The 84,996-nt window shown below is 72.9% G+C and carries 79 protein-coding genes and 1 pseudogene; 56 read left to right on the top strand and 24 right to left on the bottom strand.

Annotated features, from left to right (window positions below):
- The first annotated feature begins 349 nt into the window (after positions 1–349).
- Positions 350–1,606: an MFS transporter gene (locus ACFFIC_RS26690; RefSeq protein WP_377056167.1), complete on the top strand. Its 1,257-nt coding sequence runs from the start codon at positions 350–352 to the stop codon at positions 1,604–1,606.
- Between the two features lie 298 nt (positions 1,607–1,904).
- Here the strand turns inward: ACFFIC_RS26690 and ACFFIC_RS26685 are convergent, their stop codons facing one another.
- Together ACFFIC_RS26685 and ACFFIC_RS26680 are read right to left on the bottom strand one after the other, a co-directional pair.
- Positions 1,905–3,212, bottom strand: coding sequence for a family 1 glycosylhydrolase (locus ACFFIC_RS26685; protein ID WP_377056165.1), 1,308 nt, complete (start codon positions 3,210–3,212; stop codon positions 1,905–1,907).
- A gap of 848 nt (positions 3,213–4,060) precedes the next feature.
- On the bottom strand, positions 4,061–5,221 hold the full coding sequence (locus tag ACFFIC_RS26680) for an MFS transporter (protein WP_377056163.1): 1,161 nt from the start codon (positions 5,219–5,221) through the stop codon (positions 4,061–4,063).
- Between the two features lie 212 nt (positions 5,222–5,433).
- Between ACFFIC_RS26680 and ACFFIC_RS26675 the strand changes: the two genes are divergently transcribed.
- From ACFFIC_RS26675 to ACFFIC_RS26620, 12 genes are all read left to right on the top strand, one after another.
- Positions 5,434–6,162, top strand: coding sequence for an urease accessory protein UreH domain-containing protein (locus ACFFIC_RS26675; RefSeq protein WP_377056161.1), 729 nt, complete (start codon positions 5,434–5,436; stop codon positions 6,160–6,162).
- Between the two features lie 62 nt (positions 6,163–6,224).
- Positions 6,225–7,721, top strand: a complete 1,497-nt coding sequence (ccoN, locus tag ACFFIC_RS26670; protein ID WP_377056159.1) for a cytochrome-c oxidase, cbb3-type subunit I — start codon at positions 6,225–6,227, stop codon at positions 7,719–7,721.
- Positions 7,722–7,737: 16 nt separating this feature from the next.
- Entirely contained in the window at positions 7,738–8,472 is a 735-nt protein-coding gene (gene ccoO / locus ACFFIC_RS26665; protein WP_377056157.1) for a cytochrome-c oxidase, cbb3-type subunit II, read from the top strand.
- Positions 8,473–8,485: 13 nt separating this feature from the next.
- Positions 8,486–8,638 carry a cbb3-type cytochrome oxidase subunit 3 gene (locus ACFFIC_RS26660; RefSeq protein WP_377056155.1) on the top strand — a complete coding sequence of 51 codons (153 nt, stop codon included), beginning with the start codon at positions 8,486–8,488 and terminating at the stop codon, positions 8,636–8,638.
- Between the two features lie 12 nt (positions 8,639–8,650).
- A complete protein-coding gene (gene ccoP / locus ACFFIC_RS26655) occupies positions 8,651–9,553 on the top strand; it encodes a cytochrome-c oxidase, cbb3-type subunit III (RefSeq protein ID WP_377056153.1) in 903 nt (300 codons plus the stop codon).
- On the top strand, positions 9,550–11,055 hold the full coding sequence (gene ccoG, locus ACFFIC_RS26650; protein ID WP_377056151.1) for a cytochrome c oxidase accessory protein CcoG: 1,506 nt from the start codon (positions 9,550–9,552) through the stop codon (positions 11,053–11,055). The genes ccoP and ccoG overlap by 4 nt, the downstream gene beginning before the upstream one ends.
- Positions 11,052–11,546: a FixH family protein gene (locus tag ACFFIC_RS26645; RefSeq protein ID WP_377056149.1), complete on the top strand. Its 495-nt coding sequence runs from the start codon at positions 11,052–11,054 to the stop codon at positions 11,544–11,546. Before ccoG ends, ACFFIC_RS26645 begins: the two co-directional genes overlap by 4 nt.
- The gene (locus ACFFIC_RS26640; RefSeq protein WP_377056147.1) at positions 11,543–13,909 is read left to right on the top strand and encodes a heavy metal translocating P-type ATPase; all 2,367 of its coding nucleotides are present in this window, start codon (positions 11,543–11,545) and stop codon (positions 13,907–13,909) included. Before ACFFIC_RS26645 ends, ACFFIC_RS26640 begins: the two co-directional genes overlap by 4 nt.
- Entirely contained in the window at positions 13,906–14,058 is a 153-nt protein-coding gene (gene ccoS, locus ACFFIC_RS26635) for a cbb3-type cytochrome oxidase assembly protein CcoS (protein WP_377056145.1), read from the top strand. Before ACFFIC_RS26640 ends, ccoS begins: the two co-directional genes overlap by 4 nt.
- The gene (locus tag ACFFIC_RS26630; protein WP_377056143.1) at positions 14,058–14,267 is read left to right on the top strand and encodes a hypothetical protein; all 210 of its coding nucleotides are present in this window, start codon (positions 14,058–14,060) and stop codon (positions 14,265–14,267) included. The genes ccoS and ACFFIC_RS26630 overlap by 1 nt, the downstream gene beginning before the upstream one ends.
- A 97-nt stretch (positions 14,268–14,364) precedes the next feature.
- Positions 14,365–15,501, top strand: a complete 1,137-nt coding sequence (locus ACFFIC_RS26625; RefSeq protein ID WP_377056141.1) for a hypothetical protein — start codon at positions 14,365–14,367, stop codon at positions 15,499–15,501.
- The gene (locus tag ACFFIC_RS26620; protein ID WP_377056139.1) at positions 15,498–16,742 is read left to right on the top strand and encodes a hypothetical protein; all 1,245 of its coding nucleotides are present in this window, start codon (positions 15,498–15,500) and stop codon (positions 16,740–16,742) included. The genes ACFFIC_RS26625 and ACFFIC_RS26620 overlap by 4 nt, the downstream gene beginning before the upstream one ends.
- Positions 16,743–16,764: 22 nt before the next feature.
- On the opposite strand, the gene ACFFIC_RS26615 is transcribed toward ACFFIC_RS26620, so the two are convergent.
- Positions 16,765–17,061: a hypothetical protein gene (locus ACFFIC_RS26615; RefSeq protein WP_377056137.1), complete on the bottom strand. Its 297-nt coding sequence runs from the start codon at positions 17,059–17,061 to the stop codon at positions 16,765–16,767.
- Positions 17,062–17,171: 110 nt separating this feature from the next.
- On the bottom strand, positions 17,172–18,773 hold the full coding sequence (locus ACFFIC_RS26610; protein WP_377056135.1) for a coiled-coil domain-containing protein: 1,602 nt from the start codon (positions 18,771–18,773) through the stop codon (positions 17,172–17,174).
- A 332-nt stretch (positions 18,774–19,105) separates the two neighbouring features.
- Between ACFFIC_RS26610 and ACFFIC_RS26605 the strand changes: the two genes are divergently transcribed.
- Positions 19,106–20,083 (top strand): tripartite tricarboxylate transporter substrate binding protein, encoded by a 978-nt coding sequence (locus tag ACFFIC_RS26605; RefSeq protein ID WP_377056133.1) that lies wholly within the window; start codon positions 19,106–19,108, stop codon positions 20,081–20,083.
- Positions 20,084–20,126: 43 nt separating this feature from the next.
- Here ACFFIC_RS26605 and ACFFIC_RS26600 read toward each other — a convergent pair whose 3' ends face one another.
- The 4 genes from ACFFIC_RS26600 to ACFFIC_RS26585 form a co-directional block, all read right to left on the bottom strand.
- Positions 20,127–21,128, bottom strand: coding sequence for a D-2-hydroxyacid dehydrogenase family protein (locus tag ACFFIC_RS26600; protein ID WP_377056131.1), 1,002 nt, complete (start codon positions 21,126–21,128; stop codon positions 20,127–20,129).
- Positions 21,129–21,133: 5 nt separating this feature from the next.
- Positions 21,134–21,811, bottom strand: coding sequence for an RraA family protein (locus ACFFIC_RS26595; protein ID WP_377056129.1), 678 nt, complete (start codon positions 21,809–21,811; stop codon positions 21,134–21,136).
- Positions 21,812–21,822: 11 nt separating this feature from the next.
- Positions 21,823–22,812, bottom strand: coding sequence for a Bug family tripartite tricarboxylate transporter substrate binding protein (locus ACFFIC_RS26590; RefSeq protein WP_377056127.1), 990 nt, complete (start codon positions 22,810–22,812; stop codon positions 21,823–21,825).
- Positions 22,813–22,881: 69 nt separating this feature from the next.
- A complete protein-coding gene (locus tag ACFFIC_RS26585; protein WP_377056125.1) occupies positions 22,882–23,331 on the bottom strand; it encodes a hypothetical protein in 450 nt (149 codons plus the stop codon).
- A gap of 178 nt (positions 23,332–23,509) precedes the next feature.
- On the opposite strand from ACFFIC_RS26585, the gene ACFFIC_RS26580 reads away from it, so the two are divergent.
- Complete coding sequence (locus tag ACFFIC_RS26580; RefSeq protein WP_377056123.1) at positions 23,510–24,724, top strand: MFS transporter; 1,215 nt, start codon at positions 23,510–23,512, stop codon at positions 24,722–24,724.
- Between the two features lie 20 nt (positions 24,725–24,744).
- Here the strand turns inward: ACFFIC_RS26580 and ACFFIC_RS26575 are convergent, their stop codons facing one another.
- Together ACFFIC_RS26575 and ACFFIC_RS26570 are read right to left on the bottom strand one after the other, a co-directional pair.
- On the bottom strand, positions 24,745–25,830 hold the full coding sequence (locus tag ACFFIC_RS26575; RefSeq protein WP_377056121.1) for a Bug family tripartite tricarboxylate transporter substrate binding protein: 1,086 nt from the start codon (positions 25,828–25,830) through the stop codon (positions 24,745–24,747).
- Positions 25,831–25,859: 29 nt separating this feature from the next.
- Positions 25,860–26,846, bottom strand: a complete 987-nt coding sequence (locus tag ACFFIC_RS26570) for a dihydrodipicolinate synthase family protein (protein ID WP_377056119.1) — start codon at positions 26,844–26,846, stop codon at positions 25,860–25,862.
- 110 nt (positions 26,847–26,956) lie between these two features.
- Here ACFFIC_RS26570 and ACFFIC_RS26565 point away from each other — a divergent pair, with 110 nt between their 5' ends.
- On the top strand, positions 26,957–27,955 hold the full coding sequence (locus tag ACFFIC_RS26565; RefSeq protein ID WP_377056117.1) for a LysR family transcriptional regulator: 999 nt from the start codon (positions 26,957–26,959) through the stop codon (positions 27,953–27,955).
- A 12-nt stretch (positions 27,956–27,967) separates the two neighbouring features.
- On the opposite strand, the gene ACFFIC_RS26560 is transcribed toward ACFFIC_RS26565, so the two are convergent.
- Positions 27,968–28,486: a helix-turn-helix transcriptional regulator gene (locus ACFFIC_RS26560; protein ID WP_377056115.1), complete on the bottom strand. Its 519-nt coding sequence runs from the start codon at positions 28,484–28,486 to the stop codon at positions 27,968–27,970.
- 307 nt (positions 28,487–28,793) lie between these two features.
- On the opposite strand from ACFFIC_RS26560, the gene ACFFIC_RS26555 reads away from it, so the two are divergent.
- The 7 genes from ACFFIC_RS26555 to ACFFIC_RS26525 are packed head-to-tail and all read left to right on the top strand — an operon-like array spanning position 28,794 to position 36,237.
- Complete coding sequence (locus ACFFIC_RS26555) at positions 28,794–29,708, top strand: hypothetical protein (protein WP_377056113.1); 915 nt, start codon at positions 28,794–28,796, stop codon at positions 29,706–29,708.
- Between the two features lie 52 nt (positions 29,709–29,760).
- Positions 29,761–31,110 (top strand): hypothetical protein, encoded by a 1,350-nt coding sequence (locus tag ACFFIC_RS26550; RefSeq protein ID WP_377056111.1) that lies wholly within the window; start codon positions 29,761–29,763, stop codon positions 31,108–31,110.
- Between the two features lie 4 nt (positions 31,111–31,114).
- The gene (locus tag ACFFIC_RS26545) at positions 31,115–31,684 is read left to right on the top strand and encodes a hypothetical protein (protein ID WP_377056109.1); all 570 of its coding nucleotides are present in this window, start codon (positions 31,115–31,117) and stop codon (positions 31,682–31,684) included.
- The gene (locus ACFFIC_RS26540) at positions 31,674–33,056 is read left to right on the top strand and encodes a hypothetical protein (RefSeq protein ID WP_377056107.1); all 1,383 of its coding nucleotides are present in this window, start codon (positions 31,674–31,676) and stop codon (positions 33,054–33,056) included. The genes ACFFIC_RS26545 and ACFFIC_RS26540 overlap by 11 nt, the downstream gene beginning before the upstream one ends.
- 41 nt (positions 33,057–33,097) lie before the next feature.
- A complete protein-coding gene (locus ACFFIC_RS26535) occupies positions 33,098–34,264 on the top strand; it encodes a hypothetical protein (RefSeq protein WP_377056105.1) in 1,167 nt (388 codons plus the stop codon).
- 6 nt (positions 34,265–34,270) lie between these two features.
- The gene (locus tag ACFFIC_RS26530) at positions 34,271–35,095 is read left to right on the top strand and encodes an amidohydrolase family protein (protein ID WP_377056103.1); all 825 of its coding nucleotides are present in this window, start codon (positions 34,271–34,273) and stop codon (positions 35,093–35,095) included.
- Positions 35,092–36,237 carry a Tox-REase-5 domain-containing protein gene (locus tag ACFFIC_RS26525; RefSeq protein WP_377056101.1) on the top strand — a complete coding sequence of 382 codons (1,146 nt, stop codon included), beginning with the start codon at positions 35,092–35,094 and terminating at the stop codon, positions 36,235–36,237. Before ACFFIC_RS26530 ends, ACFFIC_RS26525 begins: the two co-directional genes overlap by 4 nt.
- A gap of 32 nt (positions 36,238–36,269) precedes the next feature.
- Here ACFFIC_RS26525 and ACFFIC_RS26520 read toward each other — a convergent pair whose 3' ends face one another.
- Positions 36,270–36,923 (bottom strand): isochorismatase family protein, encoded by a 654-nt coding sequence (locus tag ACFFIC_RS26520; RefSeq protein ID WP_377056169.1) that lies wholly within the window; start codon positions 36,921–36,923, stop codon positions 36,270–36,272.
- 156 nt (positions 36,924–37,079) lie between these two features.
- On the opposite strand from ACFFIC_RS26520, the gene ACFFIC_RS26515 reads away from it, so the two are divergent.
- Together ACFFIC_RS26515 and ACFFIC_RS26510 are read left to right on the top strand one after the other, a co-directional pair.
- Positions 37,080–38,528 carry an amidase family protein gene (locus ACFFIC_RS26515; protein ID WP_377056099.1) on the top strand — a complete coding sequence of 483 codons (1,449 nt, stop codon included), beginning with the start codon at positions 37,080–37,082 and terminating at the stop codon, positions 38,526–38,528.
- Positions 38,498–39,151, top strand: a pseudogene (locus ACFFIC_RS26510) (amidohydrolase family protein); the annotation flags it as partial. The gene ACFFIC_RS26515 and the pseudogene ACFFIC_RS26510, both read left to right, overlap by 31 nt.
- 321 nt (positions 39,152–39,472) lie before the next feature.
- Here ACFFIC_RS26510 and ACFFIC_RS26505 read toward each other — a convergent pair.
- Positions 39,473–40,495 (bottom strand): ABC transporter substrate-binding protein, encoded by a 1,023-nt coding sequence (locus ACFFIC_RS26505; protein WP_377056097.1) that lies wholly within the window; start codon positions 40,493–40,495, stop codon positions 39,473–39,475.
- Between the two features lie 101 nt (positions 40,496–40,596).
- On the opposite strand from ACFFIC_RS26505, the gene ACFFIC_RS26500 reads away from it, so the two are divergent.
- From ACFFIC_RS26500 to ACFFIC_RS26465, 8 genes are all read left to right on the top strand, one after another.
- Entirely contained in the window at positions 40,597–41,259 is a 663-nt protein-coding gene (locus ACFFIC_RS26500) for a TetR/AcrR family transcriptional regulator (RefSeq protein WP_377056095.1), read from the top strand.
- A gap of 93 nt (positions 41,260–41,352) precedes the next feature.
- Positions 41,353–42,171, top strand: a complete 819-nt coding sequence (locus ACFFIC_RS26495; protein ID WP_377056093.1) for an ABC transporter permease — start codon at positions 41,353–41,355, stop codon at positions 42,169–42,171.
- A 3-nt stretch (positions 42,172–42,174) separates the two neighbouring features.
- On the top strand, positions 42,175–43,227 hold the full coding sequence (locus ACFFIC_RS26490; RefSeq protein WP_377056091.1) for an NAD-dependent epimerase/dehydratase family protein: 1,053 nt from the start codon (positions 42,175–42,177) through the stop codon (positions 43,225–43,227).
- Positions 43,214–44,065, top strand: a complete 852-nt coding sequence (locus tag ACFFIC_RS26485; RefSeq protein WP_377056089.1) for a GNAT family N-acetyltransferase — start codon at positions 43,214–43,216, stop codon at positions 44,063–44,065. Before ACFFIC_RS26490 ends, ACFFIC_RS26485 begins: the two co-directional genes overlap by 14 nt.
- A 14-nt stretch (positions 44,066–44,079) precedes the next feature.
- Positions 44,080–45,141 (top strand): dihydrodipicolinate synthase family protein, encoded by a 1,062-nt coding sequence (locus tag ACFFIC_RS26480; RefSeq protein WP_377056087.1) that lies wholly within the window; start codon positions 44,080–44,082, stop codon positions 45,139–45,141.
- Positions 45,138–45,902 carry an ABC transporter ATP-binding protein gene (locus ACFFIC_RS26475; protein ID WP_377056085.1) on the top strand — a complete coding sequence of 255 codons (765 nt, stop codon included), beginning with the start codon at positions 45,138–45,140 and terminating at the stop codon, positions 45,900–45,902. The genes ACFFIC_RS26480 and ACFFIC_RS26475 overlap by 4 nt, the downstream gene beginning before the upstream one ends.
- Positions 45,903–46,021: 119 nt before the next feature.
- Positions 46,022–46,555: a hypothetical protein gene (locus ACFFIC_RS26470; protein ID WP_377056083.1), complete on the top strand. Its 534-nt coding sequence runs from the start codon at positions 46,022–46,024 to the stop codon at positions 46,553–46,555.
- Between the two features lie 112 nt (positions 46,556–46,667).
- Entirely contained in the window at positions 46,668–48,248 is a 1,581-nt protein-coding gene (locus ACFFIC_RS26465) for an ABC transporter substrate-binding protein (RefSeq protein ID WP_377056081.1), read from the top strand.
- 36 nt (positions 48,249–48,284) lie between these two features.
- Here ACFFIC_RS26465 and ACFFIC_RS26460 read toward each other — a convergent pair whose 3' ends face one another.
- The 4 genes from ACFFIC_RS26460 to ACFFIC_RS26445 all read right to left on the bottom strand — a co-directional run bounded on the left by ACFFIC_RS26460 (position 48,285) and on the right by ACFFIC_RS26445 (position 51,790).
- Complete coding sequence (locus tag ACFFIC_RS26460) at positions 48,285–49,502, bottom strand: M20 aminoacylase family protein (RefSeq protein WP_377056079.1); 1,218 nt, start codon at positions 49,500–49,502, stop codon at positions 48,285–48,287.
- 114 nt (positions 49,503–49,616) lie between these two features.
- A complete protein-coding gene (locus ACFFIC_RS26455; protein WP_377056077.1) occupies positions 49,617–50,273 on the bottom strand; it encodes a hypothetical protein in 657 nt (218 codons plus the stop codon).
- A gap of 5 nt (positions 50,274–50,278) precedes the next feature.
- Entirely contained in the window at positions 50,279–51,292 is a 1,014-nt protein-coding gene (locus ACFFIC_RS26450; RefSeq protein ID WP_377056075.1) for a Bug family tripartite tricarboxylate transporter substrate binding protein, read from the bottom strand.
- A gap of 63 nt (positions 51,293–51,355) precedes the next feature.
- Positions 51,356–51,790, bottom strand: coding sequence for a type II 3-dehydroquinate dehydratase (locus ACFFIC_RS26445; protein ID WP_377056073.1), 435 nt, complete (start codon positions 51,788–51,790; stop codon positions 51,356–51,358).
- A gap of 241 nt (positions 51,791–52,031) precedes the next feature.
- Between ACFFIC_RS26445 and ACFFIC_RS26440 the strand changes: the two genes are divergently transcribed.
- Positions 52,032–52,865 carry a GntR family transcriptional regulator gene (locus ACFFIC_RS26440; RefSeq protein WP_377056071.1) on the top strand — a complete coding sequence of 278 codons (834 nt, stop codon included), beginning with the start codon at positions 52,032–52,034 and terminating at the stop codon, positions 52,863–52,865.
- Between the two features lie 69 nt (positions 52,866–52,934).
- A complete protein-coding gene (locus tag ACFFIC_RS26435) occupies positions 52,935–53,999 on the top strand; it encodes an SDR family oxidoreductase (protein WP_377056069.1) in 1,065 nt (354 codons plus the stop codon).
- Here the strand turns inward: ACFFIC_RS26435 and ACFFIC_RS26430 are convergent.
- The 3 genes from ACFFIC_RS26430 to ACFFIC_RS26420 are packed head-to-tail and all read right to left on the bottom strand — an operon-like array spanning position 53,996 to position 56,652.
- Positions 53,996–54,313 carry an AtuA-related protein gene (locus ACFFIC_RS26430; RefSeq protein ID WP_377056067.1) on the bottom strand — a complete coding sequence of 106 codons (318 nt, stop codon included), beginning with the start codon at positions 54,311–54,313 and terminating at the stop codon, positions 53,996–53,998. The genes ACFFIC_RS26435 and ACFFIC_RS26430 overlap by 4 nt on opposite strands.
- Before the next feature lies 1 nt (position 54,314).
- Positions 54,315–55,658, bottom strand: a complete 1,344-nt coding sequence (locus ACFFIC_RS26425; protein ID WP_377056065.1) for an acyclic terpene utilization AtuA family protein — start codon at positions 55,656–55,658, stop codon at positions 54,315–54,317.
- 4 nt (positions 55,659–55,662) lie between these two features.
- Positions 55,663–56,652 carry a Bug family tripartite tricarboxylate transporter substrate binding protein gene (locus tag ACFFIC_RS26420; RefSeq protein WP_377056063.1) on the bottom strand — a complete coding sequence of 330 codons (990 nt, stop codon included), beginning with the start codon at positions 56,650–56,652 and terminating at the stop codon, positions 55,663–55,665.
- 92 nt (positions 56,653–56,744) lie between these two features.
- Here ACFFIC_RS26420 and ACFFIC_RS26415 point away from each other — a divergent pair, with 92 nt between their 5' ends.
- Complete coding sequence (locus tag ACFFIC_RS26415) at positions 56,745–57,674, top strand: LysR family transcriptional regulator (protein ID WP_377056061.1); 930 nt, start codon at positions 56,745–56,747, stop codon at positions 57,672–57,674.
- A 27-nt stretch (positions 57,675–57,701) separates the two neighbouring features.
- On the opposite strand, the gene ACFFIC_RS26410 is transcribed toward ACFFIC_RS26415, so the two are convergent.
- A complete protein-coding gene (locus ACFFIC_RS26410; RefSeq protein WP_377056059.1) occupies positions 57,702–58,568 on the bottom strand; it encodes a glutamine amidotransferase-related protein in 867 nt (288 codons plus the stop codon).
- A 133-nt stretch (positions 58,569–58,701) separates the two neighbouring features.
- Positions 58,702–59,664: a dienelactone hydrolase family protein gene (locus ACFFIC_RS26405; RefSeq protein WP_377056057.1), complete on the bottom strand. Its 963-nt coding sequence runs from the start codon at positions 59,662–59,664 to the stop codon at positions 58,702–58,704.
- Between the two features lie 197 nt (positions 59,665–59,861).
- Between ACFFIC_RS26405 and ACFFIC_RS26400 the strand changes: the two genes are divergently transcribed.
- Positions 59,862–61,277 (top strand): pyridoxal phosphate-dependent decarboxylase family protein, encoded by a 1,416-nt coding sequence (locus ACFFIC_RS26400; RefSeq protein WP_377056055.1) that lies wholly within the window; start codon positions 59,862–59,864, stop codon positions 61,275–61,277.
- 55 nt (positions 61,278–61,332) lie between these two features.
- Positions 61,333–61,530: a hypothetical protein gene (locus tag ACFFIC_RS26395; RefSeq protein WP_377056053.1), complete on the top strand. Its 198-nt coding sequence runs from the start codon at positions 61,333–61,335 to the stop codon at positions 61,528–61,530.
- A 33-nt stretch (positions 61,531–61,563) separates the two neighbouring features.
- On the opposite strand, the gene ACFFIC_RS26390 is transcribed toward ACFFIC_RS26395, so the two are convergent.
- Complete coding sequence (locus tag ACFFIC_RS26390) at positions 61,564–62,523, bottom strand: tripartite tricarboxylate transporter substrate binding protein (protein ID WP_377056051.1); 960 nt, start codon at positions 62,521–62,523, stop codon at positions 61,564–61,566.
- A gap of 171 nt (positions 62,524–62,694) precedes the next feature.
- Here ACFFIC_RS26390 and ACFFIC_RS26385 point away from each other — a divergent pair, with 171 nt between their 5' ends.
- The 16 genes from ACFFIC_RS26385 to ACFFIC_RS26310 all read left to right on the top strand — a co-directional run bounded on the left by ACFFIC_RS26385 (position 62,695) and on the right by ACFFIC_RS26310 (position 81,843).
- Entirely contained in the window at positions 62,695–64,902 is a 2,208-nt protein-coding gene (locus ACFFIC_RS26385) for a hypothetical protein (protein ID WP_377056049.1), read from the top strand.
- A 164-nt stretch (positions 64,903–65,066) separates the two neighbouring features.
- A complete protein-coding gene (locus ACFFIC_RS26380; RefSeq protein ID WP_377056047.1) occupies positions 65,067–66,704 on the top strand; it encodes a long-chain fatty acid--CoA ligase in 1,638 nt (545 codons plus the stop codon).
- Positions 66,705–66,772: 68 nt separating this feature from the next.
- Positions 66,773–68,014, top strand: a complete 1,242-nt coding sequence (locus ACFFIC_RS26375) for an ABC transporter substrate-binding protein (RefSeq protein ID WP_377056045.1) — start codon at positions 66,773–66,775, stop codon at positions 68,012–68,014.
- A gap of 93 nt (positions 68,015–68,107) precedes the next feature.
- Entirely contained in the window at positions 68,108–68,995 is an 888-nt protein-coding gene (locus tag ACFFIC_RS26370) for an alpha/beta fold hydrolase (protein ID WP_377056043.1), read from the top strand.
- A 227-nt stretch (positions 68,996–69,222) separates the two neighbouring features.
- The gene (locus ACFFIC_RS26365) at positions 69,223–70,089 is read left to right on the top strand and encodes a substrate-binding periplasmic protein (RefSeq protein ID WP_377056041.1); all 867 of its coding nucleotides are present in this window, start codon (positions 69,223–69,225) and stop codon (positions 70,087–70,089) included.
- A gap of 34 nt (positions 70,090–70,123) precedes the next feature.
- Positions 70,124–70,795, top strand: a complete 672-nt coding sequence (locus ACFFIC_RS26360) for an amino acid ABC transporter permease (protein ID WP_377056039.1) — start codon at positions 70,124–70,126, stop codon at positions 70,793–70,795.
- A gap of 3 nt (positions 70,796–70,798) precedes the next feature.
- On the top strand, positions 70,799–71,470 hold the full coding sequence (locus tag ACFFIC_RS26355; RefSeq protein ID WP_377056037.1) for an amino acid ABC transporter permease: 672 nt from the start codon (positions 70,799–70,801) through the stop codon (positions 71,468–71,470).
- Positions 71,471–71,473: 3 nt separating this feature from the next.
- The gene (locus ACFFIC_RS26350; RefSeq protein ID WP_377056035.1) at positions 71,474–72,460 is read left to right on the top strand and encodes an NAD-dependent epimerase/dehydratase family protein; all 987 of its coding nucleotides are present in this window, start codon (positions 71,474–71,476) and stop codon (positions 72,458–72,460) included.
- 13 nt (positions 72,461–72,473) lie between these two features.
- Positions 72,474–73,247, top strand: a complete 774-nt coding sequence (locus ACFFIC_RS26345) for an SDR family NAD(P)-dependent oxidoreductase (RefSeq protein ID WP_377056033.1) — start codon at positions 72,474–72,476, stop codon at positions 73,245–73,247.
- Positions 73,248–73,443: 196 nt separating this feature from the next.
- The gene (locus tag ACFFIC_RS26340; protein ID WP_377056031.1) at positions 73,444–74,430 is read left to right on the top strand and encodes a Bug family tripartite tricarboxylate transporter substrate binding protein; all 987 of its coding nucleotides are present in this window, start codon (positions 73,444–73,446) and stop codon (positions 74,428–74,430) included.
- Positions 74,431–74,533: 103 nt separating this feature from the next.
- Entirely contained in the window at positions 74,534–75,877 is a 1,344-nt protein-coding gene (locus ACFFIC_RS26335) for an amidohydrolase family protein (protein WP_377056029.1), read from the top strand.
- 56 nt (positions 75,878–75,933) lie between these two features.
- Positions 75,934–76,743, top strand: coding sequence for an NAD-dependent protein deacetylase (locus ACFFIC_RS26330; RefSeq protein WP_377056027.1), 810 nt, complete (start codon positions 75,934–75,936; stop codon positions 76,741–76,743).
- Positions 76,744–76,846: 103 nt separating this feature from the next.
- Complete coding sequence (locus ACFFIC_RS26325; RefSeq protein ID WP_377056025.1) at positions 76,847–78,244, top strand: cytochrome c; 1,398 nt, start codon at positions 76,847–76,849, stop codon at positions 78,242–78,244.
- On the top strand, positions 78,238–78,735 hold the full coding sequence (locus tag ACFFIC_RS26320) for a (2Fe-2S)-binding protein (RefSeq protein ID WP_377056023.1): 498 nt from the start codon (positions 78,238–78,240) through the stop codon (positions 78,733–78,735). The genes ACFFIC_RS26325 and ACFFIC_RS26320 overlap by 7 nt, the downstream gene beginning before the upstream one ends.
- Positions 78,732–80,981, top strand: coding sequence for a xanthine dehydrogenase family protein molybdopterin-binding subunit (locus tag ACFFIC_RS26315; RefSeq protein WP_377056021.1), 2,250 nt, complete (start codon positions 78,732–78,734; stop codon positions 80,979–80,981). The genes ACFFIC_RS26320 and ACFFIC_RS26315 overlap by 4 nt, the downstream gene beginning before the upstream one ends.
- 67 nt (positions 80,982–81,048) lie before the next feature.
- The gene (locus ACFFIC_RS26310) at positions 81,049–81,843 is read left to right on the top strand and encodes an LOG family protein (RefSeq protein ID WP_377056019.1); all 795 of its coding nucleotides are present in this window, start codon (positions 81,049–81,051) and stop codon (positions 81,841–81,843) included.
- Positions 81,844–81,855: 12 nt separating this feature from the next.
- Here ACFFIC_RS26310 and ACFFIC_RS26305 read toward each other — a convergent pair whose 3' ends face one another.
- On the bottom strand, positions 81,856–83,091 hold the full coding sequence (locus ACFFIC_RS26305) for a CaiB/BaiF CoA transferase family protein (RefSeq protein WP_377056017.1): 1,236 nt from the start codon (positions 83,089–83,091) through the stop codon (positions 81,856–81,858).
- 161 nt (positions 83,092–83,252) lie between these two features.
- Here ACFFIC_RS26305 and ACFFIC_RS26300 point away from each other — a divergent pair, with 161 nt between their 5' ends.
- Together ACFFIC_RS26300 and ACFFIC_RS26295 are read left to right on the top strand one after the other, a co-directional pair.
- Positions 83,253–83,840 carry an HDIG domain-containing metalloprotein gene (locus ACFFIC_RS26300; protein ID WP_377056015.1) on the top strand — a complete coding sequence of 196 codons (588 nt, stop codon included), beginning with the start codon at positions 83,253–83,255 and terminating at the stop codon, positions 83,838–83,840.
- A 49-nt stretch (positions 83,841–83,889) separates the two neighbouring features.
- Positions 83,890–84,822, top strand: coding sequence for an AroM family protein (locus ACFFIC_RS26295; RefSeq protein ID WP_377056013.1), 933 nt, complete (start codon positions 83,890–83,892; stop codon positions 84,820–84,822).
- The last annotated feature ends 174 nt before the right edge of the window (positions 84,823–84,996 follow it).

Below are 84,996 nucleotides of genomic sequence, written 5' to 3'. Positions count from 1 at the left end.
CACCCAGCGCCAGAACGGCCGCCGTCGCCAGAAGTAACTTGCGCATCAATTTGGTCCTCGGTCGGTTCGGTAAGCCAGATGCCTTGGCGGCACCCCTTCGAACTCCTTATGGCAACTCGCGTGCCAGGGTTTTTTTCTCAATAATTGCATGGTCTTCCGCGAGTGGCGCTTCGTTGCGTCCTTGTGCTGTAAAGACGGCCGACAAACCCGGGTGCCCGGCGGCGCTCTTTCCTAACGTCGGTTATTGCCGCCAGCCGGCCTGCCGCCGAGAAGCGGCAAAGAGGGTGCGTGAATTGGGGGAAGCATGTCCGGACAGCTTCGGGGCCGTCCTGCCGGTGGTGCCGCGTCAGTGGCCTCCACAACTCTGCCGAACCCCCGCGCGGAGCGGGCGCTCGACCTGCTGAGCTTCGCCCTTTCCGATGTTCGCTATGGGCTGGGCGCCTACCTCGCCGTCTATCTGCTCACGGAGCACGCCTGGGACGAGGCCAGCATCGGCCTTGCCCTGTCCTTCGGTGGAATGGTCGGGCTTGTCTCGCAGACGCCGCTGGGCATCCTGGTGGATGCGATCCGGGCCAAGCGGGCCCTCCTGGGTGGGGCCGTGATGGTGGTCACCGCCACCTCGCTCGTGATCCCGCTGGCCCCGCACTTCTGGGCGGTGGCGGCCGCCGGCATCATCGGGGCGTTGGCCGGGACCACGATGGGCCCGACGCTTGCGGCCATGTCACTCGGTATCGTCGGTCCCGCGCGCTTCGCCCACCGTGCCGGACGGAACGAGGCGCTGTTCCACCTGGGGAACGGGGTCATCAACCTCGTCATCCTGTTCACCGCGCCCTTCTTCGGCACGGCCATGGTGTTCGTGATGATGGTGCTGACCGCGGCGGGCAGCCTGGTTGCGGTTGCCCGCGTCCCGGCGGGCTCCATCGACCACAGGTTGGCCCGCGGCCTCCTGCCGGACGGGCGCGGCCATGGCGAGCGGCCCTCCCCCTGGGGTACCCTGCTGGCCAGCCGGCCGCTGATGGTGTTCGCCGCGACCGGGGCGCTGTTCCACATGGCAAACGGACCCATGCTCGCGCTGGTGGCCCAGAAGCTGGCGCTGGGCCACCCCGGGCAGGGGATCATGTTCACCGCCGCCTGCGCCGTCGCGGCCCAGACCGTCATGGTGCCGGCCGCGGCCCTGGCCGGGGCGCGGGCGGATAGCTGGGGGCGCAAGCCCCTGTTCCTCGCCGCCTTCGTGGCCCTGGCGCTGCGCGGCTCGCTTTATACCCTGTCCGACCATCCCACCTGGCTGATCGGCGTCCAGCTCCTGGACGGGGTGGGCGCGGGGCTGATCGGCGCCCTCTTTCCCGTCATCGTGGCCGACCTCACGCGGGGCAGCGGGCATTTCAACGCGGCGCAGGGAGCAGTGGGCACGGTCCATGCCATCGGCGGCATCACCAGCGGCATCATCACCGGCTTCGTGGTGGTGAACGCCGGCTATCAGGCAGCCTTCCTGACGCTTTCCGGCATCGCCGCCCTGGGGGGGCTGGGCTTTCTCCTGGGCATGCCGGAAACCCGGCCCGCCGGCGGCGGCACGGCCCCCGCCGAGGTGCCGGTGCCGGCGGATTGATGCCGCATCCTCCGGATCTCCCGGCCTTGGGGTTCCGGCCAGGGCACCGCCCTCTCCGGGCCCCTCGCGCCTGGGGACCGGAGGCGGCCGGGCCTGCATCCGGCTTCACCGGCGCTGCGATCGGGAGCCGGTTCCCCGCCCTGCCGCCGCCTCGGTTCCGTGACGCGCGGATGCACCGCCCGCCGAGCAATGCCAGCCTGGAGCGGAAGGCGATGGCGAGAAGCCCCGGGAGAGGAAGAGTTCCTCTCCCTCCCGGGGCAAGGCCATGCCAGGCCTTGCCGGCACCGGCCAGCCGGGTTCAGGCCGCCTCGTTCCAGCTTTCCGGCTCCACCAGGAAGCGGTCGGGGCGCTGCCACCAGCCGGGCTGGCGGGCCGCGGGCCCCCCGAAGCGGCCCTGGGTCGCCAGCGCCCGCACGACCCCGGCCAGGGGCGTGGGACGAGGCGGGTTGAAGCGGGCATCGAAGACCCCGGGCTCATAGGCGCCCTCCCTCCGCCGGAGCAGGGAGCACCAGTCCACCGCGCCGAACAGCGACCAGGGCGTCACCGCCAGGATGTCGGCGCCCTCCTCACGCAGACGAACCGCGGCGTTCCAGACGCCCAGAAGCCAGCGCACGCTTTCCTCGGGGTCGGCGCAGCCGAGATGGGCCTCGGTCACGGCGATCGGCAGGCGGTATTGCTCCCAGGCCTCGCGCAGGCGTGGCTCGAAGCCGAGCATCTCCCCCGGCATGGGCACGCGCACCGCCTCCACGTCCGCATACGTCATCGCGCCGTTTCCGCCGATCACGTCGGGGCTGTAGAGCTCCACCCTGTGGTCGAGGAAGCGGTCGCTGGTGACGTAGTGATTGATGCCCAGCATGTCCGGGATGCAGGGCTCCGCCACCAGCTCGTCCAGCTGCTCCACGGGTATCCCGGCGGCCAGCAAGTTCGGATGCCAGGGATGGCCGCGGTCCACCCGGCCGCAAAGCAGGTCCAGGCTGAGCCAGCGGCGGGTGTTCTCGTAATCCGCCTGAGCCTGAAGCGGAGGCGTGGCGAAGACCTTGCCCAGGTCCTCGGTCTGCACCAGCCGCGCCCCGGGCTGGACCCGGCGGATCGCCCGCATGGCCAGCGCCGTGCCCCGGCACTCGTTCATCAGGGCCGTCAGGAAGCTGCGCTCATCGTTCCCGTGCGGGTGCCAATGGGCATAGAGCGCCGCGAAGCGCGCCGTGGTCAGCGGCTCGTTCACCGGCGTCCAGTCCAGCACCCAGGGGTAGCGCGCAGCGGCGAGGGCCGCATAGGCCGCCAGCTTTTCCGGGAAGGCCAGGTCGAGAAGGCTGGTATAGGCTGGGCCGGACCCGTGATGAACGAGGCCGACGATGGGCGCGATGCCCAGCTCCTGCAAACGGGCCAGCCGCGCATCCGACCAGGACCAATCGCATTCGGAAAGGTCCCGGGGCGCCACGCGCTCCCACAGCACGGGGTAGCGCAGGCGGCGGACGCCCAGGGAGGCGACCAGGTCGAGGTCGGTCTCGCGGTGGTGGTGGCCGGTTTCGCGAAGCTGGTCCCGCCAGTCATCGCCCACGCGCAGGACGGTGCATTCGATGCCGCCCCAGATTTCCGGCAGCGTCATCGGGGCAAGCACTCACGGCCGGTAAGGCGCGGGCAGTCGGGGATCGTCACGCGGCGTGAGGGGCATGGGCTTGGCTGTTGAAGCATGGGGCGCCTTCGTTGCTGCTGCTTTGTCTTCACGCAGCAGCGCGGGTTCGACGCTAAAGAGCGTTAGCCGATGCGGTTATTTGGTTCACGATTTCACGAGATGGAACGCTTGGCCCGTGCCCCCTGTAAGTAGGTTGGCACGCGCCCCGTCCCCACCCCCGGGCTCGACATGGCGCTTCCTGACCCGTGCGCGCCTCGACTTTCCCCGCGTGAGGCGGAATTTCGTCGCGATCCGAACCAGGGGCGCTTCCGGCCCGGAGGTGCCGCATGGCGCCCATGACCACCCGGCCGCGGGGCCTGCATTCCATGGCTACGCCCCACCGGTGGGGCGCCAGCTCCCTGCTCGGCCCCATCCATTTCATCGCGACGGTCTTCAACAGGCGGGCGCCGGGCATGACGCAGCACAGGCTTCCACCACTGGATTGGGAAGGAAAGCGGGCGCCAGTGTTCCGGGCGGCTGGGGCCAGATCACTACGGCGCCTTCTTCCCCATGCACGCCCTGGGCACCCCGAGCATGCCGCCGTCCACCACCGGCATCTCCTCCCGGCGGCCGGATCCCGCATCGCCGGCGCCTCGGCCCGGCTGTTCCTCCGCCTGATGGCGCGGACCCTCACGCATGGCGCGCGGGCGGCGGAACCCCGGGGCGATGGGGCCGCGACGCTGCAATGGCAGGTGTCCTCTCCCCAGCGCCCTTCCAGGCCGCCGAGGATGGGCCCGTGCTTCGCCCGGCGACGGTGGGATGGGGGCGGCGCCCCCGCTCCATCAGGCCGGCACGCCGAGCGTGGGGGCCGCCGCGGAGGACTGGCCGCGCGCGCAGCGGTGAAAGACAATCACGCCCAGCACGCCCGGCAGCACCGCGAGGGAGGGAACGGCGCTGGCCCATGCCACCAGCCCCGCCGCCACGCAGCCGATGGCGGCGCCCGCGTCCCACCCGGCCTCGGCCGCGAAGTGAAAGCGGTAGGCGGCGCCGGACCCCTTGGCGCGGTCGTAGATCACGCTCATCAGCAAGGGCACGTAAAGGCCCGCGACCGCGGCCCCGCTGGCATGGGCCAGCGCCGCCGCCGCCGGCGACCAGCTCGCGCAGGCGCGCAGCGCGAAGCCCAGCACCAGCGCCGCGCAGACCAGCAGCAGGTAGCGTTCCCGCTGGCCCCGGTCGATCGCGCGGCCGCAGGTGATCCCGGCCACCGCGCCCACCAGCCCGGCCGCCGCGTTGGCCAGGCCGAAGGCCTCGAAATGCGAGCCCAGCGCGGTGAAGAGCACCATCGGCCAGGCCAGCGACAGGCTGGAGGATATCCAGCCATCGGCGGCGAAGGCGGCGATGCCCGTGCGGTCGATGCCGCGCAGCGAGTCCCGGATCCCCGGCACGGGCCCCGCCGGGATGGCGCCGATCCGCAGCAGCGGCAGCATCGACAGCAGGACGAGGCAGCCGGCGATGCCGAAATCCACCGCGGCGCCCAGGTGCTCCAGCAGCAGCCCGCCCGCCACCGGCCCCACGATCCCGATGAGGGAACCGATGGCCGTGCGGAGGCCCAGCTCCCGCCCGCGCGAGGCACCGCCGCCGATCACCGCCGCCGCCGAGTGATAGAGCGGCCAGTAGAGAGACTCCGCCACCGAGACGAGCAGCAGCCAGCCGGCCAGCCAGAGCGGCTCGTCCGCCCGGATCAGCGGCAGGAACTGCAGGGCGCAGAGCGCGGCGCCCGCCATCATCGCGCGCCGGTAGCCCAGGCGGCGCACCACGCCCAGCGAGAACAGGCGCAGCCCGAAGCGGGCCGTGAGCAGCGCGGCATAGGCCAGCAGCGCCACGGGCAGGCTGAAGCCCAGCTTCATCAGGTAGGCGCCCACGAAGCCGCCCGCGAGCGCGACCGAAAGCTGGAAGCAGGCATAATGAAGGGTAAGCAGCCGAAAAGGGCTGGGGCCAGGCACGATCGTTGATCCTTATGGAGGCGCCGTGGCCAGTTCCGGCGAGAAAGAATCCGGCGGTCCCTGCGGCACCCGCGTGATACTCACGAAACCGTGAGGTTTCAAGACGAGCCGATCATCATTCCGCATTTCGCCGCCACCGGGGCCGCCCGGCCACACCACCGGCCTTGCGCTGGATCAAGGCCGGGGCCTCCGCGCCCGTGCGAGACGCGGCAATGCTCGCCGACTGCCTGCACGGACTGACCGCCCTCGCACCCCGGGACATGGCGGCGCTGATGGGCGCCATGCTGCTGGCCGGGCTGGCCGGCAGCGTCACCCATTGCGCGGGCATGTGCGGACCCTTCGTCATCGCCCAGGTCGCGGGAGATCCCGGCGCCGGGCGCCTGGCGCGGCTCGGAGGCGCGGCGCTGCTGCCCTATCACGCGGGCCGGGCGCTCGGTTACTCCGGCCTCGGCGCCGTGGCGGGCGGCGCCGCGGGGCTGCTCTCGGCCGTCGCCTCGCGCGGGTTGCTGGCGATCCCCTTGGCCCTGGCCGCGCTGGTGATGCTGGGCCAGGCGGCCGCCCGCCTGCCGGTGCCGGCCGGGCTGCGCCTTTCCCTGCCGCACGCGCCCTTGCCGGGCATGGCCGCCATCGGGCGGCTTCTCGGCGCGCCGGCAGGGGCGCGGCGCAGCTTCGGCCTGGGGCTGATGCTGTCGGCCATTCCCTGTGGCCTGCTCTACGGCGCGCTGGCGGCGGCCATGGCGGCGGGCAGCGCCCTGGCCGGCGCCATGGCCATGCTCGCCTTCGTGCTGGGGACGATCCCGGCCCTGGTGGGGGTCGCCCTGCTCGGCCGCTTCTTCGGCCGCCGCTTCGGCCCGGCCATGCGCCTCGTCTCCGCCCTGGCCCTTGTGGCCAACGGCTGTGTCCTGGCCGTCCTCGCGGCCCGGGCGCTGATGGCCGGTTGATCTGGATCAAGGTTCCGCGAGCCGGAGCGTGAGACGACCCGCTCCATCACAAGGAGCCCCCCATGCCAGAGGGTCTGTCCACTCAAACCCTGCCGTTCGCCGGCATCGCTGCCCGGCCCCGCCCGCAGCCGGACTACGTGGAGGCGCCGCTGCGCGCCTTCGCCATCGCCACCATTTTCTGGGGCATCGCGGGCTTCGCGGTGGGCGTGTTGATCGCGGCCCAGCTCGCCTATCCCGCCCTGAACTTCGGGCTGGAGTTCACGAGCTTCGGACGCGTGCGTCCGCTGCACACCTCGGCCGTGATCTTCGCCTTCGGCGGCAACGCGCTGTTCCTCACCAGCCTCTACGTCGTGCAGCGCACCTGCCGCGCGCGGCTCTTTGGCGGCGAGGAGACGGCCTGGTTCCTCTTCTGGGGCTACCAGTTCTTCATCGTCATCGCCGCCGTCGGCTACCTGCTGGGAATCACCCAGGGCAAGGAATACGCCGAGCCCGAGTGGTACGCCGACCTCTGGCTGACGGTGCTCTGGGTCTCCTACCTCGTGGTGTTCGGCGGCACGCTGCTGCGGCGCGAGGAGCCGCACATCTACGTCGCCAACTGGTTCTTCCTGGCCTTCATCATCACCGTCGCGGTGCTGCACCTCGGCAACAACATCTCCATCCCCGTCAGCCTCTTCGGCGCCAAGTCCTATGGCGCGGCCGCGGGCGTGCAGGACGCGATGATCCAGTGGTGGTACGGCCACAACGCCGTCGGTTTCTTCCTGACCGCCGGCTTCCTGGGCATGATGTACTACTTCATCCCCAAGCAGGCCGACCGTCCCGTCTATTCCTACCGCCTGTCCATCGTGCACTTCTGGGCGCTGACCTTTCTCTACATCTGGGCCGGCCCGCACCACCTGCACCACACCGCGCTGCCCGACTGGGCGCAGACGCTGGGCATGGTGTTCAGCATCATGCTGTGGATGCCCTCCTGGGGCGGCATGATCAACGGGCTGATGACCCTCTCGGGCGCCTGGGACAAGCTGCGCACCGACCCCGGCCTGCGCTTCTCCGTCGCCTCCCTCGGCTTCTACGGCATCGCCACCTTCGAGGGGCCGGTGATGAGCATCCGCGCCGTGAACTCCCTGTCGCACTACACGGACTGGACCATCGGCCACGTGCATTCCGGCGCGCTGGGCTGGAACGGCTTCATCACCTTCGGCGTGCTCTACTGGCTGGTGCCGCGCCTCTGGGGCCGCACCCAGCTCTGGTCCCCGCGGCTGGCGAGCTGGCACTTCTGGATCGCGACGCTCGGCATCCTTCTCTACATCACCTCGATGTGGGTCTCGGGCATCATGCAGGGCCTGATGTGGCGCGCCTACGACCACCTGGGCTTCCTGCAATACGCCTTCGTCGAGACCGTCGCGGCGCTCCATCCCTACTACGTCATCCGTGCCCTGGGCGGCGTCCTCTACCTCACCGGCGCCCTGCTCATGGCCTACAACCTGTGGCGCTCGGTGCGCATGCCGGTGGCGGAGGCCAAGGCCGACCGCACCGTCGACGCCCTGCCCGCCGCGGCCTGAGGGAACACACCCACTCATGTTCGGCATCAAGTTCAACCACGGCCACATCGAGCGGAACCTGGTCCTGCTCGGCGTGCTGACGCTGATCACCATCTCCATCGGCGGCCTCGTGCAGGTCATCCCGCTCTTCACCGTGGAGAGCACCATCGAGCGCGTGGGCGGCATCCGCCCCTACACGCCGCTGGAGCAGGCAGGGCGCGACATCTACGTGCGCGAGGGCTGCTACACCTGCCACAGCCAGATGGTCCGCCCCTTCCGCGACGAGCGGGAGCGCTACGGACACTACTCGCTCGCGGCCGAGAGCATGTTCGACCACCCGTTCCAGTGGGGCAGCAAGCGCACCGGGCCCGACCTCGCCCGCGTCGGCGGCCGCTACTCGGACGACTGGCACGTGCTGCACCTGCGCAACCCCCGCCACGTCGTGCCGGAAAGCATCATGCCGACCTACGGCTTCCTGGACCGCCCGCTGAACTACGGCGACATCGGCCAGCGCGTGGCGACGCTCCGCGCGGCCGGCGTGCCCTACACCGACGCCATGGTGGCCAATGCCCGCGCCGACCTCGAGGCCCAGGCCCGCCCGGCCGAGGACGGCAGCGCCTTCGCCGCCCGCTACGGCCGCGCCCGCCAGATGGACCCGGACGGCAACGCGAAGGCCATCACGGAGATGGACGCGCTCGTGGCCTACCTGCAGATGCTCGGCACCCTCGTGGACTTCTCCGAGGTGACGCCCGACCGGCTGCGGCAGCAGTGAGGAGGGACCGGTCATGACCATCGAGCAGATCCACAGCCTTCTGCTGACCACCTGGATCGTCTGGTTCTTCCTGCTCTTCACCGGGATCGTCGTCTGGGCCCTGCGCCCGGCCCGGCGGGAGACGTTCGAGCGCGCGCGGCTGATCCCGCTGCGCGAGGCCGAGTAGGAGCGCGGCGCCATGCCTGACACGATGCACGACACACTTCACGGCGCCCCCCACCGGGACGAGCACACGGGCACCGCCACCACCGGCCACGAGTGGGACGGCATCCGCGAGCTGAACACGCCGCTCCCGCGCTGGTGGCTCTACACATTCTACGCCTGCATCGCCTTTTCGGCGCTCTGGGTGGTGCTCTATCCCGCGCTGCCGATCACCGGCGCCACGGGCCTGCTGGGCTACACCGTGCGCGGCGAGGCCGATGCGGACCGCGCCGCCCAGGCCACGGCCGCCGAGCCGATGCTGGCCCGCCTGCGCGCGACGGAGCCCGAGCAGATCCTGGCCGACCCGGACCTGCGCGGCTACGCCATCGCCGGCGGGCGCATCGCCTTCGCCAATGCCTGCGCCCGCTGCCACGGCGCGGGCGGGCAGGGGGCGCAGGGCTTCCCCAACCTGGCCGACGACGAGTGGCTCTGGGGCGGCCAGCTCGCCCAGGTGGAGCAGACCATCCGCCACGGCATCCGCGCCCCGGATGACGACGCGACCCGCACCTCCATGATGCCGCGCTTCGTGGCGGACGGGCAGCTGACCACCGCCCAGGCGAACGACGTGTCCGAGCACGTGCTCGCCCTCACCAACCGCGCGACCGACAAGGCCGCCGCCACGCGCGGCGCCGCGGTCTTCGCCGAGAACTGCGTGAGCTGCCATGGCGAGCGCGGGGAAGGGAACCGCGAGATGGGCGCGCCCAGGCTGGACGACCAGGTCTGGCTCTATGGCGGCGACAAGACGACGATCCTGCGCACGGTCTCCTTCGGCCGCGCCGGCGCCATGCCCGCCTGGGAGCGCCGCCTGGATCCCGCCACGATCCGCATGCTGACCGTCTACGTCCACAGCCTGGGCGGAACGGAGCCCTCGGTGCCGTGACCAAGGTCCAGAAGCCCGAGGCCTTCGCGCCCGACGACCGCAACCAGCCCCTCTATGCCGACCGCGTGCGGGTCTACCCGCAGGCGGTCACGGGAACGGTGCGCCGCGCGAAGTGGGCCGTCCTGGCCCTGTGCCTCGGGCTCTACTACCTGGTGCCCTGGATCCGCTGGGACCGTGGCCCGGACCAGCCGCACCAGGCCGTTCTGGTGGACATGGACAAGGGCCGCCTCTTCTTCTTCTGGATCGAGGTCTGGCCGCAGGAGGTCTACTACCTCACGGGCCTGCTGCTGCTCGGCGCGCTCGGCATCTTCGCGGCCACCTCGCTGTTCGGCCGTGTCTGGTGCGGCTTCACCTGCCCGCAGACCGTCTGGACCGACCTCTACATGCTGGTGGAGCGCTGGATCGAGGGCGACCGCAACGCCCGCATGCGTCGCGACCAGAAGCCGCGCTGGGGCGCCGCCGACTGGGGCATCAAGATCGGCAAGCACGCGGCCTGGGTGGCCATCGCGGCCGCCACGGGTGGCGCCTGGGTGATGTACTTCACCGATGCGCCGACGCTGGTGATGGACCTGCTCTCCTTCGACGTCTCGCCCACCATCCTCGGCTTCATCGGGCTGTTCACCCTGTCCACCTACCTGCTGGCTGGATGGGCGCGGGAACAGGTCTGCACCTACATGTGCCCCTGGCCCCGCTTCCAGTCCGCCATGCTGGACGACGACAGCCTGGCCGTGTCCTACCGCGCCTGGCGCGGCGAGCCGCGCGGCAAGGCCCGCGACACCTCGGCCGGCGACTGCATCGACTGCCGCGCCTGCGTGAACGTCTGCCCCACGGGCGTGGACATCCGCGACGGCTTGCAGCTCGCCTGCATCAACTGCGGCCTCTGCATCGACGCCTGCGACAACATCATGGCCAAGCTCGGCCGCCCCACCGCGCTGATCGCCTTCGAGACGGTGGGCAACCTCGCCGCCGCCGGCACCGCGACCTGCGCCATCCCGCCCGGCCCCGCGCGCTGCGCCCCCGGCATGGCCGCCCGCCGCCCTGCGCGCCTGCTGCGCCCGCGCACCTGGTTCTACGCCGCCGCCATGACGACGATCGGCGCGGTGATGCTCTGGGCCTTCGTCGGCCGCACGGATGTCGCGATCGAGGCGCTGCGCGACCGCTCCCCGCTCTTCGTCCGCCTCGCCGACGGCAGCATCCGCAACAGCTACACGCTGAAGGTCTCCGACCGCCGCCACGCCACGGACCGGCTGGCCGTCTCGGTGGAGGGCCTGCCGCCCGGCGCCGCCTGGCAGGTGCTGGACCGGCGCGACGCCGACGCCAACGGCCGCCCGCTCGTGGAAACCCGTGCCGACGGCGTGGCCGAGTTCCGCCTTTTCGTCACCACCGCCCCCGAGGGCCGGCCGGAGGAGGAGAGCACCCCCGTGCGCATCCGCCTCGTCGCGCCCGACGGCGAGGCCGAGCGCGCCGCGGTCGGCACCATCTTCCTGAGGCCCCGCACATGATCGCTCCAGGCATCACCGGCATGGCGAGCAACCCCGCCCCGCGCGGACGCTGGATCCCCTGGGTCTTCGTCGCGGGCTTTGGCGTGGTGATCGCCGTCAACGCCGTGCTGATCACCGCGGCGGTGGGCACCTTCACCGGCACCACCACCGCCGGCTCCTACGACCGCGGCCTGGGTTACTCCGCGGTGCTGGCCGAGGCCGCCCGGCAGAAGGCGCTGGGCTGGCAGGCCGGCGTGACGCGGGCGGACGGCGCGGTGCGCCTCTCGGTCCGCCTGCCCGATGGCACCCCGCTGCCCGCGGATGCCACCGTCACCGGCACGCTCCAGCGCCCGCTGGACCGCACCGCCGTTTCGCTCGCCTTCCAGCCCTTCGCCCCCGGCGCATGGCGCGCCCCGGCGGAGGTTCCCGCCCCCGGCGCCTGGGAAGCCGTGCTGTCTGTCACCCGCGGCGCCGACCGTCTCGAGTTGCGCGAAAGGTTCGTGATCCCGTGAGCGCCCTTCCGGCCCGCCTCGACGCCGCCGAGCCAGGCCTCAGCGCCGCCGCCTGCGCGCATTGCGGCGCGCCGGTCGCGCCCGGCGCGGGGCGCTTCTGCTGCGCGGGCTGCGAGGGCGCCGCCGCCCTGATCGCCGGCCTGGGCCTGGATGCCTTCTACCGCCGGCGCGAGGCCGCCGCGGGCGGAATCCGCCCGGCCGCCCTGCCGCCGGTGGATTTCGCCGCGCGCGCCGTGCCCGCCCGCAGCGGCACGGAGCACAGCCTGGACCTGATGGTGGCGGGCCTGACCTGCGGCGCCTGCGTCTGGCTGGTGGAGCAGGCGCTCGCCGCCGACCCGGACGTGCTCCGTGCCCGCGCCAGCCTGTCCACGCGCCGCCTGACGATCACCTGGCGCGGCCCCGCAAACCGCGCGGAAAGCCTGGCCGGCCTCGTGGCCCGCCTCGGCTTCCACGTCGCGCCCTGGTCCGCCGCCTGCCTCCGCGCCACCGAGGACGCGGAAGGCAAGGCGCTGCTGCGCGCGCTCGGCATCGCCGCCTTCGGCGCGTCCAACGTGATGATGCTGTCCGTCGCCGTCTGGGTGGGCAGCGACATGGGGGAGGCCACGCGCGCCCTGATGCACTGGCTGGCGGCGCTGATCGCGCTGCCGGTGGTGCTGGTGGCCGGCATGCCCTTCTACCGCTCCGCCCTGGCCGCCCTCCGCGCCGGGCGCGTGAACATGGACATGGCCGTCTCGCTCGGCGTGCTCGCCACCACCGCGATGAGCCTGTCCGAGGCGCTGCGCAACGGCCCCTACACCTGGTTCGACGGCGCCACCGCCCTGCTGGCCCTGCTGCTGGCCGGCCGCGTGCTGGACCGTGCCGCCCGCCGCCGCGCCCGGCAGGCCTGCGCCGAGCTGCTGGCGCTGCAATCCGCGGAGGTGACGCGGCTGGAGATCGACGGCACCGCCCACCGCGTCGGCGCCGAAACCGTTTGCCCGGGCGACCGCCTGCTGGTCGCGCCCGGCGAGCGCCTCTCGCTCGACGGCGTGCTGGAAGGGGGCGAGGCCCTGCTCGACACCGCCGCCACCACCGGCGAAAGCCTGCCCCGCTCCTTCGCAACCGGCGCGGCCCTTCCCGCCGGCGCGGTGAACCTCGGCGACGCGCTGGTGCAGCGCGTGACCGCCGCCGCGGCCGAGGGCTCGCTCGCCGCCGTCGCGCGGCTGCTGGAGCGCGCCGAGCAGGCGCGGGGCCGCTTCGTCTCCATCGCCGACCGCGCGGCGCGGCTCTACGTGCCGGTGGTGCACGTGGTGGCCGCCGCCACCTTCCTGGGCTGGTGGCTCGGGGTGGGCGTGTCCTGGCAGGCGGCGCTGGTGCCGGCCGTGGCCGCGCTGATCGTGACCTGTCCCTGCGGCCTCGCCATCGCGGTGCCCGCCGTGCAGGTGGTGGCCGTGGGCGCGTTGTTCCGCCGCGGCGTGCTGACGGGTTCGCCCACCGCGCTGGAACGGCTGGCCGCCTGCGACGTGGCCGTGCTGGACAAGACGGGCACGCTGACCACCGGCCGCCCGGCCCTGCTGCCCGAACCGCTGCGCGACCCCGCCGTGCTGGAAGCCGCCGCCGCCCTGGCCGCGAGCAGCCGGCACCCGCTGTCCCGCGCCCTCGTCGCCGCCTGCCCCGTGCCGGTGCACGCGGCCGCGGGCGTGGAGGAGATCCCCGGCGCCGGCCTTCTTTGCGGCGAGCAACGCCTGGGCAGCGCCAGCTTCTGCGGCGCCGACGGCATGGCGGAGGATGGTCCCGTCCTCTGGTACCGTGCCTCCCCCGGCGCCGAGCCGGTCGCCTTCCGCTTCGACGACCCGCTGCGCCCCGACGCGGCCGAGGCCGTGGCCGCGCTGCGCGCAATGGGGATGGAGGTGGAGCTTCTCTCGGGCGACGCCCCCTCCGCCGTCGGGCGTGCGGCGCGGGCGCTGGGCATCGAGCGCTGGCGGGCCGCCGCCACCCCCGCCGACAAGGCCGCGCGCATCGAGCAGCTTCGCGCCGGAGGCCGCCGTCCGCTCATGCTGGGGGACGGCATCAACGACGCGGCGGCGCTCGCCCTCGCCCATGCCTCCGCCACCCCTGCCGGCGGCACCGACCTGGCGCAGGCGGCCTCGGACCTCGTTCTGCGGGCCGAGGGGCTGTCCGCCCTGCCCGCCGCCCTCCGCACCGCGCGCCGCGCGCAGCGGGCGGCGCGGCAGAACATCGCCTTCAGCCTGGTCTACAACATCGTCGCGGTGCCCATGGCCGTGCTCGGCCTCGTGACGCCGCTGATCGCCGCGCTGGTGATGGCCTCGTCCTCGCTCGCGGTGATCCTGAACGCGCTCCGCGTGGGGCGGGAGGCCACCCGATGAACGCCCTTGCCCTTCTCGTGCCGCTGGCCCTCGGGCTCGGCGTGCTGGCGCTGCTCTTCTTCGGCTGGACGCTGGGGAACGGGCAGTACGACGACCCCGAGGGCGCGGCCAGCCGCATCCTCTTTGACGACTCCAGGGAGAACACCTGATGCCCACCACCGGCTTCTCGACCGGCCATGCGCTTTTCATGATCCTGTCCGGCCTGCTCGCCCTCTGCGGGGTCATCGCGGCATCCCACGCTGCCGATGCAGGCTTCGCGCTCTTCGGCTACGCGCTGATCGCCTTCGGCCTCGGATTCGGCTTCTGGATGCTCAAGCGTGGCCTCGATGCCTGGGAGCGGGCGCGGCACCCGGGCTGAGCGCGCCGCGCCGGTTGCGGGCCATGGGGTTCCGGCCCGCGCGCCGGCTTCGCCCGCCGCTCACGCCTCCTTAACGCGGCCGCGCAAAAATCGGGGCATGTCCGCGCAGATCGATGTGCCGCCGTCCCGGCCCGCCGTGGAGGACTCCCGGCCCGCCACCTTCCTGGAGCGCGGCGTCACGGTTCCCTTCACCACGCCCATGCTTCTCGGAAGCCGCGTCCGCCCGGGACGACGGCACGACTTCGAGGTGGCCGTGCCCAGCCCGGCCGGCATCCGCGGCTTCTACGTCCTCCCCCTGAAGAGCCTGCGGGACATCTGCGTCCCCACCCTGCACGACCGCCTCGTCATCGAGGTGCTGGAGGACATGGCCGTGCTCACGCCCGACGCCATCCTGAGGATCGCGCGCGCCGCCGCCCAGGAAGGGCTCGCCGGGCGGGCGGCGGCAGCGGCCGCGGCCGCTGCGGAGAAGGCGATCTCGGGCCGGAAGCTGTTCACCAACTACACCCTGCTGCTCCAGCTGATCTCCCAGACCGAAAGCCCGGCGGAGCGCAGCTTGCCGCCGGAGCGGGACACGCCCGTCCATGTGCAGCATCGCGGCCAGCGCGCGGTGGGCCGCACCTCCCAGGCCCTCGGGATGACCCCCGACGAGGTGGTCCAGGCCATGGAAGGCCTGGCCGAGGCCTATCTCGACCTCGGCTTCCGCGGGAACCCCACCAAGGCCCGCTATCAGCAGCAGCTCGACCGGCTCGATACCGTCTCGGCCGAGATCGCGGCTTGGGCGGATGCCGCCATCGATGCCCAGCTCGCCTCCTCGGCCAGCCTGGTGGCGCGCTCCGCCCACACGACCCTATGCTGCGGCCGCGTGCTGCTGGAGGACCTTCTGGCCTCCACGGAGGACCTCCCCAACCTGGTGGTCCGCTGGCGGCAAGACCCCGACGCGGTCCGCTCCGAACTCGGCAAGCTGGCCTGGCTTCTGGACGGCTGGTCGATGATCCTGGGTGTCTGGGATTCCGCCCCGAGGATCGGCCTGGCCGCCGCCATCCAGGAGATGGTGGTCATGGTGCCCTCCATGCCGTTCGAGGTGAACAAATGGGTCGGCGGGCCGGAGCAGGAATACTTCGCCGAGGCCCACCGGCGCCGCAGCCGCTCGGTCTTCAGGCTGGAGGAATGGCGCACCGGGCGCACCATCGACCTCATCCTCCGCAACGAGATGATCGTGAGGGACTTCGTGTGACCACGACGCGGCTGACCGCCCTCCGCCTGCTCGGCGGCGCGCTGGCGGAGGCATCGCCGGACCAGCTGTCCCGCGTGGTGTCGGTGATCGACGCCCTGCCGGACCGGGCCGAGGCCGACCAGGTTCTGGAGCGCGTGCGGACGCGGCTGCGCGGCCGCGGGCTTCCACGCCCCCTCCGCTTCGCGCGCCTTCTTTTCGCGCCGCTCGACGGGTTGATCGTGTCCGCCCAGGCCTGGAGGCCCGGCAACGTCGCCGTTCCGCGCCAGGCGATCCCCGTGCTGGCGCGGGTGGTCCGGCTCGCCCTGGGCGAGGCAGGCGCCGAGATCGAGGCCGAATGCGCGGGCCGCCGGCGGGAGGACGCGGCCGTCGTCCTCGCGCTCGGGCGCCGGCTCTGGCCGGCGGCGGCGGGATGCCTGCCGGAGGCGCCGCCGCAGTCCTGGCCCGAGACCGGCCTGTGCCGGGCGGATTACGCGCCGATCCGGGCGCGCTGCGGCGCCGCCTGGCGCCACGGCCCCGGCCTCTGGCTCGCCCTGCAGGCCGGCCCCGAGGGACCGCCGCACGCGCTGGCCCGCGAAGCCCTGTCCGGCCCCGTGGCCGAGGACGCCCTCGCCGCCGAGGTCGCGCTGCGGCTCCTGCTCGCCGTCGCCGCGCGGCCAGCCGGGGTGGCGGCCGCCGCTCTGGAGCTTGCGACGGACGCGGGCCATTCGGTGATACAGGTCGTCCAGCGCGCCCTGGACGACACGCTGGCCGCCGCCGTCATCCAGGCGGAGGCGCCGGTCCCGGCCGATGCCGGCGAGCAGGCCACGCTGGCCGCGGCCCAGGCCGCCTGCACGCTGGTGGAGGACCTGGAATCCTCGCCCCTCCTGCGGAGCCCGCCGCGCCAGGAAAAGTTGCTCGCTCTTCGCCGCGCCGCCGACGCCTCCTGCCGCGCCAGCTTCTCCCGCCTGCTTTCCGCCCGGCTGCTCGAGCCGATTGCCTCCCCCAGGGCGGGGGAGGCGGCGGCGATGGAGGAAACGGAGAAGGCGGCGCGCGCCCTGCGGCGGATCGAGGCAAGCGGCCGGCGCCTCGGCGGCGCCGAACTCTACGACGCGGCGCTGCGCTCCGCCGCGGAGGCCGTCATGGCCGCCGCAGGGCAGCACTCCACCCTGGCCAGGGTGGACGCGCTGCGCCTCGCCGAAATCCTGGTGGGCTCCGACGCGGCGGAGCGCCTGGGCAGCGCGGGCCTCCCGCGCCTGCACTGAGCCCGCCGCCCGGGAGAAAAGTTCAGTCCAGCCGGCGCAGGTCGCTCAGGCGAACTGGCTGGTCCCCAGCGTGGAACACCGGCCCCTCGCCCCCGCCATCCTGGGCGACGCCGGTGATGCGGTGCTCTCCGCTGTCATACACCGTCACCGCTCCATCCTTCTCGATCGCCAGCCGCCTCGCATCGGGAAAGAAGGCGTAGCGCAGCCCGTCCTGGCCCCCCGTGGAGGACGGCTGGCCGAGGTCACCCGGCCACCAGGGCGGGGTTTCCGCCATGGGTTCCATGGGCTTCATCGGTTCCATCGGTTTCATCGGCTGCATGCGTCGCTCCCACCCGGAAACAGGTCCGGCCCGCGCGGGAACGGCGGGGAAGGGCCAGGGCTTCGTCCGGCCGCGGCGGAAAGCGACCGCCGCCCGGAGGCGGGGGCGCCTCAGGGGCTGCGGGAGCTGCCCTCGGGCGTGGCGGGGGCGGGCTGGTCCGCGCTGCTGCCGGCCGTGGGCAGCACCCGCTGCTGGCCGGATTGCCGCTCGCGGGTCAGCTGGGCGCCGAGTTCCGAAAGCTCGCGCCGCTGCTGCTCCAGCCGGGCCTGGGCCGAGGCCACCTGCGCGCCCAGCTCCTGCCGGCGCTGCTCCAGCCCGCTCACCTCGTTGCGCAGGCTTTGCGCCTGCTCGCGCAGCCGCGCCTGCTCCTGTTGCGCCGTTTCCGTGGCGGCGGCGATCTGCTGGGCCCGGGTTTCCAGGCCGCGGGTGCGGCCGCCGGCCTCCTCGGTGGCACGGTTGGCGCTGGCCAGCCGCCCTTCCGCCTCGCTCAGCGCCGTGCGCCGGGTGGCCAGCTCCGCCTCCGCCGCCTGCGCCTGGGAACGCGCGGCCTGCAGGCGGCGCTCCTCGGCCGAGGTGCCGTCCCGCAGCTCGGCCAGCCGCCGCTCGGCGGCCTCCACGGAGCCGCGCAGCTCCGCGCTGCGGGCTTCCAGGCCGCGCAGCGCGCTTGCCGCGCCCTCGCGCGCCGTGGTCAGGCGTGCCAGCTCCGCCTCGGCCTGGGTCACCGCGCTCTGGCGCTCGGTCAGGGTGCCCTCCACGCTGGCCAGGGTGGTGCGCAGCTCGGCCAGCCGCCGCTCCGCCGTGCCGGTGGAACCCGTCAGCTCGGTGGAGCGCGTCTCCAGCCCGCGCACCCGCCCGGCCGCCTCTTCCGCCGACTGGTTGGTCCGGGCAAGCCGCGTGTCGGCTTCGGCCAGGGAGGCGCGGCGGGCGGCGAGGTCGCGCTCGGCCGCCGTGGCATCGTTGCGCAGGCCCGCGAGGCGCCGCTCGGCCTCCGCCCCCGCCTGCTGCCGCTCGGCCAGCGAGCGCTCGGCCTGCTCGATGGTGGCACGGAGCGCGGCGAGGCGCTGGTTCTCCGCCGCGCCCTGCTGGCGCTGGTCGGCCAGGCGCCGCTCCTCGGTCGCCACGGCCTCGCGCAGGCCGGCCAGGCGTCGTTCCTCCGCGGCGGCGCGCTCCCCCAGCGCCGCGAGCCGGCCATCCTGCGCCGCCGTCTGGTCACGCAGCCCGACGAGGCGCCGCTCCGCGGCGGCCGCCTGCTCCTGCAGCCCGGCCAGGCTGCGCTCGGTTTCGGAAATCGTCCCGCGCCGTTCCTCGGTGGTCTGCTGAAGCTGCCCCGCCTCGCCCTGAAGGCCGGCGATGCGGCGTTCCTCGGCCGCGATGCGCTCGCGCAGGTTGCGGGCCTGCTGGTCCGCCGCGCCGCGCGCCCGCTGGGAGTTGGCCAGGGCGGCGCGCGCCTGGGCCAGCCGCTGCTCGATGGCCGCGAGGTCGCCCGCCGCCCGCCGCTCGGCCGCCAGGGTGGACTCGAGTTCGCCGACACGCTGCTGCAGGACGCTGCCGCGCGCCTGGGAAGCCTGGAGCGACTGCTCCATCGAGGAAACGCGCTCGGTGCGCTCCACGCTCAGCCCGCAGCCCGCCAGGGGAACCAGCAGCGCCGTGCTCGACAGCATCGCGCGCAGGCTGAACCATGCCGGCCGGGACCAGCTCGAACCATTGCCCATCGAACCGGCTCCCCAACCTCTGCCGCGCAAGAGCGCGCGTCCTCGCATCCCGTCCACCCGGCGGCGCCAGGGTCAAGCCGGCCGCATCGGAGCGGATGAAAGACGGATTGCGCCTGGGAGACAAGCGCCCGGAAGTTGCAAGCCGCAGCACGCCTCCGAAAGTGTTGTGCGTCCCGAACCGCGCCAGGCGGCGGCTTGCGGCGGGGCGTGCCATCGGGAATGCTCGTTGCCCGCGTGAACCGGCGCCGCCCGGTGCCGCCGCAACAACAAGCGCCACGGCGATTCCCCGGCCACCAGCCCAGGGCAAGCCCAAGGCAGAGGAGAAGCGCGCCATGACATCCATCCGCCCGCCCATGCGCCGGTCCGAGTTCATCGCGCTCGCCGCGGGCGCGGCCACGCTGGGGCTCGCGCCCCGCGCCCGCGGCGCCGACTATCCCACGCGCCCGATCGAGCTGATCGTGCCGGCCTCGGCCGGAGGCGGCACGGACGTGCTGGCGCGTGCCTTCGCCGAGGCCGCCAAGCGCCACTCGCCGCAGCCCTTCATCACCGTGAACCGCCCCGGCGCCAGCGGCGCCATCGGCTTCGCCGAGGTGCTGAACGCGCGCCCCGACGGCTACAAGGTCTGCGTGGTGTTCGTGGAGCTGGCGATCCTGCCCTTCCTGAACCAGATCAAGTTCTCGGCGGATGATTTCCGCATGATCGCGCGGCTGAACGCCGACCCGGCCGCGATCATGGTCCGCGCCGAATCCCCCTGGCAGAGCTTCGAGGACTTCATCGCCGAGGCGAAGCGCCGCCCGGGCGCGGTGACGCTGGGCGATTCCGGCGTCGGCTCCATCTGGCACCTTTCCGGCGCCGCCATGGCCGAGAAGGCCGGCGCCCGGTTCCTCCATGTGCCCTATCCCGGCGCGGCGCCGGGGCTGACGGCGCTTCTGGGCGGCCATGTGGACGCCATGTGCTCCAGCCCGGGGGAGGCGAACGCCTATATCCAGGGCGGCAAGATGCGCGCCCTGGTGGTGATGTCCGACCAGCGCGTGCCGGGCTTCGAGGCCGTGCCCACGCTGAAGGAGCGCGGCGTGGACTTGGCGATCGGCACCTGGCGCGGCCTGGGCGTGCCGCGTGCCACCCCCGCGCCGGTGGTGGAGGCCCTGGCCGAGATCGCCCGCAAGGCCGCGGCCGAGCCGGGCTTCAGGGAGGCGCTGTCCCGCGTGAACCTCGGCTACAGCTATGCCGATGCCGCCGAGTTCGACAGCAACATCGCCTCCGACCGCGAGGCCTTCCGGCAACTGACCGGCCGCCTGCATCTCGGCTGAGCCGGCGCCTCGGCTCCGCAGCAGGGCGGGGCAGGGGGCGCGCTCAGTCCCCGGCCGCGGGCGCGCCCTCCGCCGGCGCGGCGCGCGCCCCGGGGTTCACGAGGTTGACCGGCGCGCCGGCGGCGAAGGCGAGAAGCTGATCCACCGCCGTGTCGTACAGGGCGTCGTAGACGCCACGCTCGGCATAGCCGAGATGCGGCGTGCAGAGCACGTTGGGCAACCCGATCAGCGGGTGCGCCGCGCCCAGCACGGGCTCGTCCTCGAACACGTCCACGGCGGCGAAGCCGGGCCGGCCCTGCTGCAGGGCATCGAGCAGCGCGCCGGGCGCGATGATCTGCGCGCGGGAGGTGTTCACCAGCAGCGCGGAGGGCTTCATCAGCGCGAGGTCGGCGGGCCCGACGATGCCGCGCGTGGCGTCGTTCAGCGCGATGTGCAGGCTCAGCACGTCCGCCATGGCGAAGAAGGCCTCGCGGCTTCCGGCCACCTCGTATCCGGCCGTGCGCGCGCGTTCGGTGCTGCCCTCGCGGCCCCAGCACACCACCCGCATCCCGAAGGCCGCGCCCACCCGCGCCACCATGGCGCCGATCCGCCCGTAGGCGTAGATGCCCAGCACCTTGCCCTTCAGCCCCGTGCCGACCGAGCCCTGCCACTGGCCGTCGCGCAGCCTCCGCTCTTCCTCGGGGATGTGGCGCAGCGAGGCCAGGATCAGCGCCCAGGCAAGCTCCCCCGTGGCCTCGGGCCCACCCGCGCCGCCGGCGGAAACCAGCACGCCGCGGCTGGTGCAGGCCTCGATGGCGAGGTGGCCGGTGTTGCGCCCGGTCTGGCTGACGAAGCGCAGTTCCGGCAGGGCCTCCACCACCGCGGCCGGAAGCGGGCTGCGCTGCTGGGTCAGCACCAGGGCGTCGAAGTTCCGCAGGCGCTCGGCCAGCGCGGCGGGGTCCTTCACCGTGTCGGCGAACACCGTGACCTCGTGCCCGGCCAGCCGCGCGAAGGAGGGCGCCGTGCGGAAGGCGCCCGCATAGTCGTCGAGAACCGCGATGCGCATCGGCGCTAATCCTGCCGTGTCTGAAGATTGTGATAGCCGTGCCGGCGGCGCGCCTCGGCCAGGTCGATGCCCGCGCGGATATCCGCCAGGATCGCCTCCTCCTTCTCCTCGATCCCGCGCGCGACGGCCAGCACCTCCTCCGCCCGCGCGAGCGGCACGGAAACCACGCAACTGTCGTCGGCGCAGAGCAGGTCGCCGGGATCGACGCGCACGGTGCCGAGCACGATGGGCACCATCGTCGCCTCCAGCGCCACGCGGTCCTTGCCCGTGCGGGCATGCGCGGCGCGCGACCAGATGGGGTAGCCGAAGGCGCGGCTCTCGCCGACGTCGCGGTTCACGCCGTCGATGATCGTGGCGGCCAGGCCCTGGGCCTTCGCCGCCTCGGTCAGGATGTTGCCCCAGACCGTGCAGTCCAGGCGCCCGCGGTTGTCGATGGCGATGATGTCGCCGGGTCCGGCCAGGTGCAGGAAGTCGCCCACCGTGCCGCCGCCCGTGCCCACCGGAAGGTAGCGCAGCGTGATGGCCTGCCCGGCCACCCGGGCGCCGGGCTGCATGGGCCGCAGCCCGTCCACCGCGCCGGGCAGGCCGAGCCGGTCCAGCGCGTCGGAAACCGAGGAGGTGGGCAGGGCGGCGAAGCCCGCCAGCACAGGGGCGGGCAGGCGGGGGAAGCCGGGCGTGGTCATGGGGGTGTTCCTCAGTCCGCCTTGATGTCGTTCTCGCGCACCACGCGGCCCCAGGTCTCGACCTGGCCGTCCACGAAGCGGCCGAGCTCCTGCGGCCCGGCCAGCACCAGGCGGGCCTGCTGCCCCTCGGTGATCTGCTGCGACACCCGTTCGTCCCGGAAGGCGCCCACCAGCGCCTCGTGGAAGCGGGCGACAACCGGCGCGGGCACGCGCGCCGGGGCGAAGACGCCCCACCACGCCTCGGCCTGCAATCCCGGAAAACCGGATTCCTCGGCGGTCGGAACCTGCGCGAGGCCCGGCAGGCGCTGGGGGCCGAACTGCACGAGGGGCCGCAGCGTGCCGCCCGCGACCTGCGGCGCCAGCAGCGCCGCGCTGCCCACCACCATGTCCACATGCCCCGCCACCGCGTCGTTCACGGCCGGGCCGCCACCGCGATAGGGCAGGTGCTGGAACGGCGCGCCCGCGCGGCTGCCGAGCAGCGTCATCACCAGGTGCCCGATGGTCCCGTTCCCCGGGGTGGCGAAGGTCACGCTGCCCGGCCTCGCCTTGGCCGCCGCAACAACGGCGGCGAGGTCGCGGAAGGGCTTGTCCGGCCGGCAGGCCGCGACATAGGGCGCGCCGCCGATCAGCGTCACCGGCTCCAGGTCCTGGCGGAGGTCGAAGGGCAGGCGCGGGACCAGGGCGGGCAGCACCGCGTGGCTGTCAAAGGTCAGCAGCCAGGTCAGCCCGTCCGGCCGGGCCTTGGCCACCACGTCGGTGCCCAGGCTGCCCGCCGCCCCGCCGCGGTTCTCCACCACGATGCTGACGCCAAGCGCGCGTTGCAGCCCCGGCGCCGCCAGGCGCGCCACCGCATCGGTGGAGCCGCCGGGGGCGAAGGGCACGACGATGCGGATGGGCCCCGAAGGCCAGGCCGCTTCCGGGCCGGCACCCTGCGCCCGCGCCTCGAAGGTGGCCGCGCCGGCGAGGGCGCCCAGCACCACCCGCCTGGACCATGCGTTCATGGCACCCGTTTCCCCATCTTTCGCGGAAGTAGATCGAAGCGCGGGGGGGCTGGCAAGGCGGCCGGGTCCTCAGCGGCAGCCATAGAGGTTCAGGCAGGAAAGATAGCGGCTGAAGCACTGCTGCGTGCATCCGGCGCGGTCGGTGGGCGTGAAGGCGGGCGCGCCCGGATTGGTGCTCCACATCGGCGGGCAGGCCAGGCGGCAGGAGGCCTGCTGCGCTTCGCAGCCGTTGCGCAGCGGCTGCGGGCAGGAGGCTGGGGCGGGCGTCCCCTCGCCGCGCGGCGCCCGCGCGTCCGGGTTCTGGGCTCCCGGCTCCTGGATCCGGGGCGCCTGCGCCCGCGGCCCCTGCGTTCCGGCGGGTGGGCGGGCCGGCGGTGCCGCCTGTCCCTGCGGGCGCATCCATTCCTTGGTGAAGGCCGATCCATCGGCCGGGGGAAGCGCCGCGCCCCGCGCCCCCGCCGGCACCAGGGCCGCCAGCATCGCCAGCACGATCGCCAGCATTGGGAACAGACGCCCCATCGGGTGCCCTCCGCCTCGCCTCGTCCGCACGGGGCGGACGCTTCCTGTCGCCGATGTTACAAAGCCCGCGCCGGCGCTCCAACCACCTTCCTTGCGGCGCACGCGGCAGGGGCGCAGAGGGAAAGGCAAGGAAACCGGCGCGGCAGGCCGGCGCGGCAGGAAAGAGGAAGCAGCCCCCATGAGCAAACCCGGCGCGGGAAATCCCGGCATCTGGGCCGTGGTGGTCGCGGCCGCCGTGACCGCCTCCATGGCCATGGGCATCCGCCAGACCTTCGGCCTGTTCCTGCTGCCGCTGGGCACCGAGGAGGGCATCTCCGCCGTCACGCTTGGCTTTTCCGTCGCGCTGCACAACCTGACATGGGGCATCGCCCAGCCCGTGACGGGCGCGCTGGGGGACCGCTTCGGCGCGGGGCGCGTGGCGGCGGTGGGCGGGCTGCTCTATGCCGCGGGCCTCGGGCTCGTCGCGCTTCATCCCTCGGCGGTCACGGCCCTGCTGGGCATCGGGATCATGACGGGCCTCGGCGTGGGCTGCGCGGGCACGGGCAGCGTCATCGCGGCCGTCGGCCGCGCGGCGCCGCCGGAGCGCCGCGCGAGCCTGCTGGGCATCGCCGCTGCCGGAGGCTCGGTCGGCCAGGCGCTGCTGGTGCCCTATGCGCAGCTCGGCATCGGCTGGTTCGGCGCCGCGGCCGCGCTCGGGGCCATGGCGATCGCGGCGCTGATGATCCTGCCGGCGGCGCGGGTGATGGAATGGTCGCCGCGCAGCCCGCTCGCGCCGCGCCGCCCGCTCTCGGACCTGCCCGCCCTCGCCCGCGCCGCGCTGGGAGAGCGCGACTTCGCGCTGCTGACGCTGGGCTTCTTCGCCTGCGGCTTCCAGCTCGCCTTCCTGACCACGCACCTGCCGGCGCACCTCGCGCTCTGCGGCATGCCCGCATGGCTCGGCGCCACCTCGCTGATGCTGGTGGGGCTGTTCAACATCCCCGGCTCCTGGCTCTGCGGCAAGCTGGGCGGCGTGATCCGGCCGGAGGTGGCGCTGGGCGCCGTGTACCTGGTGCGCAGCGTGGCGATCACGCTGTTCGCCGTGCTGCCCGTGACGGAATGGGGCACGCTGCTGTTTGCCGCGGTGCTGGGCTCCATCTGGCTGGGCTCGGTGCCGCTGACGGCGGCGGCCATCGCGCGGCGCTTCGGGGTGGCCGATCTCGGCGCGCTCTACGGCGTGTGCTTCTTCAGCCACCAGATCGGCGGCTTCCTCGGCGTGGGCGCGGCCGCGGTGCTGGTGGAGACGACGGGCAGCTATGCCGCCTTCTGGCCGGTGATGGTGCTGGTGGGGCTGGGCGCCGTCGCGGCCAACTGGGCCACGCGCGGTCCGATCCGCGCGGTGGCGGCGCCGGCCTGAGGGCGCCTGTTCACCCAGCCCTATTCCACGAGGCCCAGGCTCCGGATCAACTCGCCCACCACGCGGTCGTCGGCCTCCATCCGCGCCGCAAAGGCCGCGCGGTTGAGAAAGGTGGCGCGCACCGCCTGCCTGTCCGCCACCTCGCGGTAGGTGGCGCTGGCGACCACCTCGCGGCAGGCCTCCTCCACGCGGGCGACGATGGGCTCGGGCGTGCCGGCGCGCAGGAACAGCCCGCCATAGGTGACGGAGGCGACGGGGCCGAGGCCGAGCTCGGCCAGCGTCGGCACCTCCGGCATGGCGGGCAGGCGCTCCGCCGAGGCGGCGCCGAGGGAGCGCAGCCCCTGGGTCTGGATCAGGAAGGTGGTGGCGATGCCCATGTCCAGCGCGCCCGAGACAAGGTTGGTCGCGAAGTCGGCCTCGCCGCGATAGGGGATGTCCACCACCTCCACCCCGGCGTTCCGCCAGAGCTGCGCCGCCAGCAGGTGCGGGCCCGAGGCCGGACCGGTATGGCCGTAGCGCAACCGCCCGGGATGGGCGCGCGCGTGCTCGATCACCGAGCGCAGGTCCCGGAACGGCGAGGACTGCGGCACGGCGACGTGGAAGATGTTGTCGAAGGTCTGACAGACCGGGATGACGGAATCCTTGCCGTAGCCCAGGTTGCGCACGCGGTGCGTCTGGATGACCACCGGCGTGACCGGGGAGAAGGCCATGGTGGCGCCGTCCGCTGCCGCGTTCACCACCGCCTGCATGCCGATGGTCAGCGACGCCCCCGTGCGGTTGTTCACCACCGCCCGCTGCCCGAGGATCTGGCCGAACTCGGTCGCGAAGACGCGCGCCATGAGGTCGGTGCCGGAGCCCGGCGGCAGCGGCATCACGATCTGCACGGGTCGGGACGGGAAGGGATCCTCCGCCGCCGCGCCCCGCGCGAGAGTGGCGAGGCAGAGCCCGCCGAGGGCTGCCGCCCGCCCGAGCCTGCGCAACCCGCTCATCACCATCCTCGTCTCCTCCGCTTCTTCTCGCCGCGTCATGGCGCGCGGCGTTGTGTTCGGCAGCCACAGGATCGGCACCGGGGCCGAGAAGGGGCCTGGTCCCGCCAGCTCGCGCATGGCGGCACCAGGCCCGGAAGGGCCTCTTCTCAGGCCGCGCGCTTGAGGTCGCTGCGGTCGATCACGGAGAGGTTCAGCGCCTTCAGCAGGTTGTAGATCGTGTCGATCTCCTCCGGCTTCGGCTTGGGCATGGGCGAGCGCATGAAGGGGCTGGGGATCAGCCCGCGCAGCCAGGCGGCGGTTTTGTAGCGGATGTGCAGCCGGCCCATGTCGGCGATGTATTCGTGCAGGTTCACCAGCCCGCTGTCCCAGATGCGGCAGGCACCCTCCAGGTCGCGCCGGTCCCAGGCCTCCAGGTGGTCGAGCATCGGCTCCTTCGCGAAGGTCCAGAAGCCGCTCAGCGTGCCGTCGAACATGCCGGTGGCGCGGTACTCGTGGAAGCGGGACGCGAGCGCCCCCATGATGGCCACGGGGCGGTTCAGGCTGCGCAGCCCCTTCGCCACGATGCGGAAGCCGTCATAGGTGTAGGTCATCTTCCAGCCGACGATGTTCGGCACCTCCCGGCACATGTGCAGCGCGGCGCCCACGGGCAGGCCGGGATAGAAGGGGAAGTCGCTGCCGCTGACGGGATGCGTGATGATCGGCAGGTCCACCGCGCGGTCCTGCGCGATCACCGTGTCCAGCCAGATCTCCGGATAGGCGTCGGCGTCCCAGCAGGAGGTGACGTCCTGCGCGCCGCCCGGGGGAGTGACGAAGATGCCGTCGACGCCGAGCGCCTTCGCGTCGCGCGCCGTTTCCACCATCTCCTCCGTGCGCAGCGCCCAGGTGCCGGCGATGATGGGCAGCTTGCCGTGCGCCTCCTCCATCGCGATTTCCAGCACGCGGCGCTTCTCCTCGCGCGTGAGATAGAAGATCTCGCCGGCCTCGGGATTGACGCAGAGCCCGCCCTCGGCGGCGAAGCGCGGATCGTCGGCGTAATAGCGGACATAGCGGCGGAAGGCCTGCTCATCGACCTTCATCTGCTCGTCGAAGGGCAGCAGCAGGGCGACGTAGCGCCGGTGGCCGATGGTGCTCATGGATGTTCCTCCCCTGGGGCCGCCGCGGGGGCGGGCCGGTGGGAGCGGTATGCTCCGTCGCTTCCGCAAAAATCCATCTATAGTTATTCATCATATCATGAACGTGGTGCATGATGGCGGGGATGATCGACCTGTCGCGCGTGGACCTGAACCTTCTGGTGGTGTTCGACGCGCTGATGAGCGAGCGCCAGGTTACGCGCGCCGCCGCGCGGGTGCGGCTGACCCAGCCCGCCGTCAGCCATGCGCTCCGCCGCCTGCGCCTGCTGTTCGACGACGCGCTGTTCACCCGCGGTCCCGGCGGCATGCAGCCCACCGCGCGCGCCGAGGACCTGCACGTGCCCGTCCGCGCCGCGCTGGCCCATGTGCGGGCGGCGCTGGGCAGCCAGACCAGCTTCGACCCCGCCAGCGTGCGACGCACCTTCCGCCTCGCGATGACCGAGGTGATGACGCTGGAGCTGCTGCCCCGCCTCATCGCGCTGGTGCGGGAACGGGCGCCGGGGATCGACCTCGTGATCCTCGGCAGCGGCGCGGGGGAGGCGGGGGACATGGTGGCGGAAGGTGAGGCCGACCTCGGCCTGGGCGTGCTGCCGCACCTGGCGGAAGGGCTGCTGTCGCAGCAGCTCTACACCGACGCGCTGTTCTGCGTCGTGGACCGCCACCACCCGCGCCTGCGGAACGGGGCGCTGTCGCAGGAGGACTACCTCGCCGCCTCGCACGTCACCGTCGCCGGGCCGCGCCACGTGGGGATCGAGCTGGACGAGATCATGGCCAGGCTCGGCCTCGCGCGGCGGGTGGTGGCCGTGCTGCCGCACTACGTCGCGATCCCCGCCGTCATCCTCGGCACCGATCTCGTCGGCCACATCCGCGAAAGACTGGTCTCCATCCACGCGAACCGGGGCGACCTGCTGCTGTTTCCGCCGCCGATCCCCCTGCCGGTTCCGCCGCTGCGCTTCCTTCAGGTCTGGCACATCCGCGACGATCGCGACGCCGGTCATCGCTGGATGCGGGAACTGGTCGCGGAGGCGGCGTGCAGCCCCCCGGACGGGCCTGTGCCGCGCGACGGCCAGGCGGCCGCGCTGGGCGACGGCCAAGCGGCCGCGCTGGGCTGAGGGGTGCGGCGTTCAGGCCGGGGCGCGCCCCACCTGGCCCTGGGCCAGGCCGCGCAGGGCTCCGGCAGCCTTCCCGGACCCGTTCTGCGCGCCGCCCCACCCCGACGCGGGGGCCGCGACGGCCTGGGACGCGGCGCCCCCGGCCCGGGCGATCATCGCCGCCCGGGAATTGACGCCCAGCTTGGCGAAGATCCGCCGCAGGTGGGTGGCGACCGTCCAGGCGCTGATGTCCAGCATCGCGCCGATGCATTTGTTGGGCAGGCCGTTCGCCACCAGCCGGATGATCTCCGCCTCCCGCGGGCTGAGCCGCACGCCATCCGCCAGCCGTCGCCGCGTCAGCGCGTAGCGGAAGCCGTCGAGGTCGAAGCTCACCAGCGTTTCCCGCCCGTCCTCGTCCGCGGCGGCCAGGCTCTGCCCAAGGGCAAGCTCGTCCAGCGCCTCCGCGACGGCGTCGAGAAGGGGGTGCAGCGGCCGCGGCGGCGCCTCGGCCTCCAGGGCCGGGAGGGCGATGGTGCCCCGGGGTTGCGCCATGGCTTTCCCTCCTTCGCCGCGGCCCGGCGGGAACATTCCCGCGCGGCCGCCACCGGCCCGGGCACGGGTGTTATCCGGCCCGGACCTTTCCGGCCCCATCCGGGGGGCTGCAACGAACAATGATAGGAGTCACGGTTCCTCAACTGTGCGTTGCGTCACAGCCCGGTTCCTAGTCGCTCATCCATGCGAAGCCTTCCCGGGCGAAGCATCTCCGGGTGAACCCCGTGCATGTTCCCCGACACGTGCGGCTCGCGCGGGACGTGCGCGATGCGCTTTCCTCCCCGCATCGAACCCAGCGGAGGCTGCGATGAGCACCGGGACCATGTACGAGCTTCAGGGCGAGTTCAGCCCGCTGCATGAACGGCCCGATCCGGAATTCGGCCGCTTCCTCAAGCGGGCCTTCAAGACCGTGGCGCCCTTCGCCGCCCGCATGGTGGTGGGCGCCATCCCGGGCGTGGGCGCCATCGCCGGCCCGATCGCGGGCAACCTCGTGCGCTCGCTCACGCGGGAGCAGCAGGAGCAGCTCGAGGCCGCGCTGCACGAGCTGGGCTCGGGCGCGAGCGGCGAGGCCTATGGCGAGTTCGGCGCCCAGGAGTTCGGGGAGTTCGGCGCGCAGGAAGGCGAGTTCAGCCCGGAAACCATGTACGGCGAGATGTCGGGGGAGATGACCCATGAATTCGCCGGCGCCCAGGAATGGAGCGGCGAGGGCGAATACAGCCACGAGATGGCCGGCATGGGCGAGTTCGGGGAATTCGGCGAGGGCGAGATGCAGCCCGAGGGCGAGATGGGCTTCGGGGGCGCGCAGGGCGAGATGGCGCTGATGGAGCAGATCGCGCACGAGGCCGCCGCCGCGCACAACGGCGCGGCCGCCGAGGCCCTGGCCGGCAGCCTGGTGCCGCTGGCCACGCGCCTTGCCCGCGCGAGCGCCCCGGCGCTGCGCCGCGCGACGCCCGCCCTCGCCATGGCGGCGGGGCGGCTGGCGGGCGCCATGCGGCGCCACCCGGCCACCCGCCCGCTGGTGCGCGTGCTGCCGCACGTGCTGACGCGCACGGCGCAGGCCATGGCCCGCGGCGCCGGCATGGGCCAGCCGGTGACGCCGCAGCGCGCCGTGCGGATCATGGCCGGGCAGACCTACCGCGTGTTCAACAAGCCGGACATCGCGATCAGCATCCTGGTCCGTGCCGGACGGCGCCCGCGGGTGGCGATGCGCCGCGCCTACTGAGCGCCGCGCAACAGGCGCCGCCAACCCCAACGCCGCCAGCCGGGCAGGAGCCATGCCGATCCCCGCCGCCACCATCAGCCGAGAGGCCGCCGCCCCCGGGGCTGCGGCCGCGCCGAGGCCGGACGCCACGGAATGGCGGGAAGGGGAGGCGGACCAGCTCACCCGCTGGATCGGCCTGCAATCGCCCACCGCGCTGCGCCATGCGGCGGCGCTGCGCCCCTTCCGGCGCGACGAGTTCGGCAGCGCAGCCGAGGCGCCGAGCGACGGCCACCTGGAAGCCGCCAACGCGCTGACCGGCGACCTCCGCCGCAACGTGCTGGCCATGTCGCGGGAGATCGCGCGCGCCTCCCGCGCCGCCGCCCGCGCGCCGGACCGCGCCTCGCTCGCGCGGCTGCTGGCCTCGCGCGAGGCGATGCTGAACTGGGTGCGCCGCGCCGAGGACATCTGGAGCTTCTACCTGGAGCTGTTCGGGCAGCGGCAGTCGCGCTTCGGGCCGATGCTGCTGGCCTGCGACCGCATCGCGCTCGACTGCTACCAGTATGTCTACACCGGCATCGGCCGGGCCAGGCCCGTGCCGTCCCCCGCGCCCTTCTGCTACATGGAAACGCAGTCCGGCCCCGCCACCTGGCGGCGCGGCATCGCCATGGCCAAGCTCGGGCGCCGGCCCAACCCCTTTCCGCTGATCCAGCTTCCGCACCACCGCCTGGTGAATCCCTGGACGCTCGGCGCCGTGCTGCACGAGAGCGGGCACAACCTGCAATCCGACCTCGGCCTGTGGCAGGCCGTGCCGCTGGCCATCGCCAGGCGACTGCTGGAGGCCGGGCTCTCCCCCGCCATCGCCAAGACCTGGGCGCGCTGGCACCAGGAAACCTGGGCGGACCTGGTCGCGGTTCTGCTGGGCGGGCCGGAGATCGTGGCCTCGCTGATGGACGTCACCGCGCGCTCCGTCCGCAGCACGCAGCGCTTCGACCCCAAGGGCGTGCACCCCACGCCCTGGCTGCGCATCCCCATCAACATCGAGCTGCTGCGCCGCATGGGCTTCGAGGAGCGGGCGCGCGGCTTCCGGCAGGCCTGGGACCGGCTCTATCCGCCACCCGCGCCCGGCACGATCCCCCGCGCGCTGCTGGACACCTTCCCAAGGGCCTGCGAGGTGGCGGTGGACGCCATCGCCTTCCAGCCGTTCGCGCAGCTCGGCGGCCGCAGCCTCGCCGGCTCCGTGCGCTTCGAGGCGCGCGACCAGGGCCTGGTGGAGGAAGCGGCGCGCCGGCTGGCGGAAAGCCGCGACCCCGGCATCGTGCCCGCCATCTTCCTGGTCGGCGCCGCGCGCCACGCGGCCGACCGCCGCTGGGCGCCCCCCGGCACCATCGCGCGCAACTTCTACCGCGCCCTGGTCCGGAGATAGGCCGATGACCATGGCAACCGCCTTCGAGGCCGTGCTGCTGGCGCTGGAGGAGCTGCGCGCCTGCGCCGGGGACCGCCTGCACTGGGCCGTGCTGCACGCCCGCCCCGCCGGCGGGGAGCATGTTCTCGCCGGGCGCTACGAGGACTGGGCGACGGAGATGCTCGCGCTGGCCGAGGAGGCGGAGGCCGCCGGGCTGCGCGGCGAGGTGGCGGCTGGCCTCGGCGCGGCGTTGGACCTCGGCGGCAGCGCGGCGGCGCTGGTCGCGCTCGGTCGCAACGCGCGCGCCCTGTCGCGCCGCCTGCACGGCAGCCTCGCCTCGCCCGAGGCCCATGCGGCGCTGCAGGCGCTGGCGGGCAGCGAGGAAGGACGCGCCTGGGGCCCCTGGGCCCGCAGCGTGGCCGAGGCGCTGGTCCGCTGCCGCGAGCCCATGGCACGGCTCGAGGACCGCGTGGCCGAGGCCTGGGAGGAATGGGCGGAGCTCGCCCTCGCGGCCGCGGCCGAGCCCCGGGCGGCGCGGCGGCCGAGATCGCCAGCGCCAAAATCATCAGCAGGAGGGCAGCCCCATGCCGAATAACACCAGCGGCCCGCAGGCGCAGGCCCCCCTTGGGCCGGACCAGCGCGTGCTGGCCGCGCTCGAAACCATGGCCTTCACCGCCGCATCCCCCGCCGGCACGGGCGGGCTGGTGGCGGCGGGCGGCTCGCTGGACCTGATGCGGCTCGCACAGCAGAGCATGGCGCGGGTGCTGGGCCTCTCGTCGGGCGGCGACCCCCGGCGCACGCTGGCGCGGCTGGCCGAGGTGTTCCCGGAGACCACGGAGAAGGGGGAGAGCGCCATCGGCTACCGCCCGCTCGGCGCGCAGCCGGTGGAGGGGCCGGCGGGCGCGCTGGTGGCCGGCGCCCAGGCCGTGTTCTTCCGGCAGGCGCAGGACATCCGCCAGAACATCAATGCCCTGCTGGATCAGCTGGAGCCGGTGGTGACCGACCCCGACGAGGAGGCGATCGAGAGCCTGGCCGCCGCCTATCGCCGCACGCTGGACATGGTGGTGGAGGAGTTCGGCCGCGAGGGCGGTGGCGCGCCCGACCGCATCGAGCTCGGTGCCGAGCACCTCAACACGGTGCGCGCCGCGCTGGAGAGGGCGCTGGGGCTCTCCAACGCCCCCGACCCGGACCGGCTGGACCTGGTCCTGCTGGAGAAGGAGGGCGTGGGCGAGACGATGCGGATGCTGCAATCCCAGACCGACCAACTCACCAGGGACCTCCTCGCCCGGTACAGGAAGAACGTGCTGGGCGGCATCGGCACGCTCTTCGCGCGCCTCACCTGGACCGTGCGCGCCATTCCCGCCTCCGTCGCGGAGGTGCGGACGGAATTCGACGCGCTCCGGATCGACGAGGCGGACCGGCTGCTGATGATGCTGAACAACAGCGGCACCATGAACGCCGAGCTGCTGCTGCGCTGGTGCGAATCCGCGGCCGCCGGCTGGACCCAGGCCATGGCCGAGGGCCGCAGCATCAGCATCGGCCTGGTGCGGGCGGAGGCCGGGAAGCTGGCCGAGATGCTCGAGCTGCTGCGGCGCCGGGTTTCAGGCCTGCCCGGCGGCGGGCGGATCGTGGCGGCGCTGCAGGAGCTGGACGAGCACGTGCTGGCCGTCGCGCAGCTGGCAACGGAGATCGAGCGCAAGGCCGCGGGCACCGGCCAGGCGAAGGCGCCGCAGACCAACCGCACCGCCTCGCCCGCCCCAGCGAACGCACCGCCCCGGACGGCCGCGCCGCCCCGGACGGCCACGCCGCCCCGGATGGCCACGCCATCCCGGATGGCCACGCCATCCCGGATGGCCACGCCATCCCGCGGTGCCGCCACCGCCCGTGCGCAGCCGGGGGCGGCCGGCGGCCCGGACCCGCAGGCCAGCTCCTCACCCGCGCCGTCCCCCGGCGGTTCGACGCCCTGAGCCGGGCGATCCTCGCAACGCAAGCCCCGGAGACCAGGGCCATGCCCCTACAGAACGGCAAGCAGCAGTTCCTGACGGAAAAGAAGTACCAGCTCTCCCAAAGGCAGATCGCGGCCTTCCGCCAGCGGCTGATCGACGAGAACGCCTCCGTGCTGGTGGCCAACCCGCAGCTGGCGGACGTGCTGAACGGCATGGTCAACAACATGCTCGGCGCGCTGGAGGCCGAAGCCGACGCCGCGGCCCCGCCCGACAACGGCCTGGCCGGGCTGATCGGCATCGGGCCCGATGCCGGCACCGATCTCGGCCAGGCGCGCGTCACCCCTTCCGTGAAGCCCTATGACGAGCAGATGACGGCCGAGCGCGGCAGCGCCATGGCGGACTTCTACTACGTCCACCAGGCCGGCGAGATGGCCGGAACCTTCCGGGCCGTGATGACCCTGCAGGAGCTGTTCAAGGGCGGCGTGGTGCGCCTTTCCGACGGGCCGGGCGCCTATCGCCTGTACCAGTTCGACCGCAAGCAGGTGCTGCGCTACACCCAGCAGGAACGGCTGCAGGCCTATCTGCGCGCCTTCGGCTACCGCGCGCCCGTGCACGGCATGCCGCCGGGCGCCACCGTGCCACCCGCCCGCTGGGCCAGCCCGAACACCGAGTTCCACGGGCTGTTCAACGCCTTCGTCGCGGAGGTCGCGCGCTTCTTCCGCGACAAGCGCATCTCCGAGGTGGTGCGCGACCGCGCCAACGACCCGAGCTTCGGCAGCATCGCCACGGTGCGGCGCGCCGGGCTCGACCTGCGCTACAACCTCAAGAACTTCTCCTACGGCCATCTCAGCGTGCTGCGCGTGGAAACCCTGCAACTGCTGGAGGAGGCCTTCGAGATCCTTCAGGCCGAGGACGTGCGCGCCCTGTTCGGCGCGGAAACCGCGTGGGACGTGGTGGAGGACGTGCTGCGCCGCTACCACAAGGAACAGATCAACGTCTCGCCGCGCTCGCGCATGGCGGTGGCGGGGCGGGACATCCTGCGCTGGCTGTCCCAGCCCTTCATCCTGACCGCCACCCGCGCCCAGTTCGAGGCCCTGGCCCAGGACATCGCCGACGCCGCGGAGGAATGGCTGGCCAGCGCCCAGACGGTGGGCGTCGCGGTCGCGGTGCCGGATGCGGTGCGCGGCGCGGGCGGCCCGCGCGGCACCCGCGCCCTGACGGCGGGGTAGCGTGCCGTGCCGCTGGACGGTGCGGAACGGGACGTGGCCGGGGCGATCGACGCACACTGCCATGCCGGCACGGCCGATGGCCTGACCGACCCATGGAACACCGACGCGCCGCTGGGCCCATACCTGCGGCGCGCGGGGGCGGCGGGCATCGCGCGCACGGTGGTGTTCCCCGCCTTCGACGGCGACTACCGCGCGGCCAATGCGCGCCTGGCCGGCATCGTCCGCCGGCACGCGCCGCGGCTGATCGGCTTCGCCTTCGTGCATTGCCGGCGCGACAAGGGGCGGATCGGCGCCATGGTGGCGGAGGCGGTGCGCCGGCACGGCTTCCGCGGCATCAAGGTGCACGGCTACGAGGCCATGCTGACGCGCGAGGCCTGCGAGGCCGCGCGTGCCTTCCGCATCCCCGTGCTGTTCGACGTGGTCGGGCGCGCGGAGGTGATGGACATGATCGCCCCGCAATACCCGGACGTGGACTTCATCGTGCCGCATCTCGGCAGCTTCGTGGACGACTGGCGCGCGCAGCAGCGCGTGGTGGACCAGATCGCGCGCCATCCCAACGTCTATGCCGACACCTCCGGCGTGCGGCGCTTCGACTACATCGTGCAGGCGATCGAGCGGGCAGGGCCCGGCAAGGTGATCTTCGGCTCGGACGGGCCCTGGCTGCACCCCGGGCTGGAACTGCACAAGGTGAAGCTGCTGGGCCTGCCGCCCGGGGCGGAGGCGCAGGTGCTGGGCGGCAACATCCGGCGCCTGCTGGCCCGGCGCGGCGCGGCACAGGGCCAGGGCGGGCCGGCGCCCCGCGCCATGCCCGCGGGGGAGGCACCGGAATGAGCGGCGGCACGAAGATCCGGAAAAAGGACCTGGGCACCGGCCGGCACGGACCCAGGCGCGACCTCCGCGCGGTGTTCGACCGCATCTTCAGCACCGGACGGCCGCAGGGCGTCTGGTCCTCGGACGACGCGGCGCGGCGGGCGGCCGCGCGGGCTCCCGTGCCGCCCCTGGCGGACCGCGTGCCGCTGGCGCGCGGGGACGGCACGGTGTTCATCCCGCTCGCCGGGTCCGGCCTGCCGGGGCAGCGCCAGGTGCGCCAGGCCTCCCCCGCCGGACCGGGCGGTGCGAAGGCGCGCCAGCCGATCGGCGCGGGAAAGGCGGTGGGCGGGGTGCTGGTGCGGCCGGCCACCCATGCCTTCTGGGCCCGCAAGCAAGGCGGCGCGGTGCACACCTATCCGATGGCCCCCGCGCCGCAGGTGGGGCCGGACGGGCGGCTGCCGACAGGCACGGCCAACCTGGCGCTGGGCCGCGCCCTCCGGGCGCTCCGGCGCTCGCCCCTGCTGCTGCCGCCCGGCCCACCCGCCGACGAGGACGACGACGCGGAGGACGAGGCGCCCCGGCCGGCGCGGACGGGGCGCCCCGGTGCCTCGCCGGCGCGCGGGGCGCTGCCCGGGAAAGACCCCCAGCGGCGCGCCGGCGCGGCGCCGGCGGGCCGCCAGCCCCAGGGCCCCGGCCGGTACGTCGCCAACCACCACCTCGGGCGCAACATGTCCCCCGCCGCCCGCGCCTATCAGGAGAAGGTGACGGGGACTTCCGCCGCCCGCGATTACGTGGTCGTCAACAGGGGCATGCGGGCCGATTTCGACGGGTACGACGCGCGGCGCGGCGTGCTGCTGGATGCCAAGCTCTGGGGCTGGGAGGGCAAGCACGCGCAGGCCATCCGGATGCTGGATCCCCAGGAGCCCAGGCGGGCTCCTCCCGCCCCCGCCACCACGGCCTGGGCCTTGCGGGAGGTGGTGTGGCCGATGATCGACCGTGCCCGAAGGCAGGTGCGCGCCGCCGGAGGCAGGCCGATCGAGTGGCACGTCCCGGATGCAGGCACGGCGCGCCTGCTGCGGCGCCTGATGGCGGTGACCTTCGGCTGCCCCTGCGGGCCCGAGCGGTGCCTGTGCCCGATCCAGGTGCGGTACCACCGGGCCTGACGCCCGGCCGGCCCGCACGGCCACCCTCCCGCCTACTCCGCGGCCAGGCCCGGCGCCTGCATGCCGGTGCCGGACGGCAGCTCGAAGAGGCCTTCGGGCAACCCCTCGATGAAGCCCGGCGTCTCCTCCAGCGGCACCACGTCCGCATACTTCGCGTGCATGTCGCGCAGGTTGATGGCATGGCTTGCCTGGGAACGGTCGAAGCAGCCTTCCTCCACCACGAAGATGCGGTGGTTCAGGGAAAAGGCGTCCAGCACCGTGGCCCGCACGCAGCCCGAGGTGGTGGTGCCCGTCACCAGCACGCTGTCCGCGCCGAGCAGCGTGAGGAAGGAGGCGAGCGGCGTACCCTCGAAGCCCAAGGGTTTGAGCTTGCGGATCACCACGTCCCGCGGGCCGGGCGCGATCTCGTCCACCACGTCGTTGCCGTCGCGGTTGGAAACGGGCACGCGCGGGGCCTCGCCGTTGCGGCGGTTCTTCCAGGCCCAGGACCCGGCATCCCCGTTGTCGGCGCGCTTGTCGCCGGTGGTGTAGAGGATGGGCAGGCCCTTCGCGCGGCAGGCCTCCACCAGCCTCGCGATGGCCTCGACCCCGTCCCAGGCTTCCTCGCCGCAGGAATTCCGCCAGCACTTGATGGATTCCAGGAACGGCTCGCGCTTGTCGCCGCGGAAGTTGGAGTTCACGTCGATGACCAGCAGCGCCGGCCGCTTGCCGAAGCCCTGCCGCGTGCCGTAGCCGGCCGCCTCGAAGACCTGCTTGTCCCGCTCGGTGAGGAACCACTCGCCGGCAGGCTGCGCGCGGGCGAGGGAGACCTCGCCCTATGGTTCCGCATGGAGCATGCACGCATGGACAGCATCCCCCAAACGACGCCGCGGCGCCGGCCCTTCCTTTCGCGCAGCGGTGGCTTTGCGGAGGGCGTCGAAACCCCCCGCGCCTTTCTGGAGGAATGCCTGGAGGATCTGGAGCGCTGGGAGCCGCGCATCGGCGCCTTCACCGTGGTCGACATGGAGGGAGCCCGCGACGCGGCCGATGCCTCCGCCACGCGCTGGCGCCAGAACCGGGCGCTCTCCGCGATCGACGGCATGCCCGGGGGCGTGAAGGACATCCTCGACACCGACACCATGCCGACGCAGATGGGATCGCCCCTCTACGACGGATACCAGCCGCGCTTCAGCGGCACCGGGGCCCGGGCGCTGCGCGACGCGGGCGCGGTGATCCTGGGCAAGACGGTCACCACCGAGTTCGCCGGCAGCGAGCCGCGCGGCACCCGCAATCCCTGGGACACCGCGCGCACGCCGGGCGGCGGCAGCAGCGGTTCCGCGGCGGCGGTGGCGGCGGGCATCGTGTCGGGCGCGCTGGGCACGCAGGTGGTGGGTTCCATCGTCCGCCCCGCCGGGTTCTGCGGCGTGGTCGGGTACAAGCCCAGCGTCGGCGGCATCAACCGTGGCGGCAGCCTGGACATGCCGAGCCAGGGCTGCACGGGCACCCTGGCCGCCAGCCTGGGCGACGCCTGGGTGCTGGCGCGCGCCATGGCGGAGCGCGTGGGCGGCGCCCCCGGCTACCCCGGCCTGGGCGGCCCCCTGGCACCGCCGGAGGCCCGGCGCCCGGCGCGGCTCGGCCTGCTGCGCACGGCCGGCTGGCCGGTGCTGGAGCCCGGGGCGCGGCGGGCGCTGGAGGAGGCGCTGGACCGCCTTCGCGCCGCCGGCATCGAGGTCGTGGGGCCCGAGGACTGCCCGGAACGGGACCCGGAGGCGCTGAGCGCCTCGGTGCACGAGCACGCCGCGCTGGGGCGGCGCATGACGCGCGACAACTACGCGGCGCTGCTGGAACGGCGCGCCGCCGCCCGTGCCGCCTTCGCCGCCGTGTCCGCGCGCTGCGACGCGGTGGTGAGCGTGACGGCGCCGGGCGCGGCACCGCCCGGCCTGGGCTCCACCGGAAACCCGGTCTTCGTGGTGCCGGGTTCGCTGCTGGGCATGCCGGTGCTCACCCTGCCCGTGCTGCGATCGGAAGGGCTGCCGCTCGATTGCAGATGCTGGCCTTGGCCAACGCGAATGCGGCGCTCTTCGGCCACGCCGCCTGGGTGGATCAACGAATCGGGGGCTGAGGCCCGGCCCTTACTCCGCCTTCTCGGCCCGCGCCGCGTCGTCGCCCAGGTGCCCGCACATCAGGCGTACGGCGCGCTCGGTGGCGCCCTCGCCGATCGCGCGGATGATGGCGCGGTGCTCCTCCACGGCGCAGGAGGGGCGGGCGGGAAGCGCCGCGCATGCTCTCGGTGGGGCTGCACCTGCGCATGATCGGCCGCGCCGGCCGCATCGCGGTGCTGGAGCGCGTGCTGCGCCACATGCGCGAGCGGGGCGGGGCCTGGTTCGCCCGGCGCCACAGCATCGCCCGCTTCCCGCGGAACGAACGGCCGCGGCATGACGCGCATCCTGGTGGTGAACGGCAACACCACGGACTCCGTCACCGCCGCGAGGAGGACATCGCGGACTGCGCCCGCACGGGCACGAGGATCTGCCACAACTGTTCCTCCAACCTCCGGCTGATGAGCGGCCCGGCCCCTGTGAACCGCTTCCGCGCCCACGGCATTCCAGTGGCCCTCGGCATCGACGAGGCCGGGATCAACGATGACCGCGGCATGCTGCAGGAGATGCGCCTCGTGCTCCGCGCGCACCGCCAGCCCGGCATCGACGCCCCATCTCCCGGCCCCGCCGCCGTGCTGCGCATGGGGGCCGAGCACGGCGCCGCCACCACGCCCTTCGCCGCGCGGATCGGCGCGCTCCGCCCGGGCATGGCGGCGGACCTCTTGCTGCTGGGCTGGCACGCCGTCACCTGGCCTTACCAGAGCCCGGACCTCCCGCCCGTGGACGTGCTGGTGCAGCGCGCCAGGACAGGGGCCGTGCGGCTGGTGATGATCGGTGGGGAGGTGGTGTTCCGGGAGGGCCGCTTCACCCGGCTGGACCGCGGCGCCGTGCTGGCCGAGATCGCGGAGCGCATGGGTCGCCCGCTCCCGCCTGCGGAGGAAGGGCGCCGCGCGATGGCGGAGGCCGTGATGCCTCACATGCGCCGCTTCTACGATGGCTGCCTGGCCACCCGCTCAACCGGCCCCGGCGGCGCATCGTCTGCGCCGGCATGGCGCCGGCCCCGCGATGCCCCTGCCGCCCGGCCACGACCATTCCGGCATCATCGCCGGTCGTGGAAGCCGAAAGCCCGATCTTCCGCGCCGTGCTGCCCGCCGCCCTCAGGCGGTGGTCATCTTGATCCCCGTGTCGAGGAAGGCGTTGCTGTAGGCCTTGTCCAGATCAAAGGGTTGCGCGCCCTCGAACTGGCTCTGGATCAGGTCGTAATCGGCCTTCATCCGCGCGGCGTCGAAGGCGCCGAGCGCGACGGAGGTGGTGGTGGGATCGCGCATCAACTCCTTCACGCGCTCCCACTGCCGGTGCTGCGTCCAGTCGTCGAGGCCTGACACGGCGGCGAACAGCGCGCGCAGCGCCGGCTCGGGATCGGCCACCGTGGCGGCGAAGGCGCGCTGCGACACCTGCACGAAGGCCTTCACCATGTTTGGCTGCTTCGACAGCACGTCGCCATTGGCGATGATGGAGTTGCCATAGGGATTCAGCCCCAGGTCACTCCAGCGCTGGAATCCGAGGTCGGCGCCGAACTCGCGCGCCTTCAGGTCGTGCTCGTTCCAGAAATCCGTGGTGATGTCGATCACCTTGCTCTTCAGCGAGGGAATCTTGGCGGGCGGCGCGATGTTGACGAAGCGGACCGAGGCCGGGTCGATCCCGACGCGGCGGGCGAAAACAGGCCACATCACCCGCGCGGCATCGCCCGGCGGGTTACCGATGGAGCGGCCCGGGAAGTCGCGCGGGCTGGAGATGCCGCTGCTGCGCAGCCAGTAGAAGGTTTGCGGCGAGTTGGCGTAGACCGCCATCACGGCGGCAAGGTTGCCGCCCCGGCTGCGCGCCAGCAGAGCCGTGGGGATCTCCGAGATCCCGATCTGCGCCGTCCCCGCCGCGACGCGCTGCGCCGAGGCACCGGAGCCGCGCCCGGCCTCGATCGTCACGTCCAGCCCCGCCTGTTCGTACCAGCCCTGCGCCTTGGCCAGGTAATAGGGGCAGTGGTCGGCCGCGGCCGTCCAGTTCAGCACGAACGTCACCTTGTCCCGCGCCTGGGCGCGCGCGCCATGCGGCGCGATGAAGGGTGCGGCCAGCCCGCCGAGGAGGACCCCGCGACGCGGAAGGGCGAAACGGTCCCTGGTCATGCGAGCATTCTCCCCTTATCGAAGCACGGCCCGAGCGTATCCACGCCCTCACGGCGCTGCAACAACATTCAACCGGATGGTTGGCACGGAGGTTTCCCGCCATGCGGCGCCCGACTGCGGCGAAGCCCGAAGAACCGGAGCGCGCGCGGGGCCGGCGCGATCCCGAGAACACGCGCCGCGTCCTGCTGGAAGCCGCCATCGGCGAGTTCGCCGCGAAGGGCCTGGCCGGGGCGCGCGTGGACGAGATCGCGGCCCGCGCGGGCGTGAACAAGCAGCTCGTCTACCACCATTTCGGCACCAAGGAGGACCTCTACGCCGCGGCGCTGGAGGCCGTCTATGCCGGCATCCGCGCCCAGGAACGCGCGCTGCACCTGGCCGATCTCGCACCGCGCGAGGCGATGGAGCGGCTGGTGGGGTTCTCCTTCGACTACCTGGCCGCCCATCCCGAGTTCGTGGCCCTGCTGAACGACGAGAACCAGCACGGCGCGCGGCACGTCCGCGCCTCGGCGGGACTGCGGGAGATGCACTCGCCGCTGATCGGGCTGCTGGGGGAAACGCTCGCGCGCGGTGCCGCCGGCGGCGTGTTCCGGGCGGATCTCGATCCGGTGGATGTCTATATCTCCATCGCCGGGCTGTCGTACTTCTTCTTCTCCAACAACCGGACCCTTTCGGCCATCTTCGGCGCCCGGCTGGGCACGAGGGCGGCCATCGCGGCCCGGCGGCGGCACGTGATCGACTTCGTCCTCTCGGCGCTCCGGCCCTGAGGCGGCACTGTCAACCGTTTGGTTGACGAGGCCCGCGGCGCTCCGCTAGCGTCCCTGGGTGCACGAGGATCGTGCCAGCAGGAAAGGTCCGGCATGATCGCGGAGGCGAGCACCGACATCCCCGCCGTTCCCGACCCGCGCGCCCTGGCGGCGGCGGCCGCCACGCGCCGGCGCTGGCTGGTGATCGCCCTGGTCCATGTCGCGGTGGTGCTTCTCTGGGAGGCGCTGGCGCGCGGCGCCGCGCTGCCTTCCTTTATCCTGCCCGCGCCCAGCGCGGTGGTCGCCACCCTCGCCGTGCCCACCCATGCCTGGGTTTCCAACACGCTGGTCACGGCGGCGGAAATCGGCGGCGGCTACGCGCTCGCGGTGGCGCTGGGCGTCACCCTCGCGCTGGTTTTCAGCTGGTCGCGCACGCTGACGCTTGTGCTGTTCCCCCTGCTGGTCACGCTGAACATGATCCCCAAGGTGGCGCTCGGCCCCATCGTGGTCGTGTGGATGAGCTACGGCATCGCCACCAACATGCTGATCACCTTCAGCCTCTGCTTTTTCCCGGTGCTGCTGACCACCGTGCGCGGCCTGCAGGAGGTGGAACCGGACCTGCTCGACCTCGTGCACTCGCTGAAGGGCTCGCGCTGGCAGGTGTTCCGCTACATCCAGCTCCCGGGCTCGCTGCCCTTCATCTTCTCCGGGATGAAGGTGGCGGCGATCCTTGCTGTGGCCGGCGCGGTGGTGGGCGAGTTCGTCGCCTCCGACCGCGGCCTCGCCTACCTGATGATCCAGGTGCAGGCCTCGCTGAACACGGCGGCCATGTTCATGGCCGTCATCCTCCTCACCCTGCTCGGCCTCGCGCTCTACCTCGTGGTGCTCGGGCTGGAGCGCCGCTTCGTCCCGCGGGACGCCAGGAAGGGATAAGCCATGTCCAACGCCGCCGGATGGCTCGACCCCTCCGACCTGCCCGGCCGCTTCGAGGACGCGGAGGCGCTGGACGCCTTCCTGGCCCGCCCCAGCCGCGCGCTCGCCGCCGACCTCGCGGCGGTGGAAGGCGACGTGATGGTGCTGGGCGTGGGCGGCAAGATGGGGCCGACGCTGGCCCGCCTCGCCCGCAACGCCCTGCCCGGCCGGCGCGTCTTCGGCGTGGCGCGCTTCAGCGAGGCCGGGCTGCGCGAGGGGCTGGAGCGCCACGGCGTGGAAACCATCGCCTGCGACCTGCTGGACCGCGCGGCGCTGGAGCGGCTTCCCCGCGCGCGCAACGTGATCCTGATGGCCGGGCGCAAGTTCGGCGCCTCGGGCGACCAGTCGCTGACCTGGGCGATGAACACGCACGTGCCGGCCCTGGTGGGCGAGGCCTTCCGCGAGTCCCGCATCGTCGCCTTCTCCACGGGCTGCGTGTACCCCTTCGTGCCCGTCAACTCCGGCGGCTCCACCGAGGACAGCGTGCTGGACCCGCCCGGCGAATACGCCTTCTCCTGCATCGGGCGGGAGCGGCTGCTGCAGCACTTCTCCGCCCTGCACAACACGCCCGGCCGCCTGTTCCGCCTGAACTACGCGATCGACCTGCGCTACGGCGTGCTGTTCGACGTGGCCTGCAAGGTGCGCGACGGGCAGCCGGTGGACGTCACCATGGGGCATGTGAACGTCATCTGGCAGGGCGACGCCAATGCCCAGGCGCTGCGCTGCCTGCGCCACGCCGCCGTGCCCTCGGCCCCGCTGAACGTCACGGGGCCGGAAACCATTTCCGTCCGCTGGCTGGCCAAGGCCTTCGGCGAGCGCCTGGGCAAGCCGCCCGTGATCACCGGCGAGGAAGCCCCCACCGCCTGGCTCAACAACGCGGCCGAGGCGGCGCGGCTCTTCGGCTATCCCCTGGTGCCCCTGGCCCGGATGATGGACTGGGTGGCCGAGTGGGTGGCGCGCGGCGGCAAGAGCCTGGGCAAGCCGACGCATTTCGAGGTCCGGGATGGCGCCTACTGAGGCCCTGTCCCCCGGCTTGCCGCTCCCCGGCGCGCTGACGCCCGCCGCCATGGCGGGCTGCCTCGCCCTGTCCGAAGCGGCCGGGTGGAACCAGGTGGCGGCGGACTGGGACGTGTTCTTCCGGCACGGCACCGTCTTCGGCATCGGCGATGCCGCGGCGCCGGCCGCGAGCGGGGCGGTGCTGCCCTATGCCTCCGGCGGCTTCGGCTGGATCAGCATGGTGCTCGTCGCGCCCTCCATGCGCGGGCGGGGCCTCGGCACCCGCGTGCTGCGCCGCTGCATGGCGGCGCTGGCGGAGGCCGGCCTTTGCCCGGTGCTGGACGCCACCCCGGCGGGCGAGCGCATCTACCGCCCGCTCGGCTTCCAGACCCAGTTCGGCCTGACCCGCTGGCGCGGCACGGGCGGCGGCGATCCGGTCGGTCTGCCACTCCTGCGTCCGGATGCGCTGGCCTCCTGCGCCGCCCTCGATGCCCAGGCCTTCGGGGCCGACCGCGCGGCCCTGCTCCGCACCCTGCTGGCGCGCGCCCCGGCCCAGGCCTTCCGCCTGCCCGGCCGCCCCGGCTTCGTGCTCGCCCGCCCGGGGCGGCAGGCGCTGCAGGTCGGGCCTCTGGTCGCGACCGGCGAGGCGGAGGCGGCCCACCTGCTGGAGGCCGCGCTCGGCGCAGCCCGGGGCCCCGTTCTGCTCGACCTCGCGGACCGCTGGACCGGGCTCGCGGACCATCTTCGCGCCCGCGGCTTCACGCCGGAGCGCCCCTACAACCGCATGGCCCTCCACCGGGCCGCACCCTTCGGCGATCCCGCGCGGCTGATGGCCGTGGCGGGGCCGGAGCTGGGTTGAGACGAGGAACCCCCATGCCGCTCCACCGCTCCGACCTGCCACCGGAAACGCTTCGGCTGCTCCGACAGGGCGTGGCCATCCCCGCCCACCCGCTGGCGCTGGACGCCGGTCGGCGCTTCGACCGGCGGCGCCAGCGGGCGCTGACCCGCTACTACCTCGATGCCGGGTCGGGCGGGCTCGCGGTGGGCGTCCACACCACGCAGTTCGAGATCCGCGACGTCGGCCTCTACCGCCCCGTGCTGGAAGCGGCGATGGAGGACAGCCGCGCCTGGACCGACCGGCCGCTGGTGATGGTGGCGGGCCTGGCCGGGCGCACGGAGCAGGCGCTGGAGGAAGCGCGCACCGCCGCCGGGCTGGGCTACCACGCCGGGCTGCTCAGCCTCGCGGCCATGAAGGGGGCCACGCCGGGCGAGATCATCGCCCATTGCGGCCGCATCGCGGAGGAAATCCCGCTGGTCGGCTTCTACCTTCAGCCCGCGGTCGGCGGCGTGTCGCTCGATGCGGGGTTCTGGCGCGAGTTCTGCGCCATCGACAACGTCGTCGCCGTGAAGGTCGCGCCCTTCAACCGCTACCGCACGCTGGATGTGGTGCGCGGGCTGGTGGAGGCGCGGGCCGAGGACCGCATCACCCTCTACACCGGCAACGACGACCACATCGTGCTCGACCTCGTCACCCCCTTCGTCGTGAAGCGTGATGGCGCGCCCGTGACGGTCCGCTTCCAGGGCGGGCTGCTCGGCCACTGGTCGGTCTGGACGCGCGGCGCCGTGCAACTGCTGGAGCACCTCAAGGCCGCCGTCGCGGCCGGGCCGCTGCCGCCCGGGATCCTGGCGCTGGACTCCGCCGTGACCGACTGCAACGCCGCCTTCTTCGACGTGGCCAACAACTTCCACGGATGCATCGCCGGCTGCCACGAGATCCTGCGCCGCCAGGGCCTGCTGGAGGGCACCTGGTGCCTCAACCCGGCGGAAGGGCTGAGCCCCGGCCAGTCGGAGGCCATCGACCGCATCTGCCGCCTTTATCCCGAATTCTCCGACGACGCCTTCGTCGCGCAGAACCTGGGGCGCTGGCTGTCGTGAGGGAGCCGCTGATCCGCCTGGAGAACGTCCGCAAGACCTATCGCACCGGCGGGCAGGACTTCGTGGCCGTGTCGGACGTGACGATGAGCGTGCAGGAAGGCGACCTCGTCTCCCTGGTCGGCCCTTCCGGCTGCGGCAAGACCACGGTGCTGAAGATCCTGGCCGGGCTGCACGATGCGGATGGCGGCACCGTCCGCATCGGCAACGCCGCCTCGGGCTTCGTGCCCGGGCGGGACGTGGGCATGGTGTTCCAGCAGGCGCTGCTGCTCAAATGGCGCACCATCCTCGAGAACGTCACCCTGCCCGCCGAGATCCTGGGCCTGCCCAGGCGCGAGGCGCGGGACAGGGCGCGCCACCTCCTGGCCATGGTCGGACTCGCTGGCTCGGAGGCGATGTATCCCTACCAGCTTTCGGGCGGCATGCAGCAGCGGGCGGCCATCGCGCGCGCCCTGGTGCACGACCCCAAGCTGATCCTGATGGACGAGCCCTTCGGCGCGCTGGACGCCCTGACGCGGGAGCGCATGAACCTGGAGATGCTGCGCATCTGGCGCGAAAGCGGCAAGACCATCCTCTTCGTGACCCATTCCATCCAGGAAGCGGTCTTCCTGGGCGCACGCTGCGCCGTGCTCACCGCAGGGCCGGCGCGGATGGCGGACTACTTCCCCATCGACCTCCCGGCCGCGCGCGGTCTCGACATCAAGACCACCGCCGAGTTCGGCGCCTATGTGAAGCGGATCTACGGGCTGCTCGGGATGGATTGAGCGGCGATCCGCCGCTGGTCACTTCGGGTTCTGCCCGGCATCGGATAGGCTGCCCCCGCGTTCCCTGCCCGACGGTGCCGCCGGGGGAGGGAGGAGCGCGCTCCCGCGCGGAACCCTTCATGAAGCGGGGCAGACCGATGACCTTTCGCCGGATGCCGGCCCTGTTCACCGCGCTCGCGGTTCTGCTCCAGGCCGCGCCGCTCGCCGCGGCCCAGCGGGAGCAGGGCGGCGGCGCCATCATCGAGATCGCGCCGCGCGCCGCGCCCAACCCCCTTCCGGGCCGCGGCGCCGACCGCTCCGGCAAGCTGCGCGAGGGCGAGGCCGCCGTGCTGGCGGACCCCGCCCTGGCCTCGGTTCCGGCGGTGGGGGTGAGCGGCGTCTTTCCCCGGGGCACCACGGCCCGCGTGCAGAACCTGGAGAACGGGCGTTCCACCCTGGTGCAGGTGCGACCGGGAGGCCCGGCCAGCGCCGGCCGCCTGCTGGACATCACCCCCCCGGTCGCCCGCGCCCTGGGCGTCACCGGCAGCACGGCGCGCATCCGGGTGGCGCCGCTGGCCGTGCCGCAGCCCGACGGGACCATCCGCCTGGGCGAGGGCACCCGGCTGGCGGGCACCACCGCCGCCCCGGCCCTGAGCGACCGCCCGGAGGAGTAGCCCCGCGCCCGCCCGGCTTGACAGGCGGTGGCCCCGGCTGGTGCAGTCCCCGGCAGGGAAGGCAGCGCTTGTCCAGCACCCGCCGCCGGTTCGGCGGCGGAGGAGGCCAACGATGATCCGCACGTCCCGCCGACTGCTCCTGGCCGCCGCGATGGCGCCCGTTCTGCCGCTTCCGGCCCTTGCGGCGGAAGGGCCCTCGCTGGACCTCGCCGTGGGCGCGCCGCCCACCTCGATGGACCCGCACCTCTACACGCTGACGCCCAACTCCGCGCTCGCCCAGCACGTCTTCGACAACCTCGTGCACCGCGACGCGACGGGGCGCCTCGTTCCCGGCCTCGCGGAGGCGTGGCGCCTGGTGGATGACAGCACCTGGGAGTTCAGGCTCCGCCGGGGCGTCGCCTTCCACAACGGCGCGCCCTTCACCGCGGCGGACGTGACCTACACCATCGACCACGTGCCGCGCGTGCAGAACAGCCCCGGCTCCTTCGCCGTCTTCACCAAGGCGATCAAGGGCATGGAGGTGGTGGACCCGCACACCATCCGCTTCCGCACCGACGGCATCTACCCCCTCCTGCCCGCCGACCTCTCGCAGATCGCGATCATCTGGCACGGCCTGGGCGAGAACAACCTCACGAGCGACTTCAACAGCGGCCGCGCGGCCATCGGCACGGGCCCCTTCCGCCTCCTCGCCTACCGCCACGGGGAGCGCGTGGAGATGGAGCGCAACGACCGCTACTGGGGGGAGGCGCCGGCCTGGGCGCGGGTGAACTACCGCGTGATCTCCAACGACGGCGCGCGCGTCGCGGCGCTGCGGGCGGGGGACGTGTCCTTTATCGATTCCGTGCCCACCGGGGACCTCCTGCGCCTGCGTGCCGAGCCGCGCGTGATCCTTTCCGAGACCGTCAGCCTGCGCTCGATCTATCTCCGATCCGACTTCCGGGCCGAGACGCCCTATGTGTCCGGCCCGAACGGCGAGCCGCTGGCAACCAACCCGCTGCGCGACCTGCGGGTGCGCCAGGCGCTGTCGGTCGCCATCAACCGCCCGGCCATCGCGGAGCGCACCATGTCCGGGGCCGCCATCCCCTCCGGCCAGTTCATGCCCCCCGGCGCCTACGGCTTCGCCGCCGACCTCCCGCCGCCCGCCTTCGATCCGGACCGCGCCCGCCGGCTGCTCGCCGAGGCCGGCTTCCCGCAGGGCTTCACCATCACCCTGCTCGCCTCCAACGACCGCTACATCAACGACGCCCAGGTGGCGCAGAGCATCGGGCAGATGTGGACGCGGATCGGCGTGAGGACAAAGGTCGACGTCATCCCCTTCGCGACCCTGGTGCAGCGGACCACGCGGCTGGACAACTCCATGTCGCTGGGCGGCTGGGCCAATTCCAACGGCGAGCCCTCATCCGGCCTGCGGGGGCTGCTGGGCACGCGCGACATGGAACGGGGCTGGGGCACGGTGAACCGCACCGGCTATTCCAACCCGGAATTCGACGCCGTGCTCGCCCGCGCGATGGGCACCGCCGACGACGAGGCGCGCGAGGGGCTGATGCAGGAAGCGACGCGCATCGCGGCGCGCGACGTCGCCTGGATCCCGCTTCACATCCAGAAGAACATCTGGGCCATGCGCCAGGGCCTGACGCACACGCCGCGCGCGGACGAGATGACGCTGGCGCAGGACGTGCGGCCCGCGCGGTGACGGGAGGGCGCGCCGGGCGGTGGCGCGCCCCCGCCTTCAGGCGCCGTCGCCGACGCTGCCGAGTTCCTGCTCCACCAGGCTGACCCAGTAGCCCACGCCGAGCGGGATGGCGTCGTCGTTGAAGTCGTAGGTCGGCGTGTGCAGCCCCTCGGAGCTGGGGCCGCCGGCGCCGATGCCCATGAACATGAAGGCGCCGGGCCGCGCCTTGAGCATGAGGGAGAAGTCCTCTCCTCCCGTGATCAGCGGCGCGTTGCCCTCCACCTTCTCCGCCCCCGCGAGGGTGGCGGCGGCGGCGATGGCCACTTGCGTCTGCTCGGCATGGTTCACCAGCGCCTCGCCGTGCCGGCCATAGAACACCTCCGCCGTGCAGCCGAAGGATGTGGCGAGGCCGGTGGCCAGCTCCCGCATCCGCCGCTCCATCATGTCCCGCACGGCGGTGGTGTAGGACCGCGCTGTGCCGCCGATCACCATTTCGGACGGCATGACGTTGGTGGAGGCCATGGAGCCACCATGGATCGCGCCGACGCTGATCACCGCCGCGTCCACCGCCGCGATGTTGCGCGCCACCACCGTCTGCAGCGCCATGACGAACTGCGCCTGGAGCACCGCGACATCCGTCGCCAGGTGCGGGGAGGCGCCGCCATGCCCGCCGGTGCCGCGGAAGGTCACCACCCAGCGGTCGCCCGCCGCCATGGCCGGGCCCGGGCGGATGGCGAACTGGCCGAGCGGCAGGCCGGGCTCGTTGTGCAGGCCATAGACGCTGTCCACCGGGAAGCGATCGAACAGGCCGTCGGCCAGCATCGCCCTCGCGCCGCCGCGGCCTTCCTCGGCGGGCTGGAAGATGAACTGCACGGTGCCGCCGAAATCCGGGTTCTGCGACAGGTGGCGCGCGGCACCCAGCAGCATGGTGGTGTGGCCGTCATGCCCGCAGGCATGCATCACGCCCTTGTTGGCGGAGGCGTGCGGCAGGCCCGTCGCCTCCTCGATCGCCAGCGCGTCCATGTCCGCGCGCAGCCCGATGGCGCGCTGCCCGGGGCGGCGGCCCTTCAGCGTCGCCACCACCCCGTACTTGCCGATGCCCTCCGTCACCTCCAGCCCCCAGCCGCGCAGCGTTTCCGCCACCAGCGCGGCGGTGCGCACCTCCTCCATGCCCATCTCGGGATGGGCGTGGATGTCGCGGCGAATCGCGGTCAGTTCCGGCTGAAGGGCCTTGATCCGGGCCAGCGCAGCATCGTCCATCCTGGAAATCTCCATGGTCGCATCCGGGTTGCGCAAGAATGGAACGCGCAGGCAGGGCTGGATAGCCCGGCCTGCGTTACGCGGCGTTCACCGCAGCGCCCCCAGCCCGTGCCAACATGACCTGTTATATCAGGATTCCAGTTCCGCCTTCCGGAGGGCGAAGACCGGCGAGTAAACCACCGGCGGCGCCTCCCGCGCGCCGAGGGCCAGGATGGCGTCCCGCTGGTCCGACAGCACGCGCGGCAGCGCCTCCGCGTCCAGCGCCTCAATCAGCAGCAGGCCGGGAAAGCTTTCATCGCCGCCGCGGAGCCCCTTCTCCTCCGTGCCGACCTCCGTGCCCGCGAGATCGATGTCGAGCAGGCGGGCGGCGCAGATCCGGTCCTGCGCCGCGATCGCCTCGAGCAGCGCCCGGTTCGTTTGGGGGCGCTGGCCGAGCCGCAGCGCGAGCAGGTGCGCGCCCTGGCCCCGCCCCACCTCCTCCAGCACCCGGCCGCCGCCGCGCGCGAAGCGGCCGAGGCCCGGCATGATGCGCTGCGTCCACGGCGTCGGGCTGTTCAGCCGGGCCAGATAGGCGGGGCTGGTCAGCACCGCCGGGCCGGCGAGGTCATAGAGGATGAGGAAGCGGCAGACGCCGGGCAGGCCGGCACGGAGGACGCGCACGGCCTCGAAGCCGGGGATGCCGATCCGCTCCGCCGTGTGCTCGCGCGCCAGCCAGTGCAGGTAGTCGGCTTCCCGCTCCGGAGCCACGTCGCTCCAGATCGCCAGCATGGCCGCTCGCATCGTCACGCCGCTTATTCCATCTTGATGTTGCGGCGCCGGATCAGGTCGCCCCAGCGGCGTCCTTCTTCCGCCTGGTAGGCGGCGAAGGCCTCGGGCGGTGCGGCGTAGATGTTGATGGCGGCGGAGTCCAGGCGGGCCTTGACGTCCGGCATGGCCAGAATGGCCCGCGTGGCGGTGGACAGCTGCGCCACGATCGCCGGCGGCGTGCCGGCCGGGGCGAAGAAGCCGAAATCGTTGGTGGCGCGGTATCCCGCGAGGCCGCACTCGGCCAGCGTCGGCACGGAGGGCGCCTGCGGGCTGCGGTCGGCGCTGGTGACCGCGAGCGCGCGGATATCGCCCGTCTGCATGTGGGGCAGGGCCGTGACCGTGTCCACGAAGGCCATGCTGGTTTCCCGCGCCAGCAGCGCCTGCACCTGCAACCCGCCCGAGCGGTAGGCGACGTGCAGCATGTCCGTGCCGGACATGTCGAGCATCAGCTCGGGCGCGAGCTGGCTGACCGTCCCGGCCCCGGCGGAGCCGTAGGTCAGCTTGCCCGGCTCGCGCTTCGCCTGCGCGACCAGGTCGGCGTAGCTCTTGATCGCGCTGGATGCGGGAACGCAGACAAACATCGCGTTGCCCGCGAGCAGGCCGATCGGTGCGAAGCCGTTGTCGCTGTCATAGGGCAGGCGGTCGAACAGGAAGGGCGCGAGCGCGAAGGTGCCGGTTGGGGAAACGCCCAGCGTGTAGCCGTCCGGCCTGGCGCGCGCGACCGCGCCGTGCCCGACCGTGCCGCTGCCGCCCGCCCGGTTGTCCACCACGAAGTTGCCGTTGAGCGCGGTGGAGAGGTGCTGCGCGAGCAGGCGGGCCACGAAGTCGGTGGAGCCGCCGGGCGCGAAGGGCACGATGATGCTGACGTTGCGCGTGGGATAGCCGGGCGCCTGCGCCCAGGCGCCGGAGGTGGGCAGCAGCCCGGCGGCGCCGATTCCCGCCAGCAGCGCACGGCGGCGGAGGCGGGGCGCGGACTCGCCCGCAGGTGTCTTTCTCATTGGTCTCTCCCCTGGGATTTCACCGGGCCGCTTTCGCGGCGTTTCGCGGGCCGGGCGCCGGCCTCAGCCGATCAGATCCCGCAGCGAGCGGACCGCCGTGCCGTAGCCGCGGGCACCAAGCCCGGCGATCACGGCCGTCGCCACGGTGGAGACGAGCGAGCGGTGGTAGATGGCCTCGCGCCGGTGGATGTTGGTGATGTGCAGCTCGATGATGGGCCGGCCGAACATCTTCAGCGCGTCCAGCAGCGGGATCGAGGTGAAGGTCAGCCCGGCCGGGTTGATCACCAGCCCGGCGGCGTCCCCGTCCGTGGCCTCGTGGATCCAGTCGACGAGCTGGCCCTCGTGGTTCGTCTGGCGGAAGACCAGCGGCATGCCGCCGGCCGCCTCCCGGCAGGTGGCCTCCACCTCGGCCAGGGTCGTGTGGCCGTAGATCTCCGGCTCGCGCTTGCCGAGGCGGTTCAGGTTGGGCCCGTTCAGGACATGGATGGATCCGCTCACGCGCGCCGTCCGGCGAGCCCGCCCCGGGCCGGCATCCATGCCGGCATCCGTGCCGCAGGCCGGGCGTGGTCCCGATCATCCGCCATTGCGTTCCCCCTTCTCCGCAGGGCCTGCCCGCCCTTTGTTCGGGGCACCCTATCGGCCTTTATTCGTACAATCAACATAGATTCAATAAATCATCTGGCATAAATTGGAAAACCCGCTGCCCCCGGCGCTTGTGGAATTGGGCCGGGGATGCACCATGGCTGCCCCGAGGGAGGATGCGATGCAGGACGCCGGGGAAGGATCGGTCGCGGAACTGGCCTACCGGCGCATCCGCGCCGACATCGTGTTCGGGCGGCTCGCGCCCGGGCAGAAGCTCGGCCTGGACCGGATGCGGGAAACCTATGGCGCCAGCGTCAGCACCCTGCGGGAACTGCTCAGCCGCCTGGCTTCCGAGGCCCTGATCACGGCCGAAGGGCAGCGCGGCTTCGAGGTGGCGCCGGTTTCCCCCGACGACTTCCGCGAGGTGACCGAACTCCGCCTCCTGCTGGAGGCGCACGCCATGGAGGGCTCCTTCGCCGCCGGGGGGCTGGACTGGGAAGGGGGCGTCGTTGCCGCCCACCATAAGCTGGACCGGATCGAGCGCCGCCTCCTGGCCGGGGAGGCGGCCGATGCCGAGCTGTGGAAGCGCTATGACTGGGAGTTCCACCGCGCCCTGATCGCCGCCTGCGGCTCGAAGGTGCTGCTGGAGGCGCATGCGGCCATCTACGACCGCTATCTCCGCTACCAGATGGTCGCCGTGGTGTTTCGTGGCGCCGCGGCGGCGGAGGAGCACCGGCGGCTGCTGGAATGCGCCCTGGCCCGGGACAGCGCGGCGGGCCGGCAGGTGCTGACCGAGCACCTGAACAACTGCGTGGAGCATGTGCTCCGCACCGATGCGCTCAGCCCGCGCGCCGGCGCCGGGCCGGCCAGGGCCGCCAGGCCCGTTGCGGACGATGCGCCGGGTGCCCCCCGGCGCCGGGGTCGTCCGCCGCGGGTGCCCGCGCCGATCAAGCCATCGGGCAAGCAACCCGGCAAGCAACCGGTCAAGTAACCGGCATCCCGCTGGTTCGGCACGGCCGGGGCACCCATCTCGCGGCCCGCAGAACAGTTTGGATGGCCTATGACGCGATCGGCGCTGGTGGTGGGTGTGAGTGGCATCGTGGGCAACAATCTGGCCCGCCAGCTTCTAGGCCAGGGATGGGAGGTGAGCGGGCTCGCGCGACGGCCGCCCTCCGACATCGAGGGGCTGCGCCCCGTGGCCGCGGACCTGCTGGACCCCGCGGCGCTCGGCGGCGCGCTGCGCGACCTGCGCCCCAGCCACGTCTTCATCACGACCTGGATGCGCCAGCCGACCGAGGCCGAGAACATCCGCGTCAACGCCGCCATGGTGCGCAACCTGCTGGACGCGCTGCGGCCCGGCGCCAGCCTGCAGCACGCCGCGCTGGTGACCGGGCTGAAGCACTACCTGGGTCCGTTCGAGGCCTATGGCAAAGGCACGCTGCCGGCGACCCCCTTCCGCGAGGAGCAGCCGCGGCTCGACGTCGAGAACTTCTACTACGCGCAGGAAGACGAGGTCTTCGCCGCCGCCGGGCGCGACGGCTTCGGCTGGAGCGTGCACCGGCCGCACACCATCATCGGCTACGCCATCGGCAATGCCATGAACATGGGGGTCACGCTGGCCGCCTATGCCACGATCTGCCGCGAAACCGGCCGGCCCTTCCTGTTCCCGGGCTCGGCGGCGCAGTGGAACGGGTTGAGCGACATGACGGATGCCAGGCTGCTCGCCCGGCACCTGGAATGGGCCGCAACCACCCCGGCGGCGCGCAACGAGGCCTTCAACGTGGTGAACGGCGACATCTTCCGCTGGAGCTGGATGTGGGGCCGCATCGCGAACTGGTTCGGGCTGGAGCCGGCGCCCTTTCCGGGCCAGGGCACGCCGCTTGAAACGCAGCTCGCGGATGCCGGTCCGCTCTGGGCGGAGATCGCGGCCCGGCACAGCCTCGCCGAGCCCGACCTGAGCCGCCTGGCCTCGGCCTGGCACACGGATGCCGATCTCGGCCGCCCGATCGAGGTGGTGACCGACATGAGCAAGAGCCGCAAGCTCGGCTTCACCGGCTACCAGGCGACGGACGACGCCTTCACCGAACTGTTCGGGCGGCTGCGCACCCTGCGGATCATCCCCTAGGCCGGGCCGGCGGCGGCAAGCTCCAGCTCCAGCATGCGCGACGCCAGGCACTTGCCGTGGGCGTCGAGCGCGAGGGTGCGCGTGACGCCGCCGCCGAGCGCGCCCTCCAGCACGAAGTTCAGCGCGCCGATGTTCGGCAGGAGGTAGCGGCGCACCTCGCCGCGGACGATGCCGGCGAAATGCGCCCGCACCCGCTCCGCCGTGACCTCGCGCTCCAGCCGCGGGTAGTCCGCCGCGTCGTAGGCGATCACGGAGATGCAGGAGATGTCGCCCTTGTCGCCCGTGCGGGCATGGGCGAGTTCGCGCAGGATCATCTCACGCCTCCATCCAGGTGAGGCCCGCGCTCACCATCGCCTCGGGAACGAGGCAGGAGCGGATGCCCACCACCTCGCGCACGGATTTCACCACGCCGCCGCCGCTGGCGGGGCCGTTGAGGTAGAGGCTGTCCACCTCGTGCGCGATGCGCTCGGCCTCCTCGGGGGAGTTGCAGCGGCCGATCACGCGGGCGCGCACCTCGCGTGGCTCGAAGCCCATCCCGGGGGCGCCCCCGGGGGGGCCGAGGATGGCGTCCATCCCGATCAGGTCGAAGCGCAGCTCCTCCGCCTCGTGGCCGATCAGGCGAAGGCGCTCGCGCACGATCTCCAGCGCCAGGCGCCCGCGCGCGGCGGCGCCGGGGCCGGCATAGGAGATCTGCCCCTCGCCGAACCAGCCCTCGTGGCAGCCCACCGACACCTTCAGCAGCCCCGTGCGCGCCGCGCCGTCGCCGCCCGAGACGCGCACCGCGTCCTCCCCCGCCGCCTCCACCCGCACGCCCGAGAAATCGGCGGCGACATCGGGCTGGAGGTAGCGGGCGGGATCGTGCACCTCGTAGAGCAACTGCTCCTTGCAGGTGGCGGGCGTGACGCGGCCGCCGGTGCCCGGCACCTTGGTGATCAGGGCATCGCCGTTCCCGTCCACCTCGGCCAGCGGGAAGCCCAGCCGGGCGAGGTCCGGCACGTCCTTGAAGCCGGGATCGGCGAAGTAGCCGCCCGTGACCTGGCCCGCGCATTCCAGCAGGTGCCCCACCACGGTGCCGCGGCCGAGGCGGGGCCAGTCGTCCTCCGCCCAGCCGAACTCGTGCATCAGCGGGCCCAGGAACAGGGCGGGATCGGCCACGCGGCCGGTCACCACCACCTCCGCCCCGGCCTCCAGCGCCCGCGCGATCGGCCCGGCGCCGATATAGGCGTTGGCGGAAACGAGCCGGTTGCCCAGGGCGGCGATCGTGCCGCCCTCGTCCAGCGCGGTGTCGGTGCCGCGCAGGCGGTCGGTCACGTCGTCGCCGGTGACGGCCGCGATCCGCAGCCCGGGCATGCCCAGGCTCCGTGCCACCTCCGCCACGCGCCGCGCCGCCGCCAGGGGATTGGCGGCGCCCATGTTGGTGACGATGCGGATGCCCTGGCGCCGGCAGGCCGGCAGCACGGCCCGCATCCGGGCGGCGAGCAGCGTGTCGTAGCCGCCCTCCGGGTCGCGCCTGCGCGCGAGCTGGGCCAGCGCGATGGTGCGCTCGGCCAGGCACTCGAAAACGAGGTAGCGGAGCCCGCCATGCTCGGCCAGCTCCACGGCCGGCTCGATCCGGTCTCCGGAGAAGCCGGAGCCGGCGCCGATGCGGATGGTCTTCATGCCCTCAGTCCGGCTTGATGTTGCCGGCGCGGACCACCTCGCGCCACTTGGCGATGTCCGCTTCCAGCCAGGGGCGGAAGGCGGCGGGCGCCATGCCGACGGGCTCCAGCCCCTGCTCGTTCAGCTTGGGGCGCAGCTTCGGGTCGTTCAGCGCCGTCGTCAGCGCGTGGAAGATGCGGTCGAGCACCGGCGCGGGCAGGTTCGCGGGGGCGAAGAGGCCGTGCCAGGCGGCGACGTCGAAGGGGGCGACGCCCTGCTCCTCCACGGTGGGCACGTCCGGCGTCCATTCGAGGCGCCGGGCGGAGGTGGTGGCCAGGGCCCGCATCTTGCCGTCCCGCACGAAGGGCAGCACCGCCGTGACCTGGTAGACGGTCATGGCGACCTGGCCGGAGATGATGTCGGTCAGCGCCTGGGCGCCGCTGCGGTAGGGCACGTGCTCCAGCGGCACGCCGGTCCGCTGCTTCAGGAGTTCGCCCGCGAGGTGGGAGGAGGTGCCGTTCCCCGCCGAGGCATAGGAGGCGCCGCCGCGCTGCGTGCGCGCCCAGGCGAGGAACTCCTGAAGGGTGCGGGCGGGGACGTGGTTGCCGACGACCAGCAGGTTGGGTGCGTTGGTGACGAGGGAGACGGGGGTGAAATCGCGCAGCACGTCATAGGGAAGGCGCGGCATGAGCGACACGTTCACGGAATGGGAGGCGATGCTTCCCATGCAGAGGTTGTAGCCGTCCGGCAGCGACTTCGCGACGGCCTCGGACCCCACCACGCCGCCGGCACCGGGGCGGTTCTCGATGACGATGGGCTGGCCGAGTTCCTGCGACATGCGGGGCGTCACCAGGCGCGTCATGATGTCGGTGCTGGTGCCGGCGCCGAAGGGGACGATCACGCGGATGGGGCGGTCCGGCCAGTTGCCCTGCGCCAGGGCGGCGCGGGCCAGGGCGGGCAGCGCGGCGGCGCCCAGCAGGAGGCTGCGGCGCGAGGGCGTGGGTGCTGTGGCCATGGATGCGGTTCCTCCGGATTTGCGCGGGAGAGAGCCGAAGGCGCGGCGATAAAGCAATTGAAACTTCCTGAGCGCTCCCATAGGCGTTTTCTATGACCCTGACGCTTCGCCAGATGCGCGCGGCGGTGGCGGTGGCGCGGGCGGGCAGCCTCGGCCGCGCGGCGGCGCAGCTCCACCTGTCCCAGCCCACCCTGACCGTGCAGCTCCGCGAGGCGGAGGCGGCGCTCGGCCTGCGGCTGTTCGACCGCGGCGCGCGCGGGGCGGAGTTGACGGCGGCCGGGCAGGGGCTGGTGGAATCCTTCGCCCGGCTTCTGGAGGAGCTGGACGCCGTGGTGGCCGGCGCGCGGGAGGCGGCGGCGGGGCGGAGCGGGCTGGTGCGGCTGGCCGTGCTGCCCTCGGTGGGGGCGACGGTGCTGCCGCCGGTGCTGGCCCGGCTGCGCGCCGCCAACCCGGGCATCCGCGTGGTGGTGCGGGATGCCGTGGCGCGCGGCGTGGTGGCGCTGGTCAAGAGCGGCGCGGTGGAGATCGGCATCGGGACCGAGATCGAGCCGGACCCGGAGATCGGGGTCACGCCGCTGTTCGAGGACCGGATGGTGGCCGTGCTGCCCGCCGGGCACCGCTTCGAGGCGTGCCGCGCCGTGTCGGTGGCGGACCTCGCCGGGGAGGCGCTGGTGCTGATGGACCCCGAAAGCAGCGTGCGCGCCCTGTTCGACCGCGCCTGCCGCGAGGCCGGGGTGAGCCCGCTGCCGGCCTGCGAGGCGACCTACATGAGCACGGCGGTCGCCCTGGTGCGGGCGGGGCTCGGCGTGGGCGTGCTGCCCTCCTCGGCGGTGGACCTGCGGGTGGCGCCGGTGCTGCGGACGCGGCCCATCGTGGGGCCGGAGATCCGGCGCGCGATCAGCGTGGTCCGGCGCGCGGGTCGCAGCCTGTCCCCGGCGGCGGCCGCGCTGGCGGAAGGGCTTCTCGCAGGGGGAGGAGGGGCGGCGCGACCGCCTTCGGGGCGGAAGCGGCGGGCGCCCTGAGGCGCCCGGCCGCCGGGAGCCGGCGGGTCAGGCCCTGCCGCGCGCCTGCCGGGTCGGGCGGACGAGGTGCTCGATGAAGTTGCGCAGCTCGGTCTGGCGCCGGGCGGGGTCGGTGACCTGCGGGTCCAGGCCGAGCCGCCAGGCGAGGTCGCGGCGCCCGGGCTCGCGGTGCAGCGCCTCGATCTGCGCGGCATAGTCGTCCACGGCGGCCTTGTCGCGCGCCAGTTCCTGCTCGATCAGGCTCTCCGCCTGGCGGCGCAGCGCACCCGCCAGCTCGTCCAGCGGAAGCTCCGGGTGATACTGCACGCCCCAGAAGATGCCGCCGGCGTGGCGGATCTCGGCGGCCTGCACCGCGCTGACCCCGTTCCCGGCCAGCAGGGTGGCGTCCTCGGGCAGGCGCTCCACCTCGTCCGTGTGGACGGCCGGCGCGTCCCAGGCGCCGGGGCGGCCGGCGAGAAGCGGGTGGTCGCGCCCGGCCGCGGTGGCGGTGATGCGGCGCGCGAAGGCGGCCTCGTGCCCGCGCCGGTTCTCCCTGACCGTGCCGCCCGCCGCGGCGGTGGCCACCTGCAGCCCGGCGCAGGAGCCGAAGGAGGGCGTGCCGGAGGCGAAGACGTCGCGCATGAAGGCGAGCTGCCGCCGCACCTCCGGCGTGTCCTCGTACACATGCAGGGGGGAGCCGGTGAGGAAGACGGCGTCGTATCCGGCCAGCGCCGCCCTGTCCGGCGCCCGCGCGCCCTCCTCGGCCGGGCGGACCAGGTCGCATTCCGCGCCGGGGACGATGGCACGCAGCGTGTCGAGATAGGTCTCGCCGCTGCTGCGCCCCACGCTGGCCCGGCGCCGCTCGCGCTCCTCGGCCGTCTCACTTTCCGCAACCAGCAACCGAAGCGACGTCATCGCGCGTGGCAAGCCTCCGACGAGAAGAAAGACCTGTCCGCCGTGCGCCGACCGGAAAGGCGGGCCGCCCGGGAAGGGGGCGGCCCGCCTGATCTCGGGGCGCGAACGGTCCCCGCAAGGCCTGGCCTGGGCTTCAGCGCCGTCCGGGCGGACCCAGTATGGGGCGCAGGAAGGCGATCAGCCGCGAGGACGCGTCCTCCGCGATGTCGAAGGCCGGTGCCACGGGCACGGCGGGCGGGCCCAGGTTGGCCAGCCGGATCGCGGTCTGCCCCATGGCCGCGCCGAGGTCCCAGGCATAGGTGGCCGTCGGGTAGACGTGCCAGAGGGCGGGGTGACGGCGGCGCGTCGCCAGGGCGTTGACCAGGGTTTCGCACGCCGCGTTGGCGTTCTGCGCGTCCTGGCCGGCGTGAAACGCCGCGGCCGGGGCACTGCTCCAGGGGGCCGGGTTGCCGAAGCCCTCGGCCAGCAGCGGCCCGCAGCCGGGATAAAGGGCGGCATGGGCCGCGAAGCGCGGGCCGAAGGTGTCCAGCTCGTGCGACATCGCCGCCTCCGAGCCCGCCAGCAGGGCTGCCCGCCCACCCGTGCCCAGGCCCACCACGGCGATCCGGTTGGGATCGATGCCGGGTTCCTCGCTCAGCTCCTGCAGCGCCAGGGCCAGGTCCCCCACCACCTCGCGCGCATCGGCTTCCGCGGCCAGCGGGAAGGGGCCTTGCGGGGCGTGGCCGTCCGTCGAGACGGGGTCGATGTCGATCTCCAGCGTGGCCCATCCCTCGAGCGCGAGGCGCTCGGCCAGGGCGGAGATGCGCTGGTCCAGTCCCAGCCCGTCCGGCACCAGGATCACGGCCGGAACGTCCGCCGGCGCTCGCCCCCTCGCATCCGGGCGGGCCAGAATGGCCGAAAGGTTGCGGATCCTGCCGTCCATCCGGACCAGGCGCAGGTTCAGGAGTTCCAGCGACACCGGGGCCGGCCGGGTCTGCATGGGTTCCAGGACCGGCGTGGCCGCGCGTTCGGCGGCCAGGGCGCCCGCCGCGGCGCATCCCAGGAGAACGAGGCTGGCCAGCGCGGTCCTGCCTGGCCGTCGCGCATGGAAGGGCATGTGAGCCGTCCTTGGATGGAGGGCCGGAGGATGGTCGTCGCCGCCGGGCTCGCGCCGCATCATTTGTCACGCACGCAACGGTTGTGGCGGGGCTTGGCGGGGGCGGCGCCGGGGTGGCCTTGCGGAAGGCCGGCAGTGCGAGCGAGGATCGGTCCACCCGTTCTTTATCGCCTGATTACTGTTTTCGAAGGTTCCGCATGACGCCCGATGAGTTCCGCCGGACCGGCCATCAGCTCATCGACTGGATCGCCGGGTACCGCGAGCGGATCGATCAACACCCGGTGAGCGCGCAGGTGGCGCCCGGCGAAGTCCGGGCGCGGTTGCCGGCCGCGCCGCCCGAGCAGCCGGAGGCCATGGCCGAGGTGATGGCGGACCTCGACCGCGTCATCATGCCCGGCCTCACCCATTGGCAGTCGCCGCGCTTCTTCGGGTATTTCCCGGCCAACGCGCCGCTGGCGGGCGTGCTGGGCGACCTCGCCAGCACGGGGCTCGGCGTTCTCGGCCTCTCCTGGCAGTCCGGCCCGGCGATCACGGAGCTGGAGGAGGTCGTCACCGACTGGGTCCGCCAGATGGTGGGGCTGTCGGAGGGCTGGAGCGGGGTGATCCAGGACACCGCCTCCACCAGCACGTTGGTGGCGCTGATCTGCGCGCGGGAGCGGGCGACGGGCTATGCCATGGCCCGCGGCGGGCTGCAGGCCGAGGCGCGGCCGCTCACGGTCTATGTTTCGGCGCACAGCCACAGCTCCGTGGACAAGGCGGCGCTGCTGGCCGGCATCGGGCGGGACCGGATCCGCCTGGTTCCCTTCGACGACGCCCATGCCATGCGGGCGGACGCGCTTGAGGCGATGGTGGCCGAGGACCTGTCCCGCGGCTTTCTGCCCTGCGCGGTGGTGGCGACCACCGGCACCACCGCCACCACGGCGGTCGACCCGGTGGGCGCTGTGGCGGAGGTGGCGCGCCGCCACGGCCTGTGGCTGCACCTGGATGCCGCCATGGCCGGCAGCGCGATGATCCTGCCGGAGTGCCGCTGGATGTGGGAGGGCGTGGAGGGCGCGGACAGCCTGGTGCTGAACGCGCACAAGTGGCTTGGCGTGCCCTTCGACTGCTCCCTGTACTACGTGCGCGACCCGCAGCACCTGGTGCGGGTGATGTCCACCAACCCGAGCTTCCTGCAGAGCGCGGTGGACGGGCAGGTGAAGAACCTGCGGGACTGGGGCATCCCGCTCGGGCGGCGGTTCCGCGCGCTGAAGCTGTGGTTCGTGCTGCGCGAGCAGGGTGTCGCGGCGCTGCGCGCGCGGCTGCGGCGCGACATGGAGAACGCGCGCTGGCTGGCCGGGCAGGTGGCGGCCGCGCCCGGCTGGCAGGTGCTGGCGCCCGTGGTGCTGCAGACCGTGTGCCTCCGCCACGCGCCCGCGGGGCTGGAGGGGGAGGCGCTGGACCGGCACACGCTGCGCTGGGCGGAGGGGATCAACCGCTCGGGCGCCGCCTATCTCACCCCCGCCGTGCTGGACGGGCGCTGGATGGTGCGGGTTTCCGTGGGCGCCGAGGCGACGGAGCGCGCGCATGTGGCGGCGCTGTGGGAGGCGATGCGGCGGGAGGCCGAGGGCGGCTGAGCCTCCGTATTCGCTCGCAAAGCCAGCCCGCGCGACCGATAACGGCGTGATGAACATGAACTCGCCCGCATCCCAGGCGGCGGAAACCATCCTCGATCTGCTGGGTGGTTCGCTCGATGATTGCTCCAGGGCGCTGGCCCGGGGCGACGTGCCGGAGGCGCAGCGGCACCTTCAGGACGCGTCCGAGCGGCTGCGGCGGGTGCGGCGCGACCTGATCGAGCTGGGGGCGGGCGGGACGCCGCCGGCCGCGTGAGGCGCCGCGGGGGCGCGCCCCCGCGGCACCGTTTCACAGCCGCAGGCCCATGCGCCGGATCATCGCCGATTCATCCTCCACCGTGCGCCGCACGAAGGCGGTGTAGGCCTCCGGGCCCATGGGCATCGCGGGCATGTCGAACTTGTCCAGCACGGCCATGTGGGCGGGATCGGCCACCGCGCCCTGGAAGGCGGCATCGAGGATGCGCAGCGTGGCGGGGTCCATGCCTTTCGGCCCGGCGACGCCGTAGGGGGAGGTGGAGACGAGGTCGATCCCGTGCTCCTTCAGCGTCGGCACCCGGGGGAAGCGCTTGGCGCGCTCCGGACCCCAGGTGACGAGAAGGCGCAGCCGGCCGTCCTCCACCAGGGGGCCCCAGCCGGAGCTGTCGGCGGTGGCGTGGATCTGGCCGCCGAGCAGCGCCTGCATGTTCTCGGCCACGCCGCGGAAGGGCACGTGCACCCACTGCACGTCCCGCTGGCCCGCGATCTGTTCCATGGTGATGTGCAGCGAGGTGCCGACGCCGGGCGTGCCGTAGTTGAAGCGGCCGGGATTGGCCTTGGCATCCGCCAGGAAGGCGGGGAAGTCCGCCCAGGGCGCGTCGGCGCGCACCACCACGCCGAAGAGGTAGCCCGTGAGGTGGGTGACATAGGTGAAGTCGGCCAGCGGGTCGAAGAGCGGGCGCTGGCTCATGAAGGGCATGCGGAACACGCTGATGGGCATCTGCGACAGGGTGTAGCCGTCCGGCCGCTCGTTCAGCAGCGCCTGGGCGCCGAGGATGCCGCCGGCGCCCGCCTTGTTCTCCACCACCACGGGCTGGCCGAGGCGCTTGCCTGCCGCCTCGCAGAAGGCGCGCATCTGCACGTCGGTGGTGCCGCCGGGCGCCCAGGGCACCAGCATGCGGATGGGCTTGTCGGGGAAGTTCCGCTGGGCGAGGGCGGGCGTGCCGAGCGCGGCGGCGCCCAGGCCGAGCGCGTGGCGGCGGGTGACGGGCATGGGGTTCTTTCCGAACTGTTTCCTCCCCGGGAGTATCGGGGAGGTTCCGGCGGGACGGAAGGAAGAAGCGCCGGCGGAGGGCCCCGGATTTTTCTACGGCTCCGCGCCACTCCGCTGCTACGGTTCCGGGGCGAGCCGCCCCGGAACGAGGGCGGCGCGGGAGGTCGAGGCATGTCCGAGGTGAACCGTGGGGCACGCTGGCCCGCGGCCGTGCTGGCCGCTCTGCTCGCGTCGACGCCGACGGGCGCGCGCGCCCAGGCTCCGGCTGCCACGCCCGCTCCCGCGCCCGCCGTGGCCATGGGGGAGGCCGATATCGGCGGCGTGGTCAGCGGGCCGGGTGGACCCGAGGCCGGCATCTGGGTGATCGCCGAAACCACCGACCTGCCCACGAAGTTCGCCAAGATCGTCGTGACGGACGACCAGGGCCGCTTCCTGATTCCCGACCTGCCGGGCGCGACCTTCCGGGTCTGGACGCGCGGCTACGGGCTGGTGGACGGCCCGCGCGTGGAGGCGAGGCCCGGACAGGCGCTGAACCTGGTCGCGACCCCCGCGCCCGGCCCGGCCGCGGCGGCGGCGCTCTACCCGGGCATGTACTGGTACTCGATGCTGCGGATCCCGCCGGCCGACCAGTTCCCGGGCACGGGGGACGGCGCGGGCGGCAACGGCATCCCCGACTTCATGCGCAGCCAGAACGCCTGGGTGGATACGGTCAAGCAGTCCTGCCAGTCCTGCCACGCGCTGGGCAGCGCCAACATCCGCCACCCGAGCCCGGCGCTGGGCGAGTTCCCCAATTCCAGCGAGATGTGGTTCCGGCGCATCCAGTCCGGCCAGGCCATGGGCGCGATGGCGGTCTCCATCGGTCGCCTCGGGCCGGAGCGGGGCATCTCGCACTTCGCCGACTGGACCGACCGGATCGCGCGGGGCGAGCTGCCCTCCGAACGGCCGGCGCGGCCGGAGGGGCTGGCGCGCAACATGGTGGTGACGCTGTGGGACTGGGCGGAGCCGACCACCTACCTGCACGACGCCATCTCCACCGACAAGCGCGACCCGACCCTGTTCCCGCGCGGGCTGATCTACGGCTCGCCGGAGGAATCGACCGACGACGTGCCGGTGCTGGATCCCAACACGCACCGCGCCTGGACGATCCGCCACCCCTTCGCCCATCCCGAAACACCGAGCGCTGCGGACGAGCCGCGCGGCACCTCCCCCTTCTGGGGCGACGAGGCGATCTGGGACGGGCATACCAGCAACCACAACCTGATCATGGACGGCCGCGGGCTGGTCTGGTTCGCGGCCCGCATCCGCCCGGCGGAGGCGCAGCCGGACTGGTGCAAGGCCGGCGGCGACCATCCGTCCGCCCGCATCGCGCCGCTTCCGGCATCGGGGCGGCAGCTTTCGGTGTATGACCCGGCGACGCGGAAGTTCGACCTGATCGACACCTGCTTCCAGACGCACCACCTTTATTTCGGCTACGACGCCGACAACACTCTGTGGACAAGCTGGGGCGGTCCGACGGGCGGGGCGATCGGCTGGCTGAACACGCGGCGCTTCCTTGAAACGCGCGACGCCCGGACATCGCAGGGCTGGTCGCCGATGGTGATCGACGTTCCGGGCCTGGGCCGGCGCGGCGAGTACGTGGAAGCCAACGCGCCGCTCGATCTCACGAAGCAGAAGCGGATCATCGCCAGCCTCTACGGCGTGCAGCCCAGCCCCACGGACGGTTCGATCTGGGGGCAGTCGATGGACAGCGGCTTCTCGCGCGTGGACCAGCCGGGCTTCCTGATCCGCTTCATCCCCGGCGACGACCCCGCCAACACCGGGCTGACCGAGATCTTCCAGCCGCCGCCGGGCAGCTTCAGCCCGCGCGGGATCGACGTGGACAGCAAGGGCGTGGTCTGGACCACGCTGGCCAGCGGCCATCTGGCGAGCTTCGACCGTTCGAAGTGCACCTCGCCGCTGACCGGGCCCAGTGCCGCGACCGGGCGGCAATGCGAGGAGGGCTGGACGCTGCACCGCTTTCCCGGCCCGCAATTCGCGGGCGTGGACCCGAACGGCAGCGCGGACCATGCGTATTACGTGTGGGTGGACCGCTTCAACACGCTCGGGCTCGGCAACGACGTGCCGATCGCCAGCACGAACGGGAGCGAATCCCTGACCGTGCTGGTCGATGGCCGGCTGCACCAGTTGCGCGTGCCCTATCCGGCGGGCTTCTTCACCAAGAACGTGGATGGGCGGATCGACGACCCGGACACCGGCTGGCGCGGGCGCGGCGTCTGGACGACCACCGGAACGCGCACGCCCTTTCACAGCGAGACCGGCAAGGGCGAGCGGCCGCGCGTGTTCCGCGTGCAGATGCGCCCCGATCCGCTGGCGCGCTGAAGCGGAGGGGTGAGGGCGCCCCGCCATCCCGTCCCGGGAGCAAAGACCTTGCTCTTTCGGGACCGGGCTGCTGAACTTTGCGCAAGAGGCGATGCCGACGTGTTCCCGCGCTCCGGCGCGGGAAGGATGGCGAGCGAAGGCCCTGTCCTGGGAGAGAAACAAGAATGCGCGCCATGATGATGGACGTGCCCCTCCTGACCACCTCGATCCTTCGTCATGCCGCCGCCTACCACGCCGAAACCGAGATCGTGTCGCGCCTGCCGGATGGCGCGCTGCACCGCACCACCTATGCCGAGGCCTGGGCGCGCTGCGGGCGGCTGGCCAATGCGCTGCGGCTGCTCGGGCTGAAGCCGGGCGACCGGATCGGAACCCTGGCCTGGAACAGCCACCGCCACCTTGAGCTTTACTACGGCGTCGGCGGCGGCGGCATGATCTGCCACACCATCAACCCCCGCCTGTTCCCCGAGCAGATCGCCTTCATCATCGGGCATGCCGGCGATGCCGCGCTGTTCGTGGATCCCGGCTTCGTTCCTCTGCTGGAGGAGCTGGCCCGGCGGCTGCCCGCGCTTCCGCCCGTCGTCGTCATGACGGACGCTGCGAACATGCCGCACTCCACGACGCTGCCGGAGCTGCTCTGCTACGAGGCGCTTCTTGCGGCCGCGCCGGACGGCTTCGACTGGCCCGAGCTGGATGAGAACACGGCCTGCGCGCTGTGCTACACCTCCGGCACCACGGGCGAGCCGAAGGGGGTGCTCTACAGCCACCGCTCCGCCGTGCTGCATGCCATGGCGGTTTGCTCGCCCGACGTGTTCAGCCTTTCCGCCGGTTCCGTCGTGATGCCCGTGGTGCCGATGTTCCACGTGAACGCATGGGGCCTGCCCTATGCCGCGCCGATGGTGGGCGCCAAGCTGGTGCTGCCCGGGCCGAAGCTGGACGGCGCCAGCCTGCACGCGCTGATGGAGGAGGAGGGCGTCACCTTCAGCGCGGGCGTGCCCACGGTCTGGATGGCGCTGCTGGACTGGATGCGCGAGCAGGGCAAGCGCTTCGCGAGCCTGCGGCGGATGGTCATCGGGGGTTCGGCCTGCCCGCCCGTGATGATCGAGCGTTTCCGGGCGCACGGGGTGCAGGTGGTGCATGCCTGGGGCATGACCGAGACAAGCCCGCTCGGCGTCGCGAACACGCCGCTGGCCAAGCACCGCGGCCTGCCGGAAGCGGACATGGCCGCGCTTTCCGCGAAGCAGGGGCGGCCCCTGTTCGGCGTGGAGCTGCGGGTGGTCGATGCGCAGGGGCGCACGGTGGAGCGCGACGGCGTTTCCCGTGGCAGCCTGATGGTGCGCGGCCCCTGGGTGGCGTCCGGCTATTTCGGGCAGGACGACGCGCCGGCCTTCGCGCATGCCGGCTGGTTCGAGACGGGCGACGTGGTGACGGTGGATGCCGACGGCTACGTGCAGGTGGTGGACCGCACCAAGGACGTGGTGAAGTCCGGCGGCGAGTGGATCGGCAGCATCGAGCTGGAGAACATCGCCTGCGCGCACCCGGCCGTGCGGGAGGCCGCGGTGGTGGCGCGCCCGGACGAGCGCTGGGGCGAGCGCCCGCTGCTGGTGCTGGTGCTGCAGGACGGGTGCTGCGTGACATGGGCGGAGATGGCCGCCTTCTACGACGGCAAGATCCCGAAGTGGTGCATCCCCGACGCGATGGTGGTGGTGGACGAGCTTCCGCACACCGCGACGGGCAAGCTGCAGAAGGCGCGGATCCGGGACATGCTGCGGGCCGGCGCGCTGCCGCCCGCGCTGACGTCCTGACACGCGGCCCATCCGATCAACGGCAGCCGCACGGCAGAGGCGGCGCCGCAACAGGGAGTAACGACGGCATGACCAGCATCGCACGCCGGGGGCTTCTCGGCGCCACCGGCCTTGTGGCCGCATCGGCGGTATCCGGGGCCGTGGCGCAGCCGCGTGCCGCCCGGCCGGTCCGCATCGGCGTGCTCACCGACATGTCCGGCCCCTATCGCGACCCGACCGGGCCTGGCTCGGTGGCCTGCGCGAGGCAGGCGGTGGAGGAGTTCACCGCCGCGAACCCCGGCATCTCCGTGGAGGTGCTGGTGGCGGACCACCAGAACCGGCCCGATGTCGGCAGCGGCATCGCGCGCCAGTGGTACGACACGGAGGGCGTGGACATGATCCTCGACGTGCCTACCTCCTCCGTCGCGCTGGCGGTGGCCACGGCGGCGCGGGAGAAGGACAAGGTCTTCGTGAACTCGGGCGGCGCCGTGGTGGAGCTGACGGGGACGCAGTGCTCACCGAACACGGTGCACTGGACCTATGACACCTGGATGCTCGCGAAATCCACCGGCGCCGCGCTGACGCGGGCGGGCGGGGACAGCTGGTTCTTCATCACCGCCGACTACGCCTTCGGCCATGCCCTGCAGCGCGACACCTCCGCCTTCGTGGAGGCGGCGGGCGGGCGCGTGCTGGGCGGGCTGCGCTACCCCTTTCCGCAGACAACCGATTTCTCCTCCTTCCTGGTGCAGGCCAAGGCCAGCCGGGCGAAGGTGGTGGGCCTGGCGAATGCGGGCACCGACACGGTGAACTGCGTGAAGCAGGCGCGCGAGTTCGGGCTGACGCAGCAGGCCAAGCTCGCGACCCTTCTGATGGCGATCGCGGATGTGCACGCGCTGGGGCTGGAAACCGCGCAGGGATTGCTGCTGACCGAATCCTTCTACTGGGACCTGAACCCGCGCACCCGCGCGCTGGCGGCACGGGTGCGGCCGAAGTTGCCGGGCGGCATTCCCATGGGCATGATCCAGGCCGGCTGCTACGCGGGGGCGCTGCACTACCTCAAGGCCGTTGCCTCGATGGGCGTGGCGGAGGCCCGCATCTCCGGCCGCGCGGTGGTGGAGCGCATGAAGGCGATGCCCACCGATGACGATGCCTTCGGTGCGGGCAGCATCCGTGCGGACGGGCGCAAGATCCATCCCTCCTATCTGTTCGAGGTGAAGAGCCCGGCGGAGCGGACGGGGGCGGGGGACTACTACAAGCTGGTCGGCACCACGCCGGCCGGGGAAGCCTTCCGGCCGATCTCCGAAGGCGGTTGCCCGCTGGTGAGGACCTGAGGGGAGGGGCCTGCCCGGTCGCCTTCCCCGGGCCGGGCCTTGACCCCGGCGGTGGTCCGGTCGTGAACTTCCCGGACGTCACGGGAGGACAGCATGATCCGGATCACCCGCCGAATGGCCGGCCTGATGGCCGGGGGGCTCCTCGCGGGGCCGCTCACGGCGCGTGCCGCCGAGGACCGCTTCTTCGATTCCGCGGGGGTGCGCATCCACTACATCGAGGAAGGCCAGGGCGAGCCTGTCATCCTCATCCACGGCTACACCACGGACATCCAGGGCCAGTTCGTGGACTCGGGCATCTTCCCGGCCCTCGCGCGGCGCTACCGCGCCATCGCCTTCGACGCCTGCGGCCACGGGCAGAGCGGCAAGCCGCATGAGCGCGGCGCCTATGGGCCGGAGATGGGGATGGATGCCATCCGGCTGATGGATCACCTGGGCATCCGGCGCGCGCACATCGTCGGCTACTCCATGGGCGCGCATATCGTGGCCCAGCTTGTCACCCTGCACCCCCAGCGCTTCGTGACGATGACGCTGGGCGGCGCCTCGGGCCGGCGCAACTGGAGCGCCGAGGACCAGCGGCGCGTCGACATCGAGTCCGACGAGATGGACGAGGGCATGCTGCGCTCCCAGATCCGCCGCCTCTGGCCGCGCGACCAGCCGCCGCCTTCCGACGAGGTGATCCGCGAGCGCTCCGCCCGTCAGATGCAGGGCAAGGACCCGCGGGCGCTGGCGGCCGTCCGCCGGTCCAATCCCGACCAGGTGGTGACGGAGGCACAGATGCGGGCGGTGACGGTGCCCTCGCTGGGCATCGTCGGCACCGCCGATCCTTATCTGCGGGAGTTCCAGCAGCTCAAGGCCGCCATGCCGCAGCTTGAGCTGGTGACGATCGAGGGCGCCTCGCACAACACGGCGCCGGGGCGGCCCGAATTCGTCGCGGCGCTGGAGCGCTTCCTGGCCGCCCATCCGGCGGCCGCCAACGGCTGAAGCGCGGGCGGCGGTGGGGGGGCGGGCTTCCCGCCGGTCCCGCTCCGGCCCGCATGGTTGGCGGGCCATGTCGCCGGGCATGGCCGCGTCCCGGCGGCACGGCGCATCGGCCTGGCACGCCGGTGCATCCCAGTGCCCGCCGCGGGTGTGGCGAGTGATGGCACAAGGCTTGCTGACCAGGGGCGCGGCCGCCCTGCGACCGATCCATCGAACCGGAGCGACCACCAATGCACCGTCTGACATCCTTCGGGCGCTTCTGCTGCGCTTCCCTGCTGGTTCTGGGCATGCAGTGCGGCGCCTGGGCACAGGAGGCGGACCACCCCTCCGGTGCGCCCATGGTTGTCGGCTCCGACTTCGGCGTGGCGCCCTGGATGGTGCGCGGCACCGGCGGGCCGGAGGGTTTCGGCGCCGAGCTGATCCGCGAGATCGGCAAGCGCCTGGGCCGTCCCTCGGTGGAGATCGTGGACATCAACTTCTCCGGCCTGTTTCCCGCGCTGTTCTCCAAGCGGATCGAGTTCACCGTGAACCCGCTGAACATCACGGCGGAGCGCGCGGCGCGCATGCTCTACACCGAGCCGTTCTTCGCCACGGGCAACGGCTTCATCATCCGCCAGGCGGACGCCATGGCCGGCTTCGACGACCTGCGCGGCAAGGTGCTGGCCGTCAACCGCGGCACCATCTCGGACACCTGGGCGACGGAGAACGCGGAGCGCTACGGCTTCGAGGTGCAGCGCTACGACACCTTCCCCGACACGGTGCAGGCCGTGCTCACGCGCCGCGCCTTCACGGCGCTGAACGAGATCCCCACCACCGTCTATGCCGCTTCCCGCAACCGCGCGATCAAGGTGGGATTCAAGGACTTCAACGGCCGCAACTTCGGCTACGCCTTCCGGCTGGAGGACGCCGAGTACCGCAACCGCGTAGAGGGCGCGATCGAGTGCATGAAGCGCGACGGCAGCCTGCGCGCGCTCTACGAGAAGTGGTACGGCGAGGCGCCGGCGGAGGGCTCATCCCTGCTGACCGTCTATGAGGGCTACGGCGCGCCCGGCTTCCCTGGCCATGACGCCACGCCGCACGCGCCGGCCTGCGGCTGAGCATGGCCTTGCCCCGGCTTTCCGGGGGCGCGCGATGGAACGGCTGATCGACCACTACTTCAACGCCGCCGTCATGGCGGGTGCCTTTCCCGAGGTGCTGCGCGGCTTCGGCGTCACGGTGCTGGTGTCGCTCTGCATCATCGCCTTCGGGCTGGTGTTCGGGCTGGCGCTGGCGTTGCTGCGCTGCGTGCCGTTCCGGCCGCTGCGCTGGCTGGTGGCCGCCTATGTGGACGTGTTCCGCACGCTGCCCCAGCTGGTGATCATCATCGTCCTCTACTTCGCGCTGCCCTATCTGGGCTTCTCCCTTTCGCCCTTCGCCACCACGGTGCTGGCGCTGGGCGCCGTTCTTTCGGCCTTCGCGTCCGACATTTTCTTCGCGGCCATCATGGCCGTGCCGCGCGGGCAATGGGACGCGGCGCGGGCACTGGGGCTGCGCACCGAGCGCGTCTTCACCCGGGTGGTGCTGCCGCAGGCCATCGTGCTGGCCGTGCCGCTGCTGACCAACCGCGCCATCGCGATCGCCAAGGGCACCGCGCTCGGCTCCGCCGTCGCGCTGCCGGAGGCGCTGAGCAGCGCGCAGAGCGTGACGGCCATCACCGCCAATCCCTCGCCCCTGACCCTGGCGGCGGCCTTCTATCTCGCCTTCTTCATCCCGCTGGTGGTGCTCAGCCGCTGGATCGAACGGCGCGCAGCGCGGGCGGGGTAGGCGATGCAGGAGCTGATCGACAACTTCGCCAACCTGGACAGCCTGGCGGATATTTATCCACTGCTTCTGCAGGGCCTTTGGCTCACCCTGCTGCTGGCCGCGGTGGCGCTGCCCACGGCGCTGGCGGGCGGGCTGGCCGTCGCGCTGCTCTACAGCTTCGGCGGCAGGGTCACGCGCCGCGCCGTGATCGTCGGCATCGACTTCCTGCGCGCCTTTCCCGTGCTGGTTCTGCTGGTTCTGGTGTTCTACGGGCTCCCCTTCCTGGGCATCCGCCTCGGCGGCTTCGCGGCGGTGGTGCTCGCGCTCGGCCTGAACAACACCGGCTACTTCGGGGAGATCTTCCGTGCCGGGCTCGCCTCCATCCCGCACGGGCAGACCGAGGCGGCGGCAGCGCTGGGCCTCAGCCGCTTCCAGGTCCTCGTTCTCGTGCTGCTGCCGCAGGCCGTGCGCAAGGTGATCGCCCCGCTCGCGGGCAATGCGCTGGAACTGGTGAAGACCACGTCCATCGGCGCGCTTGTGGCCATGCCGGAGCTGCTGCGCTCCGCCCGGGTGGCGCAGGAGCAGACCTACAACCCGACGCCGCTGATGGCGGCGGCGCTAATCTACTTCGTCCTTCTCTGGCCCTTCTCCCGCTGGGTGGCGGTGCTGGAGCGGCGGGCGTTGGCAAGGCACTGACCCATGACCGTCCTTCTCACCGGCGCCACCGGCTTCGTCGGGCTGAACATCGCCCGCGCCCTGCTCGACCGGGGTGAGCGCGTGGTGCTCTTCGCGCCAACGCCGCCTCCGGAGGCCTTGTCCGCCGGCTGGCTGGGCGCGGCCCGGTTCATTTCTGGCGATGTCCGCGTGCCGGACGACCTGGACCGCGCCTTCGCCGCGGCGGCGATCGACCGCGTGATCCATGCCGCCGCCCTCACCCCGGACATGCGGGCCGAGGCCGAGCAACCGGAGGTGATCGCGGAGGTGAACCTGGGCGGCACCCTGCGCCTCATGCAGGCCGCGCGGCGGGCCGGCGTGCGGCGGGTGCTCGGGCTCAGCTCGGTCGCGGTTTATGGCCATGCCGCGGCGGAGGCGGACGGGCGGCTGCACGAGGAGTCCACCCCCACCCGGCCCGCCGCCCTTTACGGCATCACCAAGCTCGCGGCGGAGCAGGCCGTCCACCGTCTCGGCGCGCTTTACGGGATGGAGACCGCGGCGGTCCGGCTCGGCCCCTGCTTCGGCGCGCGGGAGCACCCGACCGGCATGCGCCCGCTGCTTTCGCCCCACTGGCAATGCGTGGAGGATGCGCGGGCCGGGAGGGAATGCGTGCTGCCCCGCGCCATGGCGGCCGACTGGATCGACGCGGAGGCGGCGGCCGGCGCCATCGCCGACCTTCTGGCATTACCGGCACCGGAGCGTGCAACCTTCAACCTGGGCGGCGGCGCGCTGACCACCGCCGCCGCCTGGTGCGAGGCGCTCGTCGCGCTTTGCCCGGGCTTTCGCTGGCGCATCGACCCGGAGGCCGCGACGGTGCGCTACGGGCTGGAGCGTGACCGCGCGCCGATGGACACCACCCGCCTGCGCGCGGCCACCGGGCGCGCGCCGCTCACCGACGACCTGCCCGGGCTCGCCCGGCGATACCTGGACTGGCGCAACGGCCCCGAGGGCATCGCCCTCTGCGGGGCGTGAGGAGATGACGGGCATGGCACGGCTGGCCGGCAGGACCGCGATCGTGACCGGTGGCTCCTCCGGCATCGGGCGCGCGATCGCGCGGCTCTTCGCGCAGGAGGGCGCGCGGGTGGTGGTGGCGGACGTCACGGAGGAGGTGGTGGAGGGTGGGCCCCCCGTGCTGGAGGCCATTCGCGCCGACGGCCACGAGGCCGGCTTCATCCGCTGCGACGTTTCCTCCGCGCCGGAGGTGGAGGCGCTGTTCGCCGGGACGGTGGCGCGGCACGGGTCGGTGGACATCCTGGTCAACAACGCCGCCATCCGCGCGGGCAAGCCGCTGGCCGAGACGGAGGAGGCGCTGTGGGACAGCGTGATCGCCGTGAACCTGAAGGGCGCCTTCCTTTGCGCCCGCGCCGCGGTGCGCCAGATGCTGCAACAGCCCGTGGTGGACGAGGCGCGCGGGCGGATCGTCAACATCTCCTCCCAGCACGGCATGGTCGCCTCGCCCGAGGACTTCGCCTATGGCGTGAGCAAGTCGGGACTGGTCTACATGACGCGCCAGATCGCGGCGGATTACGGGCGCCAGCACATCGTCTGCAACGCCGTGGCGCCGGGGAAGATCCTGACGGGCAAGTCCGGGCGCGCCGTGGAGCCGCGCTGGATCGCCTATTCCGAGGCGCGCACGCCGTATCCGCGCCTGGGCGCGCCGCTGGACGTGGCCCGCGCCGCCCTGTTCCTCGCGAGCGGGGAGGCGAGCTTCGTGAACGGCCACAACCTGATGGTGGACGGGGGCTGGATGGCGGCCTGAGCCCGCCGGCGCCTGCTTGGCCGGGGCTGGTTCCTGCCCGCCGGGCGGATGCTGGAGGCCTGGATCATGGCCGTGCGGCTGTCGCGAAGTTCGCCGGCAGGCCGCGCTTTCGCAGGGGCGTCAGGGGCGGGTAGGCTTGCGGGCGAGGACGTGGCGCCGCCGCGGCCGGAAGAAAGCAAAGCAGGGAGGACGCGTCATGCACTGGAGGGCACCACCCCCGCGGGTCGCGCGCCGGGCGCTGCTGTGCGGCCTGGCCGCGCCCGGGACGCTCCGGGCACAGGATGCCTTTCCCTCGCGGGGCGTGAAGCTGATCGTGCCCTATCCGCCCGGCGGCTCCGCCGATCCCCCGGCGCGCATCATCGGCCAGCGCCTTTCCACGATCTGGGGCCAGCCCGTGGTGGTGGAGAACCGCTCCGGCGCCTCCGGCATGATCGGGGCCGAGGCGCTGGCCCGCTCGCCGCCCGACGGCTACACGCTCGGGCTGGGCAACATCCAGACGCATGCGCTGAACGTCGCCATGTTTCGCCGCATGGCCTACGACCCGGTGGCGGACTTCGCGCCGATCTCGCTGGTCGCGTCCACGCCGCACGCCTTCGCCGTGCCGGCGCGCTCGCCCTTCGCCTCCATGGATGACCTGGCCGAGGCCATCCGGGCTCAGCCGGGCCGGCTCACCTATGGCTCGCCCGGTCCGGGTTCCACCGCCCACCTGATCGAGGAGATGTGGTTGCGCAGGCTCGGCCTCTCCGCGGTCCATGTCGCCTACCGGGGCGCCGCGCCGGTGCTGAACGACCTGCTCGGGGGCTCGCTGGCCTTCGCGGTTTCCACCCTGCCGGGGGTCATGGCCCAGGCGCAGTCGGGCGCGCTGCGGCTGCTGGCCATCACCTCCGCCGCGCGGCATCCCGATCTGCCGGCCGTGCCGACCTTTGCGGAACTGGGCATCGGCGACACCGCCATGGAGGCGTGGTTCGCCATCCTTGCCCCCGCCCGCACGCCCAGGCCCATCGTCGAGCGCATCGCCGCCGACATCGCGCGGGCACAGGCCCTGCCCGAGACGCGGCGCATGATCATGGCGGCCGGGCTGGAACCGCTCGACCTCGGGCCCGATGCGACGCAGGATTTCATCAGGGCGGAGGTGCAGCGCGCGGTTGCGGTGGGAAAGACCGTGGGACTGGAGCCGGAATAGCCGGACAGGGCCGGCGGCCTGACCGGAAGCTTCCCTTGCAAAGCCGCGCACTGTGCTGCTTGCTTGGGCAGGCCCGTTCGAAGGCCGCAGGAGGAACGCCGTGATGAGGCTGATGCGCCGCAGCTTGCTGCCTCTCGGTTTCGCCGTGTTCGCCGGCAGCCGGCCGGCCCTTGCCGATGCGCCGGTGGCGCTGGAGGGCGCCGAGGTGTTCGACGGCGAGCGGCGCATCGGCCGCGCCACGATCCTGGTCGCGGACGGCGTGATCGGGGCCATCGGGCCGTCCGGTTCCGTGGCGGTGCCGGCCGGGGCGCGGCGGATCGACCTGGCGGGCCGCGCCGTCGTCCCCGGGCTGATCTCCGCGCATTCGCATGTGGGCAACAGCGCCGGGGCCGAGACGGGCGGGCGTTTCTACACGCGGGAGAACGTGCTGGCGCAGCTCCGGCAGTTCGCGGCCTATGGCGTGACCACCGTCACGGCGCTCGGCCTCGGCCCCGCCGCCTTCTTCGACATCCGCGAGGAGGTGCGGCGCGGCGGGACGGATGGCGCCGACCTGCTCGGCGCGGGCATGGGCGTGGGCGTCCCGGACGGCACGCCGCCGGCCGGCCCGATGAACCTGAACGACAGCCAGGTGGCCCGCCCCGGGACGCCGGAGGAGGCCCGCGAGGCCATCCGCGCCATGGCGCGGCGGCGCGTGGACATCGTGAAGCTGTGGGTGGACGACCTGAACGGCACCGTGCCGATGATGCGCCCCGAGATCATCCTCGCCGCCACGGAGGAGGCGCATGCCCATCGGCTGCGCGTCGCCGCCCATATCCACGATCTCGAGCAGGCACGCATCGTGGTGCGATCGGGGGTGGACATCGTGGCGCACGGCATCCGGGACAAGCCGGTGGACGCGGCCCTGGTCGCCGCGATGCGCGAGCGGAACACCTGGTACATCCCGACCATCCAGATCAACGAGGCGAACTACATCTACGCCGACCGGCCGGAGCTCCTCGCCGATCCGTTCTTCGGGCGGGCGCTGAACGCCGGGCTGCGCGCGCAGTTCGGCGACCCCGAATGGCGGCGCAGCGCGCTGGCCGGCGCGGCCTCGTCGCGCGAGGAGGTGGCCGTCAACCAGCGCAACCTGAAGGCGCTGCACGCGGCCGGCGTGCGGATCGGCTTCGGCACGGATTCCGGCGCCACGGCCATCCGCATCCCCGGCTTCGCCGAGCACCGGGAGCTGGAGCTGATGGTGGAGGCGGGGCTCACGCCCGAGCAGGCGCTGCGCTGCGCGACGGGCCAGTCCGCCGAGCTGCTCGGCCTGGAGGACCGCGGGCTGCTGCGGCAGGGGCGGCGCGCGGACCTGCTGGTGCTGGATGCCGACCCGCAGGCCGATATCCGCAACATCCATCGCATCCGGGCGGTGTGGCAGCGCGGGCGGGAGGTGTCCGGGGCGCTCGGCTGAGGTGGAAGAAGCGCCGGAGGGTTTTCGCCCCGGGTCCGCTTTCCTAGATACCGGGCATGCATGACACCACGCCGCTGCGGGCGTTCATCGGGCGGCACGAACGGCTTTTCGTGCTGACCGGCGCGGGCTGCAGCACGAATTCCGGCATTCCCGACTATCGCGACGCCGAAGGCCGGTGGAAGCGGGCGCAGCCCATGACCTTCCAGGCCTTCATGGGCAGCCACCCGGCGCGCCAGCGCTACTGGGCGCGCAGCCTGGTCGGGTGGCGCAGCTTCGGCAAGGTGCGGCCCAACGGCGCCCACGCGGCGCTCGCCCGGCTCGAAACGATGGGCAGGAGCGAGCTGCTGCTGACCCAGAACGTGGACCGCCTGCACCAGGCGGCGGGAAGCAGCCGGGTGGTGGATCTGCACGGGCGGCTGGACCGGGTGCGTTGCATGGGCTGCGGCTGGGAAACCCCGCGGGAGGCGATGCAGGAGGCGCTGGTGCGGGAGAATGGCGCCTGGGCCGGGCTCGGTGCGGCGCAGGCGCCGGATGGCGATGCGGAGCTCGAGGGCGTGGACTTCTCCGCCTTCGTGGTGCCGCCCTGCGCGGCCTGCGGCGGCGTCCTCAAGCCCGATGTGGTCTTCTTCGGCGAGGGGGTGCCGAGGGCACGCGTGGATGCGGCCTTCGAGGCGCTTGGCCGGGCGGATGCCGTGCTGGTCGTGGGGTCCTCGCTGATGGTGTATTCGGGGTTCCGCTTCGTGCAGGCGGCCGCGCGGGCGGGCAAGCCGGTGGCCGCGGTGAACCTGGGGCGCACGCGGGCCGATGACGTGCTGGCGCTGAAGGTGGAGCAGCCCTGCGCCGAGGCGCTCGCCTTCCTGCTGTAGCACCGGCCTTCGCGGAGGCCGCCTTTCAGGCAACGGTGCCCGCCGCCGGACGCTATCGCTGAACCGGTGGGAACATCCCGGATCGAGGAGCGGCCAGGGCGGCATGCGGACCAGGAACATCGCCTTCTCGCTTCTGGCGCTCGTTGTTCTCGGGGGCGGGGCCTTCGCGGCCTATGCCTGGCACCCGGCGATCGATCCCATCGATCCACCCCGGCGCGAGAGCTTCGACCCGGCCCTGGTGCGCCGCGGCGCGCAACTTGCCGCGCTGGGAAACTGCAACGTGTGCCACACCGCGCCCGGCGGGCAGGTTTTCGCCGGCGGGCTGGCGCTGCCGACGCCCTTCGGCACGATCTATTCCACCAACATCACGCCGGACCCCGAGACGGGCATCGGGCGCTGGTCGGAGGCCGCCTTCGCCCGCTCCATGCGCGCCGGGCTGGACCGGGATGGAAGCCACCTCTACCCCGCCTTTCCCTATAACCACTTCACCCTTGTCAGCGACGAGGACAACCGGGCCCTCTACGCTTACCTCATGACGCGGGACCCGGTGCGGGCCCCGGCGCGGGAGAACGATCTGCCCTTCCCCCTGAACCAGCGCTTCGTCCTGGCAGGCTGGAAGCTGCTGTTCTTCCGCGAGGGGCCCTATCGCCCGGCCCAGGACCAGGGCGAGGAGTGGAACCGCGGGGCCTATCTGGCGGAGGGCCTGGGGCATTGCGGCGCCTGCCACACGCCGCGCAACGCGCTCGGGGCCGAGAAGCGCGGCGAGCACTACGCGGGCGGGGAGGCCGAGGGCTGGCACGCCTATGCCATCAACGCCGCTTCCGCCGCCGCGGTGCCCTGGACCACCGACAGCATGTTCGACTACCTCCGCCGCGGCTGGCACGAGCACCACGGAATCGCCCGCGGCCCGATGGCGCCGGTCACGGCCAACATGGCCTATGTGCCGGAGGAGGATGCGCGCGCCGTCGCGGCCTATACGGTCGCCGGCATGGGGCAACCCTCGGCGGAGCGGCAGCGGCGCGTGGAGGCCCTGCTGGCGGCGCGCGGCCCGGTCGGCGGCGGTGCCCGCCCGGCGGCCTCGGACAGCCAGACGGTGCCCGCTTCCGGCGGCGAACCGGGCGCCGCGATCTATGCGGGCGCCTGCGCCACCTGCCACGAGGCCGGGCGGCCGCTGCCCTTCGGGGGGATCAACCTGGCCTTCAGCAGCGGCGTCCGCGGCGAGAGCCCCGAGAACCTCATCAACGTCGTGCTCAACGGCCTTCCCGCCGCCGAGGGCGAGCGGGCGCCGATCATGCCGGGCTTTCGCGGGGTGCTGGACGACGCGCAGCTCGTCGCCCTGCTGTCCCACCTCCGCGCCCGCTTCGGCGAGGCGCCGGCCTGGGAAGGCCTCGACAAGGCGGTGCGCGAGGCGCGCTCCGGCGACCGCCTCGCCTCTTCGCGCCCGACCGACAGCGTGCAGGCCGCCCCGGCCGATCCGACCCAGAGAGGCACCACATGGTGAAGCTCACCGTCAATGACCGCCAGCACGAGGTGGATGCGCCGGGGGACACGCCCCTCCTCTACGTGCTCCGGGATTACCTGGAGCTGCACGCCGCCAAGTATGGCTGCGGCCTCGGCCAGTGCGGTTCCTGCACGGTGATGGTGGACGGGGTGGCCGTGTTCTCCTGCGTCACGCCGGTGATGCTGCTGGAGGGCAAGAAGGTCACCACCGTGGAGGGGCTGGGAACCGCCGAGAACCCCGGCCCCATGCAGCGCGCCTTCATCGAGGAGCAGGCCGCGCAGTGCGGCTACTGCATTCCCGGCATGATGATGCGGGCCCAGGCGCTTTTGCAGCGCAACCCGCGCGCCTCCGACGAGGAGATCCGCACGCATATGCAGCCCAATCTCTGCCGCTGCGGCACCCATGCGCGCATCCTGCGCGCCGTCCGCCGTGCCGCCGGGCTGATCCAGACCGCCGAGGCGGCGCCCGCCGTCCGGAGTGCGGCGCGGTGAGCGCCGCCGGGGAGACGGGCCTTTCCCGGCGCGGCGTGCTGGCCGGGGCGGGGGCGCTGGTGCTCAGCTTCTCCATGGACTGCGCCCAGGCGCAGCCCCAGGAAGGCCAGAACGCCCGGCAGGAGCCGCGCCCCGCGCCGCAGCTTCCCGGCAGCCTGAAATCCAGCCCGCGGCTCGATGCCTGGATCCGCGTGGGCGCCGACTCCAGCGTCACCCTCTTCACCGGCAAGGCGGAACTCGGCCAGGGCATCAGGACCGCGCTTCTCCAGGTCGCGGCGGAGGAGCTGGAGGTGGAGCTTGCCGCCATCCGCCTGGTGACGGCCGACACGGGTGCGACCCCGAACGAGGGCTACACCGCCGGCAGCCATTCCATGCAGGACAGCGGCACCGCGATCCGCCACGCGGCCGCGCAGGTGCGGGAGATCCTGATCGCCCGGGCCGCCGGGCGCCTGGGCGTGCCGGGGGAGGGGCTGCGCGCCGAGGGCGGCGCGGTTGTCTCGCCCGACGGCCGCCGGGCTTCCTTTGGGGAACTGGTCGCGGACGGCCTTCTGGCGGTGCGGGCGGCGCCTGAATCCCGGCTGAAGGACCCCGCGCGCTTCCGTGTCATGAACCAACCCGTGCAGCGTGTGGACATCCCGGCCAAGGTCACGGGTGGCGCCGCCTATGTGCAGGACATGCGCCTGCCCGGCATGGTGCACGCCCGCGTCGTGCGCCCCTCCGGGCCCGGCGCGCGGCTGGAGGCGCTGGACAGCGGCGCCGTGGAGCGGATGCCCGGGGTGCTGAAGGTGATCCGCGACGGCGACTTCCTGGCCGTGGTGGCGGAGCGGGAATTCCAGTGCATCCAGGCCATGCGCGCGCTGTCCGCCGCCGCGCGGTGGCGGGCGGGCCCGGCCCTGCCGAAGCAGGCGGAGATCTTCGGCACGCTGCGCGGCCTGCCTTCCGAGGACACCGCCATCCTCGACAAGCGGACGCCGCAGGCCGCCCAGCGACGGCTGGAGGCGAGCTATACCCGGCAGTACCAGTCCCACGGCTCCATCGGACCGTCCTGCGCGGTGGCGCAGGTGCGGGACGGGGTGGTGACGGTGTGGACGCACACCCAGGGCGTCTATCCCGACCGGGACGCCATCGCGGAGATGCTGCGCCTGCCGAAGGAGCGGGTGCGCTGCATCCACACCGAGGGGTCGGGCTGCTACGGCCACAACGGCGCCGACGATGCCGCCGCCGATGCCGCGCTGATCGCCACGGCCTTTCCCGACCGGCCCGTGCGGCTGCAATGGATGCGCGAGCAGGAGAATGCCTGGGAACCGCTGGGGCCCGCCATGGTCACGCAGGCCCGCGCCGGGCTCGACGCCTCCGGCGCGATCGTGGACTGGGACTACGAGGTCTGGAGCAACACGCATTCCACCCGCCCCGGCACGGCCGGTTCGCTTCTCGCGGCGCGTCTCGTCGCCGAACCCTTCCCCGAACCGGCGCCCAAGCCCCTTCCGCAGCCGGAGGGGGGCGGCGACCGCAACGCGATCCCGCTCTACACCTTCCCCAGCGCGCGGGTGATGCACCACTTCCTGCCGCGAATGCCGCTGCGGGTCTCGGCCATGCGGGCACTGGGCGCCTACATGAACGTCTTCACCATCGAGAGCTTCATGGACGAGCTGGCGGCCGAGGCGGGGGCCGATCCCGTGGAGTTCCGCCTGCGCCACATGCAGGACCCGCGCGCGCGCGACGTGATCGCCAGGGCGGCCCAGGCCTTCGGCTGGAAGGCAGGGGAGCGGCCGCCGCGTGGGCGGGGGCACGGCTTCGGCTTCGCGCGCTACAAGAACCTCGCGGCCTATTGCGCCGTCGCGACCGAGCTGGAGGTGGCGCGCGAGACGGGGCGGGCCCGGATGCTGCGCGCCGTGGCCGCCGTGGACAGCGGACAGGTGGTCAACCCCGATGGGCTGCGCAATCAGGTCGAGGGCGCGATCATGCAGTCCATGAGCTGGACGCTGTACGAGAGCGTGAGCTTCGACGAGGCGGGCGTCACCAGCGTGGACTGGTCCACCTATCCCATGCTGCGCTTCAACGGGGTGCCGCTGAGCGTGGAGGTCCATGTCATCGACCGGCCCGGCCTGCCCTTCCTGGGCAGCGGCGAGTGCGGCCAGGGGCCGACGGCGGCCGCCATCGGCAACGCCATGGCCCAGGCGACGGGCAAGCGGCTCCGCGACCTGCCGCTGACGCGCGAGCGGATCAAGGCGGCCGTGGGCGTCTGAGCCCGCCTTCGCCGATGGCGCGGCACCGCGGTGCCGGCCGCCCCCGCAACGCCGCCATGGAGCATCGATGACCGACACACCGCCCAGGCCCAACGCGGCCCAGCTCGCCTCGCCCTCCTACCGGCTGGCCGTGCTCGACCCGGACTTCCTCCTGAACCCCTCCATGCGTGGGGTCCGCTTCCTTCTGGAATTCGCCAAGGCCGACGAAGCGCTGCGCGCCTGGCAGGTGCGCTCCACCATCGTGGTGTTCGGAAGCGCGCGGGTGCGCGAGGACGGAGCCGGGCGCCACCCGTTCTGGTACGCCGAGGCACGGGCCTTCGGGCGCATCGCGTCCGAGCGGGGCGGGGCCTTCCTGGGGCGGTCGGGCATCCGGGACAACGTGATCGCGACAGGCGGCGGGCCCGGCATCATGGAGGCCGCGAACCGGGGTGCGCAGGAGGCCGGGGCGCCCTCGATCGGCTTCAACATCATGCTGCCGCACGAGCAGGAGCCGAACGCCTACTCGACGCCGGAGCTCACCTTCCGCTTCCACTACTTCGCCATGCGCAAGATGCACCTGGCGATGCGGGCCAATGCCCTCGTGGTGTTTCCCGGCGGCTTCGGCACGCTGGACGAGCTGTTCGAGCTGCTGACCCTGCGCCAGACCGGCAAGGCGCCGGTGATCCCGATCGTGATGGTGGACGAGGCCTACTGGCGGTCGGTGATCAACCTGGAGGCCCTGGTGGAGGCCGGGATGATCGGGCCCGCGGATCTCGGCCTGTTCCGCTTCGCCCCGGACGCGGAGGGCGCCTGGGCCTGCCTGATGGAGCAGGGGCTGGAGCAGGTTTCGGCGCCGGGCAGCGCCGCGCCGAAGGATATCTGAGGCGGGCGGCGGTCAGCCGCGCACCACGCCGGCCTCGCGCAGCCGCGCCAGCCCGGCCTCGCCCAGCAGCGGCGCCAGGATCTCCGCGTTGTGCTCGCCCAGCTTCGGCGCCGGGCGGGCGAGGATGCCGGGCGTGGCGGAAAGGCGCGGCACCTCCCCGTGCATGGGCAGCCAGCCGCCGGGCATGTCCTCGTCGGGCACGGCGACCAGGGCCTCGCGCTCGGCCACGAAGCCGTCGTCCAGCAGGCCGGCGGCGTCCTTGATCGGGCCGATGGTGACGCCGGCGGCGTCGAAGATCGCCAGGTTCTCCTCCGTGCCGCGCTCGGCGATGAAGCCGGCGACAATGTCGTGCAGCACCTCCCAGTTGCGGAGCCGGTCGGGGTTGGTGCGGAAGCGCGGGTCGGCGATGAGGTCGGGGCGGCCGATGGAGCGGAACAGCTTCTCCGTCATGCCCTGGGTGGAGGAGGACAGGCAGACCCAGCCGCCGTCCTTCGTGCGATAGGCGTTGCGCGGCGCGGTGTTGGTGCTGCGGCTGCCCGTGCGCTCCTTCAGCCGTCCGGTGATGGCGTGGTTCGCCGTTTGCGGTTCCAGGATGGCCAGCATGGGGTCGAAGAGCGAGAGATCGATCACCTGGCCCTGGCCCTGCGCCTCGGCGTGGCGGAGGGCGATCATGGCGGAGGCGGCGCCGTAGAGGCCGGCATAGGCATCGCCCATGAACATCGGCGGCAGCACCGGCTCGCGGTCGGCGAAGCCGTTGATGGCGGCGAAGCCGGAATAGCCCTCCACCAGCGTGCCGAAGCCGGGCTTGTGGCGGAAGGGGCCGGTCTGCCCCCAGCCGGAGACGCGCACGATCACCAGGGCGGGGTTGGCCTCCAGCAGGGCCTCCGGTTCCAGCCCCATGGTTTCCAGCACGCCCGGGCGGAAGCTTTCCACCAGCATCTGCGCGCCCGAGGCGAGGCGGCGGACGAGGGCCTGCGCCTCGGGGTCGCGCAGGTTCAGGCAGATGCTCTTCTTGTTGCGGCACCACGTCTTCCAGGAGGTTTCCACCCCCTGCACCCTCCAGGCGCGCAGGCTGTCGCCCTCGGGCGGCTCCACCTTCACCACCTCCGCGCCGTGGTCGGCCAGCACCTTGGTCAGCAGGTTGCCCGCGACCAGCCGGGACAGGTCCACTACCCGCACGCCGTCCAGCGCGCCCTTCGCCGCGGGATCGAAGCTCTTGCGGTGGAGCGGCGGCGAGACGGGTGTCATGGGCGGTCCTGTGTTGATCGCCGCCTGGCGCTTACCGGATACGGGGGGCGGCGTCACGGATGGCGCGGGCGCGTCGGCGCCCGTCTCGGCATTTCCACGCCGGCCGCCTAAGGTGATCCCCGTCATTTTATCGACACGTTCGGGATGGGGCGCGGGCTGGGATGGACCTTTATCGGATCGAGCGCGGGGACCCGGCGCGGCGGCAGCGCGTGGCCGGCTGGCTGGACGGGCTGGACGGCATCTCCGACGCGACGCGCGAGGCGGTCGTCACCGCCTGGGTGTCGAGCTGGGTGTCCAGCCCCTTCGAGGCGCTGGAGGACATGCCCTATTCCCTCATCGCGCCCTCCTACCGGCTCATGGACCACGTGAACGAGGTGACGCGCGCCGGGCTGGACCTCGCGCGGCGCGCGGCGCGCGACTGGGGCCGCCACACCGACCCGGAGGTGCTGGTGCCGATCCTCGTGCTGCACGACATCGACAAGCCGCTGCTGATGATGCGCGAGGAGGGGGTGGTGCGCGGCTCCCCGCTCCATGCGGAGCTGCCCCATGGCGTGCTGGGCGCCATGATGCTGCGCGAGCTGGGCTTCCCGCACCTCGTGGTCAGCACGGTGGCCACGCACGCGACGAACGCGCCCTTTCACGGTTCCACCACCGAGGCCTGGCTGCTGCACTACGCCGATCTTTTCGCCACCGACCACGCGCTGATGAGCACGGGGGGCAAGCCCTTCTACCAGCGCCACTGGGCGTGAGGCCCGCGCGGCGGGGCGGGTGAGGGGCCATGAGGCCGGAGGTGCCGCCGTGATCCCGCCGCGCGTGGCCTTCGTCACCATCGGCCAGGCGCCCCGCGGGGATGTGGTTCCGGAGATGCTCGCGCTCCTCGGGGCGGGGCCGGACGGGTTGCGCGGCGAGGAGTTCGGCGCGCTCGACGGCGTGCCGGACGAGGAGATCGCCGCCCACCGGCCCCGCATGCGGGAGGCCCGCCTGACCACGCGCGTCGTGGACGGCACGCAGGTGGTGCTCGGCGCGGGGTTCGTCGCGCAGCGCCTGGAGCCCCTGCTGCGGCGCCTGGACGGGGCGGGCTTCGACCTGATCGTGCTGATCAGCACGAGCCTGTTCCAGCCCTTCCGCCTGAACACGCCCTTCATCCACGCGCAGCAGGCGGTGGATGCCTGGATCGCCGCCCTCGTGATGGGGGATTGCGCCCTCGGGCTGGTCCATGCCCTGCCCCAGCAGCAGCGGGATTTCGGGCACGGCACGCTGGTCCAGAACGCCCGCACCCTTTCCGCGGCCGGGCAGGCGGCCGGGCTGGACGAGGCGGCGCGGCGCCTGGCGGGCGCCCACCTCATCCTGATGCACTCGATGGGCTACACGGAGGCCGAGGCGCGGCGGATGGCGATGCTCACCCGCCGCCCCGTGGTCACGGCCCGGCGCATCGTCGCGGGGGCGGTCGGGCTGTGGCTGGCCGGGCGGGCGAGGCCCGCCGCGCCGGCCCCGCCGCAAAGCGGCCCGGACCTGCTGGACCAGTTGCCGGAGGGCATCGGGAGCCTGACGCCGCGCGAGCGCGACGTGCTGGCGGCGGTGCTGGAGGGGAGTGGCAACAAGGAGATCGGACGGCGCCTGGGCATCAGCCACCGCACCGTGGAGATCCATCGCGGCCGGGCCATGGCCAAGGTCAACGCTTCCTCGCCCACCGAGCTGATCCGGCGGGTGATGATGGCGCGCGACGGCTGACGGGCAGCGCCTGCCTTCTTGATGGGCAGGCTGCCCGCTTCCCGGCTTGCGGCGGCCGAGGGACGGGGTTGGATACGTGCAAGCCCTTATCGCGCCGCGCAATCGCCGCGGCCTAGGAGCGTGTCCCGGTAACGGCTGAATTGGCTCGACAGGTGGGCTGGGTGGTGATTCGCT

Source organism: Muricoccus vinaceus (genome assembly GCF_042433125.1).
Lineage (GTDB): Bacteria > Pseudomonadota > Alphaproteobacteria > Acetobacterales > Acetobacteraceae > Roseomonas > Roseomonas vinacea.
Note: the sequence above shows the minus strand (reverse complement) of the source record. Positions and strands in the feature narration are given on the sequence as shown.

Bases quoted from the DNA above. Each gene is read 5' to 3' on its own strand.
- ACFFIC_RS26685 (WP_377056165.1), bottom strand. From the start codon at position 3,212: ATGACGCTGCCGGAAATCTGGGGCGGCATCGAATGCACCGTCCTGCGC.
- ACFFIC_RS26675 (WP_377056161.1), top strand. From the start codon at position 5,434: ATGCTCGCCGACTGCCTGCACGGACTGACCGCCCTCGCACCCCGGGAC.
- ccoN (WP_377056159.1), top strand. From the start codon at position 6,225: ATGCCAGAGGGTCTGTCCACTCAAACCCTGCCGTTCGCCGGCATCGCT.
- ccoO (WP_377056157.1), top strand. From the start codon at position 7,738: ATGTTCGGCATCAAGTTCAACCACGGCCACATCGAGCGGAACCTGGTC.
- ACFFIC_RS26660 (WP_377056155.1), top strand. From the start codon at position 8,486: ATGACCATCGAGCAGATCCACAGCCTTCTGCTGACCACCTGGATCGTC.
- ccoP (WP_377056153.1), top strand. From the start codon at position 8,651: ATGCCTGACACGATGCACGACACACTTCACGGCGCCCCCCACCGGGAC.
- ACFFIC_RS26645 (WP_377056149.1), top strand. From the start codon at position 11,052: ATGATCGCTCCAGGCATCACCGGCATGGCGAGCAACCCCGCCCCGCGC.
- ccoS (WP_377056145.1), top strand. From the start codon at position 13,906: ATGAACGCCCTTGCCCTTCTCGTGCCGCTGGCCCTCGGGCTCGGCGTG.
- ACFFIC_RS26630 (WP_377056143.1), top strand. From the start codon at position 14,058: ATGCCCACCACCGGCTTCTCGACCGGCCATGCGCTTTTCATGATCCTG.
- ACFFIC_RS26625 (WP_377056141.1), top strand. From the start codon at position 14,365: ATGTCCGCGCAGATCGATGTGCCGCCGTCCCGGCCCGCCGTGGAGGAC.
- ACFFIC_RS26615 (WP_377056137.1), bottom strand. From the start codon at position 17,061: ATGCAGCCGATGAAACCGATGGAACCGATGAAGCCCATGGAACCCATG.
- ACFFIC_RS26610 (WP_377056135.1), bottom strand. From the start codon at position 18,773: ATGGGCAATGGTTCGAGCTGGTCCCGGCCGGCATGGTTCAGCCTGCGC.
- ACFFIC_RS26605 (WP_377056133.1), top strand. From the start codon at position 19,106: ATGACATCCATCCGCCCGCCCATGCGCCGGTCCGAGTTCATCGCGCTC.
- ACFFIC_RS26600 (WP_377056131.1), bottom strand. From the start codon at position 21,128: ATGCGCATCGCGGTTCTCGACGACTATGCGGGCGCCTTCCGCACGGCG.
- ACFFIC_RS26595 (WP_377056129.1), bottom strand. From the start codon at position 21,811: ATGACCACGCCCGGCTTCCCCCGCCTGCCCGCCCCTGTGCTGGCGGGC.
- ACFFIC_RS26590 (WP_377056127.1), bottom strand. From the start codon at position 22,812: ATGAACGCATGGTCCAGGCGGGTGGTGCTGGGCGCCCTCGCCGGCGCG.
- ACFFIC_RS26585 (WP_377056125.1), bottom strand. From the start codon at position 23,331: ATGGGGCGTCTGTTCCCAATGCTGGCGATCGTGCTGGCGATGCTGGCG.
- ACFFIC_RS26580 (WP_377056123.1), top strand. From the start codon at position 23,510: ATGAGCAAACCCGGCGCGGGAAATCCCGGCATCTGGGCCGTGGTGGTC.
- ACFFIC_RS26575 (WP_377056121.1), bottom strand. From the start codon at position 25,830: ATGCGCGAGCTGGCGGGACCAGGCCCCTTCTCGGCCCCGGTGCCGATC.
- ACFFIC_RS26570 (WP_377056119.1), bottom strand. From the start codon at position 26,846: ATGAGCACCATCGGCCACCGGCGCTACGTCGCCCTGCTGCTGCCCTTC.
- ACFFIC_RS26565 (WP_377056117.1), top strand. From the start codon at position 26,957: ATGATGGCGGGGATGATCGACCTGTCGCGCGTGGACCTGAACCTTCTG.
- ACFFIC_RS26560 (WP_377056115.1), bottom strand. From the start codon at position 28,486: ATGGCGCAACCCCGGGGCACCATCGCCCTCCCGGCCCTGGAGGCCGAG.
- ACFFIC_RS26555 (WP_377056113.1), top strand. From the start codon at position 28,794: ATGAGCACCGGGACCATGTACGAGCTTCAGGGCGAGTTCAGCCCGCTG.
- ACFFIC_RS26550 (WP_377056111.1), top strand. From the start codon at position 29,761: ATGCCGATCCCCGCCGCCACCATCAGCCGAGAGGCCGCCGCCCCCGGG.
- ACFFIC_RS26545 (WP_377056109.1), top strand. From the start codon at position 31,115: ATGACCATGGCAACCGCCTTCGAGGCCGTGCTGCTGGCGCTGGAGGAG.
- ACFFIC_RS26540 (WP_377056107.1), top strand. From the start codon at position 31,674: ATGCCGAATAACACCAGCGGCCCGCAGGCGCAGGCCCCCCTTGGGCCG.
- ACFFIC_RS26535 (WP_377056105.1), top strand. From the start codon at position 33,098: ATGCCCCTACAGAACGGCAAGCAGCAGTTCCTGACGGAAAAGAAGTAC.
- ACFFIC_RS26525 (WP_377056101.1), top strand. From the start codon at position 35,092: ATGAGCGGCGGCACGAAGATCCGGAAAAAGGACCTGGGCACCGGCCGG.
- ACFFIC_RS26515 (WP_377056099.1), top strand. From the start codon at position 37,080: ATGGACAGCATCCCCCAAACGACGCCGCGGCGCCGGCCCTTCCTTTCG.
- ACFFIC_RS26505 (WP_377056097.1), bottom strand. From the start codon at position 40,495: ATGACCAGGGACCGTTTCGCCCTTCCGCGTCGCGGGGTCCTCCTCGGC.
- ACFFIC_RS26500 (WP_377056095.1), top strand. From the start codon at position 40,597: ATGCGGCGCCCGACTGCGGCGAAGCCCGAAGAACCGGAGCGCGCGCGG.
- ACFFIC_RS26495 (WP_377056093.1), top strand. From the start codon at position 41,353: ATGATCGCGGAGGCGAGCACCGACATCCCCGCCGTTCCCGACCCGCGC.
- ACFFIC_RS26490 (WP_377056091.1), top strand. From the start codon at position 42,175: ATGTCCAACGCCGCCGGATGGCTCGACCCCTCCGACCTGCCCGGCCGC.
- ACFFIC_RS26485 (WP_377056089.1), top strand. From the start codon at position 43,214: ATGGCGCCTACTGAGGCCCTGTCCCCCGGCTTGCCGCTCCCCGGCGCG.
- ACFFIC_RS26480 (WP_377056087.1), top strand. From the start codon at position 44,080: ATGCCGCTCCACCGCTCCGACCTGCCACCGGAAACGCTTCGGCTGCTC.
- ACFFIC_RS26470 (WP_377056083.1), top strand. From the start codon at position 46,022: ATGAAGCGGGGCAGACCGATGACCTTTCGCCGGATGCCGGCCCTGTTC.
- ACFFIC_RS26465 (WP_377056081.1), top strand. From the start codon at position 46,668: ATGATCCGCACGTCCCGCCGACTGCTCCTGGCCGCCGCGATGGCGCCC.
- ACFFIC_RS26460 (WP_377056079.1), bottom strand. From the start codon at position 49,502: ATGGAGATTTCCAGGATGGACGATGCTGCGCTGGCCCGGATCAAGGCC.
- ACFFIC_RS26450 (WP_377056075.1), bottom strand. From the start codon at position 51,292: ATGAGAAAGACACCTGCGGGCGAGTCCGCGCCCCGCCTCCGCCGCCGT.
- ACFFIC_RS26440 (WP_377056071.1), top strand. From the start codon at position 52,032: ATGGCTGCCCCGAGGGAGGATGCGATGCAGGACGCCGGGGAAGGATCG.
- ACFFIC_RS26435 (WP_377056069.1), top strand. From the start codon at position 52,935: ATGACGCGATCGGCGCTGGTGGTGGGTGTGAGTGGCATCGTGGGCAAC.
- ACFFIC_RS26430 (WP_377056067.1), bottom strand. From the start codon at position 54,313: ATGATCCTGCGCGAACTCGCCCATGCCCGCACGGGCGACAAGGGCGAC.
- ACFFIC_RS26425 (WP_377056065.1), bottom strand. From the start codon at position 55,658: ATGAAGACCATCCGCATCGGCGCCGGCTCCGGCTTCTCCGGAGACCGG.
- ACFFIC_RS26420 (WP_377056063.1), bottom strand. From the start codon at position 56,652: ATGGCCACAGCACCCACGCCCTCGCGCCGCAGCCTCCTGCTGGGCGCC.
- ACFFIC_RS26415 (WP_377056061.1), top strand. From the start codon at position 56,745: ATGACCCTGACGCTTCGCCAGATGCGCGCGGCGGTGGCGGTGGCGCGG.
- ACFFIC_RS26410 (WP_377056059.1), bottom strand. From the start codon at position 58,568: ATGACGTCGCTTCGGTTGCTGGTTGCGGAAAGTGAGACGGCCGAGGAG.
- ACFFIC_RS26405 (WP_377056057.1), bottom strand. From the start codon at position 59,664: ATGCCCTTCCATGCGCGACGGCCAGGCAGGACCGCGCTGGCCAGCCTC.
- ACFFIC_RS26400 (WP_377056055.1), top strand. From the start codon at position 59,862: ATGACGCCCGATGAGTTCCGCCGGACCGGCCATCAGCTCATCGACTGG.
- ACFFIC_RS26395 (WP_377056053.1), top strand. From the start codon at position 61,333: ATGAACTCGCCCGCATCCCAGGCGGCGGAAACCATCCTCGATCTGCTG.
- ACFFIC_RS26390 (WP_377056051.1), bottom strand. From the start codon at position 62,523: ATGCCCGTCACCCGCCGCCACGCGCTCGGCCTGGGCGCCGCCGCGCTC.
- ACFFIC_RS26385 (WP_377056049.1), top strand. From the start codon at position 62,695: ATGTCCGAGGTGAACCGTGGGGCACGCTGGCCCGCGGCCGTGCTGGCC.
- ACFFIC_RS26380 (WP_377056047.1), top strand. From the start codon at position 65,067: ATGCGCGCCATGATGATGGACGTGCCCCTCCTGACCACCTCGATCCTT.
- ACFFIC_RS26375 (WP_377056045.1), top strand. From the start codon at position 66,773: ATGACCAGCATCGCACGCCGGGGGCTTCTCGGCGCCACCGGCCTTGTG.
- ACFFIC_RS26370 (WP_377056043.1), top strand. From the start codon at position 68,108: ATGATCCGGATCACCCGCCGAATGGCCGGCCTGATGGCCGGGGGGCTC.
- ACFFIC_RS26365 (WP_377056041.1), top strand. From the start codon at position 69,223: ATGCACCGTCTGACATCCTTCGGGCGCTTCTGCTGCGCTTCCCTGCTG.
- ACFFIC_RS26360 (WP_377056039.1), top strand. From the start codon at position 70,124: ATGGAACGGCTGATCGACCACTACTTCAACGCCGCCGTCATGGCGGGT.
- ACFFIC_RS26355 (WP_377056037.1), top strand. From the start codon at position 70,799: ATGCAGGAGCTGATCGACAACTTCGCCAACCTGGACAGCCTGGCGGAT.
- ACFFIC_RS26350 (WP_377056035.1), top strand. From the start codon at position 71,474: ATGACCGTCCTTCTCACCGGCGCCACCGGCTTCGTCGGGCTGAACATC.
- ACFFIC_RS26345 (WP_377056033.1), top strand. From the start codon at position 72,474: ATGGCACGGCTGGCCGGCAGGACCGCGATCGTGACCGGTGGCTCCTCC.
- ACFFIC_RS26340 (WP_377056031.1), top strand. From the start codon at position 73,444: ATGCACTGGAGGGCACCACCCCCGCGGGTCGCGCGCCGGGCGCTGCTG.
- ACFFIC_RS26335 (WP_377056029.1), top strand. From the start codon at position 74,534: ATGAGGCTGATGCGCCGCAGCTTGCTGCCTCTCGGTTTCGCCGTGTTC.
- ACFFIC_RS26330 (WP_377056027.1), top strand. From the start codon at position 75,934: ATGCATGACACCACGCCGCTGCGGGCGTTCATCGGGCGGCACGAACGG.
- ACFFIC_RS26325 (WP_377056025.1), top strand. From the start codon at position 76,847: ATGCGGACCAGGAACATCGCCTTCTCGCTTCTGGCGCTCGTTGTTCTC.
- ACFFIC_RS26320 (WP_377056023.1), top strand. From the start codon at position 78,238: ATGGTGAAGCTCACCGTCAATGACCGCCAGCACGAGGTGGATGCGCCG.
- ACFFIC_RS26310 (WP_377056019.1), top strand. From the start codon at position 81,049: ATGACCGACACACCGCCCAGGCCCAACGCGGCCCAGCTCGCCTCGCCC.
- ACFFIC_RS26305 (WP_377056017.1), bottom strand. From the start codon at position 83,091: ATGACACCCGTCTCGCCGCCGCTCCACCGCAAGAGCTTCGATCCCGCG.
- ACFFIC_RS26300 (WP_377056015.1), top strand. From the start codon at position 83,253: ATGGACCTTTATCGGATCGAGCGCGGGGACCCGGCGCGGCGGCAGCGC.